The 115343-nt window shown below is 35.5% G+C and carries 131 protein-coding genes, 2 pseudogenes, 4 riboswitches and 3 other annotated features (2 of these 140 only partly in view); of the genes and pseudogenes, 37 read left to right on the top strand and 96 right to left on the bottom strand.

Going from position 1 to position 115343, the window contains the following annotated elements; translation table 11 throughout:
* The 3 genes from NHG49_RS07435 to NHG49_RS07425 all read left to right on the top strand — a co-directional run.
* Positions 1-255: the 3' end of an ATP-binding protein gene (locus NHG49_RS07435; RefSeq protein ID WP_064476640.1), read on the top strand. Its footprint begins 1017 nt before the window's first position; only the last 255 of its 1272 coding nucleotides appear in the window; its start codon lies beyond the left edge, outside the window; the stop codon is at positions 253-255.
* A gap of 243 nt (positions 256-498) precedes the next feature.
* The gene (locus tag NHG49_RS07430; protein WP_258125644.1) at positions 499-1878 is read left to right on the top strand and encodes a Gly-Xaa-Xaa repeat protein; all 1380 of its coding nucleotides are present in this window, start codon (positions 499-501) and stop codon (positions 1876-1878) included.
* Between the two features lie 195 nt (positions 1879-2073).
* The gene (locus NHG49_RS07425) at positions 2074-2502 is read left to right on the top strand and encodes a hypothetical protein (RefSeq protein ID WP_064476642.1); all 429 of its coding nucleotides are present in this window, start codon (positions 2074-2076) and stop codon (positions 2500-2502) included.
* A 126-nt stretch (positions 2503-2628) separates the two neighbouring features.
* Here the strand turns inward: NHG49_RS07425 and NHG49_RS07420 are convergent, their stop codons facing one another.
* Entirely contained in the window at positions 2629-4671 is a 2043-nt protein-coding gene (locus tag NHG49_RS07420) for a transglycosylase domain-containing protein (RefSeq protein WP_064476643.1), read from the bottom strand.
* A gap of 312 nt (positions 4672-4983) precedes the next feature.
* Here NHG49_RS07420 and NHG49_RS07415 point away from each other — a divergent pair, with 312 nt between their 5' ends.
* The 3 genes from NHG49_RS07415 (at position 4984) to NHG49_RS07405 (ending at position 7532) form a co-directional block, all read left to right on the top strand.
* Positions 4984-5604: a DUF47 domain-containing protein gene (locus NHG49_RS07415; RefSeq protein ID WP_000231446.1), complete on the top strand. Its 621-nt coding sequence runs from the start codon at positions 4984-4986 to the stop codon at positions 5602-5604.
* Between the two features lie 11 nt (positions 5605-5615).
* Positions 5616-6614 carry an inorganic phosphate transporter gene (locus NHG49_RS07410; RefSeq protein WP_000380274.1) on the top strand — a complete coding sequence of 333 codons (999 nt, stop codon included), beginning with the start codon at positions 5616-5618 and terminating at the stop codon, positions 6612-6614.
* Positions 6615-6731: 117 nt separating this feature from the next.
* The gene (locus tag NHG49_RS07405; RefSeq protein WP_000455764.1) at positions 6732-7532 is read left to right on the top strand and encodes a sulfite exporter TauE/SafE family protein; all 801 of its coding nucleotides are present in this window, start codon (positions 6732-6734) and stop codon (positions 7530-7532) included.
* Between the two features lie 294 nt (positions 7533-7826).
* Here the strand turns inward: NHG49_RS07405 and NHG49_RS07400 are convergent, their stop codons facing one another.
* Entirely contained in the window at positions 7827-8054 is a 228-nt protein-coding gene (locus NHG49_RS07400) for a hypothetical protein (protein ID WP_000882907.1), read from the bottom strand.
* A gap of 169 nt (positions 8055-8223) precedes the next feature.
* On the opposite strand from NHG49_RS07400, the gene NHG49_RS07395 reads away from it, so the two are divergent.
* Positions 8224-8736, top strand: a complete 513-nt coding sequence (locus tag NHG49_RS07395; protein WP_000600574.1) for a Crp/Fnr family transcriptional regulator — start codon at positions 8224-8226, stop codon at positions 8734-8736.
* Between the two features lie 32 nt (positions 8737-8768).
* Here the strand turns inward: NHG49_RS07395 and hmpA are convergent, their stop codons facing one another.
* The 3 genes from hmpA to NHG49_RS07380 form a co-directional block, all read right to left on the bottom strand.
* Positions 8769-9977: an NO-inducible flavohemoprotein gene (hmpA, locus tag NHG49_RS07390; RefSeq protein WP_046955239.1), complete on the bottom strand. Its 1209-nt coding sequence runs from the start codon at positions 9975-9977 to the stop codon at positions 8769-8771.
* A 159-nt stretch (positions 9978-10136) separates the two neighbouring features.
* On the bottom strand, positions 10137-10655 hold the full coding sequence (locus NHG49_RS07385; RefSeq protein WP_064476644.1) for a hypothetical protein: 519 nt from the start codon (positions 10653-10655) through the stop codon (positions 10137-10139).
* A gap of 114 nt (positions 10656-10769) precedes the next feature.
* Positions 10770-11867 (bottom strand): site-2 protease family protein, encoded by a 1098-nt coding sequence (locus NHG49_RS07380; protein ID WP_064476645.1) that lies wholly within the window; start codon positions 11865-11867, stop codon positions 10770-10772.
* A gap of 150 nt (positions 11868-12017) precedes the next feature.
* Between NHG49_RS07380 and NHG49_RS07375 the strand changes: the two genes are divergently transcribed.
* Positions 12018-12215 carry a hypothetical protein gene (locus NHG49_RS07375; RefSeq protein WP_001053356.1) on the top strand — a complete coding sequence of 66 codons (198 nt, stop codon included), beginning with the start codon at positions 12018-12020 and terminating at the stop codon, positions 12213-12215.
* A 99-nt stretch (positions 12216-12314) separates the two neighbouring features.
* Here the strand turns inward: NHG49_RS07375 and NHG49_RS07370 are convergent, their stop codons facing one another.
* On the bottom strand, positions 12315-13166 hold the full coding sequence (locus NHG49_RS07370; RefSeq protein ID WP_064476646.1) for a YhfM domain-containing protein: 852 nt from the start codon (positions 13164-13166) through the stop codon (positions 12315-12317).
* A 108-nt stretch (positions 13167-13274) separates the two neighbouring features.
* On the opposite strand from NHG49_RS07370, the gene NHG49_RS07365 reads away from it, so the two are divergent.
* Positions 13275-14051, top strand: a complete 777-nt coding sequence (locus NHG49_RS07365) for a class I SAM-dependent methyltransferase (protein WP_064476647.1) — start codon at positions 13275-13277, stop codon at positions 14049-14051.
* A 39-nt stretch (positions 14052-14090) separates the two neighbouring features.
* Here NHG49_RS07365 and NHG49_RS07360 read toward each other — a convergent pair whose 3' ends face one another.
* On the bottom strand, positions 14091-14300 hold the full coding sequence (locus NHG49_RS07360) for a hypothetical protein (RefSeq protein WP_000880630.1): 210 nt from the start codon (positions 14298-14300) through the stop codon (positions 14091-14093).
* Positions 14301-14571: 271 nt separating this feature from the next.
* Positions 14572-14830, top strand: a binding site (T-box leader).
* Between the two features lie 56 nt (positions 14831-14886).
* Here NHG49_RS07360 and brnQ3 point away from each other — a divergent pair.
* Complete coding sequence (brnQ3, locus tag NHG49_RS07355) at positions 14887-16242, top strand: branched-chain amino acid transport system II carrier protein BrnQ3 (protein ID WP_064476648.1); 1356 nt, start codon at positions 14887-14889, stop codon at positions 16240-16242.
* Positions 16243-16265: 23 nt separating this feature from the next.
* On the opposite strand, the gene NHG49_RS07350 is transcribed toward brnQ3, so the two are convergent.
* From NHG49_RS07350 to gltP, 9 genes are all read right to left on the bottom strand, one after another.
* On the bottom strand, positions 16266-16562 hold the full coding sequence (locus NHG49_RS07350) for a DUF3922 domain-containing protein (protein ID WP_116329309.1): 297 nt from the start codon (positions 16560-16562) through the stop codon (positions 16266-16268).
* 97 nt (positions 16563-16659) lie between these two features.
* Positions 16660-17292, bottom strand: coding sequence for a response regulator (locus NHG49_RS07345; protein WP_000598709.1), 633 nt, complete (start codon positions 17290-17292; stop codon positions 16660-16662).
* Positions 17289-18344, bottom strand: a complete 1056-nt coding sequence (locus NHG49_RS07340; RefSeq protein ID WP_064476649.1) for a sensor histidine kinase — start codon at positions 18342-18344, stop codon at positions 17289-17291. The genes NHG49_RS07345 and NHG49_RS07340 overlap by 4 nt, the downstream gene beginning before the upstream one ends.
* A complete protein-coding gene (liaF, locus tag NHG49_RS07335; RefSeq protein WP_064476650.1) occupies positions 18344-19084 on the bottom strand; it encodes a cell wall-active antibiotics response protein LiaF in 741 nt (246 codons plus the stop codon). Before liaF ends, NHG49_RS07340 begins: the two co-directional genes overlap by 1 nt.
* A 106-nt stretch (positions 19085-19190) precedes the next feature.
* On the bottom strand, positions 19191-19853 hold the full coding sequence (locus NHG49_RS07330; protein WP_064476651.1) for a PspA/IM30 family protein: 663 nt from the start codon (positions 19851-19853) through the stop codon (positions 19191-19193).
* A gap of 67 nt (positions 19854-19920) precedes the next feature.
* A complete protein-coding gene (locus tag NHG49_RS07325) occupies positions 19921-20277 on the bottom strand; it encodes a lmo0954 family membrane protein (RefSeq protein WP_064476652.1) in 357 nt (118 codons plus the stop codon).
* A 229-nt stretch (positions 20278-20506) separates the two neighbouring features.
* Positions 20507-21823 (bottom strand): Na+/H+ antiporter NhaC family protein, encoded by a 1317-nt coding sequence (locus tag NHG49_RS07320; RefSeq protein ID WP_258125643.1) that lies wholly within the window; start codon positions 21821-21823, stop codon positions 20507-20509.
* A gap of 94 nt (positions 21824-21917) precedes the next feature.
* Positions 21918-22023, bottom strand: a riboswitch (SAM riboswitch).
* 120 nt (positions 22024-22143) lie between these two features.
* A complete protein-coding gene (locus NHG49_RS07315; RefSeq protein WP_098102141.1) occupies positions 22144-22662 on the bottom strand; it encodes a ribonuclease FAU-1 family protein in 519 nt (172 codons plus the stop codon).
* A 66-nt stretch (positions 22663-22728) separates the two neighbouring features.
* Positions 22729-24000 carry a glutamate/aspartate:proton symporter GltP gene (gltP, locus tag NHG49_RS07310; RefSeq protein ID WP_064476654.1) on the bottom strand — a complete coding sequence of 424 codons (1272 nt, stop codon included), beginning with the start codon at positions 23998-24000 and terminating at the stop codon, positions 22729-22731.
* A gap of 493 nt (positions 24001-24493) precedes the next feature.
* On the opposite strand from gltP, the gene NHG49_RS07305 reads away from it, so the two are divergent.
* Positions 24494-25765 (top strand): murein hydrolase activator EnvC family protein, encoded by a 1272-nt coding sequence (locus tag NHG49_RS07305; protein ID WP_064476655.1) that lies wholly within the window; start codon positions 24494-24496, stop codon positions 25763-25765.
* A gap of 102 nt (positions 25766-25867) precedes the next feature.
* Positions 25868-26029, top strand: a complete 162-nt coding sequence (locus NHG49_RS07300) for a hypothetical protein (protein WP_001096003.1) — start codon at positions 25868-25870, stop codon at positions 26027-26029.
* 30 nt (positions 26030-26059) lie between these two features.
* On the opposite strand, the gene NHG49_RS07295 is transcribed toward NHG49_RS07300, so the two are convergent.
* The 12 genes from NHG49_RS07295 to NHG49_RS07240 all read right to left on the bottom strand — a co-directional run bounded on the left by NHG49_RS07295 (position 26060) and on the right by NHG49_RS07240 (position 37067).
* Positions 26060-27415: a sodium-dependent transporter gene (locus NHG49_RS07295; RefSeq protein ID WP_064476656.1), complete on the bottom strand. Its 1356-nt coding sequence runs from the start codon at positions 27413-27415 to the stop codon at positions 26060-26062.
* Between the two features lie 111 nt (positions 27416-27526).
* Positions 27527-27774 (bottom strand) — a binding site (T-box leader).
* Positions 27775-27835: 61 nt separating this feature from the next.
* Positions 27836-28453 carry an NAD(P)-binding protein gene (locus tag NHG49_RS07290; protein WP_064476657.1) on the bottom strand — a complete coding sequence of 206 codons (618 nt, stop codon included), beginning with the start codon at positions 28451-28453 and terminating at the stop codon, positions 27836-27838.
* Positions 28428-29183 (bottom strand): sirohydrochlorin chelatase, encoded by a 756-nt coding sequence (locus NHG49_RS07285; protein ID WP_000644371.1) that lies wholly within the window; start codon positions 29181-29183, stop codon positions 28428-28430. The genes NHG49_RS07290 and NHG49_RS07285 overlap by 26 nt, the downstream gene beginning before the upstream one ends.
* Before the next feature lies 1 nt (position 29184).
* A complete protein-coding gene (gene cobA, locus NHG49_RS07280; RefSeq protein WP_000521275.1) occupies positions 29185-29961 on the bottom strand; it encodes a uroporphyrinogen-III C-methyltransferase in 777 nt (258 codons plus the stop codon).
* Between the two features lie 85 nt (positions 29962-30046).
* Positions 30047-30247: a DUF3906 family protein gene (locus NHG49_RS07275; protein ID WP_064476658.1), complete on the bottom strand. Its 201-nt coding sequence runs from the start codon at positions 30245-30247 to the stop codon at positions 30047-30049.
* Between the two features lie 10 nt (positions 30248-30257).
* The gene (locus tag NHG49_RS07270) at positions 30258-31880 is read right to left on the bottom strand and encodes a nitrite/sulfite reductase (RefSeq protein WP_258125640.1); all 1623 of its coding nucleotides are present in this window, start codon (positions 31878-31880) and stop codon (positions 30258-30260) included.
* Positions 31881-31891: 11 nt separating this feature from the next.
* Entirely contained in the window at positions 31892-32485 is a 594-nt protein-coding gene (gene cysC / locus NHG49_RS07265) for an adenylyl-sulfate kinase (RefSeq protein WP_048561381.1), read from the bottom strand.
* A gap of 12 nt (positions 32486-32497) precedes the next feature.
* Positions 32498-33634, bottom strand: coding sequence for a sulfate adenylyltransferase (gene sat / locus NHG49_RS07260; protein ID WP_064476660.1), 1137 nt, complete (start codon positions 33632-33634; stop codon positions 32498-32500).
* Positions 33635-33672: 38 nt separating this feature from the next.
* Positions 33673-34377, bottom strand: a complete 705-nt coding sequence (locus NHG49_RS07255; RefSeq protein ID WP_064476661.1) for a phosphoadenylyl-sulfate reductase — start codon at positions 34375-34377, stop codon at positions 33673-33675.
* An 86-nt stretch (positions 34378-34463) separates the two neighbouring features.
* Positions 34464-34607: a YezD family protein gene (locus NHG49_RS07250; RefSeq protein WP_000116163.1), complete on the bottom strand. Its 144-nt coding sequence runs from the start codon at positions 34605-34607 to the stop codon at positions 34464-34466.
* Between the two features lie 72 nt (positions 34608-34679).
* A riboswitch (SAM riboswitch) is annotated at positions 34680-34788 on the bottom strand.
* Between the two features lie 117 nt (positions 34789-34905).
* On the bottom strand, positions 34906-36222 hold the full coding sequence (gene lysA / locus NHG49_RS07245) for a diaminopimelate decarboxylase (protein WP_064476662.1): 1317 nt from the start codon (positions 36220-36222) through the stop codon (positions 34906-34908).
* Positions 36223-36400: 178 nt separating this feature from the next.
* Positions 36401-36582, bottom strand: a riboswitch (Lysine riboswitch).
* An 89-nt stretch (positions 36583-36671) separates the two neighbouring features.
* On the bottom strand, positions 36672-37067 hold the full coding sequence (locus tag NHG49_RS07240) for a DUF3888 domain-containing protein (RefSeq protein WP_001228833.1): 396 nt from the start codon (positions 37065-37067) through the stop codon (positions 36672-36674).
* A 253-nt stretch (positions 37068-37320) separates the two neighbouring features.
* Between NHG49_RS07240 and NHG49_RS07235 the strand changes: the two genes are divergently transcribed.
* Both NHG49_RS07235 and pssA read left to right on the top strand, forming a co-directional pair.
* Positions 37321-39207, top strand: a complete 1887-nt coding sequence (locus NHG49_RS07235) for an LTA synthase family protein (RefSeq protein WP_064476663.1) — start codon at positions 37321-37323, stop codon at positions 39205-39207.
* 182 nt (positions 39208-39389) lie between these two features.
* Positions 39390-40091 carry a CDP-diacylglycerol--serine O-phosphatidyltransferase gene (gene pssA / locus NHG49_RS07230; RefSeq protein ID WP_000285422.1) on the top strand — a complete coding sequence of 234 codons (702 nt, stop codon included), beginning with the start codon at positions 39390-39392 and terminating at the stop codon, positions 40089-40091.
* 29 nt (positions 40092-40120) lie between these two features.
* Here pssA and NHG49_RS07225 read toward each other — a convergent pair whose 3' ends face one another.
* The 21 genes from NHG49_RS07225 to NHG49_RS31430 form a co-directional block, all read right to left on the bottom strand.
* Positions 40121-41092: an NAD(P)-dependent oxidoreductase gene (locus tag NHG49_RS07225; RefSeq protein WP_258125639.1), complete on the bottom strand. Its 972-nt coding sequence runs from the start codon at positions 41090-41092 to the stop codon at positions 40121-40123.
* 147 nt (positions 41093-41239) lie between these two features.
* Entirely contained in the window at positions 41240-41416 is a 177-nt protein-coding gene (locus NHG49_RS07220) for a DUF4025 domain-containing protein (protein WP_088048382.1), read from the bottom strand.
* 67 nt (positions 41417-41483) lie between these two features.
* A complete protein-coding gene (locus NHG49_RS07215) occupies positions 41484-42503 on the bottom strand; it encodes a histidinol phosphate phosphatase domain-containing protein (RefSeq protein WP_154131478.1) in 1020 nt (339 codons plus the stop codon).
* A 13-nt stretch (positions 42504-42516) separates the two neighbouring features.
* The gene (hisI, locus tag NHG49_RS07210; RefSeq protein ID WP_064476666.1) at positions 42517-42840 is read right to left on the bottom strand and encodes a phosphoribosyl-ATP pyrophosphatase; all 324 of its coding nucleotides are present in this window, start codon (positions 42838-42840) and stop codon (positions 42517-42519) included.
* A 10-nt stretch (positions 42841-42850) separates the two neighbouring features.
* A complete protein-coding gene (gene hisI / locus NHG49_RS07205; protein ID WP_016088718.1) occupies positions 42851-43156 on the bottom strand; it encodes a phosphoribosyl-AMP cyclohydrolase in 306 nt (101 codons plus the stop codon).
* Entirely contained in the window at positions 43153-43911 is a 759-nt protein-coding gene (gene hisF, locus NHG49_RS07200; RefSeq protein ID WP_154131477.1) for an imidazoleglycerol phosphate synthase cyclase subunit, read from the bottom strand. Before hisF ends, hisI (NHG49_RS07205) begins: the two co-directional genes overlap by 4 nt.
* The gene (hisA, locus tag NHG49_RS07195) at positions 43905-44624 is read right to left on the bottom strand and encodes a 1-(5-phosphoribosyl)-5-[(5-phosphoribosylamino)methylideneamino]imidazole-4-carboxamide isomerase (protein ID WP_088048381.1); all 720 of its coding nucleotides are present in this window, start codon (positions 44622-44624) and stop codon (positions 43905-43907) included. Before hisA ends, hisF begins: the two co-directional genes overlap by 7 nt.
* Positions 44597-45226: an imidazole glycerol phosphate synthase subunit HisH gene (gene hisH, locus NHG49_RS07190; protein ID WP_000560364.1), complete on the bottom strand. Its 630-nt coding sequence runs from the start codon at positions 45224-45226 to the stop codon at positions 44597-44599. Before hisH ends, hisA begins: the two co-directional genes overlap by 28 nt.
* Positions 45227-45811 (bottom strand): imidazoleglycerol-phosphate dehydratase HisB, encoded by a 585-nt coding sequence (gene hisB / locus NHG49_RS07185; protein ID WP_001206365.1) that lies wholly within the window; start codon positions 45809-45811, stop codon positions 45227-45229.
* A complete protein-coding gene (gene hisD, locus NHG49_RS07180) occupies positions 45811-47100 on the bottom strand; it encodes a histidinol dehydrogenase (RefSeq protein WP_088048380.1) in 1290 nt (429 codons plus the stop codon). Before hisD ends, hisB begins: the two co-directional genes overlap by 1 nt.
* An 11-nt stretch (positions 47101-47111) precedes the next feature.
* Positions 47112-47747: an ATP phosphoribosyltransferase gene (hisG, locus tag NHG49_RS07175; RefSeq protein ID WP_098103354.1), complete on the bottom strand. Its 636-nt coding sequence runs from the start codon at positions 47745-47747 to the stop codon at positions 47112-47114.
* Entirely contained in the window at positions 47723-48985 is a 1263-nt protein-coding gene (gene hisZ, locus NHG49_RS07170) for an ATP phosphoribosyltransferase regulatory subunit (protein ID WP_064476670.1), read from the bottom strand. The genes hisG and hisZ overlap by 25 nt, the downstream gene beginning before the upstream one ends.
* Before the next feature lie 308 nt (positions 48986-49293).
* Positions 49294-49875, bottom strand: coding sequence for a 3-isopropylmalate dehydratase small subunit (gene leuD, locus NHG49_RS07165; protein WP_064476671.1), 582 nt, complete (start codon positions 49873-49875; stop codon positions 49294-49296).
* A complete protein-coding gene (gene leuC, locus NHG49_RS07160) occupies positions 49853-51247 on the bottom strand; it encodes a 3-isopropylmalate dehydratase large subunit (protein WP_258125637.1) in 1395 nt (464 codons plus the stop codon). Before leuC ends, leuD begins: the two co-directional genes overlap by 23 nt.
* A complete protein-coding gene (gene leuB, locus NHG49_RS07155; RefSeq protein ID WP_258125636.1) occupies positions 51247-52311 on the bottom strand; it encodes a 3-isopropylmalate dehydrogenase in 1065 nt (354 codons plus the stop codon). Before leuB ends, leuC begins: the two co-directional genes overlap by 1 nt.
* 77 nt (positions 52312-52388) lie before the next feature.
* A complete protein-coding gene (gene leuA, locus NHG49_RS07150; protein ID WP_064476674.1) occupies positions 52389-53909 on the bottom strand; it encodes a 2-isopropylmalate synthase in 1521 nt (506 codons plus the stop codon).
* 1 nt (position 53910) lies between these two features.
* Positions 53911-54927: a ketol-acid reductoisomerase gene (gene ilvC, locus NHG49_RS07145; RefSeq protein ID WP_141669146.1), complete on the bottom strand. Its 1017-nt coding sequence runs from the start codon at positions 54925-54927 to the stop codon at positions 53911-53913.
* Positions 54928-54947: 20 nt separating this feature from the next.
* Positions 54948-55457, bottom strand: coding sequence for an acetolactate synthase small subunit (gene ilvN, locus NHG49_RS07140; RefSeq protein ID WP_000822948.1), 510 nt, complete (start codon positions 55455-55457; stop codon positions 54948-54950).
* Positions 55454-57154, bottom strand: a complete 1701-nt coding sequence (ilvB, locus tag NHG49_RS07135) for an acetolactate synthase large subunit (RefSeq protein ID WP_064476676.1) — start codon at positions 57152-57154, stop codon at positions 55454-55456. The genes ilvN and ilvB overlap by 4 nt, the downstream gene beginning before the upstream one ends.
* A 73-nt stretch (positions 57155-57227) precedes the next feature.
* Positions 57228-57455 (bottom strand) — a binding site (T-box leader).
* Positions 57456-57472: 17 nt separating this feature from the next.
* Complete coding sequence (ilvE, locus tag NHG49_RS07130; RefSeq protein ID WP_064476677.1) at positions 57473-58369, bottom strand: branched-chain-amino-acid transaminase; 897 nt, start codon at positions 58367-58369, stop codon at positions 57473-57475.
* Between the two features lie 141 nt (positions 58370-58510).
* Positions 58511-58717 (bottom strand): hypothetical protein, encoded by a 207-nt coding sequence (locus NHG49_RS31430; protein WP_048561401.1) that lies wholly within the window; start codon positions 58715-58717, stop codon positions 58511-58513.
* A gap of 68 nt (positions 58718-58785) precedes the next feature.
* Between NHG49_RS31430 and NHG49_RS07125 the strand changes: the two genes are divergently transcribed.
* Together NHG49_RS07125 and NHG49_RS07120 are read left to right on the top strand one after the other, a co-directional pair.
* Positions 58786-59025: a DUF3911 family protein gene (locus tag NHG49_RS07125; protein WP_000752504.1), complete on the top strand. Its 240-nt coding sequence runs from the start codon at positions 58786-58788 to the stop codon at positions 59023-59025.
* Between the two features lie 126 nt (positions 59026-59151).
* Positions 59152-59391 carry a YkuS family protein gene (locus tag NHG49_RS07120; protein WP_000101010.1) on the top strand — a complete coding sequence of 80 codons (240 nt, stop codon included), beginning with the start codon at positions 59152-59154 and terminating at the stop codon, positions 59389-59391.
* Between the two features lie 351 nt (positions 59392-59742).
* Here the strand turns inward: NHG49_RS07120 and NHG49_RS07115 are convergent, their stop codons facing one another.
* Positions 59743-59832, bottom strand: a complete 90-nt coding sequence (locus tag NHG49_RS07115) for a hypothetical protein (RefSeq protein ID WP_000608225.1) — start codon at positions 59830-59832, stop codon at positions 59743-59745.
* A gap of 108 nt (positions 59833-59940) precedes the next feature.
* Entirely contained in the window at positions 59941-60408 is a 468-nt protein-coding gene (ytfJ, locus tag NHG49_RS07110) for a GerW family sporulation protein (RefSeq protein WP_064476678.1), read from the bottom strand.
* Between the two features lie 203 nt (positions 60409-60611).
* Here ytfJ and NHG49_RS07105 point away from each other — a divergent pair, with 203 nt between their 5' ends.
* The gene (locus NHG49_RS07105; RefSeq protein ID WP_002007169.1) at positions 60612-61004 is read left to right on the top strand and encodes a hypothetical protein; all 393 of its coding nucleotides are present in this window, start codon (positions 60612-60614) and stop codon (positions 61002-61004) included.
* Between the two features lie 33 nt (positions 61005-61037).
* Here the strand turns inward: NHG49_RS07105 and NHG49_RS07100 are convergent, their stop codons facing one another.
* Positions 61038-62381, bottom strand: coding sequence for a TrkH family potassium uptake protein (locus tag NHG49_RS07100; RefSeq protein WP_000454120.1), 1344 nt, complete (start codon positions 62379-62381; stop codon positions 61038-61040).
* Between the two features lie 993 nt (positions 62382-63374).
* On the opposite strand from NHG49_RS07100, the gene NHG49_RS07095 reads away from it, so the two are divergent.
* Entirely contained in the window at positions 63375-64610 is a 1236-nt protein-coding gene (locus tag NHG49_RS07095; protein ID WP_098111732.1) for a dicarboxylate/amino acid:cation symporter, read from the top strand.
* Positions 64611-64632: 22 nt separating this feature from the next.
* Here NHG49_RS07095 and NHG49_RS07090 read toward each other — a convergent pair whose 3' ends face one another.
* Together NHG49_RS07090 and NHG49_RS07085 are read right to left on the bottom strand one after the other, a co-directional pair.
* Positions 64633-64788 carry a hypothetical protein gene (locus NHG49_RS07090; protein ID WP_000184929.1) on the bottom strand — a complete coding sequence of 52 codons (156 nt, stop codon included), beginning with the start codon at positions 64786-64788 and terminating at the stop codon, positions 64633-64635.
* A gap of 136 nt (positions 64789-64924) precedes the next feature.
* On the bottom strand, positions 64925-65344 hold the full coding sequence (locus NHG49_RS07085; protein WP_000081442.1) for a MarR family winged helix-turn-helix transcriptional regulator: 420 nt from the start codon (positions 65342-65344) through the stop codon (positions 64925-64927).
* 162 nt (positions 65345-65506) lie between these two features.
* On the opposite strand from NHG49_RS07085, the pseudogene NHG49_RS07080 reads away from it, so the two are divergent.
* Both NHG49_RS07080 and NHG49_RS07075 read left to right on the top strand, forming a co-directional pair.
* Positions 65507-65937, top strand: a pseudogene (locus NHG49_RS07080) (regulatory YrvL family protein).
* 33 nt (positions 65938-65970) lie between these two features.
* Complete coding sequence (locus NHG49_RS07075) at positions 65971-66558, top strand: thioredoxin family protein (RefSeq protein WP_002070995.1); 588 nt, start codon at positions 65971-65973, stop codon at positions 66556-66558.
* 29 nt (positions 66559-66587) lie between these two features.
* Here the strand turns inward: NHG49_RS07075 and uppP are convergent, their stop codons facing one another.
* Complete coding sequence (gene uppP, locus NHG49_RS07070) at positions 66588-67382, bottom strand: bacitracin resistance undecaprenyl-diphosphatase (protein ID WP_064476696.1); 795 nt, start codon at positions 67380-67382, stop codon at positions 66588-66590.
* Between the two features lie 181 nt (positions 67383-67563).
* Here uppP and NHG49_RS07065 point away from each other — a divergent pair, with 181 nt between their 5' ends.
* From NHG49_RS07065 to NHG49_RS07055, 3 genes are all read left to right on the top strand, one after another.
* The gene (locus tag NHG49_RS07065) at positions 67564-68928 is read left to right on the top strand and encodes an MATE family efflux transporter (protein ID WP_064476697.1); all 1365 of its coding nucleotides are present in this window, start codon (positions 67564-67566) and stop codon (positions 68926-68928) included.
* A gap of 70 nt (positions 68929-68998) precedes the next feature.
* A complete protein-coding gene (locus NHG49_RS07060; RefSeq protein ID WP_064476698.1) occupies positions 68999-69172 on the top strand; it encodes a hypothetical protein in 174 nt (57 codons plus the stop codon).
* Positions 69173-69190: 18 nt separating this feature from the next.
* A complete protein-coding gene (locus NHG49_RS07055; RefSeq protein ID WP_064476699.1) occupies positions 69191-69340 on the top strand; it encodes a hypothetical protein in 150 nt (49 codons plus the stop codon).
* Between the two features lie 63 nt (positions 69341-69403).
* Here NHG49_RS07055 and NHG49_RS07050 read toward each other — a convergent pair whose 3' ends face one another.
* Positions 69404-69922, bottom strand: coding sequence for a hypothetical protein (locus tag NHG49_RS07050; protein ID WP_064476700.1), 519 nt, complete (start codon positions 69920-69922; stop codon positions 69404-69406).
* Between the two features lie 83 nt (positions 69923-70005).
* Here NHG49_RS07050 and NHG49_RS07045 point away from each other — a divergent pair, with 83 nt between their 5' ends.
* Positions 70006-70908 carry an aminoglycoside phosphotransferase family protein gene (locus NHG49_RS07045; RefSeq protein ID WP_064476701.1) on the top strand — a complete coding sequence of 301 codons (903 nt, stop codon included), beginning with the start codon at positions 70006-70008 and terminating at the stop codon, positions 70906-70908.
* Positions 70909-70910: 2 nt separating this feature from the next.
* Here NHG49_RS07045 and NHG49_RS07040 read toward each other — a convergent pair whose 3' ends face one another.
* The 5 genes from NHG49_RS07040 to amaA all read right to left on the bottom strand — a co-directional run bounded on the left by NHG49_RS07040 (position 70911) and on the right by amaA (position 73980).
* A complete protein-coding gene (locus NHG49_RS07040; protein ID WP_064476702.1) occupies positions 70911-71072 on the bottom strand; it encodes a hypothetical protein in 162 nt (53 codons plus the stop codon).
* 98 nt (positions 71073-71170) lie between these two features.
* On the bottom strand, positions 71171-71944 hold the full coding sequence (locus tag NHG49_RS07035) for a hypothetical protein (protein ID WP_048561412.1): 774 nt from the start codon (positions 71942-71944) through the stop codon (positions 71171-71173).
* 24 nt (positions 71945-71968) lie between these two features.
* The gene (locus NHG49_RS07030) at positions 71969-72415 is read right to left on the bottom strand and encodes a flavodoxin (RefSeq protein WP_000041146.1); all 447 of its coding nucleotides are present in this window, start codon (positions 72413-72415) and stop codon (positions 71969-71971) included.
* Positions 72408-72584 (bottom strand): hypothetical protein, encoded by a 177-nt coding sequence (locus tag NHG49_RS07025; RefSeq protein WP_064476703.1) that lies wholly within the window; start codon positions 72582-72584, stop codon positions 72408-72410. The genes NHG49_RS07030 and NHG49_RS07025 overlap by 8 nt, the downstream gene beginning before the upstream one ends.
* A gap of 226 nt (positions 72585-72810) precedes the next feature.
* Positions 72811-73980 (bottom strand): N-acyl-aliphatic-L-amino acid amidohydrolase, encoded by a 1170-nt coding sequence (gene amaA, locus NHG49_RS07020; protein ID WP_064476704.1) that lies wholly within the window; start codon positions 73978-73980, stop codon positions 72811-72813.
* Between the two features lie 328 nt (positions 73981-74308).
* Here amaA and NHG49_RS07015 point away from each other — a divergent pair, with 328 nt between their 5' ends.
* From NHG49_RS07015 to dltD, 5 genes are all read left to right on the top strand, one after another.
* Positions 74309-74455, top strand: coding sequence for a teichoic acid D-Ala incorporation-associated protein DltX (locus tag NHG49_RS07015; protein ID WP_000440293.1), 147 nt, complete (start codon positions 74309-74311; stop codon positions 74453-74455).
* Positions 74456-74467: 12 nt separating this feature from the next.
* Positions 74468-75982, top strand: coding sequence for a D-alanine--poly(phosphoribitol) ligase subunit DltA (gene dltA / locus NHG49_RS07010; RefSeq protein ID WP_000770525.1), 1515 nt, complete (start codon positions 74468-74470; stop codon positions 75980-75982).
* Entirely contained in the window at positions 75979-77145 is a 1167-nt protein-coding gene (dltB, locus tag NHG49_RS07005) for a D-alanyl-lipoteichoic acid biosynthesis protein DltB (protein WP_064476706.1), read from the top strand. The genes dltA and dltB overlap by 4 nt, the downstream gene beginning before the upstream one ends.
* 68 nt (positions 77146-77213) lie before the next feature.
* Positions 77214-77453, top strand: a complete 240-nt coding sequence (dltC, locus tag NHG49_RS07000; RefSeq protein ID WP_000807310.1) for a D-alanine--poly(phosphoribitol) ligase subunit DltC — start codon at positions 77214-77216, stop codon at positions 77451-77453.
* Complete coding sequence (gene dltD / locus NHG49_RS06995; protein WP_064476707.1) at positions 77450-78625, top strand: D-alanyl-lipoteichoic acid biosynthesis protein DltD; 1176 nt, start codon at positions 77450-77452, stop codon at positions 78623-78625. The genes dltC and dltD overlap by 4 nt, the downstream gene beginning before the upstream one ends.
* 17 nt (positions 78626-78642) lie before the next feature.
* Here the strand turns inward: dltD and NHG49_RS06990 are convergent, their stop codons facing one another.
* Positions 78643-79737 carry an NAD(P)H-dependent flavin oxidoreductase gene (locus tag NHG49_RS06990; protein WP_064476708.1) on the bottom strand — a complete coding sequence of 365 codons (1095 nt, stop codon included), beginning with the start codon at positions 79735-79737 and terminating at the stop codon, positions 78643-78645.
* A 115-nt stretch (positions 79738-79852) separates the two neighbouring features.
* On the opposite strand from NHG49_RS06990, the gene NHG49_RS06985 reads away from it, so the two are divergent.
* Positions 79853-80773, top strand: coding sequence for a S66 peptidase family protein (locus NHG49_RS06985; protein ID WP_064476709.1), 921 nt, complete (start codon positions 79853-79855; stop codon positions 80771-80773).
* Between the two features lie 27 nt (positions 80774-80800).
* Here NHG49_RS06985 and NHG49_RS06980 read toward each other — a convergent pair whose 3' ends face one another.
* The 3 genes from NHG49_RS06980 to NHG49_RS06970 all read right to left on the bottom strand — a co-directional run bounded on the left by NHG49_RS06980 (position 80801) and on the right by NHG49_RS06970 (position 82263).
* The gene (locus NHG49_RS06980; protein WP_000435201.1) at positions 80801-81199 is read right to left on the bottom strand and encodes an SseB family protein; all 399 of its coding nucleotides are present in this window, start codon (positions 81197-81199) and stop codon (positions 80801-80803) included.
* Between the two features lie 85 nt (positions 81200-81284).
* The gene (locus NHG49_RS06975; protein WP_064476710.1) at positions 81285-81839 is read right to left on the bottom strand and encodes a cysteine hydrolase family protein; all 555 of its coding nucleotides are present in this window, start codon (positions 81837-81839) and stop codon (positions 81285-81287) included.
* A 10-nt stretch (positions 81840-81849) separates the two neighbouring features.
* On the bottom strand, positions 81850-82263 hold the full coding sequence (locus NHG49_RS06970) for a carboxymuconolactone decarboxylase family protein (protein ID WP_098653912.1): 414 nt from the start codon (positions 82261-82263) through the stop codon (positions 81850-81852).
* A 123-nt stretch (positions 82264-82386) separates the two neighbouring features.
* On the opposite strand from NHG49_RS06970, the gene NHG49_RS06965 reads away from it, so the two are divergent.
* Together NHG49_RS06965 and NHG49_RS06960 are read left to right on the top strand one after the other, a co-directional pair.
* A complete protein-coding gene (locus tag NHG49_RS06965) occupies positions 82387-82839 on the top strand; it encodes an Lrp/AsnC family transcriptional regulator (protein WP_001175491.1) in 453 nt (150 codons plus the stop codon).
* 100 nt (positions 82840-82939) lie between these two features.
* Positions 82940-83122, top strand: coding sequence for a DUF3913 family protein (locus NHG49_RS06960; RefSeq protein WP_000707104.1), 183 nt, complete (start codon positions 82940-82942; stop codon positions 83120-83122).
* A gap of 29 nt (positions 83123-83151) precedes the next feature.
* On the opposite strand, the gene NHG49_RS06955 is transcribed toward NHG49_RS06960, so the two are convergent.
* The 12 genes and pseudogenes from NHG49_RS06955 to NHG49_RS06900 all read right to left on the bottom strand — a co-directional run bounded on the left by NHG49_RS06955 (position 83152) and on the right by NHG49_RS06900 (position 93019).
* Entirely contained in the window at positions 83152-84165 is a 1014-nt protein-coding gene (locus NHG49_RS06955) for a CPBP family intramembrane glutamic endopeptidase (RefSeq protein WP_000558815.1), read from the bottom strand.
* A gap of 194 nt (positions 84166-84359) precedes the next feature.
* On the bottom strand, positions 84360-85136 hold the full coding sequence (locus NHG49_RS06950; protein WP_064476712.1) for an ABC transporter permease: 777 nt from the start codon (positions 85134-85136) through the stop codon (positions 84360-84362).
* Positions 85136-86038, bottom strand: coding sequence for an ABC transporter ATP-binding protein (locus NHG49_RS06945; protein ID WP_000528799.1), 903 nt, complete (start codon positions 86036-86038; stop codon positions 85136-85138). The genes NHG49_RS06950 and NHG49_RS06945 overlap by 1 nt, the downstream gene beginning before the upstream one ends.
* 14 nt (positions 86039-86052) lie before the next feature.
* Positions 86053-86847, bottom strand: coding sequence for an ABC transporter permease (locus NHG49_RS06940; RefSeq protein ID WP_149173332.1), 795 nt, complete (start codon positions 86845-86847; stop codon positions 86053-86055).
* Positions 86844-87542 carry an ABC transporter ATP-binding protein gene (locus NHG49_RS06935; protein ID WP_064476714.1) on the bottom strand — a complete coding sequence of 233 codons (699 nt, stop codon included), beginning with the start codon at positions 87540-87542 and terminating at the stop codon, positions 86844-86846. Before NHG49_RS06935 ends, NHG49_RS06940 begins: the two co-directional genes overlap by 4 nt.
* Entirely contained in the window at positions 87539-87919 is a 381-nt protein-coding gene (locus tag NHG49_RS06930; protein WP_000687513.1) for a GntR family transcriptional regulator, read from the bottom strand. Before NHG49_RS06930 ends, NHG49_RS06935 begins: the two co-directional genes overlap by 4 nt.
* Positions 87920-88135: 216 nt before the next feature.
* The gene (gene nrdF, locus NHG49_RS06925) at positions 88136-89104 is read right to left on the bottom strand and encodes a class 1b ribonucleoside-diphosphate reductase subunit beta (protein ID WP_048561423.1); all 969 of its coding nucleotides are present in this window, start codon (positions 89102-89104) and stop codon (positions 88136-88138) included.
* A 93-nt stretch (positions 89105-89197) separates the two neighbouring features.
* Complete coding sequence (locus tag NHG49_RS06920; RefSeq protein ID WP_308665587.1) at positions 89198-90148, bottom strand: ribonucleotide reductase large subunit; 951 nt, start codon at positions 90146-90148, stop codon at positions 89198-89200.
* Positions 90149-90530: 382 nt separating this feature from the next.
* Positions 90531-91658: pseudogene (locus tag NHG49_RS06915) on the bottom strand (ribonucleotide reductase N-terminal alpha domain-containing protein); the annotation flags it as partial.
* Positions 91645-92004, bottom strand: coding sequence for a class Ib ribonucleoside-diphosphate reductase assembly flavoprotein NrdI (gene nrdI / locus NHG49_RS06910; RefSeq protein ID WP_000634376.1), 360 nt, complete (start codon positions 92002-92004; stop codon positions 91645-91647). The gene nrdI and the pseudogene NHG49_RS06915, both read right to left, overlap by 14 nt.
* Positions 92005-92480: 476 nt before the next feature.
* Positions 92481-92798: a hypothetical protein gene (locus NHG49_RS06905; RefSeq protein WP_064476715.1), complete on the bottom strand. Its 318-nt coding sequence runs from the start codon at positions 92796-92798 to the stop codon at positions 92481-92483.
* 26 nt (positions 92799-92824) lie between these two features.
* The gene (locus tag NHG49_RS06900) at positions 92825-93019 is read right to left on the bottom strand and encodes a hypothetical protein (protein WP_000344283.1); all 195 of its coding nucleotides are present in this window, start codon (positions 93017-93019) and stop codon (positions 92825-92827) included.
* A gap of 244 nt (positions 93020-93263) precedes the next feature.
* Here NHG49_RS06900 and NHG49_RS06895 point away from each other — a divergent pair, with 244 nt between their 5' ends.
* Positions 93264-93842 carry a GNAT family N-acetyltransferase gene (locus NHG49_RS06895; RefSeq protein ID WP_064476716.1) on the top strand — a complete coding sequence of 193 codons (579 nt, stop codon included), beginning with the start codon at positions 93264-93266 and terminating at the stop codon, positions 93840-93842.
* Between the two features lie 35 nt (positions 93843-93877).
* Here NHG49_RS06895 and NHG49_RS06890 read toward each other — a convergent pair whose 3' ends face one another.
* Entirely contained in the window at positions 93878-94480 is a 603-nt protein-coding gene (locus tag NHG49_RS06890) for a hypothetical protein (RefSeq protein ID WP_064476717.1), read from the bottom strand.
* Between the two features lie 88 nt (positions 94481-94568).
* Positions 94569-94724: a hypothetical protein gene (locus NHG49_RS06885; RefSeq protein WP_064476896.1), complete on the bottom strand. Its 156-nt coding sequence runs from the start codon at positions 94722-94724 to the stop codon at positions 94569-94571.
* Positions 94725-94988: 264 nt separating this feature from the next.
* On the opposite strand from NHG49_RS06885, the gene NHG49_RS06880 reads away from it, so the two are divergent.
* Positions 94989-95174, top strand: a complete 186-nt coding sequence (locus tag NHG49_RS06880; protein ID WP_001165081.1) for a YkvS family protein — start codon at positions 94989-94991, stop codon at positions 95172-95174.
* A 55-nt stretch (positions 95175-95229) separates the two neighbouring features.
* Here the strand turns inward: NHG49_RS06880 and queF are convergent, their stop codons facing one another.
* From queF to queC, 4 genes are read right to left on the bottom strand one after another with little or no spacing between them, the layout of a single operon-like run.
* Complete coding sequence (gene queF / locus NHG49_RS06875; protein ID WP_064476718.1) at positions 95230-95727, bottom strand: preQ(1) synthase; 498 nt, start codon at positions 95725-95727, stop codon at positions 95230-95232.
* Positions 95728-95745: 18 nt separating this feature from the next.
* Complete coding sequence (gene queE / locus NHG49_RS06870) at positions 95746-96462, bottom strand: 7-carboxy-7-deazaguanine synthase QueE (RefSeq protein ID WP_000036302.1); 717 nt, start codon at positions 96460-96462, stop codon at positions 95746-95748.
* On the bottom strand, positions 96455-96946 hold the full coding sequence (gene queD, locus NHG49_RS06865; RefSeq protein ID WP_000368411.1) for a 6-carboxytetrahydropterin synthase QueD: 492 nt from the start codon (positions 96944-96946) through the stop codon (positions 96455-96457). The genes queE and queD overlap by 8 nt, the downstream gene beginning before the upstream one ends.
* A complete protein-coding gene (gene queC / locus NHG49_RS06860) occupies positions 96946-97608 on the bottom strand; it encodes a 7-cyano-7-deazaguanine synthase QueC (protein ID WP_000711595.1) in 663 nt (220 codons plus the stop codon). Before queC ends, queD begins: the two co-directional genes overlap by 1 nt.
* A gap of 93 nt (positions 97609-97701) precedes the next feature.
* Positions 97702-97745: riboswitch (PreQ1 riboswitch) on the bottom strand.
* A 207-nt stretch (positions 97746-97952) separates the two neighbouring features.
* On the opposite strand from queC, the gene kinB reads away from it, so the two are divergent.
* Positions 97953-99161, top strand: coding sequence for a sporulation sensor histidine kinase KinB (gene kinB / locus NHG49_RS06855; protein WP_064476719.1), 1209 nt, complete (start codon positions 97953-97955; stop codon positions 99159-99161).
* Between the two features lie 11 nt (positions 99162-99172).
* Here the strand turns inward: kinB and NHG49_RS06850 are convergent, their stop codons facing one another.
* The 4 genes from NHG49_RS06850 to NHG49_RS06835 all read right to left on the bottom strand — a co-directional run bounded on the left by NHG49_RS06850 (position 99173) and on the right by NHG49_RS06835 (position 102364).
* The gene (locus NHG49_RS06850) at positions 99173-99289 is read right to left on the bottom strand and encodes a DUF6254 family protein (RefSeq protein WP_000038254.1); all 117 of its coding nucleotides are present in this window, start codon (positions 99287-99289) and stop codon (positions 99173-99175) included.
* 100 nt (positions 99290-99389) lie between these two features.
* Positions 99390-99923: a DinB family protein gene (locus NHG49_RS06845; protein WP_064476720.1), complete on the bottom strand. Its 534-nt coding sequence runs from the start codon at positions 99921-99923 to the stop codon at positions 99390-99392.
* A gap of 139 nt (positions 99924-100062) precedes the next feature.
* A complete protein-coding gene (locus tag NHG49_RS06840; protein WP_064476721.1) occupies positions 100063-101757 on the bottom strand; it encodes a M3 family oligoendopeptidase in 1695 nt (564 codons plus the stop codon).
* A gap of 160 nt (positions 101758-101917) precedes the next feature.
* Positions 101918-102364, bottom strand: coding sequence for a MarR family winged helix-turn-helix transcriptional regulator (locus tag NHG49_RS06835; protein WP_000203340.1), 447 nt, complete (start codon positions 102362-102364; stop codon positions 101918-101920).
* A gap of 194 nt (positions 102365-102558) precedes the next feature.
* Between NHG49_RS06835 and NHG49_RS06830 the strand changes: the two genes are divergently transcribed.
* Positions 102559-104055, top strand: a complete 1497-nt coding sequence (locus tag NHG49_RS06830; protein ID WP_064476722.1) for a DUF3149 domain-containing protein — start codon at positions 102559-102561, stop codon at positions 104053-104055.
* A 29-nt stretch (positions 104056-104084) separates the two neighbouring features.
* Here NHG49_RS06830 and NHG49_RS06825 read toward each other — a convergent pair whose 3' ends face one another.
* On the bottom strand, positions 104085-104366 hold the full coding sequence (locus NHG49_RS06825) for an aspartyl-phosphate phosphatase Spo0E family protein (RefSeq protein ID WP_000495533.1): 282 nt from the start codon (positions 104364-104366) through the stop codon (positions 104085-104087).
* A gap of 398 nt (positions 104367-104764) precedes the next feature.
* On the opposite strand from NHG49_RS06825, the gene NHG49_RS06820 reads away from it, so the two are divergent.
* On the top strand, positions 104765-105535 hold the full coding sequence (locus tag NHG49_RS06820) for a divergent polysaccharide deacetylase family protein (RefSeq protein ID WP_046958227.1): 771 nt from the start codon (positions 104765-104767) through the stop codon (positions 105533-105535).
* Positions 105536-105602: 67 nt separating this feature from the next.
* Here NHG49_RS06820 and cbpA read toward each other — a convergent pair whose 3' ends face one another.
* The 8 genes from cbpA to NHG49_RS06780 all read right to left on the bottom strand — a co-directional run.
* Entirely contained in the window at positions 105603-106226 is a 624-nt protein-coding gene (gene cbpA / locus NHG49_RS06815) for a cyclic di-AMP binding protein CbpA (protein WP_064476724.1), read from the bottom strand.
* Between the two features lie 124 nt (positions 106227-106350).
* Positions 106351-106980 carry a class II aldolase/adducin family protein gene (locus tag NHG49_RS06810; RefSeq protein ID WP_064476725.1) on the bottom strand — a complete coding sequence of 210 codons (630 nt, stop codon included), beginning with the start codon at positions 106978-106980 and terminating at the stop codon, positions 106351-106353.
* Between the two features lie 249 nt (positions 106981-107229).
* Positions 107230-109530: an NEAT domain-containing leucine-rich repeat protein gene (locus NHG49_RS06805; RefSeq protein ID WP_098625569.1), complete on the bottom strand. Its 2301-nt coding sequence runs from the start codon at positions 109528-109530 to the stop codon at positions 107230-107232.
* 430 nt (positions 109531-109960) lie between these two features.
* Positions 109961-110743 (bottom strand): DeoR/GlpR family DNA-binding transcription regulator, encoded by a 783-nt coding sequence (locus NHG49_RS06800; RefSeq protein ID WP_000117658.1) that lies wholly within the window; start codon positions 110741-110743, stop codon positions 109961-109963.
* 40 nt (positions 110744-110783) lie between these two features.
* Complete coding sequence (locus NHG49_RS06795) at positions 110784-111968, bottom strand: saccharopine dehydrogenase family protein (RefSeq protein ID WP_064476727.1); 1185 nt, start codon at positions 111966-111968, stop codon at positions 110784-110786.
* Positions 111965-113062, bottom strand: a complete 1098-nt coding sequence (gene phnW / locus NHG49_RS06790; RefSeq protein ID WP_064476728.1) for a 2-aminoethylphosphonate--pyruvate transaminase — start codon at positions 113060-113062, stop codon at positions 111965-111967. The genes NHG49_RS06795 and phnW overlap by 4 nt, the downstream gene beginning before the upstream one ends.
* Before the next feature lie 15 nt (positions 113063-113077).
* A complete protein-coding gene (gene phnX / locus NHG49_RS06785; RefSeq protein WP_064476729.1) occupies positions 113078-113872 on the bottom strand; it encodes a phosphonoacetaldehyde hydrolase in 795 nt (264 codons plus the stop codon).
* A 21-nt stretch (positions 113873-113893) separates the two neighbouring features.
* Positions 113894-115343, bottom strand: partial view of a putative 2-aminoethylphosphonate ABC transporter permease subunit gene (locus tag NHG49_RS06780; protein ID WP_142315487.1) — the 3' portion only. It continues 308 nt past the right edge of the window; only the last 1450 of its 1758 coding nucleotides appear in the window; its start codon lies off the right edge, out of view; the stop codon is at positions 113894-113896.

Genomic DNA, 115343 nt, shown 5'->3' with positions numbered 1-115343 from the left:
CTAGATAATTTTGTTCGTATTACTTTCACTGATAATGGGATTGGTATTCCTCCAGCCATTCAAGAATACATCTTTGATCCATTCTTCTCAACAAAAGATTCAGGTACAGGGCTTGGCTTGTCCGTAACGAAGAAAATCATTCAAAATCATAACGGTACATTAAAAATGACTAGTACTGAAGATGGTACAACTTTCACTATTTCAATTCCAATCTTACCTAAAACAGCCCTTGAAAAATTAAATCAATGCAAATAAAGGACCAAGCCACAAACTGCATGCCAATTGTTAAACACTCCCAACAATTGGCATGCAGTTTTTTATGTTGCACGTTTCTTCTTTACATTATATAAACCCTTCTCTATATCTTACTTATTTTTGCTAGATGGGCCAATTTCTTATTTTTTTAGAAATGGTAGTTTGTCCATCACGAATTTAGTATGAACTTCATTTTAATATATAGTAATGACTATTGATTCTATGAAAGAAAGGAATGAAAAGATGAACAATAAAAATAAAGGAAAAGTATTTTATGGGAATGATTGTTGCGAAGTCAGAGCTTGTAGTCATATTAACATTTCTAAGTCCGAACTTACAGAATTCGTTAGACTTCTTCAAGCTCTTGGCCAAGCTATTCAAGCTGTCTTTCAAAACCCTTCTCAAAATAATATCGATAACTTAATCGCTGCCCTAAATAACTTACAAAAATTCCTCAATTGCTTAGATTTATCTCCAGCACAAAAACAAATTGGAAATTCTATTATTGCTAATCTATTAACTATTTTAAGAACAACACCTTTCTCATGCGGAGCATTGTACGTTGAACTACAAAGCCTGCTTAATTATTTATTGTATATCGCTAAGTTATTCAAAGTAGATTGTTGTACGATCGACAAATTAGTTAAACTCATAACAGAGATTCAAACTATCCTAGTTCAATACGGATCAGGTTGCCTTGGAGGAGGAGCAACAGGAGCTACTGGACCTCAAGGTGCTCAGGGACCAGCGGGTGCTCAAGGCGCTACTGGACCTCAGGGAGCTCAAGGTATTCAAGGTCCAGCCGGCGCTCAAGGTGCTACCGGTGCTCAAGGTCCAGCCGGCGCTCAAGGCGCTACTGGTGCTCAAGGTGCTACCGGTGCTCAAGGTCCAGCCGGTGCTCAAGGTGCTACTGGTGCTCAAGGCCCAGCCGGTGCTCAAGGTGCTACTGGTGCTCAAGGTCCAGCCGGCGCTCAAGGTGCTACTGGTGCTCAAGGTGCTACCGGTGCTCAAGGTCCAGCCGGTGCTCAAGGTGCTACTGGTGCTCAAGGCCCAGCCGGTGCTCAAGGTCCAGCCGGCGCTCAAGGTGCTACTGGTGCTCAAGGTCCAGCCGGTGCTCAAGGTCCAGCCGGTGCTCAAGGCGCTACTGGTGCTCAAGGTCCAGCCGGTGCTCAAGGTCCAGCCGGTGCTCAAGGTGCTACTGGCGCAACAGGACCAGCGGGTACTCCAATTCCTGTAACTATCGCTGCAATTGGAAACTCCAATGCTCAAACTATATCACCTGGAATGAATATCCAATTCAATCAAGTTTTTGAAATAAATAATATTAATTTTAATGACACTACAGATACTCTAACAGTTTTAGAAACAGGCGTATATGATATTAGTTTCTCAGCGTCTACAACTTTCCCAGGATCTTCACCATTTGGATTCGGTATTTCATTCAATGGTCAACCACCTACTCGTAATTTCTCAACTAACGTTATCGGTAGTGCTGTTTCTTTCTCTACAATCGTTACTTTACAAGCTGGTACAACGATTTCTATACAGCCTACAGCAAACACTATTTCTATTCCTAACACAGGTGATACAACTGCAACACTATCCGTATTCCGAATTTACTAATTTTCAATCAATAAATAGATTTATACTAATATGTATCGTTTAACCGTGCATTAAATCTCTCTTTATATAGAAAGGAGCACTTATTTGGGAGGATAAGTGCTCCTTCTTTACGTTTCTTTACCTCAAATTTACTCTGTCTTAATCCTCATTTTGTATGATAAATAGTGAAGTCAAAGATATGAAAGAGGGATGAAGATGAGAGTTATGTCACTAATACGCATTTGGTTTGCTCTTATGGTATGCATTATTTTATGTGTAGGATTTTTTTTAACTCTAAAATATTCCACTATATCAAAAGCAGAGAGAAAAACTGTTCCATACAAACTTTTGTATAAAAAACAAAGCAACATCCCTTATTCCAATACCACAAAGAATGAAAAAAAGGTTATAAAAGGAATGCTTATTACGAAAGCTTCTAGTTCCGAAGCGTTACTTCAAATTGCTGAAACGATTAAAGATCAGTATACAAATAAAAAAATCGATGAAATCACACTTTCTATCCACAATGAAAATAATGGTAATTACGAAGAAGAATTACTTTACGAGCCTATTAGTAAAGGAAAAATAATCATCACATACGATTCTCAATCCTTTGGCAGTACAAATGTTACACTTAACGAGTAATACTATTTATCCCAATTGATATGGGCTAACAACTCGTAGAGATAGATACAGCTCCTCCCACCGATTAAAAGTTCACTTAATTTCTCATACGAAAAAGAGGCGAATTTCGTTATTCGCCTCTTTCTTTTACCAAAATGAAGGAATCCATTCTTTCACTTTATCAATCCACTCTTGTTGCTCTTTTTTTCTTTGTTGTTCCTCTTCTTTTCTTCTCTTCTCTTCTTCTTTTCTTCGTTTTTCCTCTTCTATTGTATTCAATTGTTTTTTATAATCAGCCTCAGATATGAGCGATAACTGGAATGCTTTTTGAGCTGGATTGGCATTCGCTTTTTTCATAATATCCCGGAACATTGTCGTCGTAATTTGACTTCCCCCCGGAACATAATGATCACTATCTGTTTTATCATATCCTACCCAAATCGCACCTACTAAATCTGGTGTGTATCCAACAAACCATGAATCCTTTGCACCGGTGCTTGGTCCATTTACAATTTGAGTCGTTCCTGTCTTACCAGCCGTATCAACATTATTAACTTTCGCCTTTTCGCCCGTTCCCTTTTCGACAACACCTTTTAATAAATATGTCATCTTTTGAGCAATTTTCTCGCTCGTCACTCGTGTCTCTTTCTTATACCACTTTCCAATTATTTCACCTTCAGCATTTTGTATCTCTCTAATCGCATGAGCTTCCACTTGGACACCGTCATTTGCAAATGCACTATACGCTTGAGCCATTACAAATGGAGATGTCCCCACATGCATACCGCCTAAAGCGATCGGATACGTACGATCTTCTGGCACTAATGGAATACCAAATCGCTCTAAAGATTTCAATCCCTTATCCAATCCAATTTGTTCTAATAGCCAAACAGCCGAAACATTGTACGACTTTGCCACAGCTTCATACATTGTCACATCACCGTGAAAAGTGTGATCGCTATTTTGTGGTTTATATTCTTTAATATTAAATGGTTCATCTTTCAATATATCGTATACTTCATACCCTTGCTCTAACGCTGGTACATATACAGCCAAGGGCTTTAAGGTTGAGCCAGGTTGTCTTTTTAATTGAGTTGCATGGTTAAACTGTAAAAACTGATACGGCCCTCTTCCTCCAACTAAAGCTGGTACGCCACCTGTTTTTGGATTCATAAGAACTACACCCGTTTGCATAAGCTGGTCTGAGCCATTATCTTTGAAATAACTCTCATTATTCACAACGTCTTCCACAGCCTGTTGTTTTTTCGGATCAAGCTCTGTATAAATACGATAACCACCCGCTAAAATTTCATTTTGTGTTAATTCGTACTTGTCCATTGCTTCTCTAACAATATAATCTACATATTGAGAGTATTTCCCCTTGTATTTATCATCCACACCACGTTTTAACACAAGACCGCTCTCTTTTTCTTTATTATACTGTTCGTCAGAGATATATCCTTGCTCTTTCATTAAACTTAATACAACATTACGTCGTTCGATTGATTTATTAAAGTTTTTATAAGGCGAATATGCAGACGGTGCTTTAATCAAGCCAGCAATCGTTGCAGCTTCTGAAACTGTTAAATCTTTTACATCTTTATCAAAATAAGATTTAGCTGCCCTTTTTATGCCCCAAGCACCTTCACCAAAATAAATTTGGTTCATATACATTTCAATAATTTCATCTTTCGTATACGTACGCTCTATTTTTTTTGTTAAAAAATATTCCTTTATTTTTCGAGAGTATGTGCGGTCTTGTGTCAGAAATACATTTTTCGCAAGTTGTTGTGTAATTGTACTTCCCCCCGCCACGACTTCTCCTGCTGTAATATTTTTAAAAACTGCACTTATAATTCCACTATAGTAAATACCGTGATGGTTAAAAAATTCCTTATCTTCTACTGCAACAATTGCCTGAACCATAATGTCAGGAATATTTTTCCTTTTAACACCTTCTGTTTTAGAAGAAGCTAATTTCGTCGCAACTTCATTATTTGCATCATAAATTAAGGTCGGTTGCGGAACAGCTTGTTTTAATTCAGATATGTCTTGAATAGAAATTATTATATTTATAGCAATAAATAGAGTAGCAAGTAAACTTCCTAATACAATTAATGAATTACGAAGTTTCTTCCTCTTGTTGAACCACTCCCGCATTTTTTTTAAGTGAGTGTTCTTCAATTTCATTCGTTCACTTCCTTCGTTTGTTTACACTCTTCTTTTCAAAAGGAAGAATATACCTCCTTTTAAATTTATTATAATAACGTAGTCTTTCCTGTAGTGTAAAGCTTTTCTTTCACATTCATACTTTTTGCAAGAAAAGGACATTCTACAAGTAAGATATTCACTATTGATTATTAATATTATTAATACAACAATGAGAGTTATGTTAAGTTTTTGTAAACTTTTCGATAAAATGTTTTAAAAAACGACAGTTTTTTGTTAGAATTGACTAGCCAATATATTTTACATATATTACTTTTGTGGGGGTAACTAATAATGGTATTTAAATCAAAAAAAGATAAATTTTCTGAAATGTTAATGAATGTTTCCGAAAATTTAAAAGAAGGCGCGCAGTTTTTCGTGGAGTATAAAATTAAAAATGCTAGCGATTTAAAAGAGTTTTCTATGCGCATGAAAGAGTATGAGTCAAAAGGTGACTCATTTATTCACGAAATCATTATGGAGCTAAACAAAGCGTTTATTACTCCAATTGAACGTGAGGACATCCTACAACTTGCAATGAGTATGGATGATGTATTAGACGGATTAGATCATAGTGCTGGTCTATTCGAAATGTATTCTATTACAGAAGCTGATGAATACATGATTAAATTCGTTGAAGCAATTAATCAATGTGCGATTGAGATTGCAAATTCTGTTGAACTACTGTCTAAAAAGAAGTTAGTCGACATTCGTACGAACGCGATTAAGATTAAGGATTACGAATCACAATGTGATGATATTCGCCGTCATGCGATTAAGCACTTATTCTCTCGTGAGAAAGATCCGATTAAGATTATTCAATACAAAGAGATTTACGAAGAGCTTGAAGAAGTAGCGGATAGCTGCCAAAGCGTTGCAAACGTATTAGAAACAATTATTATGAAGAACGCGTAAGGAGTTTGATCATGGATACACTCTTGATACTGACCGTTTTAGTAGTCATTTGCGCTTTAGCTTTTGACTTTATCAATGGATTTCACGATACAGCAAACGCTATTGCAACGGCTGTTTCAACGAAAGCTCTAAAGCCTAGACATGCAATTATTATGGCAGCTATTATGAACTTTTTAGGTGCGATGACATTTACAGGTGTAGCAAAAACGATTACAAAAGATATCGTTGATCCATTTGCCTTGCAAAATGGTTCTCTTGTAATTTTAGCTGCTTTACTTGCGGCAATAGCTTGGAATTTAATTACTTGGTACTACGGTATTCCAAGTAGTTCTTCGCATGCAATTATCGGCTCAATCGCAGGTGCAGCTATCGCTGCTGCCGGTATTAGCTCATTAAATCTTAAAGGGTTCATAAAAATTCTTGAAGCTTTAATCATTTCACCGATTATCGCTTTTGTTATTGGTTATATCGTATACAGTATTTTTAAAGTAGTCTTTAAAAACTTTAATTTAACGAAAACGAACAAAAACTTCCGTATATTCCAGATCTTCACTGCAGCATTACAAGCTTATACACATGGTACGAATGATGCACAAAAAGCAATGGGAATCATTACGATGGCTCTTATGGCCAATAACTATCATACTTCTGACGACATCCCGTTCTGGGTACAATTATGTTGTGCAATCGCAATGGGTCTTGGTACTTCTGTCGGCGGATGGAAAATTATTAAAACTGTCGGTGGACAAATTATGAAAATTCGTCCTGTAAATGGTGTAGCTGCTGATTTATCATCATCACTTGTTATTTTCGGCGCAACATTCATTCACTTACCGGTTAGTACAACGCACGTTATCTCTTCTTCTATTTTAGGGGTTGGTGCTTCACATCGTGTGAAAGGTGTAAAATGGGGAACTGCAAAACGTATGTTAATTACATGGGTTATTACACTTCCTATTTCAGCTTCGTTAGCTGCATTATTTTACGCTTTATTACACTTAATCTTTTAATTAAAAGTCGTCTTCCTTATTTTTCTAGGAAGACGACTTTTTTGTGAACAAACCTTTTTCTTATTAAAAAGCGTGTATAATAATTGGTGGATAAGTTATATAGAGGAGTTGGAAATTTTGGAATACATCATGTTACTTTTCATCGGGTTAATCGCCGGGACAGTCGGGAGTCTAGTCGGGCTTGGTGGCGGAATTATTATTGTTCCGTTATTAATTGGATTACACAGTCTATCACCACAACTTGCAGTAGGAACTTCAATGGTAACAGTCGTTTTTACAGGACTATCTTCCACCCTTACTTATATGAAGCATAAACGAGTAGATTACAAAAGTGGACTTATTTTATTTATCGGGAGTGGCCCTGGTGGTATCATCGGCTCGTGGGCAAACAAATTTTTAAACCAAGATACATTTTCTTTATATTTTGGGATTTTCCTTATTTTTGTCTCCATTCTTCTTATGTTACGAGACAAATTAAACCCCCTTTCTTTATCCAATATGACGGTAATTAAGCGTTCTTTTACAGATAACGAAGGAAACACTGTACACTATCAATTCCCACCGCTTCTCGCTATCTTTATCGCCTTTATAGTTGGTTTTATATCTGGATTATTTGGAATTGGCGGCGGTGCCTTACTTGTTCCAGCAATGATGCTACTTTTTGCATTCCCAGCACATATTGCTGTAGCAACTTCGATGTTTATCGTATTTTTATCAGCAATTGTAAGTTCTGCAACTCACATCTCCCTTGGAAATGTCAGCTGGGTTTACGCATTAATTCTTATTCCTGGTGCATGGATTGGCGGAAAAATCGGGGCTTATATTAATACAAAATTAAGTGGTAATGCCGTAATTAATTTATTACGTATCACATTAATTATTCTCGGAACTAGATTAATCATCACTTCTTTTTTATAACGCGTTCTTTTTAGGATGCGTTTTTCTTATACACATGAATATAAAAATCCTCCTAAGAGAACAAATAAAATTAAACAAACACATAATAACATATAATTGGAAATATGTACTTTCTTCAAGTTGACCACTCCTATAACTGCGACTGTTTATCTTTATGATAGCGAAAAAATAATTCACTTGCAGTTACAAAGTGCTAACAATGCAAAATCATTTATTACAAATTTTATCCTTATATTTCATTTCTTTGTATATTCTATCGTTTTAATAAAAAAAGATGTCATATTGACATCTTTTTTAGTGAAGAAGTGACCATCCCATAAAATCCTCATGTACTTGGCACGCCCTCTTATCGTTTCGATCATATAATTCAGCATAACTATCTGTTTCTTCATCATAAGCCATCGTATAAATAATTTGGCCGTCTACTTCAACGGATAACACGACTCCACCTTTCATCTCTTCTACATGAATGATAGCATTCGCCGGAATTCTCATATCCGTCATTTTTATCGCATCTAACAATATACTAAACCCCCTACAGCGTATTCATTGCTAGTACTATTACACACTAAATAGTATACTACTGTAATAGCATATATTTCGTCAATGAAATTGCTATTTAAAAGCATATTGTCTTTATACATATACGCTAAAATAGAAGAAATAGAAATGTTTAAATGGGGGGCTAACATTGATTCTACACAAAGGAGATGTACTATTCCGTCAAGGCGAGGACGGTCCTTTATATTTTATAAAAACAGGTTTATTAAAAGTAGTACGGATAGAAGAAGATGGAACACCATTTCTATTCAACATTATCGTTCCAGGTGAAACGATACCTCACCATTCTTTAATTTCACCGAAGGAATATCACGGTACAGCAATCGCTTTAATGAAAACAGAAGTTGAACCTATAATTAGTAATGAATGGTACGATCAGCTTCAGGCAAATCCTGCATCATATGCAAATATTGCTATGCAACTACAATCAAAATTAAGAATGATGCAACAGCGTATCGATCAATTGACAACCGTCTCTCCGAAAGAACGTCTACATCGTTTACAAGAATGGTTCACACTATATTTAGGTGACATTCCTATATATGAAATATTAACACAAACTGAAATCGGTCAACTCATAGGTATACGCCGTGAAACGGTAAATCGGCTGTTACGAGAACAAATAAAAAACGAGGTAAAATAATACCTCGTTTTTTTACTTATTTCAAACTTCATCTATTGTAAGCTTGCTGCTGGACCGAAAAATTCATAATGAATATGCTCTTGTTCCACACCTAAATTAGTTAGTGCAGCATTTATATGCTTCATAAATGGTACGGGACCACAAAAATAAAATTCTGCTTCAGTTGTCGGAATAATAGTTTGTAACCATTCAGCTTCAATGAAACCTTCTTTATCAAAGTTCTTCATTTCCAAGTCTTTTTCAGTTGGTGCAGAATAGCAAGTGTACGCTTTAACTTGTTCGTATTCATTATCTACTGCCTCAACGTGTTCTTTCATTGCATGTGTATTACTATTTATCGCTGCATGAACAAAACATACATTACGTTTTGAGTTTTGTTCAATTAACGTATTTAGCATACTCATCATTGGTGTAATACCTACTCCACCACTAATTAGCACAACTGGTAATGTTGAATCCATATTTAATACGAAATCTCCTGCTGGTGCACTTACTGGTAACATATCCCCTTCTTCTACATGATCGTGTAAGTAGTTAGATACTTTACCGTCCGGTGTATCTACACCTTTTTCTTTCTTTACACTAATACGATAATATTCTTTTCCAGGAGCATCTGATAAACTATATTGACGATTATGTGTATACGTTTCACCTTCTATGTTTATTTGAATCGTTACATATTGTCCTGGGATGAATGAAGAAACTTGCCCTCCATCTTCAGGTTTTAAATAAAATGATGTAATAACGTCGCTTTCCTTCACTTTTTTAACAACCACAAAGTTACGGAAATCTTTCCATCCACCTTCTTTATGTGCCGCTTCTTCATACATCTCTGCTTCAATGCTAATGAATGCATCAGCAATGACACCATAAGCTTCTCCCCATGCATTTAAAACTTCATCAGGTGCACCTGCGACCTCTTTAATTGCACGTAGTAAACATGTACCTACAATCGGGTAATGCTCTGCTTTAATACCTAAACTTCTATGCTTATGACCAATTTGTTTTACAACTGGAATAATAGCTTCTAAATTATCAATATACGTTGCAGCTGCATAAACAGCATTCGCTAGCGCTTGTTGTTGTCTTCCCTTTTTCTGATTTGTATGGTTGAAAATATTCAATAACTCCGGATGTTCCGAAAATAAAATTTGATAAAATCTCGTTGTAATTTCAACGCCTTTTTCTTGTAATAATGGTACTGTTGACTTTACGATTTCAATTGTTTTTGCACTTAACATTGTATCCCACTCCTCTATTTCCTTAACTGTTTTTAGTTTAACTGAATTGTATAGTACATATTGTGATTTTAATCACTATTAACACGGTGTTTTTGTGAATAATATATGAACATTGCACTTACAAAAGAAAATAAGCCAACTAGAATTCTAGCTAGCTTATTATTTGGACTGTATAGCTTGTTCAATTACCCTTATATCTTTCCCCTCTCCAAACTCTGTATACCCCCAGATGTTCGTTTCACCTCTATATTTATTTACAATAATATCTAAGTCATGGTATACACGATGTGCATAAACTACATACTCAATATTTTGAAGTTCCACACCTTTTTTTACAATTTCATAGCTTCTATTTACATCACGTTTTATTTTTTCATTCTTTATTTCTGTATGTATATTTTTTAAAGACGATTCTTGTTGTTGAAACCATTGTTTAAATTGGTTCCAGTCCCCTTCTGTATAATTCTCTGCTTTACCGTAATTTAAGAAATTATTATAACTTTCATGCGTCATACGAATAAAATCTAGCACTTTTGTCTCTTCTTGCACATCTTCTATTTGAGCTATTGTACTTACCTCAGCAGGCTTATTCGCATAATGTAATAGCAATTTCATAAGACTATAGCTCGCAATGATCATTACGATAATACTCCCGAATACAATTAACAATTTCTTCATATACAGAACTCCTTCTCTACTAAAGATATTACAATGTATAACTATACTTGTAACATTCTCTCGTAGAAATATAATTCCTGTATAAATTCTTCCTATCATTTCGACAATATTTTTCTATACATTTCTCGTTGGTAAATGTTCTTGTAAAACAATGTACCCTTCATAAGCTGTGTAACCGAGTATAGCCATTAATCCGATATAACAAGCAAAGACTGTCCATTTTGTTTTCATATCAACTTTATAATAGTTTTCCTGTTGTCTCTTTTCTGTCTCCCATTCCTGTAATTTTCTTTCTGACATTTCAAATGCTTCTCTTATATGAATTGTATGCGTTTCTTTTTCATCTTCATATGGAACGTAATCAAGCGGCTCAAACTTTGGTAAAAGATGCTCTAACACTTCAATCTTTTGAAGTTCTCCTACTTTTAATTCTTTCTCTCTTTCTTTTTGCCTTAATATATTTATTTCATGTTGCATCATATATATATTTCGATGCACCGCACCTGTTTCTTTTAACTCTTCTTCAAGCCTTGCAACATATTCTTTCATTCCATCAATTCTATATCCTAATTCCTTAATTGGCTCATCTCTCTTTATTACTCTATATAATTCCATACAGCCGATAATAAAAATAAATCCTCCCAAAATACTTTTAAAGTAAATGGAATAACCGAGCAATACAATAAGACCCGCTCCCCAAATCTTTGTACTTACAACTGAGATAATTCGTCCACCATCTAATGGAGAAACCGGAATCAAGTTAAAGAAGTTAATCATACTTCCAAGTAAAATAATTAATGCCCAAAATGGCTCTTTCGTTATTATATAAAGTGGAATCGCAGGTAAATATGACAACAATCCGAAAAGAGGTCCCATATAGGCGATATAAGCTTCATCTTTTGCATTTTTTGGCATCTCTTTCATCCCAATAAGAGCACCCATAAACGGAATAAATATTGCTGGCGATGTTGGTATCCCCTTTCTTTTCGCAGCCCATAAATGGCCCATTTCATGAATAAACAATAAATAAATGAGCGCTACCCCAAATTTCCAACCATATATAACTGCGTATGCACCAAGTGATATAAACATACTAAATACCGTTGAAAACTTTGCTAATTTAAAAATTGCAAATACCCACTTTAACTTAGAGAGTAAAAATAGCCCTATTGCAACTATAATTCCCCATAATCCTTTTTTATTATTTTTCATATTTCTCTCCTTTATCTCTCATTAATGAATCATATTCATTCATCAAAACTATTCTTTTCTCTATTATGACATATTTTTTTCTATCGTTAGAAATAATGTTTATTTAATCCATTTTTAGCCAAAAATATAAATATAAGGAGGTGTTTGCAAATGAATTTACAATCTCTCATAATAGGCGCTCTATCGTTTTTAGCTTCAACTCTTATTTTTTATACTGTTAGTTACGTATTATTATTAGATTTGTTGCCCAATCACGTATTTATTGCCCTTGTCATCCTTTCCGCTCTTATGATTTCTTTTCTTATTACACGAAAATCAATGAATGAGCCATCTGCAAAAGCAAAATAATAGAGAGGGGTGTTTTCCCCTCTCTATTATCATTTCCTAGGAAAGGTCATATAGACTTTACATTCATCCCGATCCGTAAGGGCTAATTAAAGTTTCATTTTATCTTTGTAAATCCATTTTTTCACCATACTCTTTAACAATTTGAATGATATTTTGAAAAACACCTATTTTTTCTTTTTTACTATTTAATATTATCAAATCATAATTTTCATAATATGTTTCTAATGACTTTAATTGTGATTCTGAAGCATCTTTTACCTGCACAGTAGCATGCAATTCATATTGTTTATACCCTTCCTTTACCTTTTCACCTGAAATTTTTTCACTCTCTTTTGCTCCAATTAATTTTTGAACTTTTTCTGGGAAAACGACTTGTAAATAATATTCTTGTTCCTTCTCTAACTTGTTGTATAGTGATTGTGAAATCGTATAACGCACCGTATAATTCACTTTTTGATCGCCTGCTTTAATATGAAACGCAGTAATCTGCAAATCTTTTTTTGTTATTTCCGTTAAAGGACCTACCTGCATCTCATCTTCTTTTTGTTCTGAAACATTTGGAAATATAGCCAAAAGCTTTTCCGTATCTTTTTTATTCAGCATATACATAGCTTTCTTATATTGTACCCATCCTCGTCTGTCTTCTCCTCTTAGCCATGCATAATATGTTTCTTTTTTTCCATCCCTATTAATTTGTATTTCATATTCCGGTTCACCAAAACTACCTGTTACTTCTTGTTTTTCCGCTTTATCTATAATGTCTATTACTAACTTAGCTTCTGATTCCTGTAACTTTTTCTCTTTATGTTTTTTTTGTATAACGGTTGCCCCTATTGTTTCTTTCACTTCATTCACCGTCTCTTCCACTTTTTTTGTTTCTTTTTTTTGCTCTACTTGACCACAAGATGCTAGTAACATAGCAAATAACAACAATACATATTTCCTTTTCAACTTAATCCTCCTCTTACAATAAGAAATTCTTATACTCTTCATATAAAAAACAAAAACGTGACACACTATAAAATACGCTATACTAAGTATTGAAAGGAGGTCTTTTTCATGTCCATTAATTTTCACGATGCAAATAATAAATACACATACGCACAGCGAAACGCCCATATTTCTTGGGGAGAAATGATAAAAAGTATTACAAATATACAAAACAAACAAATAATTGATATTGGCTGTGGTGGCGGGATTTATACGAAAGAACTTGCTCTTATGGGGGCAAAAAATGTCATTGGACTTGATTTTTCAAAAGAAATATTACAAGCTGCAAAAGAAAATTGTAGCGGCTTTCCAAATATTTCATTCATTCACGGTGATGCACATAGCGTCCCATATTCTAATGATACATTCGACATTGTTATTTCGCGCGCAGTGATTCATCATTTACAAGACATTCCTACATTTCTACGTGAAGCTTCTCGTATATTAAAGAAAAACGGTGTACTTATTGTACAAGACCGAACCATTGAAGATTGTACAATTCCTGGAAGCCCCGAACACATTCGTGGATATTTTTTCTCTATCTTTCCAAAACTCATTGAAATAGAATCAAAAAGGCGGCCAAAAACCACCACGATACAGCAAGAATTACAAAAACATTTTCTTCACGTGTTCCCCTCTCAAACACAATGGGAAGTACGAAAAATACATGATTCTGTAGAAGCATTGCTACAAGATTTATCACCTCGAACAGGTCGATCCATTCTATATGAATTAACAGATCATGAACTTTCTCAACTTCTACAACAAGTCCAGACCGCACTACAAAGCATCTCTCCTATTATCGAAAGAGATCGGTGGACAATTTGGAGCGCCATGAAATTGTAAGGAAGGAAGCCTCACAACATAATGTGAGGCTTCCTTCTTTCATAATCTAATTTTGCAACACTCTTGATAGCCTCCACTTCTGGCCTGTGCACTTCCACACTTCGGACATACTAAATATCTAGACTGATTTGTCAACAAACTACCTTTTTGAAAGAGTAAAACTTCTGCTTGTTTAAACGAACGCGAATAATATAACCACATAAAACCAATTATAGCAATAATGCCAAATAATACTCCCATCGCAAGCATTTCAGTCACCTCTTTTGGTTTGTTCTTTCCAGCAAGTGGATTGTTGTATTATTCTCTGTAAATTCAAACAATACCTTCTTTACTCCTATAAATATCAACTTTCTCTACAAATTTTACAATTCTCTACAAATTTTCACTCCCGTTTTACAATCCACCATTCCCTTTACATCAACGAATATCACATTCAATATTTCCGTATATACATATATCTTTCAAAAAAATATTGACTTTCAAAAAAAAACATGTGACAATACTTTCAGAATACTTGAATAAAAATTCATTGACGAGAACGAGTACGTTATAGGACTGTCCCCCAGAGAGTTGGCGATTTGCTGAAAGCCAACGTTCAGTGCGTAGCCGAAAATCATCTCCGAGAAGTAGAACCGAATGTCACAGTAAGTTCTTACCGGCTGTCCCCCGTTACAAGGAACACGTATCATGTTGTACGTTGTAAAGCCGTATACATATAGACTCATTTCTACATGTATAAATTAGGGTGGTATCGCGGGTAAATATAACTCGTCCCTTTCTTTAGGGACGAGTTTTTTGTGTTCTTACAAATGAATTTAAAAAAGGAGGAAAAACAATGAACACTGTATCAAAAAAACATATTTTTTTCACGGGTCTTATGCTATTTTCTTTATTTTTTGGGGCAGGTAATTTAATTTTCCCTCCCATGCTTGGACAAAATGCAGGTGAAAACTTTTGGCCGGCAATGATTGGATTTTTACTAACAGGAGTCGGTTTACCATTATTAACTGTTATTGCAATTTCTTTATCAGGAAACGGTATGCAACAACTTGCAAGTCATGTTCACCCATTATTCGGAATTTTCTTTACTGTAGTTGTATACATCGCAATCGGTCCTTCTATGGGAATTCCACGCGTTGCAAATGTCGCTTATGAAATGGGTGTTAGTTCTTTCTTACCGGAAACAATTCGCTCTAGTAACCTAGCTCTATTTTTATACACGGTCATCTTCTTCGCTATCGTATTTTGGCTTAGTTTAAATCCATCTAAACTTGTCGATCGCATCGGAAATATTTTAACACCTATTTTATTACTCTCTATTTTCTTACTATTTGTTAAAAGTGTATTTACACCACTCGGGCAATCAGGACCAGCAATGCAAGAGTATCAAACTTCTCCAATCTTCAAAGGCTTTATGGAAGGATACTTAACGATGGATACCATTTCTGCGCTTGCATTTGGAATTATCGTTGTAAATGCCATTCGCTCTAAAGGTGTGAAAGATCGTAAATCCATTGCTATCGCAACAGCGAAAGCAGGACTTATTGCCGCTACTGGTCTCGTACTTGTATATGGTGCACTTGGCTGGCTCGGTGCAACTAGCGTCTCGCTCGGATATGCACAAAATGGCGGACAATTACTTACTGTTATCGTACAGCAATTATTCGGTCCATACGGTTTACTTCTATTATCTCTAATCGTTACACTCGCTTGTCTAACGACTTGTGTTGGACTTGTATCTGCGTGTAGTCAATATTTCTCAACATTATTGACTACATTTTCATACAAAATGTTCGCGATTATCATTTGTGCGTTAGGATTATTAGTTGCCAACTTAGGTTTAACGAAAATTATTGCCATCTCTGTTCCAATTCTACTTGTTGTATATCCAATTGCAATTGTACTCGTTCTCCTATCATTACTTCATAAATATTTCGGTGGATATCGCTCTGTTTATGTAGGTGCTTTAATTGGAGCAGCAATCGTAAGCGTATTTGATGGATTAAAGCAAGGTGGTATTTCAGTTTCATTTATCACACCATACTTTGAATTTATCCCTTTATATAAGGAAGGAATAGGCTGGTTAATACCAGCATTAGCCGGGGCTATTATCGGCCTTACAATCGCTAAGTTAAGCGGTGCGAAAAAAGTTCCCTTAATAACCGATTCCCGCGAAGTAAAAGCATCCTAAAAAACTCCCGAAAGGGAGTTTTTTTACTTTTGATAAGCAGTATGATTAAAACTGCTTATTTTATACGCTTTCGTATAATATTCGATATTTGTATCCACTGTTTCTACTTTGACAACATCGTAGCAATCTTCTTGCTTTACTAAAAATAAATAGTACTCTTCTGTCGCCTCAACAATTGCAATTTTATCTGTTTCAACATTATATTGTTCACAAAGCGCTTGTAATGCGTTCACATAATCCCCTAATTTTTTAGACTTATCCATGCCAAATATCGTTTGAACTAACATACACTCTCTCCCCTTTGTATGTACTGTTAACAACTTAATGATAACGCTTACATTTATTAACGTCAATAAAAAGATTTGGCGTTAACTAATAATCAGTGGGATAGCCCCCACTGATTAAAGTTTCATTTTATCATTTCGTCAATTGATGTCTAAACGCATAAATAACCGCCTGTGTCCGGTCACTTACATTTAGCTTATTTAAAATATTACTCACATGTGTCTTTACTGTTTTGAGGGCAATAAACAATTCATCTGCAATCTCTTGATTACTTTTCCCCTCTGCAATTAATAACAAAATTTCAGACTCTCTTTCTGTTAACTCCTCATGCAAAGGCTGTTCTTTCTTCTGACGCATACGAGACATCATTTTACCAGTAACTTTTGGCTCTAATACCGTTTCTCCATCATAAGTAGCTCGTACAGCGTCTGCTATATCACTTGCTCTTGATGTTTTTAATAAATAACTTGTCGCTCCAGCCTCAATAACAGGGTACAATTTCTCATCATCTAAAAAGCTCGTTACAACTACAATTTTCGCTTCTGGCCATTCCTGAATAATAGCACGTGTTGCTTCAACCCCATCCATCTCGTCCATGACAAGATCCATCAAAATAATATCTGGTCTTAATTGCAGTGCTAACTCTGAACCTTTTCTTCCATTTTCAGCTTCTCCAACTACTTCTATATCTGGCTGCGTTGATAAATATGCTGATACACCCATTCGAACCATTTCATGATCATCGACAAGTAACACTTTTATCATGATTCTCCCCCTCTCTCAATCATAATCGGTACTTTTACTTCTATTTGTGTCCCTTTAGCCGGGAAACTAAGTACTTTTAATGTCCCACCAATCTCATGAACACGCTCTTGCATTGATCTTAAACCATATGAACCAGCCTTATTCACTCCGACTTCAAATCCAACGCCATCATCAATAATTTTTAGAATTGCATATTGATCAATTTTCCGAAGACGTACTTCCGTTTTCTTCGCTTTCGCATGTCGTAAAGTATTGGATAAAGCTTCTTGCACAATACGAAATAAATGATCTTCTACACCTTTTTTCAATTCTATTGGCTCGATTAGCCATTCAATTTTCATATGTTGCTTTCGCGATAATTCCGTTAATAATTCCTCTATACCTTGTGTCAGTTTCTTACCTTCTAATTGTACAGGCCGTAAATGAAGAAGCAATGCTCTCATTTCTGATTGTGCATTTACAACCATATTTTCAACGAGCTGCAACTGCTTTTTTGTCGTTTCTGGAATTTCAGCTACTTGTTCATTAATAGCCGACATCATCATCGACATTGCAAAAAGCTGCTGACTTACAGAATCATGCAGCTCCCTCGCCAATCGATGCCTTTCTTGGGATATCGCTTCTTGTCTCATCTCTTCATTCCAATGAGCTCGTTCATTCGTTACTTTTTGAAAGAGTCCAGCTTGCTCCTCTAATCGACGAGCAAGACCGATTACTTTTCGTTCTACTTCATGAAATTCATCATCTGCAGTAAACGAAACATCGCTCGGAAAATTCCCTCGCTCCACTTCAAATAGAAAAGTATTTAACCCTTGTATACGCTGCTCTATATAGTAACCGATTGCATATCCTACAATTCCCCCGATAAGTAAACTTGTAGTCATAATAAACAAGCCAATTGGAACAGAAGCGATGGATTCCTTCCATAATAAATCATACACTTGTTGCTCGCTTTTCCATACGTATACAATTGTACAAATGAGTGCGATACTAACAGAAGACAACATAGAATAACGAATATACATCCACGAAATATTTTTTTGTTTCTTCATTATACTTTCCTCACTTCCGTATCGCCTACGACAAGCGAAGAAATAATTTTAATACGACGAGGAGCTTCTTTATACTGCTCTGTTCTAAATGTAACATTGCGGTTAAACCCTGTCTCTTCATGACCTGGCAGGATCACACGTCCAACAATAACAGAATGATTTAAAGACAGTTCAATATCATATGGCACATATAAACGAATATTACCAACGACACCTCGAATAACAATTACCGTCTCCCCTTCTGGGATCATAGCAGTTGTTAAATCTATTTCCACATCACAAGCACCATATTGAACATTAATATCCTCAAGTTCATAAATATGATCCATCATTCGTATATTCCCTACAAACATATTTTTTAAATATGGTTCTGTGCGATATATTTGCTTCTCTTCGTCTATAATCCCTTTTTCTTTAATTTCAACCTTCATTGCTTTTTGCTGATGTCCTTGTTGAATCAGTTGATAACCAACTAAAGCTAAACAAGCAAATACGACAAGAACAAATGCTGCTGATGAAAATAAGAAGAATAGAAATACGATACCACCAACAAATAAAAATACATTTCCCCGTACGTAACGATTCTTCTTACGATAATGCCTTCCAAACATAAGCATAATAAATGCAAAAATGAGACCACCTGGTTCAAAATGTCCAAGTATCATATCAAGAAAAAGACCGAATCCAAATATGATGAGGAGCATCCCCATTAATTGTGTTTTTGAAAAATGCTTCTTCATTTCAGCTCCCCCCTTCTTGTCACATATACATAGAAGAAAAGGCATTGCTTTCCAACACCTTTTCTCCTATCACTATATCATAAGCCTGTTTTATAATATACTACTATTATTTTGTTAACTCTTTCGTTAACGATACATCATTCTTCTCTTTCATTTCACGCTCAAGCTTTGCAATCTTCATATCAAATGTGTCACGTTCATGCTCCTCATTTATACGAGATTCTAAGTCGCGAATATGATCTTCAATTTCTTCAAAGCGTAAGAACGGATTATTTTCATCCATTTTATGCATCGCTGTATTCATACGACGATTTGCATGTGCCATATTTTCACGTGCCATTAATTCCATACGTTTTGCATGCATTTCTTTTAATTTATTTTTCATCTCAGCAAGACGACGCTCTAACTCATCAATTTGATCTACAACACCTGCATACATTTCTTCTAATCGAGTTACTTGCCCTTCATAATACGCTACTTCTTCTAACGCACGCTCATGTAGTTGTAATTCGCCTGCTTCTTGAGCGACGATCGCTTGCTTTGATCTTTTATTAACGAAATAACGTGCTTGCTCAAGCTCACGAGCGAAATTAGATTTTAATGTTTTGTGGCGCTCAATTAACTTCTCAATTTTTATTATTTCACGCTCACTATCGCGTAAATATTGGTTTAACATCGCGATTGGATTCTTTCTTTCTTTCTCATCTAACACATTATGAAAATCTGCTAAAATTGCATCGCGTACACGTCCGAATAAAGATTGTTTCATTATAATCTTCCTCTCTTCTACTTTATCAATTTGATTTGGTTTTTATTAATTTTTTATTAGTTTTTTATTAGTTTTTCATTAACTTGTTCCACTCATCTTCAAAGTTGCTATATGGTTTAGAACTTTCTGGTGCAGAATCAACAACTACATTTTTTTCTTTTTTCCACTCACGGTATCCGTAGTATAAAACTACTAATGCTGCGATACCGATTAATGCTGGGGAGTGCGAAAGTGCGATGGACAAGCCGATCAAACCTACAATACCCCAAGCTAACTTTCCAAAAAATGATTGTGCTCGCACAAATGATTTATAGCTCCAGTACACAACTCCTGCTCCGATTGCGAATCCTACAATACCAGCAAGACTACCAAGAGCAATTAAAGCCAAAATAGCGGCCGCGATAAACGCTAGAAATTGTTTCATCTTGTGCTTGCCTCCCTTCGATTTGATACTCTTATCTTAACTATTTTTTCACTTTTCCATAACGAGCTTAAGAACCGTTTTCGACTCAGACTTAAGACTGAGTTGCATTCAGCCTTTTGTAAAAATATGCGGTAGGATAGGATGATTCACTCTTTTATTGCACATAAAAAGCCGTACAGAGAACATTCTCTGTACGGCTTTCGTTACGATTCATAAACTTCATTTTAAATTATGCTGTTTTGTGATACTCTTTCTTTCCCGCTACTTTAGAAAACCTCGGGAAACCAATTAATATAGAAATGATTCCACATACTCCAACTAAGATTGGATAAAACGCATATGGTAACAATTCAATCGGAGATAACGCCGCAAATCCTGCTGCCGTTAACATTTGCGCACCATACGGAATTAATCCTTGCACACAGCATGAGAAAAGATCTAATACACTCGCTGATTTACGAGGGTCAATTTCATATTGATCTGCAATGTTTTTCGCAAGCGGACCTGTAAAGATAATAGAAATCGTATTATTCGCTGTACACATATTCGTCAGACTCACTAAGCCAGCAATACCGAACTCTGCTCCTTTTTTCGAACGAATGTTACGCGTTAAAAGATTCATTAAATATTGAATGCCACCGTTATATTGAATCAGTTCGACCATACCACCAATTAAAATAGCAAGTAATACTAACTCCATCATACCGCCCATTCCAGACGTTACACTTTTAAAGAAACTCTCTAACGTGTAACTTCCATCTAAAAGACCGATAACGCCAGATAGTACAGTTCCACCAGTTAACACAATAAGTACATTCCAACCAAGCAATGCTGTAATAAGTACTCCTGCATACGGTAAAATCTTTATCCAGTCAAAGCTATGCGCTTTAATCTGCGTATCGCTTCCTAAAGTAATGATTACTAATAGTACAATTGTAATAATAGCCGCTGGTAATACAATTAAAAAGTTCGTTTTAAACTTATCTTTCATTTCTGTTCCTTGCGAACGTACAGCTGCGATTGTTGTATCTGAAATAAATGATAAATTATCACCAAACATCGCTCCGCCAACAACGGTAGCCATCGTAAGTGCAATTGAGATATCAGTTTGCCCACTAATACCTACAGCAATCGGTGCTAATGCAGCAATCGTTCCCATTGAAGTTCCCATCGCTAATGAAATAAATGCCCCTATAACAAAAATTCCAGCTACGATAAACCCTTGCGGTAAAATTGATAACGCTAGGTTAACTGTAGAATCAACGCCGCCCATCCCTTTTGCCGTTTCAGAAAATGCTCCTGCAAGCACAAAAATTTGAACCATAATCATAATATCTGGGTTCCCTGCACCTTTAGCAAATCGTTCTACTTTTACATTAAAGCTTTCTTTACGATTCATTGCTAAAGCGACCCCTACAGCAATTGAAATTGCTACAAGTATCGGCAATTTATAGAAATCACCTGTAATAATTCCAGAACCAATAAATAGCGCCAAAAATATCCCAAGCGGTAATAAAGCCAAACCATTTCCTCTCGTTTCTTTCAAAGTACCATCTCTCCCTAGTTTCAACCTTTTTCTAATGAATAACAAAAGACCTCTTCCAATGAGAAGAGGTCTTATACATCTATAAGAAACACTCTTCTCATCTTTCAAGCACATGCTTGCTGGATTTGGCACAGCACTCTGAAATCGAGTCCGCTGCCGAGGCATCGTAGGGCCAGTCCCTCCGCCTCTCTTTATAAGAAGGTTTCATATTTATTTTTTAATAATAATTTCTTCCCTAACTTTACTCGCTTACAAAACAAAAGTCAATTATTTTTTGTATAGATTTTTTTGGTAATTATGCAAAAATTTGAATACAACAATCATTTTAACTTTTTGATTTCTTCTTCCAATATTGAAATCCAATAATATTCATTATTTTTTATTGCATCTATTATCCATTTCGTAGTGTACCAAGCTAACTCATACTCTTCTTTTGTAACATCGCCACTTTTATAAGCATCCTCTAGCTCATCTTCATCCAATATATACATTTTACCGTTCGGTAATAACACTACATCTAAATATAAATCATCAAAATACGGTAAACCACGGTCGTCAATTTTATATTCTTTCGCCACATCGATATAATATTGCACTAATTTTTTCTGATCATCTAACATAGCTGTAATCGCAAAGTTTTTCCCGTCTATGAAATATTGAATCCACGTATATTGATTCCCTGCGATACAAAGTTCTTTACCATCATATTCTTTACAACTAGGTTCTCTTACCTTTTTTATTTCTAATATTCCTAGCATTCCTTCTTCTACTTGCTTAACCGTATAATTCTTCTCTATTAGTCGCTTCCACGAAGAACCGTCACCATATTTACGTTTCATTACGTCCGCTCCCCTTCTATATAGAAAAGCCCCCACATATTATGTGAGAGCTTGTTCAAATTATAATTAAGCTGCTTGCTTATTAGAAATTTCTTTCAAGTAGGCTTGTCCTTTTTCAGCGTCATACTGACCTTCCCACTTAGACATAACTACAGCTGCTAAAGAGTTACCTACAACGTTAACTGCTGTACGAGCCATATCTAAAATACGGTCAATACCAGCGATGAATGCTAAACCTTCAGGTGGAATACCTACTGTACCAAGTGTCGCTAATAATACAACGAATGATACGCCCGGTACGCCTGCGATACCTTTTGATGTTACCATCAATACAAGTAATAATGTAATTTGTTGTGTAATAGATAAATCAATACCGTACATTTGCGCTAAGAAAATAGCCGCAATTGCTTGATATAAAGTTGATCCATCTAAGTTAAATGAATAACCTGTCGGAATAACGAAAGATGTAATTGCTTTCGGACAACCGAACTTCTCCATTTTCTCCATGATTTTCGGTAAAACTGTTTCTGAACTAGCTGTAGAATATGCTAAAATCAGCTCGTCTTTTAAAATCTTAAAGAATTGGAAAATGTTAATTCCAAATATTTTCGCTGTAAGTCCTAATACGACTACAACGAAGAAAATCATTGCTCCGTATACTACAATTAATAATTTCCCTAATGGAATTAATGAAGCGAGACCAAATGTAGAAACTGTAACTCCAATTAGCGCAAACACACCAAATGGTGCAAATTTCATAACCTGGTTCGTTACGTAAAACATTGCATCAGCTACACCTTGGAAAAATTGAAGAACCGGTCTTCCTCTTTCACCAATTGCTGCTACACCTAAACCAAATAGTACAGAGAAGAAGATAATAGCAAGCATATCTCCGTCAGCTAATGACTTCATAATGTTCGTTGGAACAATATTTACAAATGTATCTGCAAATGAATGACTTTGCACTTGCTCTGTCGTATGTGTATATTTCGAAATATCTGTCTTTGTTAACTGCTCCATATTTACGCCTTTTCCAGGTTGGAAAATATTCGCAATCAATAGACCGACAATAATTGCAATTGTTGTAATAATTTCAAAATAAAGAATTGTTTTTCCGCCTAGTCGACCTAATTTTTTAACATCGCCAACACCAGCAACCCCAACAACAATACTTGCTACAACAATCGGTACAACGATCATTTTAATTAATCGGATGAAAATATCACCAATTGGTTGTAAGTAACTCACCACTGCCGGATTGCCAAAGAAAATCGCCCCAACTGCAATACCAAGCGCAAGTCCTATTAATATTTGCCATGCAAGTCCTATTCTTTTCATATTTGTTGTAACCCCCTCTTCGATGTGTCACTCTATCTCTCATTCTATCTCTATAAAACTCGAAATTAAGAGTATTACATATTATTCGACAATTCACTACATTTTGTCCCTGTTAAAAATCATAAATCAAAATTTAAAATCTGACAACAAAATAACTTTGCCCGAATGCAAATAATTTTCTTGACAAAAACAAAACCCATGTCAGAAAACCTCACATGAGAACGATTCCTTATCAGTGTTTCATTGGATTCCTGTCTACTATTTTACTATATAAAACAAATATATTTTTCCTTTATTTTACAACAAAATTCAAAAAATACATCCTTGTTGAACGAATAAAAAAGCGCATCCAACATGACAATTATCATTAAAAAATGATAATTTCCGACAAAACTTAGCAATTTTATAAAATTTTCTTTACATTATGGTTACAACGATAGACACTCTTCTTCTTATGATATATAACATTCATAGGGAAAGGAGCCAGACAACTATGAAAAAGAAATTTGCGGCGTTTAGTGTTTTAGCAGTAGGAACGATTTTTGTTTCTCCACTACTTTCACCCGTATACGCTGAAACGAATCAAGATAAATTATCTAATATTCAATCTGAATTAGAAGGAAAACAAAATGACTTACAAAATAAATCAGCTGAGAAAGAACAAATAGAAAAAGAAATTCAAGAATTACAAAAGAAAATTGACGACTTAACTACTTCTATTAATAAAAACGAAGCTGAATTAAACGATACAAAAAAAGAAATTAACAAAACACAACAAGTAATTACTGAAAAAAAGAAACATATAGAGCAATTACAAACAAACATAGATACGCGTCAGGAAGTTATTAAGCAACGTTTACAATCTATGCAAGAAAAACCTCGTACAAATATCATTACAGAGGTAATAACAACTTCTACAAACATTGCTGATCTTGTTGATAATATGTACTCTGTAAGTTTAATTTTAAACAACGATACTGATATTGTGAAAAAACAAACAACTGATCAAAATGCTGTGACGAAAGAAAAAGAGGCTGTTGAGAAAAAAGAGCAACAACTAAAAGACGCTGAACAGAAATTAGTTCAAAAACAACAAGAGTTGCAAACGAATCAACAACAACAGCAAACATTTATTAGCGATCTACATACGAAAGTAGCAAAAGTAGATTCAGAGATTGAAGGGTTAGAAGAATCCAAAGGTATTCTAGAAAATCAGCGTCAAGCTGTTCAAAAAGCAATTGAAGAAGAAAAGCGTGCCGAAGAGGCTCGTAAAGCTGAGGAAGCTCGCAAGGCAGAAGAAGCTCGTAAACAAGCTACTACATCTGCTCAAACAGCTCAAGCAGCTCCAACACCACACGATACAAATATTGGCGGATTTATTAAGCCAGCAGCTGGATCAAAAACTTCTGGCTTTGGTGTGCGCTCTATAGATAACCATAAAGGAATCGATATCGCAGCTTCAGGAACCGTTCCAATTATTGCCGCCGCTGACGGCGTTGTTATCCGCTCGGAATTATCATCTAGTTACGGAAACGTTGTGTATTTATCTCACCGTATAAACGGAAAAACATATACGACAGTATATGCTCATATGAGTAGCCGTTCTGTATCAAATGGACAAACCGTAAAACAAGGCACTCAACTTGGATTTATGGGGAACACTGGCCAATCATACGGACAACATTTACACTTCGAACTTCACCTTGGAGAATGGAATGTCGGCAAGACAAATGCAGTTGATCCATCTCCTTATATCGGATTATAGAAAAAAACTCGGTGCACACCGAGTTTTTTCTATACCCTTCACACAATATAGGCATTCCACATAGACTACAACTAAACGCCTATATTTTACGGGGTGAATCATGTGAATACACAATTACAACAAAAAATAGAAGAGGCTAGAGAAACTTACATCGGCCGGCTATTTACATTTGGCGGCTCAGCATTATTTTTAATCGGATCATTTATCGCAGTCGTCACAGCCTATAAAGCATATAATCGTTTATTAAATACACCTACAACATAATAAAAAGACGGAGAAATCTCCGTCTTTTTATTATGCAAACATTTTAAATACGCCTATCGCATTTAAAAATACAATAATTACAGTTACTGGAATAACATAACGAAGCAAGAAGAACCAAATATTAAATAATGTTTTACCTTTCGTTTCCGTAACTTCTAATTCTTTCATTAACATCTCTTTACTCATTTTATTTGGTACGAATAGCGAAATGGCTAGTACTCCGAGTGGCAGCAATACATTACTTACCGAAAAATCGACGAAATCAAAGAATGTCTTACCAAATATTTTCACATCACTCATAATTCCAAACGATAATGCTGACGGGATTCCAACTGCAAAAATAAGAATACCAATTAATAATGATGCTGACGGACGCTTTTTCTCATTATCTTTCGCAACAGATGCTACTACAATCTCAAGCATGGAAATAGCAGATGTTAACGTTGCAAAGAAGAATAAAACTAAAAACATAATGAAGAAAAATTGTCCAAATGGTATTTTCGCAAATACTGCCGGAAGGACGATAAACAGTAGTCCTGGTCCTTCAGTCGGCTTAACGCCTAATGCGAAAATCGCCGGGAAAATTGCTAATCCTGCAAGTACTGTAACAAAAACCGTTAAACTTACAATAGATGTTGCTGATTTAGCTAAATGTTCTTCTTTCTTCAAGTACGAACTATACGTGACCATTACTGAGGCACCTACTGTTAGTGAGAAGAACGATTGTCCCATCGCGTATAAAATCGTATCTGCTGTCAGCTTTGAAAAATCTGGTTTCAAGAAGAACTCTACCCCAGCAAAAGCACCATCAAGTGTTAAAGCACGAACTATGATTGCAATAAACAAAATAAATAATAGCGGCATCATATACTTACTTGCCTTTTCTATTCCCTTCTCTACACCTTTACTTACTACAAAAATAGTACAAAGCATAAAGATAAATTGCGCTCCAATCGCACTTACTGGATTTGAAATCGTTTCACCAAATAATTTTCCATAATCAACAACACCATTCCAGAAGCTTCCTGTAACACTATAGTATAAATACAGTAAAATCCATCCACCTACAACACTATAGAAAGAGAGTACACTAAAACAAGTTACAACTCCCATACGACCAATCCAAGGATATACTTTACTATTTGGTACTAGTACTTTATAAGCTGTAACCGCCTCTTTTTGAGTGCTACGTCCAATAACAAACTCCGCTAATAGTAAAGGCATACCTATAAATAAAGTTAATAGTAAAAATACAAGGAAGAATGCGCCTCCCCCACCATTACCTGCAACATATGGAAATTTCCATATGGCACCAAGACCTACTGCGGCTCCGGCTGCTGCGAGTACAAAGCCTATTTTCGACGTCCATTGCTGTGTTTCTTTCATCATAAATTCTCCTTTTCTGAATATTTAAACTTTTATTAATTATACACTTTCATTTCATACTCGCACACCTCCTTTAGAAAATAAAAAAGTCCCCTACACGCAAATATGCATGTAGAGGACGATATATGTAATGTAAATACCGTGGTACCACCTCAATTGGATTGATAAATCCCACTTGTTCAAGTACAGGAAAACTCCGATACTCTATCCTTTTAACGGCGGAACCCGGGTTGCCTACTACAATGTTCAACATACCTCTCGCAAGCCCATTCTGTATATTTTATCGTACCGGGCTCCCACCTTACCCCAGCTCTCTGAACGTATCAAATATACATACTCTTCTTGCTCATCGATTTCATTTATTGAAGTTACTTGTGATTATAAATTATATTTTTATAGTTGTAAAGTACAATTTATTCATTATCCTATATGAACTCTTCTCTCTAATTCTTGTAAAAACAATTTTCTTTTTTGTTCATTTTGAACATATATCGACTTTAATACTTCTTGCAACAATGTATTTCTCTCTCTTTTCTCTATTTGTAATTCTTTCACTTTTATTCTAACTTCGTATAAAAAATCAAGATACGATTCATACGCCTCATCATATTTATTTGCGAGATCATCACGGATTTTTTTTGCCAATTTCGGACTTGCTCCTCCAGTAGAAACAGCCACATTCAGTAATCCACGATGAATCGCCGCCGGAAAATGAACATTGCCACTTTCCGGGTTCGTAATAACATTTACTAATTGATTTTCTGTGCTATCTTCAGCAATTTGTTCATTTAATACGGCATCACTACTCGCTGCAACAACTAAAAAAGCACCTTGAATATCACTTTTTTCATACTCCCTTTGATACCAACGAATTTGCTTTTCTTCCACTAGTTTCACTAAATTCGCATCCAATTCAGGACTTATCACAATTATATCCGCACCTTGTTTTAGTAAAGGAATAATTTTAAATCCCGCGACTTTTCCTCCACCAATGACAACAACACGTTTCTTCTCAACTCGCACTGTAAGTGGATACATATTGATCTCCCTTCAATAATTTCTTCGTTTTCTGAATTAACATATATTGAAACGCTTCATTTTTTCCTAAATACGGACTTATTTTTATCTCATCCGACTCATATTGGCGCACTTCTTTTTCAATATGTTTCATAAGTAAACCTGTAAATAATAAGTAAGGCAATACAACGATATTCTTTTCTTTTCGTTCAACAACTTCCTTTAACTTCTCCTCAAATTTTGGCTCGGCAGCCGCTAAATAACAAACCTCTACTTTTTTAATTTTCTCTTCATGTTGAAATAAAGAAGCGATCCAGTTTATATCTCTTAATACGTCAGGATCACTACTCCCTCTTGCAACGAGAAGTAGCGTTACTTCATCCTTATCTTCCTGTTCAATGCCACTTCCGCTATACACCGATTTAACAAGTGTTTCTGATACACCAAACGGGTTACCGTAGGTCACTTTAACATTCGAAAATTGATTATTTAACTTTTCCAATTCAAACGGTATATCTTTTTTCACATGACCTGCCGCTAATAAAAAAACTGGAATAACAATAATCTCTGTAGCACCACGCTTCACACATGTACGGAACCCTTCATCAATCGTTGGACTCGCTAACTCTAAAAAACAAACTTCTTGAATACTTGCCTCTACACGGTTCATGCATGACGTAATAAATGCAACCGCTTCTTCTTTAGCTGCTTTCAAACGACTTCCATGACATATATATAAGATGGCTTTCATTTTATAACACTCCGCTTACTTGATACGTACTTTCTGTCTGTTTCTCAAACCAATGGATTTTTTCTCTAAAACGGACCACTTCTCCAATTACAATCATGCTCGGATTTTGAATTTGTTCTTTTTTCGCAACATCTACAATTGTTCCTAACGTCCCAACAACTGTGCGCTGCATTGATGTCGTTCCCCGCTCAATAATAGCCGCAGATGTACTTTTGTCTTTTCCATGCTTCATCAGTTGTTCACATATGTAGGGTAAATTGCTAACCCCCATATATACAGCTAAAGTCTCTACACCTTTCGCTAAATGTTCCCACTTCACTTCTTCTTCAACACCTTCTTTCCTATGCCCTGTCACAATAGCAAAACTTGCACTTGCATCACGATGTGTCACTGGAATGCCAGCATAAGCAGGAGCAGCTATTCCAGCTGAAATACCAGGAACGATTTCAAATGGTACACCTTGCTTTGCTAACGCTTCAGCTTCTTCGCCTCCTCTACCAAATACAAATGGATCGCCGCCCTTAAGCCTCGTTACAACTTTTCCCTTTTTCGCATATTTAATAAGAAACGTGTTAATCGTCTCTTGCTTCATCGTGTGATAATTTGGTAGTTTTCCGCAATAAATTAAATCTGCTTCAGGCTTTGCGTATGAAAGTAACTCTTTATTCACGAGACGGTCGTATAAAATAACGTCTGCCTTCTCAATACATTTCAACCCTTTCACAGTAATTAAATCTGGATCACCAGGACCTGCACCAACGATATAAACCTTCCCCATCATCTCTCCTCATTTCTACTATTAAAGTGAAACTTCCATCCTTATATACGAATGGAAGTTTTCATTATTTCCTATTACCTGTTCCCTACTCATGAATAACAAATGCCGCACCTTTTCGAATCTTCTTTTTTTCAAATAGAGAAATCTCCTTTACTTCTGGCAGCGGTAAAAAATGCTTTTCAAGCTCCATCTCCGCGAGCTTAAACGCCTGTTCTTCACTTTGAGCAACAACAACAATCGGAACAATACTATTTACTAACATAGCTTCAAATCGATATAAATCCATATTGTCCCTCCTAAGACGCTATTACTTCTTCTAACACGGTATTTAACACTCTTTGTATTGTCTCTATACCAACACGACCGACAAAATCATAAAACGTTTCGGCTGGTAATTTATTCTCTTTGAAATAACTTATAAATGATGCAAGTACTTCAGGTAGGTCCTCACCATCTATTTTTCCTTTTAGCTTTTGATTGTAAGCCCCTCCATCTAACAACGTTCCACCTACATATATTTCAAATGCTTCAACAATTCCTTTTTCCTTCGTTTTCATTTTCACCCCTTGTAATCCAATGTCAGCAATTTGACGTTGACCACATGAATTCGGGCATCCTACCATATGAATACGAACTGGAACATCGAGTGCAATTTGTGTATCTAAGTATTCGGCAATTTTTCGCAATCTTTCTTTCGTTTCTACTAAAGCAAGATTGCAATATTCAATACCAGTGCAGGAAACCGCATGACCAATAAATGATTTCGGGCTTGCTGATATTGCTTCAAACAACGGCTCATTCAGTAAACCCGTTACATTTTCTGGCGGAACATTCGGAATAATGAAATTTTGAGAGTTGCATGTACGAATCTGTCCATTTCCATACCGCTTAGCAATTTTTGCAATCTCAAACATTTCTTTTGCATGTAAACGTCCTACCGGCACATTAAAACCTACATATTTAAGTCCATCTTGTTTTTGATCTTGAACACCATAAAAGTATCCAGCATTCCAACCTTTGAGAGCACTTTCTCCTTTACTTTGCAATGGTCCTGTATACTCTATTAGTTTCTCTTTAAATTTCTCTGCTCCCCAGTCTGCAACTAGAAATTTCAAACGGGCTAAATGACGTTTTTCACGGTATCCAAAATCACGGAATATCGTCGCAATCGCAATCGCTACCGTCTTCACTTCTTCTGGTAAAACGAATACATCTAATTCATCAGCTAAATATGGACGAGCTGATAATCCACCACCTACTTTTATATGAAAACCAACTTTTTTCTCACCATCTATTTCTTTCGTAGCAGGTGTAAATGCAACACAGTTAATCTCTGCGTTTGCTGAATTATAAATGTTAGAACTAATAGACATTTTAAATTTACGTGGTAAGTTAGAAAACTCCTCATTATGTTGGAAATAGTCATATACCTCTTTCACAATACCAGTTGTATCAAACAGTTCATTTGCATCAATGCCAGCAAGTGGATTCCCTGTAATATTACGCGTTATATCACCACACGCCCCTGCTGAAGATAACCCAACTCTTGCCAATCTTTTAAAAATATCTGGAATTTGATGAATTTCTAACCAGTGAAACTGAATCGCCTGTCTTGTCGTAATATCTATTACGTCACGTCCATAATCCTCAGCGATAGAAGCAAGCACCTCTGCCTGTGTATTCGTAATAATCCCTGAAGGAATATTTACACGCATCATAAAATAACCAGCTTCTTTCGGTCTTTGTAAATATAACCCTGCCCATTTGAATGCGTCCCACTCTTCTTTCGGAATAGATTCGAAGCCATTCTCTGCATAGTAAGGAATATCATTAAAGATTTCCAATCCATCTTTTTTTAATTTATTTTTCTCAGTCTGATTTAATTTTTCATTGCTAGCCCATACTTTTTCATAACTCATTTTTTATCCCCCTATATAAAACTACGCTCTTGTAAGTACTTCACGATTTGTTCTGCACATTCTTCAATAGAATACTTGTGCGTTTCTACAATTAATTCCGCTTTCTCCGGTTCCTCATACGGTGAATCAACACCAGTAAATTCTTTAATATCACCTTGTCTTGCTTTTTTATAAAGCCCTTTCGGATCACGCTTTTCACACTCTTCAATTGGACATTTTACAAACACTTCTATAAACTCATCTGCTGCTAATAAATCTCTTACTTGTTTTCGGTCTACTCGAAACGGTGAAATAAACGCTGTAAGAACAACAGTGCCTTGATCTACGAATAGCTTCGCCACTTCGCCAATCCTTCTTATATTTTCCATACGATCACTTTCAGAAAAACCTAAGTCTTTATTTAAACCGTGGCGTACATTATCCCCATCTAGTACATAGTTTCCAATATTCTTTTCAAATAGTTTACGAGCAACCGCGTTCGCCACCGTAGATTTACCTGAAGCTGATAGACCAGTAAACCAAACTACAAAACTATGATGCCCATTTCTTACTCTTCTCTCATCTTTTGAAACAGATGCTGTATGCCAAGTAATATTCGTGTCCATGTCATTCTCTCCCTATTCTGTTACTACTTCTTTTTTCAAACCTTTAATTAGCACTTCCACTACTTCTTTACGACTAAATGTACTTGGCGGAACCTCACCGTTTCGTAATAGTTCTCTTACTTTCGTACCCGATAAAATAACATGATCTTCTTTGCCGTGCGGGCATGTTTTCGTCGAAGCCATCGCTTCACATTTCGTGCAGTAAAAACTATGTTCAAAAAATAACGGTGTAATTCCTAACTCTTCCACTGTAAAGTTTGTAAAAATTTCTTGTGCTTCATACGTACCGTAATAATCTCCTACCCCTGCATGATCGCGTCCTACAATAAAGTGAGTACATCCAAAATTCTTTCTAACTAATGCATGGAATATTGCTTCCCTCGGTCCTGCGTAACGCATTGCTGCAGGAAATACCCCTAAAAAGACACGCTCTTTCGGATAATAGTTTTGAAGTAATACTTCATAGCTTTCCATCCTTACATCAGCAGGAATATCGTCCGACTTCGTTTCCCCAACTAAAGGGTTTAAAAAGAGACCATCTACAATTTCAAGAGCAGATTTTTGAATATACTCATGAGCACGATGTACCGGGTTTCTCGTTTGAAATCCGACTACTGTTTTCCAACCACGTTTTTTAAATTCTTCTCTCGTTTCAATTGGATCTAAATGATAAGAAGGAAACGGATTATTTTCAAAGCGTTTTGTAAGAATAATAGCTCCACCGACATAAACGTTCGGTCGCTCATATAACTTCTTCACTCCTGGATGAGCCTCATCCGTCGTTTTATATACAAGTAACGCTTCTTTTTCTTTATCTGGTACAAAAATATCTTCTATTTGAATGACACCATATATATTTCCATCACTGACAAGCTTTACTTCCTCTCCAATTTTTAGACTCTCTGCTACTTCTTCTGTTACCGGTAATGTAATGGGGATACTCCAAACGCTCCCATTAGCTAAACGAATCGTTTCTACGACCGAATCGTAATCTTTCTTTCCTAAAAAACCTGTAAGTGGGCTATATCCCCCTGTCGCTAATAGCTCTAAATCACTTAATGCAATGTTGTCTAGTTGAATTTCTTTTTTAATTTGTGATACGTCATATGTCTCGTCTATTCGATTTATTAATTCGTTTCTTGTACTCATTTTCAGTACCCTCTCTTAGCTTTATTTTCAAATTCATCTTATTGGTAATGAAGACCACATTCTGTTTTCACTTTCCCGGCCCATCTACCATCTCTCGAATTGCCACCCTCTCCTACAGGTAACGTACATTTCTCACACCCAATACTTGGATATCCAACATCATGCAGCGGGTTATACGGCAAGCTATGTTTGTATACATATCGCCACACTTCTTTCCACGTCCAATGAATGAGTGGACAAACTTTAATAGATTGAAAGCGATGATCTTGATTTATAAACTTTGTATGCTTACGTGTTTCTGATTGTTCCCTCCTTAAGCCCGAAATCCACGCTTTTTCCGCTGCTAATGATTTTTCTAACGGTAAAATTTTTCTAATTTTACAACAAAGGTTCGGATTACTTTCCCATAATTTCTCACCATGTAACTTCGCTTGTTCATCAAGCGTAAGTTCCGGCTGTTTTTCTATAATATTTAATGAAGGAAATCGTTCCCGCACTTTTTGAATTAATTCATACGTTTCTCGAAAATGAACATTTGTATCTAAAAATACAACTTTAGCAGATGGATTTACTTGGTTTATAAGATGCAGTAATACCATCCCTTCCACTCCGAAGCTACATGCGTATACAATTTCACTTTTATATTCTTTATAAGCCCAACTTAATACTGATAGCGCGCCTTTCGTTTCATCTTCTTCTGAAAATGAAACATTATTTTCTTCCCACGTTTCATACGTCAACATGTTCTTTCCCCCTGTAAAAGCAAAAAGACGGTTTTAACCTAATATAATAGGTTAAAACCGCCTCTAGTTTTTCTAGTCAGCGCTTTTTACTTTAAACGTACCTTTTCACTTTTCTCTAATTGAATGACTTTCCCATCTTGCACAACAATTGTAATTGAACCATATTTCATATCAGCAAGCATCGCTTGAATTTTCTCAGATACTTCCTCAAAATGTTCCCGTACACTCACGCGAACAGCCCCCCTTTTTATTCATAAAAAAAATCTTTCCCATTTCGAAAAGACTGTTCGGTAATATATTTTACCTTATCTTTCAAAATGGATTCCATTTTGCTGGATTTAGCACCTTGCTTTCTATAAGCAGGTTGCCGAGCTTCGTCGGGCCAGTTCCCTCCGCTTCTCTTGATAAGCTTTGTATTTGTATTTTATCACAATTCTGATTTTTTTCAATCCTAGTTTTCCGATATATTTTAATTATTTTATTTTATAAAAAAGGAATTGCCCATCCGAACAACTCCTTTTTCCTCATTTAAACAAGTTCTTTAATACGTATGCGATCGTTCCCAATAATATTTTCATATGTTTCGCGCTCTACAACAATTTGTGATGTGCCGCCTTTCGCGAAGACGACAGCTGGTCTACGAATCCGATTATAATTATTCGCCATCGAGTACCCATATGCCCCTGTACAAGAAATTGCTAGTAAATCGGCAGCAGCAACTTTCGGTAGAGTAATATCCCAAATTAACATATCTCCACTCTCACAGCACTTCCCAGCAATCGAAACAAGTTCCTCATTCTCATCATTCCCTCGATTCGCTAACATCGCTTCATAACGAGCGTTATATAAAGCAGGTCTTAAATTATCAGTCATCCCACCATCCACTGATACATATTTCCGAATACCAGGAATGTCTTTCACAGATCCGACTGTATAAATTGTCGTTCCAGCATCCCCTACAATACTACGGCCTGGTTCAACCCATATTTCTGGAAGCGGATAATTACATACCGTAAATTGTTCCCTCACCGCACTTGTTACAGCTCGCACATATGTCTCAAGAGTTAATGGTGTATCTGACTCTGTGTAGCGTATTCCGAATCCTCCGCCTACATTTAATACTTTTACTACATAGTTCGCGCGCTCTCTCACTTGTTCTAAAAATTGATGAAGAACTTCAATCGCTCGAACAAATCCAGCCGTTTCAAATATTTGTGATCCGATATGTGAATGAATTCCTAACACATTATAATTTGATTTTTGTAAAGCAAACTCAATTGCTTGCATCGCTTGACCATTTGACACGCCAAATCCAAATTTCGAATCATCTTGACCTGTTGTAATATATTCATGTGTGTGCGCCTCTACTCCAGGCGTTACACGGATTAATATGTTCACAAATTTCCCATGTTGCACTGCTAAATCATGCAAAATTTCTAATTCTAAGAAATTATCTACGACAAAACAACCAATATTCGCCTGCAGAGCCATCACGATTTCTTCTTCTGTTTTATTATTGCCGTGAAAATGAATGCGCGATGCTGGAAATCCTGCTTGAAGCGCAGTATATAATTCTCCTCCAGAAACAACATCTAATGACATATTCTCTTCACGAGCTACTCGGCACATCTCCATGCACAAGAACGCCTTGCTTGCATATGCTACTTGATAAGAGAAACCACTTTCTTTAAACGCACGATGAAACGCACGGCACTTTCCTCGAATTGACTCTTCATCGTATACATAAAGTGGTGTTCCGTATTGTTTTGCTAGCTGCGTCGTATCGCACCCTCCAATTTCTAAGTGTCCTTGCCCATTGATTCGGCTTGTGCCGTGTAAATACATTTGAATTCCTCCCTTATTTCCTCTAAAACTCATAACCCCAATCTTCTATTCATTGCAGCACGCTTTTAGATAGACAAAAAACGCGCGGAACAATGTTCACACGCGTTTCTTATTAGGAAAAATATATAGAAAAAATAAACGAGTTGTTATCTCCTCAAAATAAGAAACCGCATCAACATCTCCAAATAGCTCTCCATAAAATAAATATTATGACAGTACTACATTTATTCAATGCAGTCCCAATATATGAATAAGGTGGTTATTCATATATTTCGGCAATAGTCCCTTTCAACCTATGATCACAGATTCCATTAAATCTCCCATAGCTTACTCTTTCCTATCGCGGCCTCTACCTTTGAGAGTAGATGAGGTAAGTCTATTTAATTTTCAAACATCTAATTGTTGCTATTAACAATACCAAAGGACCATTTTATTTGTCAAACAATTTTTTATATTGTTTTTTTACAGTTTAATTTCGTATCATTTGGTAAGCGCTTTACTGAAATCTTTGACACTTCCCATTCGCCTTCTTCATTATTAAATGTAATCGTTACCTTCTCAAATGGTGGAGCAATTTTCCCAGCAACTCGTTCATACTTCGTTACTTCAATACTTGCTTGAAATAAATATGTACCGCTATACACTTTTTTTAAACTAATAATTTTAGGACATTGATAAGGCTTCAAGCTCCCATATTGTTTTTCAATTGCTTTATTTATTTTCGGAAATAAAACAGAATAAAGGGCATCTTCCATAAGAGGTGCATCATATTGGGCTACCGACACACTCGGTGAAGCAAAAAGTATAACACTACTGCATACTATAAAATATAATAATTTTCGCATTATAACCTCCGTATTATTACACGATTCTTCTGCGCACGATAATTATCATACATAGAAACTCCGTTTTATTGTCTCCCACTGCCCTTTTTCTACTCAATTATTATAAAAAAGTCCACAACTCTCTTTTATTTTCGTATAATGATACTCATAGTATAATAAACATAATAACAAAGGACTGTTCGTATATATAAAATGAGGCGCTAATCAAACCGGCTCACAAGAACTGTCATGCTTTTTAGGAGAGGAGTATATTATGCTACAACGTCTGTTTCCAAAACTGCGATTTGCACTCGTTGCAGTCGTTTTATTATGGATAAAAACATATATTGTGTACAAGCTAGCATTTGATATTAAAATTGATAACTTCTTTGAAGAATTTATGCTTTTTATTAATCCACTAGCTGCGTTACTTTTATTTTTCGGTTTTGCTTTACTTGCATCTAAGCACCGAAACCGCATTATAGTTGGAATCAGTTTTATACTGTCCTTTATTTTATTTGGAAATGCAATGTTTTATGGGTTTTATAACGATTTCGTTACGTTCCCAGTTTTATTTCAAACAAATAATATGGCTGATTTAGGGACAAGTATAAAAGAACTCTTTACGTACAAAACATTACTTTTATTTGCAGATGCAATTATTTTAATGTTTCTTTCACGTAAATTCCCAGCATTTTGCGACAAGACGCCACTTTCTCGCTCTGAGAAGCGAACTTTCTTTAGCGGTGTAACAGCTCTATTAGCACTACAAATTGCCGTTTCAGTTATTTATAAGCCGCAAATGTTCTCACGCTCATTTGATCGTCAAACTGTCGTGAAAAATTTAGGCTTATACACATATCATCTATTTGATATTACACTTCAATCTAAATCTTCGGCTGAACGTGTATTTGCAAGTGGTGACGGGTTCTCTGAAATTAAAAACTATACAGACTCAAAAGATAAGCAAGTTGATAAAAACTTATTTGGAGCTGCAAAAGGTAAAAATGTCATTTTGATTTCAATGGAATCTACACAAAGTTTTGTTATTAATAAAAAAATAAATGGAAAAGAAATTACTCCATTTTTAAATGAATTTATTAAAGATAGTTTTTATTTCGATAACTTCTATCATCAAACAGGACAAGGTAAAACTTCTGATGCTGAATTTATCGTTGAAAATTCACTTTATCCGCTAGACCGCGGTTCTGTATTCTTTACTCACGCAACAAATGAATATACAGCTACACCAGAACAATTAAAAAAATACGGATATTCTTCTGCTGTCTTCCATTCGAACGATAAAACGTTTTGGAATCGTGATGTAATGTATCCTGCACTTGGATATGATCGTTACTTTAATTTAAATGATTACGTAGGCACAGAACAAATGTCTGTCGGTTGGGGATTAAAAGATAAAGAGTTCTTTGAACAATCGATTCCAAAGCTAAAATCTTTACCACAACCGTTCTATACAAAGTTTATTACTTTAACAAACCATTTTCCATTTCTTCTAAATCCAGAAGATCAATATGTTGATGAGTTTAATTCGGAAAGTGGTGTTGTAAACCGCTACTTCCCAACCGTTCGTTACACGGATGAAGCTCTGAAATTATTTATTAAACAATTAAAAGAGGAAGGACTGTATGATAATTCCGTTATTGTCATTTATGGAGATCATTACGGTATTTCTGAAAACCATAATGCAGCTATGGCTCAGTTCCTTGGGAAAGACGCTATTACACCGTTTGATTCTATGCAATTACAACGCGTCCCTCTCATTATTCATGTACCTGGTCAAGAAGGAAAAGTCATTTCTAAAGTATCTGGTCAAATTGATATTAAACCAACGCTACTTCATTTACTTGGTGTTAAAACAAATCAATCAGTTGAATTTGGAACTGACCTATTTGTTAAAGAAGAAGATCCACTTATGGTAATGCGTGATGGTAGCTTCGTTTCGGAAAACTATGTTTATACAAAAAACATGTGCTATAAACGAAATACAGGTGAAGAAGCGGACATTTCATTATGTCAACCAAATATTGAAAAAGCAAAAACTGAATTGAAACTCTCCGACAAACTCATTTATGGAGACTTATTACGTTTCGACCCTAACAATCGTTATAAAACCGGAACAATGACCACGAAATTTGAATAGCACCAGAAGCAACTTTTATAAAAGTTGCTTCTTTTTTTACTTATTTTTCAAATCATTCCGCTATGAAATCTTTCACAAATTGGGAATTTTTTTCGTATGAGGAAGAAATTTATGGTATGATAAAATAAGTAAAATTTCATAAACTAATTAAGAATTTATTACAGAAAGCAAGGGATCAGATTTTGTATAGAGCAGCTATTCCAAACTTATTTACGCTCGGAAATTTATATAGTGGATTCTTATCAATCGGCTATGCATCTTTAGGATATTATAAATCAGCTGCTATTTTAGTACTTATCGGGATGATGTTAGATAGTCTTGATGGACGTGTTGCTCGTTTATTACGTGTTGATTCACAAATGGGAAAAGAGCTTGACTCGCTGGCGGATGTCGTAACATTTGGTGCAGCACCTGCTGTTCTCATGTATTACACATCTTTCTCCAATTACGGAATCATCGGACTATACATAGCGGGACTATTCCCTCTTTTCGGAGCATACCGTTTAGCACGATTTAATGTAACACCATCTTCTACTTCAATGAAATATTTCACTGGCGTACCGATTACAGCAGCGGGAGGGCTTGTTGCTTTCTTAACATTATTTTCACATACCATTCCAAAAATCGTTCTTATTACAGTATTTGTAACGTTCGCATTTTTAATGGTGAGCCGCATTCGTATCCCAAGTTTAAAAGATGTACCAATTCCACGATATAGCATCATTATTACACTATTTCTAGTTGGAATCATTATAACAATGTACCAAACAGGGTTCGGTAATTTTTCTGTTTTCTTATTCATTGCTATTCCACTATATATTTTGTATATGCTATCTCAATTTCTCAGACAAAGACCGTCTAAAAGAGCAAATAAAGAAAAATAAGAAACCTTCCGATTCCGGAAGGTTTCTTTTTATTTTGTAACTACTACTTTTTGATTTACAGGTGTTACAGGCTCTTCCCCTTTTAATACGGCTAAAATATTTCTTACTGCCATTTCAGCCATCGCATCACGCGTTTCGAACGTTGCATTTCCTACGTGAGGAGCAAGTACTACATTCTTTAATCCTTTTAGCTCTTCTGAAATTTTCGGTTCAAATTCAAACACATCAAGAGCTGCTCCTTCAATTTCATTCGTTTTTAATGCATGAGCAAGTGCCGCTTCATTCATAATTGGTCCACGTGAAGCATTTACAATATACGCTGTTTTCTTCATCATTTTAAACTGTTCATCATCAATCATATGATGCAATTTCGGATTATAAGCACAATTAATTGTAATAAAGTCTGCTGTTTGTACTAATTCTTCCAATGTTACATATGTTGCTTCCAGTTCACTTTCAGCTTCAGGCTTTCGATTTGGTCCTGTATATAAAACATTCATTCCAAACGCTTTCGCACGCTTTGCAACTGCCTTTCCGATTTCTCCAAGGCCAATAATTCCAATTGTTTTACCGTGTACTTCACGGCCTAAGAAAAATAATGGTGCCCATCCATTAAATCCAGTTGTACGACATAATGTATCGCCTTCAGGAATTCTACGTGCAGCTGCTAAAAGAAGTGCAAATGTTAATTCTGCTGTCGCTTCAGTTGATACTTTCGGTGTATTCGTTACCGCAATCCCTTTTTCTCCGGCATACGAGTAATCAATATTATCGTAACCAGCACCGTAGTTTGCAACAATCTTCAAATTAGGTGCCGCATCAATAACTTCTTTTGTCACCTTTGTAGAAAGTAGGCTTAACAATGCATCTTTATCTTTTACACGATCTGTTAATTCATCTAAAGAAATTAACGCATCTTTATCATACATTTCTACATCATGATCCTTTAATAGTTCTAATCCGATTGCTGGAATTTTCCCTGCTACTAATATTTTTGCCACTACTAACACCTCTTCTATAAAAAATAAGATATCTCTTATCTTTCATTGTAAGAAATCCACCTATAAAAACCAAGGAATTTGATCATAGTTTTGAAAATCGACATTTTTTCCCCATAAGAAAAGAGGAGATCCATCTCTCCCCTTTTCTTACGCTTTCTCTTGCGATTCTTGTCCAAGCTTTGCATCGATCGTTCCCTCTGCAACTGTATCGCTAATTTGTTCCTCAATAACTGATTGAGATGTAGCATTCGTTTCAGAAGTATAAGCTTGTTGCTGTGCACCTTGTACATCTTGTACATTTTGTTTATTTTGTTGTTTCGCCATTTCTTACCCTCCTTCTTATTCTTTCTTATTTTGAACAAAAAAGGTGGTTTTCATCAAAAAATCGTGATCATTTTGAAATTGTTACTTCTTTTTCCAGTAATCTCATCGTTCTTACTCGTTTCGTAAATGTAGCTATGTGAGAAATATCATGATTACGTAACGTCTTTATATTCTCTGCCACATATTTTCCTAAATCATTCGGATAATGAGCATCTGAGGAGAGAGTAACTGGAACGCCATACTTAGCTAATACTTGTAAATATAGCGGACTTGGACACATTTCGCGTACAGGATAGCGATAGTACAATCCTGCATTTATTTCCGTTGCCGTATTTGTTTCTACTAACGCACGCGCAATTTCCTTATAATATGAAAGTTGTTCATTTTCATCTAACCGATAATTAAATACTTTTATGTTATCAAGATGAGCTATAATATCAAATAAATTAGAGCGAACTGTACACTCAACCGTTTTGAAAAACGTATCATATAAAGCATATAAGTCATGTTCTTTAAAATATTCTTTCGTATCTGGATTATCAAATCCCCAGCCATTTAAAAAATGAACAGAACCAATTACATAATCAAAATCTCCTAATGCGAGTAAAGATTGTAATTCTTGTTCACCACCAATAAAATAATCCGCTTCAATTCCAAGTTTTAGCATCACGCCTCGTTTACTCCATCGTTCTTTCGCCTCTTCAATTGTCTTTGTAAAATCATGCAGTGACGCTACCCTTACTTGACCTAACCATTCCTTCTGTAAACGACCAAGCCCTGAATCACTTATATCGACATATCTTTCATAGTATTCTTTCGCTTCATAAAAACGGTATAAATGATCGACAATACCAACTTCTTTTATACCTTTTCGCAAAGCTTCTTCTAAATATAAATCAATCCATTTCGTTGTAAATGGCCCTTCTTTCACACGTCTTTGCAGGTGTTCTTGTGTTTTCACAAGCCATTCCATAGAATGTTTTTCTTCTTTAAGCGGTTCATAATGTTGCAATGCTTCATTTATTTTAGCTAGCCATCCTATTGAATATGGCCCTTCTTCTAAATGAATGTGATAATCCACCTTCATCTACATTTCCCCCTTATAATGTATCTATTTCACTTCTGTCCCCTACTCGCGAAAGCTTCCCATTTCTTTCTGTCACTTCCTCCATAACATCTTCTAATGATATATTTTTTTCAGCTAATAAAACAAAGCAGTGATACAATACATCAACCATTTCTTTCACTAATTCTTTTTTGTCATTATTTTTAGATGCGATAATTACTTCCGTGCATTCTTCACCAATTTTCTTTAAAATTTTATCTTCTCCTTTTGAAAATAAATAATTTGTATACGATTCAGGAAGTGGATTTCCCTTTCGTTCTTCAATTGTTTCAAATAGTAATTTAAAGGCATTTTCCATATGTATCCCCCTATATAATTTTGTAGTGAAAACATGTTTTCTCTCCTGTATGACAAGCAGGTCCCACTTGCTTTACGACAACAACAATTGAATCTTGATCACAATCTAAATAAAGAGATTGCACATATTGGACATTTCCTGATGTTTCTCCTTTATTCCATAACGATTGTCTTGAACGAGAATAAAACCATGTTCTTTTCGTTTCTAGCGTTTTTTCATATGCTTCTTCATTCATATAAGCTAGCATTAAAACTTCTTTTGTCCCTTCTTCAATTACAACTGCTGGTAATAATCCTTTTGAAAAGTTAGGTTTCATAACCGCACCTCAACATTTGCATTTCTTAATTTTCTCTTTACGTCCTGCACTGTCGCCTCACCATAATGAAAGATGGATGCCGCAAGTGCTGCATCAACTGTTGTCTTTTGAAAAACTTCTATAATGTGATCAACATGACCACATCCGCCTGACGCGATGACTGGTACGGAAACGCTTTTTGAAATTTCTTCTGTTAAACGAAGATCATACCCGTTTTTCGTTCCATCTGCATCCATACTCGTTAACAAAATTTCGCCTGCCCCTAGCTCGGCAACGCGTTTTGCCCATCCGATTGCATCCATACCCGTATCAACTCTTCCGCCGTTCACATAAACATTCCACTTTTCTTCTGCTACTTTTCTAGCATCAATTGCTACGACAATACATTGTGAGCCAAAGTGTTCTGCCCCTTCTTCGATTAGCTTTGGATTTCCCACTGCCGCTGAGTTGATTGAAACTTTATCCGCTCCAGCTCTTAGTAAATTGTACATATCTTTAACACTTGAAATCCCCCCGCCAACTGTAAGAGGAATAAATACTTTCGAAGCTGTTTTTTCTACAACATCTATAATTGTTTTTCGTCCTTCATGCGTTGCCGTAATATCTAATAATACAATTTCATCTGCTCCCGCCTCATTATATAAAGCGGCTATTTCAACAGGATCACCGACGTCTTGTAACCCTATAAAATTTACACCCTTTACGACTCGGCCCTCTTTCACATCTAGACATGGAATAATGCGTTTCGCTAACATAACTTTGTTACCTCTAGCACTTCTTCTAAATCAATCGTTTTCTCATAAAGAGCCTTACCAATTATGACGCCGTATATATTCATATCATTTAATTTTTTCACATCTTGAATAGATGCCACTCCTCCAGAAGCAATAAGACGAATGCTCACGCTTTTTTGTAGTAACTCCAATTGCTCTAAATTCGGCCCTGCAAGTGTCCCGTCTTTCGAAATGTCTGTAAACACAATCGTTTGAACACCTACATTCTCCATTTGCTTCGCTAAATAAATGTAAGAAATTTCAGACACATCAAGCCAGCCTCTCGTTGCTACGAAACCATTTTTCGCATCAATTCCAACAATGATTTTCTCTTTATATAGAAGAACTGCTTCTTCTAAAAATTCCTTATCATAAAGAGCAGCTGTTCCTAAAATCACTTTATCTACACCTACTGACAATAACTTCTCTACCGCTACAAGTGATCGAATTCCGCCTCCAACTTGCACAGGAATACGTATTGCCTTGCAAATTCTTTCAATAACGAGCAAATTTACTGACTCGCCAGCAATTGCACCATCTAAATCAACAATGTGCAACTTTTTCGCTCCCAATTTTTCGAATATAATCGCTTGCGCAACCGGATCTTCATTCATTACTGTTTCTTTACTAAACTCTCCTTGATAAAGTCTAACGCATCGCCCCTCTTTTAAATCGATAGCTGGGAAGATTTCCATGCCTCTACCACCCCTTTGAAATTTTTCAACATTTGCATTCCAATGTCACCGCTTTTTTCAGGATGAAACTGTGCGCCGTATATATTTCCTTTTGCTACAAAACCAGGTACTTTCACTCCATATTCACTTATCCCATACACAATTTCATTTGGACAATCTGCATAATAAGAGTGAACATAATATACGAAAGAACCGTCCTCTACTCCATTCCAAAGTGCTATTTCTCCCTCTTTCTTTAACTCATTCCATCCCATATGTGGAATTTTATAAGGAACCTTTAACTTTCGAATAACACCTGGCAATAAACTTAATCCGTTACAGTCTTGTAGTTCCTCACTTTTTTCAAATAAAAGCTGCATCCCTAGGCAAATGCCCAGAAGCGGTTTTCCTGAACTCCCGACTTCTTTTAATACACGCACTAAATTTTTTTCTTCCAATACATCCATCGCTTTCGGAAATGCACCTACTCCTGGTAAGATTACTCCATCACTTCTAAAAATCTTTTCTTTATCACCCGTTACGATGTACTCTGCTCCAATATATTGTAATGCTTGTTCCACACTGCGAATATTTCCCATTCCATAATCTATAATAGCAATCAATTACAACATCCCTTTCGTGGAATTTACACCAGTAATGCTGGCATTTCTTTCGACTGCTTCTCTAAGCGCTCTACCAAACGCTTTAAATAACGCTTCAACTTTGTGATGTGTATTGCTTCCGTATAAAATGCGAGCGTGTAATGTAATATTGGCAGCATGAGCAACTGCTCTAAAAAATTCTTCTGTTAGTTCTGTATCAAAATCCCCTAGCTTCGGATTCGTTAATTCTCCTTGAAACACAATATATGAGCGCCCGCTAATATCAATTGCGACAAAACCTAAAGATTCATCCATCGGTACATATGCGGAGCCATAACGGTTAATCCCCTCTTTATTTTGCAATGCTTCTTTCAAACAATTTCCGAGTACAATTCCAACATCTTCAACTGTATGATGCGCATCAACGAATACATCGCCTTCCGCCTCCACTTGTAAACCGAATCTTCCATGCCTTGCAAATAAAGTTAGCATATGATCAAAAAATCCAACTCCCGTTTGTACAGAAACGTTCTTGCCTTCATCAAGCTGTAAACTTAATTTTATTTTTGTTTCTGTCGTCTCACGTATTTGACTGCACTCACGCATTATTCTTCCTCCTCAAATCTTATTTGAATTGCTCTCGCATGCGCATGTAACCCTTCTTTATTGGCAAGTTCTACAATATGATGTTGTACATCTCTTAACGCTTCCTCCGTATAAGACAGAAAGCTTGATTTTTTCACGAAATCATCGACTGATAACGGTGAGAAAAACCTTGCCGTTCCACTTGTCGGTAACACGTGATTCGGTCCTGCTAAATAATCACCGAGCGGTTCCGGTGCATATGAACCAAGAAAGATAGATCCTGCATGTTTCACATAAGCTAGAGCATTCATCGGTTCTTTTATATGTAACTCTAAATGTTCTGGAGCGATTTCATTCGATAATTGTAGCGCCTCATCTAAAGAAGGAACGATAAAGATAGCTCCATTTCTATTTATCGATTCACGTGCAATTTCGCTTCTTGGTAATGTTTCTAACTGTCTTTCTATCTCTCTTTCTACTTCTTTTGCTAACTCTATATTCGTTGTAATACAAATTGCTGTTGCTCTCTCGTCATGTTCTGCTTGCGATAATAAATCAGCAGCGATATATTTTGCATTACCGGTTTCATCAGCAATAACTACAATTTCTGACGGTCCAGCAATCATATCGATATTTACTATTCCGTATACTTCTCGTTTCGCCAGAGCGACGTACAAATTTCCTGGTCCAACTATTTTATCCACTTTTGGAATCGATTCCGTCCCATATGCTAAAGCAGCAATTGCTTGCGCACCACCTATCGTATAAATTTCATCTACTCCTGCAAGGCTTGCAGCAACTAAAATATGTGGATCAATTCCCCCTTGCCTTGGTGGTGTTACCATTACAATTTTTTTCACACCTGCGAGTTTTGCTGGCAATACATTCATTAATACTGATGAAGGGTACGAAGCCGTTCCGCCCGGTACATATACCCCTACATTTTCTAAAGGCCGAATGATTTGTCCTCTAATGATACCTTTACTCGCGCAATCGAATATAGATTGCCTTTTTTGCTTTTCGTGATACGAAATAATGTTTTTCTTCGCCTCTTGTAACGCTTCTAAAAATGAATGTTCTACAAACATACCCGCTTGTTTTATTTCTTCTTCACTTACACGAAACGCTTTAGTCTCCACACCATCAAACTTTTTTGTATAAAAAGATAGAGCCTCATCCGTACTCTTCCTTACATTTCGAACGATTTCACTTACACTTCTTTGAACAGTTTCTTCTATTATATTAGCGTTTTCTCGTAGCAATTTTATTTTCGATAACGCCTTTTGAAAATCTTCACAAACTATCTCCATTACAAGTCCCCCTATTTTCCTGACAAAATTTCTTGCTCCATCATATTTACAATACTGAATATTTCGTCTTTTTTAGTTTTTAATGTAGCCTTATTTACAATCATTCGAGCAGATATAGAACACATTTCCTCAAATACAATGAGCCCATTTTCTTGTAATGTTTTTCCTGTTTCCACAATATCAACAATTGCATCTGCCAATCCAAGAATAGGAGCAATTTCTACAGAACCTTCTATTTTGATAATTTCTACATCCTCCCCTTTATCATGAAAATAGTTAGAAGTAATATGTGGATATTTCGTCGCAATGCGTTTCTTTCGGTAGCTCTTCGGATTATACGTAGGAATAGAAGCAACACAAAACTTACACACACCCACTCCTAAATCCAACATTTCGTAAATATCTTTCTCATTTTCCATTAAAATATCTTTTCCAACGACCCCAATATCAGCTACTCCATGTTCTACATAAGTAGCAACATCTACTGCTTTCACTAAAATAAATGAGATATCTGTATTTTTACTTTGAAAGACAAGCTTTCGTCCTTTATTTTTGAGCTCCGAACAATCAATCCCAATCTGCTCAAAGAGCGGAATCACATGTTTTTCTAATCTTCCTTTCGTTAACGCAATTTGAATGTTACGCATGAAGTTTCTCCTTCTTTCTGGACTACCCATTTCTCTTTCCATACATATTCCACTAATGATTCGTTCTTTGCCTCAACGACCGTTACTATTTGATTTTTTCTTGCAAATTGAAAGGTGTCGTTTACATTAGAGAATAAGGATAGCTCTACTTTTTTTCCGTTCTTTTGAAGCAAATTTCGTAATCTTTCCGCTTCTGCTAATCTATTTAACTCATAATGAATAATAATATCTATTCCTTTTCGTTCATATGGTTCTTGTTGCTCTTGCAGCGCCTTCACAATTTGATTGACTTGCACCGCGAGTCCAACAGCCGGCAGCATCTCTCCAAAATTTCCAATTAACTCATCATATCTTCCGCCACTAACAATTTCTTCTCCAATTTCATATATATACCCTTTGAAAATAACTCCCGTATAGTAATCTAAATGTTGGATCATACCTAAATCAATTGATATGTAAGATCCATAGCCTAGTTTTTCAATTGCTTCATATATTTCTTTCACTCTTGCAATCGCCATTTTCATTTCATTACTTGAGGCGAGTTTTTCTGCTTCCTCAATCACTTCTAAATTCCCAAATAGCCTTGGTAATTTCTCAAGTAATCTTACTGTTTCATCACATTGATCTAATTTCTTTTCTCTAATAAAATTTGATAGAGCCGCATAATTTTTACTTTCAATGTATGTCCTAAGTACTCTCTCTTCTTCCTCATGAATGGAGAGTTTTTTTACAATACATTTATATAACTGCACTTGCCCAATCTCTATTGTAAAAGATTGCACCTTCACCTTTTGAAGTGATTGAATGACGCTTATGACGCATTCAATTTCAGCTCTTACGTTATCAATCCCTATAATTTCAATACCACTTTGTACAATTTCATTATATTTTCCAGTAAGGGACTCATTCGCCCGAAATACATTCCCGCCATACGTCAGTTTAAGCGGCGTATCCCACCTCTGCGTTCCCATCACTCTCGCTAAAGGAATTGTCATATCTGGACGTAACACGATAATCCGTCCTTTTTCATCAAAAAATTTATACATCTTTTCTTCATCTATCGGTCTATTTTGAAAAGCAAAAACATCATAAAATTCAATTGTAGGTGTCCTTATTTCCTCATAACCTCGCCCTAAAAAAGTACGTCTTAATTTTTGCTCCACTTCTTCAATTAACGTACATTCTTCGAATAAATAGTCTCTCGTTCCATTTGGGTTTGCCCGTTTCCATTTTGTCATCTAAATTCTCACACCTTTCCCTTTCTAATGTATGCCCATTTCATTCACCTAAACCGAAAACAAAAAGAGCCTTGTAGACAAAATACCTACAAGGCTCTTTAGTAGAGTGTAGGTACAACGGGAATAACCCTTGTGCCTACACGTTTTCACGCTAGGTTCAAGGGCTTTATGTATGATGATGTAGTTGTGTAAGCATTTTAATAGATTGCATGATATTCATAATACTTACTCCCTTTCTCCTCTGATTTTTACATAGTATATAATACTTAATTCTGAATGTAAATACATTTTGAACATTCCGTTATTTCTTAATATAAAGTTACTTTCCTTTCATACTCTACAATTTCTTGTTCATATTGCATCGTAATACTAATTTCGTCTAGACCATTTAATAATTTCTCTTTCCACATTTTCTCGATCGTAAAATGAAATCTGTGCGTACTCGTTGTAATTACCTCATTCTCTAAATCTACTTCTATTTGTTCTCTCGCATCCGTTTTGGCAAGTTGTTCTCGCATTTCTTTATCCATTACAATTGGTAACATACCATTTTTCATACAATTCATATAAAAAATATCTGCAAACCCGCCGGCGATAATAACGCGAAAACCATAATCAGCAAGCGCCCACGGAGCATGTTCTCTTGAAGAACCGCAACCAAAATTATCACCTGTAATTAATATACTTGCTCCTTTTCTATTTTGTGCATTAAGCGGAAAATTAGGGTTTTCATGGCGGTTATTATCATAACGCCATTCATCGAATAAATATTTTCCAAATCCCGTCCTTTCAATTCTCTTTAAGTATTGCTTCGGAATAATTTGATCTGTATCAATGTTATCATTCATCAGTACTGCAGCAGTACCTTTATGAATACGAAATGGCTCCATCATAACTCTCCTTTCTAGTATCAACAAAATGACCGTATAACGCAGCTGCTGCCGCCATTGCTGGGCTAACTAAATGTGTTCGTGCCCCTTTTCCTTGTCTTCCTTCAAAATTACGATTTGAAGTCGAAGCACAATGTTCTCCTTCAGGTACTTGATCTGGATTCATTCCAAGACACATTGAGCATCCAGGTTCTCTCCATTCAAATCCAGCTTCTTCAAATATGTGATGTAGCCCTTTTTGCATCGCAGCTTCCCTTACTCTTTTCGATCCAGGTACAACGAGCGCTCGCACACCTTCTTTTACCTTTCTCCCTTTCACAACAGATGCAGCAATTTCTAAATCAGAAAGCCTGGAATTTGTACAAGATCCAATGAAAACATGCTGAACAGGAATGTCATACGTGCTTTGTCCAGGGCTTAATCCCATATAAGAAAATGCTCTTTCGTCATTTGCATCCTGCTTTTCTGGCAATTTTTCATCAATACGAACACCCATACTCGGGTTGGTTCCCCACGTAACGTACGGTGCTAAATCCGTCACATCTATCGTAATATGTAAATCATAAATTGCATCTGAATCTGTATAAAGTTCAGACCATTTCTTCTCGAATGTTTCAAAGTCATTCGGTGCATATTTACGTCCTTTTACATAAGCAAATGTTTTTTCATCTGGTGCTATAATACCAGCCTTTGCTCCTCCTTCAATTGCCATATTACAAAGCGTCATTCTCTCTTCCATCTCCATAGCCTCAATCGTCTCTCCGTAAAATTCCATTACATATCCAGTTCCAACTGCTACACAGTACTTTGAAAGGAAATGCAAAATAATATCTTTTGCGTAAACACCTTTCTGTAATTTTCCTTTTAACTCAATACCCATCGCTTTCGGCTTTCGTTGCCATAACGTTTGCGTTGCCAATACATGCTCCACTTCACTCGTACCAATGCCAAATGCTAGCGCGCCAAACGCACCATGCGTTGCTGTATGACTATCACCACAAACAATTGTTTTTCCTGGTTGTGTAAGTCCAAGTTCTGGTCCGATAACATGAACAATCCCTTGCTCTTCATCCCCGATATCCGCTAACGGCACCTGAAATTGTTTACAATTTTCCCGGAGTGTATCTAGTTGCTGTTTCGCAATGCGATCGGTAATATTCCAAACATCTTTCGTTGGAATATTATGATCCATCGTTGCGAATGTTAAATCAGATCTGCGAACCGTTCGATTTGTAAGCCGCAAGCCTTCAAAGGCTTGCGGTGACGTTACTTCATGAACAAGATGAAGATCGATATATAATAAATCTAATCCATTTTCGTTTGTCGTAACTACGTGTCTTTCCCAAAGTTTATCTAGCAGCCTTTTTCCCATTATCTCCCTCTCCCTACTAACGCTTGCTCTTCCATCTCTTGTATAACTGCCTTCGTAAATGAAGTTGTCGTCTCATCTCCTCCGATATCTACTGTACATTTTCCTAATTTAAGAACTGCAGATATCGCAGATTCAATTGCATTCCCTTCTCTCGTTAATTCAAATGATTGCCCAAGCATCATTGCAACAGAGCGCATCATTGCAATTGGATTCGCCTTATTTTTTCCGGCAATATCCGGCGCTGATCCGTGAATAGGCTCGTATAATGAAGGTCCCTTTTCTGCATGACTTGCTGATGGAAGCATTCCTAATGATCCCGCTAATACTGAAGCTTCGTCACTCAAAATATCCCCAAATAAGTTTTCCGTTACAATTACATCAAACCGTCCTGGATTCCGAATTAACTCCATCGCAGCTGCATCTACTAAAATATGTTCTAGTTCAACGTCTGGATAACGAAGTGCTACTTCGTCCGTAACAGTTCTCCATAGTTTACTAGATTCTAAAACATTCGCCTTATCAATAGATGTTACTTTTTTCTTCCGCTTACTCGCTAATTGAAAGGCATAAGAAACGATCCGTTCAATTTCATGTCGATGATACGTAAGTGTATCTGTTGCTACTTCGTCCGTTCGTTCTTTCGGATAAGAAAAATAAATCCCACCTGTTAATTCACGAACGACAACGAAATCAATTTCATCAGCGTTTTTTAATGGCGATAAATGTGCCGTTGCGCTTTCTACCGTTACAGGGCGAACATTTGCAAATACTCCAAGCCCTTTTCTTAGAGCTAATAATCCTTTCTCCGGTCTTTCCTTCGCGCTATCCCACCTTGGTCCACCAACCGCTCCAAGTAAAACCGCATCACTTGCTAAACAAGCGGCAAGCGTTCGTTGCGGTAATGGTTGCCCATTTACATCGATAGCACTCCCGCCAAAATACTCATCTTGCAAATGAAAATGATGCCCATATAACCTCTCTACCATATGCAATACTTCCTTCGCACTTTCCATAACTTCTGGGCCAACACCATCACCAGCTAAACAAACGATACGTTTTTCCAATTTCAACACTCCTTTTAACTGAATTTTCAGAACTTTAATTTGATAGGTGAGGAAGGCTTCTCTCACCTATCAAACACTTATTTCACAAGCTGGATAAAAGATTTCAATTTCCCTGCTGCATGGACATATGCTCTCGCCGAAGCTTCCAATACGTCTTGTGCAACACCAAAACCTGATACTTGATGCGTTCCTTCTTTTAATTCAACATGAACATGAGCCAGTGCATCTTGACCTTGTGTAATAGATTGTATGCGATAATCCGCCAATTCACATTCTAATCCTAAAATTCTTTGGATTGCATTATAAATCGCCTCAATACTACCAGAACCAGTGGCTGCATCTTCGTATACATTTCCTTCTTCGTCTTTTAGCACAACTGTCGCGCATTGTGTACTATTTGATACAAAATGTACTTGTAGTTGCGTAATGTTATATTGCTGAGCCGCAAATGCTGATTCCCCAAGCATAAGTGCACGTAAATCTTCCTCAGTAATTTCCTTCTTACGATCAGCTAATTTTTTAAAGGCTTCAAACACCGCATCTCGTTCTTCCTTTGTAAATTCATAACCAAGCTCTTTCATTTTTTCTGTAAACGCGTGACGTCCAGAATGTTTTCCAAGTACGAATAGATTTTGAGATTCGCCTACTAGCTCTGGTTCAATAATCTCATACGTTGTCACTTCTTTTAATACACCATCTTGATGAATTCCTGATTCATGAGCAAATGCATTCGCTCCAACAATCGCTTTATTTTTCGGTACAACCATACCGGTTAATCTGCTTACTAATGTACTCGTCGCTTTAATCTCTTTTAGCGTCATAGAAGACTCCGCTTTATAGAGATCTTTTCTAATATGAAGAGCAACTGCGACTTCTTCTAACGCCGCATTCCCTGCTCTTTCTCCAATTCCATTAATTGTTCCTTCTACTTGCAACGCTCCGCCTTCAACCGCAGCTAATGAATTCGCTACTGCCATCCCAAGATCATCGTGACAATGACAAGAGAAAATTGCTTTTTCATATGAAGGAACGGATTCTTGTAAGTATTTAAAAAGAGAATAATATTCTTCTGGATTCGTATATCCAACTGTATCTGGAATATTAATTACATTCGCTCCTGCACGAATTGCAACTTCAACTGCTTCAACTAAAAAAGCTTTTGCTGTTCTTGTCGCATCTTCTGCTGAAAATTGTACTGTCGGAAATAATGATTTCCCGAGTGTCACCGAGCGGTGAATACTATCTAATACATCTTCTTTTGACATACAAAGTTTATATTTCATATGAATATCACTTGTAGCTAAAAATACGTGTAGACGAGGAGATACAGCACCTTTCACGGCTTCATATGCTCTTCGAATATCACTTTCTTTCGCTCTAGCTAAACTCATAACTGTAGCATTTTGAATGGTATTTGCGATGCGTTTTACCGATTGAAAATCCCCTTCGGAAGCTGCTGCAAAACCAGCTTCCATGACATTAATACCTAGTCTCTCTAATTGCCTTGCAATTTGCAATTTCTCTTGTTCATTTAAATTCACTCCTGGTGATTGTTCGCCATCACGTAGCGTCGTATCCATGAACAAAATCTGCTTCATATTATTTAACCCCTGCCTTTACTCGCGGCTGTACAAACGGCATCATTTCACGTAATTTACGTCCAACTACTTCGATTTCGTGTTCATTCTCTTTCTCATTTGTCGCATGGAAATTTGGTTTTCCTGCTTTATGCTCTGCAATCCAGCCTCTTGCAAATGTACCATCTTGAATTTCTGCTAGCACTGCACCCATCGCTTTCTTCGTATCTTCCGTAACAACGCGTGGGCCTGATACGAAGTCGCCCCACTGCGCTGTATCTGAAACTGAATATCTCATATTTTCAAGTCCGCCTTCATACATAAGGTCAACGATTAGTTTTAGTTCATGTAAACATTCAAAATATGCAAGTTCCGGTTGATAACCGGCATCAACTAACGTTTCAAATCCAGCTTTTACTAGTGCAGTTACTCCGCCGCAAAGCACAGCTTGCTCTCCAAATAAATCTGTTTCTGTTTCTTCTTTAAACGTCGTTTCTAATACACCGGCTCTCGTCGCTCCAATTCCATCAGCATAAGAAAGTGCCTTTTCAGTCGCAACTCCTGTTGCATCTTGGTATATTGCAAATAATGCAGGAACAGCTCCGCCTTCAGCAAATGTACGGCGCACAAGATGCCCTGGACCTTTTGGTGCTACTAGAAATACATCTACATTAGTTGGTGGTTTCACTTGATCAAAGTGCACATTAAATCCGTGAGCAAAAACGAGAGAATTTCCTGCCTTTAAATTTGGCGCAATTTCCGCTTCATATACTTCTGGCTGCAGTTCATCCGGTAGTAGAATCATTACTACATCAGCTTTTTCCGCTGCTTCTGCTACTGTATATACAGAAAATCCATCTTCTTTCGCTTTATCCCAAGAGTTCCCTTTTCTTAAACCTACTACTACATCAAATCCGTTATCACGTAAGTTTTGTGCATGTGCATGACCTTGCGAGCCATATCCAATGATTGCTACTCTCTTTTCTTTTAATACATTTACCGTTACATCTTTCTCATAATAAACTTTTGTCATTTTCATTTCCCCCTATATTTAAATGGTTATTGAATTAACATAACTTGCTTATCTTGTTTTTTCATACTACGCGTAAACGCTGTTACACCTGTTCTAGCAATTTCTTTCAAACCATACGGACGAAGTAATTCAATTAATGCTTCTACTTTCTCCTGCGTACCAGTTACTTGCACAACTATGGAATCCTTCCCAACATCTATTACAGCGGCTCGAAACGGTTCAATTAAACTATATAATTCTGCTCTTGCTACTGATGTTGCTACTTTAATAAGTGCAAGTTCTCTTGCGATCATCGCTTCTTCTGTAATATCTGATACTTTCAGAACATCAATTTGCTTATGAAGTTGTTTAATTAACTGTTCCACTTGCTGTTCATTTTCAACGTGTACAACAATCGTCATCCGCGATATGTCCGATGATTCCGTATGACCTACTGAAATACTTTCAATATTAAAATGTCTTCGTGTCATAACACCCGTAATTCGGTTTAACACACCACTTTGATTTCGAACTGTCGCTGTAACAATTCTCTTCACCTTTTTTCCACTCCCTCCATTTGGTGAACACCTTTCCCTGGCGCAACCATCGGCATTACCTTTTCTGATTGAAGTACACGGCAATCAATTACGACTGGTTCTTGTAATTCAATCGCCTGCTGTATTTGCTTCTTTGCAAGAAGTGGATCATCTATACGAACTCCTTTTATGCCATACGCATTCGCAAGAGCGACGAAATCTGGTTGACACGACAGTAAAGAGTGCGAGTATCTTTGATTATAAAATTCATCTTGCCATTGTCTTACCATTCCTAAAGCTTCATTATTTAAGATAAATACTTTAACAGGCAATGAGTGTTCTTTTAACACACTTAATTCTTGCAAGGTCATTTGAAATCCAGCGTCACCTACAATTGCAATAACTAATTCCTCACGCTTTGCAATTTGCGCACCAATTGCTGCTGGAAATCCGAAGCCCATCGTTCCTAATCCTCCTGAAGTTACCCATTTATCAGGAGTTTTGAGCGGATAATATTGGGCTGCCCACATTTGATGTTGCCCAACATCTGTTGTTACAATCGCTTCTCCTTTCGTAATTTCATATAACATATCAATTGCGTATTGAGGCTTAATACTTTCCGAATTCCTTTTATAAGATAGTGGATACTTTTCTTTTCTACTCTTTAATAAAGAGAGCCACTTATGATGATTTTCTTTCCTTCCTTCTGGTTGAAGTAATACTTCCAGCGCTCGCTTAGCACTTGCAACAATTGGAATCTCAGTCGGCACATTTTTTCCGATTTCGGCTGGATCAATATCGATATGCGCAACAGTCGCCTTTTTAGCAAAATAAGCTAAATTCCCAGTAAGACGATCATCAAATCTTGCACCTATATTAATAAGTAAGTCGCATTCATATAACGCCATATTGGCTGTGTAAGAACCGTGCATTCCTCCCATTCCTAGAAAAAGTTCATCATCTGGCGGAAACCCACCAAGACCAAGTAATGTATGCACAACAGGAATTTCATATTTACGAGCAAAACTTGTTAACTCTTTCGAAGCCTTCGCATGCAATACACCTGCTCCAGCTAAAATTAACGGCTTGTTTGCAGCCCTAATTGCTTGTAATAATTTGTTTATTTGGAGTAAATTCGGTTCATAATTAGGATTGTATCCTGGTAAATCCATTTGTACGTCATTACATCGTTCTCCTTGCTCTACTACCATATCTTTCGGAAGGTCAATAACGACTGGGCCTGGTCTTCCTGTTCTAGCAATATGAAATGCTTCTTTAATAATTCGAGGTAAATCTGAAGCCTTTCGCACTTGATAGTTATGTTTTGTCACTGGCATCGTAAGCCCCATAATATCCGCTTCTTGGAAAGCATCACTTCCAATTAATGTCGTTGCTACTTGCCCTGTAAATACAACAAGTGGTAATGAATCAATCATCGCATCTGCTAGGCCCGTAATAACATTTGTAGCACCTGGCCCACTCGTTGCAATGACAACCCCTGGATTGCCAGTAATTCTGGCATACCCTTCCGCGGCGTGAATAGCTCCTTGCTCATGCCTTGTTAAAATATGCGGAATTTCACAGTCATAGAGTGCATCATAAAGAGGTAAAACAGCACCACCAGGATAACCGAAAATTACTTCTACTCCTTCCTTTTCTAACGCTTCTAACAATAGCTGTGCACCAGTTGCCAGTTTCTCTTCCGTTTTTGAAGACATTGTTCTTATAAGCCCCCTTTTTGAAAACTTTTATCAATAAAAAAAATCCTACGTCCACACTCCAGCTATGTGCTGAAGGGACGAAAGATTTCGCGGTACCACCCTTCTTCGCAAGAATACTCTTGCCTCAGTGACCCATAAATGAGTCTAGCTAATAACGGAGCTACCGTCTAAGCCTAGACAAATGCTTCAGCTTAGCACTCAAGGGCGATGTTCGTCGACGTGAACCATCGGTTTTCAGCAACCACCGACTCTCTGTGAGGCTTCACAATCAACTACTCCTCCCTCTCAACGCTTTCTTATTGTTATAAAGAGTTGCTATCCAACTTTATTTTCTTCGTAAATCTTCTCTCCATCTTCTACAACTAACTTTCGGAATTCTTCTAATAAACGATTCGTATGTAGACCTGTTTGCCCTAAACCAATCGTTCTACCATCTACTGTCGTAACAGCAATTACTTCAGCAGCCGTTCCTGTTAAAAATACTTCATCAGCTACATATACATCATGTCTTGTAAATAACTCTTCTCTAACGTCATATCCAAGTTTTTCACCGATTTCTAATATAGCGTTTCGTGTAATGCCTTCTAACGCTCCAGCAGAACTTGGTGGTGTAATTAATTTATTTCCTTTTACAATAAACACGTTATCTCCCGATCCTTCAGCTACGTATCCTTGATCATTTAACATAAGTGCTTCTTGTACTCCAGCTAATTTCGCTTCAATACGAACTAAAATATTGTTTAAGTAATTTAAAGATTTTACTTGAGGCGACAAAACATCTGGACGGTTTCGGCGCGTTGCAACTGTTACAACCGGAATCCCCTTTTCATAATATTCTTGCGGGAATAAAGATAGTTGTTCTGCAATTACTACTACATTCGGTTTCTTACAAGAATCAGGATCTAATCCAAGATTTCCTGCTCCTCTCGATACAACAAGGCGAATGTATCCATTAGATAATTTATTTTGTCGAATCGTCTCAACAACAATATGCGTTACTTCATCTAAAGAATATGGAATTTCTAACATGATGGATTTTGCTGATTCATATAACCGGACAAGATGCTCTCTCAAACGGAAAACATTACCGCTATATACTCTAATTCCTTCAAATACTCCATCGCCATATAAATAACCATGATCATATACTGAAACTTTTGCCTCGTCTTTTGGAACAAATTCTCCATTTAAGAAAATCCATTGCTCGTTCACTGGAAAGCGCCTCCTATGTTCTATGAATTTTTTATTGTTTCCTAGTTTACTCTCCTTTCTAAATAAATCAAGTAAATTTTTAGAAAATTTTTAATTTTTAATCGTACATACATCTTTGATTATATTGATTTAACAGCATTGTTAACGTTTACAAAAAGTCAAAAAATTTTTTTCGTCAATTTCCCCTAAAAAAAATATTTGTTTAAAAGAAGGATTTTCATCAATTGATACGAATCTATTGTATTCAATAAACGGACGTCCGTTTTTATAAATTCGGGAATATATAACGACTTTTGCTGAAAAAGGGGGAAAATAATAAAAATAACGCTGTCTAAAAATAACATTCATATTTTTCGTTTCGTAATCATAATCCTATTTTTAAAAAACAATTTGTCAAAATGAAGGAGGAAATCAATATGGCGTGTGTACAAATTAAAGGAACGAGACAAGAGGTAGTAGAAATGCTTCAACTATTTGATCTAATGGATACGAAAGGTTTTTGTAAATTCGATAATTATGTAGAGGTAGAACCAAATAATAAAGAACATAATAATTTTATTGCTTCAATTGACATTCATTCAAATACTTCTTCTGCCCAAGATACTTTAAACGATCAATTCGTAAGTCAAATGCTTACTGGTGTATATAACGACTAAATAAAGTGATACTTTAATCAAGCTATCCGTAAATAGCAGGATAAATATATGCTTCCTACCGTCTTTGCATAAATATATACGATGTACTAGAGCATACTAGCAACTAGATGGTAGGAGGTGAGAATTATGGCTAGAATTGGCGTTGAAAACTCATTAACAGATGTTCAACAAGCTCTTCAGCAACAGGGACATGAAGTTGTTACCCTGGGCTCAGAACATGATGCACAAGGGTGCGATTGTTGTGTTGTAACTGGGCAAGATTCTAATATGATGGGTATTGCAGATGCATCAATTAAGGGATCGGTAATTGCAGCTCATGGTTTAACAACAGATGAAATTTGTCAGCAAGTTGAGAGCCGCACTTAAAAAAGAAAGAGGACTCCTTTTGAAAAGGAGTCCTCTTTTTTATATTCACCTAACGGGAAAGTAACATATACTGGATGAAAGCCCTACCTCTCTCTCATCATTACGGTTCCACTGACCGCTCCTTGATTCACTAGTATACATATAAAGCCTACAATAATAATTTATAGGGTTTGTTCACAAAAGTTGTTGGTAAGACTACCCGATCTTTCGCAAACTTTTCGTATTACATTTATAAGATTTATTTACTTTATACTAGCTGTAACCGAGACACGAATTAAAATTTTAACACCAATACAATAACTTGTCAACATTTTTTACAAATTAAAAACAGACAGTAACGGTTTGTCTGTTTTAGAATGGAGCTTTTTCTTTTATTACATATACAACAAAACCGCTTACTAACATACATAAGCCAACTACTAAGTTTTTGATATTAATCATAAATTCCTCTCCCTTATTCCACACATCATATATATTTACAGTTCAATTATTCCGATCATCTTAAAGCGCACTTTTTCTAATATATCATAATTCCTAAAAAATGCAAGTTCACTTTTGGCGACCATTTACAAATTTATCTACAGTGCTTGGTACCGTATTTAAAGCCTTTTCAATTAAATGTGTACTACTATTGAGGTGTAATACTTGCACACCGTTAGAACCGACTACTAAAAAAGCAACTGGGCTAATAGAAACCCCAGCCCCGCTTCCGCCTCCAAATGGATGACTTTGCTTGTGCTCTTTATGCTGCCCTTGTCCGTTATTATGTTTTTCGGAAATAAAATCACCTTTAAAGTCACTTCCACCGGCACCAAAACCAAAAGCCACTTGAGATACTGTTAATACTACATTTCCATCAGCTGTTGAAACTGGACTTCCAACAATCGTATTTACATCTACCATTTCTTTTAAATTTGTCATTGCTGTTTTCATTAAATTTTCAATTGGATGTTCCATTATGTATTGCACCCTTTCCTCATTATTCTTTTTTATACTTTCCAAAATAGAGGAAGTCATACTAACTTTTCCTATTTCAAAAAAATAATTCCACTCTTCTAAGTGGAATTACGCCTTGTACAAGCTCGGATAAAGTAAAATTTTAATCAATGAGGTTTTGTTCATCACCCACTAAGTATTAACCCTTACCAATCGGGCGTTTGCGGGCCACAAATAGCGGGATAAAAAAGAAAAAGAGATGCATACTACTATTGAACCTTGTTATGAAAGGAGTCATGACTTTGACTGAGAAATTTGATGAGTATAAAAAAAGAGATAGAATAGATAGTGATTATAGTGACTATAAAGAAGAATATGCAGCTGAGGTTGCACCACAGCGCATTGATTATGATTACGATGAGAAAGATAATAAAGATGATGTAAGATCGTCCGCCGCTGGATCAACTGCTGGCTTTATCGCTCTTGCCTTATCTATCTTATCACTCTTTACCTTCCCAACATTATTTGGTCTTGTTTCTGTATTACTAGGAATTTACGCTTATAATCGCGGAGCTACTGTAACTGGTGGTATCGCTGCGATTGTCGGCGGAATTGCAGCACTCATTGCAATTTTATTCCGAGTAGCACTTGTCGGATTATTGTTCTCCCTTTTTTAAAAAGAAAAAGGTATCTCGCTTATGCGGGATACCTTATCCTGTAAATACATCTTCCGATGGATATTTGATTTTTTGTTTTGCTGGTCGCGCTAAAGAAAAAACAAGTGTTAACGGTCCAATTAATCCACAAAACATAACAAACATAATAATACATTTTCCAAACGCTGATAACTTTGCAGTAATCCCCATCGTTAACCCTACTGTTCCAAACGCTGAAATTGTTTCAAATAGTAACTGAATAAAACTAAAGTTTTCTGTAAGCATTAATACAAATACTGCTGCAAAAATGAGTATTTGACTGGCAACAGCAATGGCTAACGCTCTCGTTACTGTTGACATTTTTATAGTGCGCTGAAATAAAACGATTTCCTCTTTTTTTCTAAAGAAAGAAAGAACGGATGTAACTAAAATAACAAAAGTTGTTAATTTAATCCCTCCACCTGTTGATACACTTCCTGCACCAATAAACATTAAAACCATCGTAAATAATATAGATGATTCTTCCATTCCCCCGTAGTCAACTGTATTAAATCCAGCAGTACGAGGAGTAATACCTTGGAAGAAAGAAGCCCATAACTTTTCATTTAAAGGTAAATTCCCTAACGTCTTCACATTATTATATTCCAATACAAAAATCACAATCATTGCTATAACATTTAACGCTACTGTTCCAACAATCATGATTTTAGAATGAAGTGATAATTTTCGAAAGCTACGACTATACCATATATCAATTAATACGGTAAAACCGAGACCACCTATTACGATTAAAGAGCAAATCCCAATATTAATAATAGGATCTCCTACATACCTTGTTAAATTATCCGGCCATAGAGCAAATCCAGCATTATTATAAGATGCAATAACGTGAAAAATACTATAGTATACACCTTTTCCAAAGCCAAACTCTGGAATAAAGCGAAACGATAAAAAGATGACTCCAATAAGCTCAATACAAATTGAAAATATAAAGACACGCTTTACTAATTTTACAAGACCACCTATATTTGTCTGATTAAATGCCTCTCCGATTAATAATCGATGGCGTAACCCGATTTTTTTACCTAATACCCAAACAATTAAAATGGCAATTGTCATAAGACCTAAACCACCTGTTTGAATTAAAAACATAATAACAATCTCGCCAAACATCGTAAACGTACTTGCAGTATCTACTACCCCTAATCCCGTTACAGTTGCTGCTGACGTTGCCGTAAAGAAAGCATCTACCCAACTAATATGTACTTTCGTTGCGAATGGTAACTTTAATAACAAACCGCCAACCACAATTAAGCAGAAAAAACCTAATGCTAATATTTGTGGTGGATTTAATCGTATAAAACGATTATACAGCCCTTGTCTTTTTGTTACTTCCATATTCACTAACTCCCTTTTCCCCTCATAACTAAAGGCTTATAAGAAACCTTACATAGCGGGATAAACCTTATATTCTTATAATATAGTTGAGCATAATCCTTTTTTTTAAAGATTTCAACTTTTATTTATACTCGAACTCCACTTCATTTTATGACAAGAAACTTTCTATTATATTTATTCGTACTCTACAACTCTCGCAACAATCATTTTATATGTATCATTTCTCAAATTCTCATACCTTTCACTCTATGTTCACACCAAGGTCACTTCTATCTTTTATAGTATATATATCGAAGTTGTTCCTCCCTAATTTATAAGACATTCCCCAGTGTCTTGAACAACTTCCATCCCTAATTAAATTGACATAAATTGTCCCCTTCCTTGACCATCTCTTATGTGATGGTCTTATTTTTTATTTACTCTACCTCTTATCTAAAACTCCCTCTCTCTTTCACTCTATGTTCACACCAAGGTCACATCTATCTTTTATAGTATATATATCGAAGTTGTTCCTCCCTAATTTATAAGACATTCCCCAGTGTCTTGAACAACTTCCATCCCTAATTAAATTGACATAAATTGTCCCCTTCCTTGACCATCTCTTATGTGATGGTCTTATTTTTTGTTTACTCTATCTCTTATCTAAAACTCCCTCTCCCTTTCACTCTATGTTCACACCAAGGTCACTTCTATCTTTTATAGTATATGTATCGAAGTTGTTCCTCCCTAATTTATAAGACATTCCCCAGTGTCTTGAACAACTTCCATCCCTAATTAAATTGACATAAATTGTCCCCTTCCCTAGACCATCTTATGTGATGGTCTACTTTGTTTTCTAACTAGATTCCCCAACTTTTTTGCTTACTTTAGCAAAAGCAATCTATATTTAAACACAAATTTTTATACAAAATATTCAGAAAATAATGTCAAAACAAGTAGTTTTTCGGTACAATTAATGTAGAAAGCAATTTCACAAAAATAAGGGGGGTTTTATTGAAACAAACAAAAGCAATCTTAATTGCATTATTTCTCGGTTTAGTTGTTGGACTCACTTTAAATTTAGCTGCACCATCCATTTTTGAACCATTAAACCAATATGTGTTCAATCCACTTGGTCAATTGTTTATTCGCCTCATTAAAATGCTAGTTGTTCCTGTTGTATTCATTTCTATCGTGCTCGGAGCTGCTGGGCTTGGAGACCCGAAACAACTTGGAAGAATCGGCTTAAAATCAATTTCATTCTTTCTTGTAACTACAGCCGTTGCTATCTCTATTGCAGTTACATTTGCACTGATTATTCAACCAGGATCTGGCGGTAACTTTAAAACAGAAGGGCTTAAATATGAAGGGGCAAAAACCGAAACATCTTTCGTGGATACATTGCTAAATATCGTACCAGATAACCCAGCAAAAGCGATGGCTGATGGAAACATGTTACAAATTATTGCCTTTGCCGTATTAATCGGACTCGGTATAGCTATTTTAGGAAAACGGGTTCAAGGTATCCATTCATTACTTGAACAGGGCAACGAATTAATGATGTATCTTGTTAATCTCGTTATGAAATTAGCGCCAATCGGAACATTTGGATTGCTCGCTTCATCCGTTGGTAAAATGGGTCTTGCAGGCGTCGCTGCGATGTTCAAGTATATGATTGTCGTTATGCTAGTACTTATTATTCACGGCGTCTTCGTCTATGGCGGATTATTAAAGGTATTAGCAAAAGAAAGTATTGTCCGTTTCTTTAAACATTTCGGACCGGTAATGGCAATTGGATTTAGTACATCTAGCTCTAATGCATCTCTTCCGTTTGCGATGAAAACAGCACAAGAAAAACTTGGCGTTCCAAAAGCGATAAGTTCTTTTGTACAACCACTAGGTGCAACGATTAATATGGATGGTACTGCCATTATGCAAGGTGTAGCAACTGTGTTTATCGCTCAAGTATACGGAGTTGATCTTACTATGTCCCAATTAGCTGTCGTCGTATTAACTGCTGTACTAGCTAGTATCGGTACTGCCGGTGTACCAGGTGTTGGACTTGTAATGCTTACGATGGTTTTAAATCAAGTAAATCTACCAGTAGAAGGTATTGCCTTAATTATCGGTATTGACCGCATTCTAGATATGTCAAGAACAGCTGTAAATATTTCTGGTGATGCAATTTGTGCAATGATCGTCGCAAAATCAGAAGAAAAATATAATACAGATCAATCTGCAGCATCTTAAATCAAAAAAGGAGTGAAATGATTCACTCCTTTTTTGATTTACTTCCTTTTTTCGAACGATATTCTTTTCCTTTGTTATCATTACCAGTATCAAATTCCGCACTAAACTCTTGCTGAAATTGTCCTGATTTTGGTGAGCCTTGATTTCCGCTCCCTTTACTACCATTTCGATTTGTCATATTTTTGCCCCCTTCCTTTACTAGTAGTATGTTACATATTTTCTTTTTTATAATCTTTTACATACGAAAGAAGACCTTCCTCATATAAGGAAAGCCTTCTTCTTCAATACGTAAGCGTTTTCTTACTTGTAATGACTTAAATAAGTTTTTTAGAAATAGATATCATTATATTCATTTCTTCTTCTGAAAGCGCGGAGAATCTTTCTTGTAAATATTTCTTTTTCTCCCCTTCCATTTTTGCAACTAAATCTTTTCCTTGCTCTGTAATCTCTAAATATACAACTCTGCGATCTGATGTAGAACGTGAACGGGTTACAAAGCCTTTATTAATTAATTTTTCTGTAACAGCTGTAATATGACTATTCGACACATTTAACTCATTGGCTACACGTGATACCATTTCTTTATTCGTACGATTCAATATTCTAAGGACGATGAACTCATTCCACGGTATGTAACCACCAAATATCTTTCCAATATCATTACGCAACGTGCGGAACATAGCAAAAACATTTGTCGATAGTTCTTCCATTAATTGCTCTCGATTTTGAGACAACTTTGACAGCCCCTTTTATTTCATTTAGTTAAATAAAAACCTTATTAATAATTTTACATGAAATCTTACTTTTTGTCACCTTATTTTCCCATAATTCGTAGTTTTTTAATAGACATTTCATGATACAATAAAGTTGATTTTCCAGAAAAAGGGGATGGAATAATGAATGAAGAAGACAAATTTTCTAATCTCAATCTAAAAGATAAGACTTTGATTATTGGTTTTGTTATTCTGTTTCTCATTATAATTTTTGCATTTATATTCTTTGTATATGTAGGAATCTTTCATATTACAGGTATAGAATATTCATCAAGAACAGCTCTACTACTCTTTTTTTACTTATTCTTTTATTAGATGGTATTACATATTTTATATTTATTTTCTTTAAAGTGCTCTTTCATCCAATGATGATAAATATGCCCAATTGGCTCTCAATCGCTCTGCTCTCCATAATTGAAATTACGTTAGATTGGTTTGTCATACATACCGCCGACGACTGGATAGAGAGTGTACAAATGTCCAACATAGCTGAACTATGTGTCGCACTATTCCTTTACACACTCAATAAATTATTTAGTGATAAGAAAGAGTAAGAATACAAGCTTTTCTATATAAAAATTGGTACAATGAAAACAAATCATACTAAAGAGGTGTTACTTATGAACTTACAACAATGGGCTGATAAAGGTATGTCCTTTGATACATATGTGAATGAAATGAAAGTAAATCAATACGAGCTACTGCACATTTACAATAACTTTTTAATTCCAAATGAATTACTTCCTGTATTAGAAGAACGCCAAAATGATGGCTGGCGTGTTATCGTATTAACAGCTGATTGGTGTGGTGACGCTCTTTTATGCGTACCTGTTATGAAACGAATTTCTGAAGTTGCAAATATTGATATGAGATTATTAATTCGCGATGAAAACTTAGAATTAATGGATCAATATTTAACAAATGGAACAGCACGTGCCATTCCAATCTTTATTTTCATTGATAAAGATGGAAATGAACAAGCCGTTTGGGGACCACGCGCTCCAAAAGTACAAGAGTTAGTAACTTCAATGCGCGCTACATTGCCTGAAAAAGAAGATCCAACATTCGAAGAGAAACAAAAAGAAATGTACGCTAATTTCCGTGCCACATTAGCTGATGATACTTCTCTTTGGGAACATGTAATGGAAAGCATGATGGAAAAAGTAGTAAAATAAAAAAACTGCCGAACTCGGCAGTTTTTTTATTACATAATGAAGAAGAAATAGAATACCGCAGCTAAAATGAAACGGTAGTAAGCGAACGGTGTTAGTTTTACACGACCTAATAATTTTAAGAATGAAACAATTGCAAGCATCGCAACAACGAATGCTGTAATAAATCCTGTTGCAAATAATGGGATATCAGCCGTACTTAATATATCCCAGCTTTTAATTAAATCTAAACCACTTGCAGCTACCATCATTGGTACTGCTAAAATAAATGTATATTCAGCCGCCGCTGTATGTGACACGCGAGCTAATAAACCACCACTTATTGTAGAACCAGAACGAGAAAATCCTGGCCAAAGCGCTAAACATTGGAACATTCCAATTGTAAAAGCTTGCTTATATGTGATTTCATCTAATGTTCTTGCTGTACTTGGTTTCGAAAACTTCTCAGCAACAATCATTAAAATACCACCAGCCACTAAACTGATGACAACTGGGCCTGGCCCAAATAAAACTTCTTTAATCGCACTATGGAACAATACGCCAAGTACGCCGGCAGGAATCATCCCGATAATAATATGTAATAAATTTAACGATGGTCCCTCGGTTACTTTCCCTATACCTACTAAAGACCATAGACGCTTCCAAAATATAACAACAACTGCTAAAATCGATCCCAATTGAATAACAACTTCGAAAACTTTCGCTCTCTCGTCGTCAAATCCAAGTAAATGACCTGTTAAAATCATATGTCCTGTTGATGAAACTGGTAAAAACTCTGTTAAACCTTCAACAGCCCCCATGATTATTCCAATTAACCAATCAGCCACGAGTAGTGCCTCCTTAATAACGAATATGTAATTTTTCACACCTTATCATAATACCTTATCCCCTTTTAAAGTGCATCCTTTTTTTATTGATTGTACATGTTGTATGCGCATATTTCTTTTCTATTTTTTGATTAAATTGTATGATAGTAAGAGTTTGTTTTTTTAGCGGAAAGGGGATTTTATGAAAGAAACTAATTCATTCTCACAAAAATTAAAGCAATTTGTATTACTATTTTTCCCGATTTTCGTAACGCAAATGTCATTATTTGCAATGAGTTTTTTCGATACGACAATGTCAGGGCACGCAAGTCCTATTGATTTAGCGGGTGTTGCTATCGGAACAAGTATATGGCTTCCCGTTAGTACCGGATTAACAGGAATTTTAATGGCTACCACTCCAATTGTTGCACAGCTCATTGGATCCAAGAAAAAAGAGGATGTTCCCCAAGTTGTCATACAAGCAGTATATTTAGCAATTTGTGCTAGTTCCTTGGTCATCCTTATCGGTTTCTTCGCTGTTTCACCTATTTTAAACGGTATGCGCCTGGAAGAACCTGTGGAACGTATTGCGGCAAAATTTTTAAGTATTATTGCAATTGGAATTATCCCTTTATTTACTTACACTGTTTTACGTGGGTTTATTGATGCATTAGGAAAAACTCGCACAACGATGATCATTACATTACTATCATTACCAATTAACGTAGTATTAAATTATGTATTAATTTTTGGTCATTTCGGTTTTCCAAAACTCGGTGGTGTTGGGGCGGCAATTGCTTCTGCAGCAACCTATTGGTGCATTTTAATTATTACCGTTATTATTATTCGTACGAAAGAGCCTTTCGCATCTTTCAATATCTTTAAACAATTATATCGTCCTTCTCTTTCAAGTTGGAATGAATTCTTAAAACTTGGCGTCCCTATCGGATTTGCTATCTTTTTTGAAACGAGTATTTTCGCTGCAGTGACACTTATGATGAGTAATTTTAGTACGACAACAATCGCAGCTCATCAAGCAGCTATGAACTTCGCTTCCTTGTTATATATGACTCCTTTAAGTTTAGCAATGGCAATGACCATCGCTGTTGGATTCGAAGTTGGAGCAAAGCGATTCAATAACGCAAAACAATATGGATTTATCGGGATTGGCTTAGCACTTGCATTCGCCCTATTATATTCAATTCTTCTCTATTTCTTTGATGATGCAATTGCTTCTATTTATACGACAGATATACAAGTTCATCATTTAGCAAAAGAATTTCTTATATTTGCGATTTTATTTCAAATTTCAGATGCAATTGCAACTCCTGTACAAGGGGCACTACGTGGTTATAAAGACGTAAATGTTTCCTTAATTATGACATTAATCGCTTATTGGGTAATAGGTCTCCCTCTCGGTTACATATTAGCAACTTACACTGACTGGGCAGCAAAAGGATATTGGATCGGTCTTATTATCGGTCTAGCATTTGGCGCCACCTTCCTTCTTGTCCGTCTCTTTCAAGTTCAAAGAAAATATACAACAGAAAACCACCGCTCACGATAGAGGGGTGGGTTTCTTTATGCATATTTTTTCTTTGAACGTATAACATAATGAAAAAGAAAGGTGGATACATATGGACGAAAAAGAAAAAAAGCAATCATTCGATGAAGAATTCGCCCCTGAAATTTCACCTGCATATCGGCAAGATGTACATAAGACACCTAAATATAAAAACACTTCTTTTTTAATGGGCATTACCATTTTTGCCGCTGTGTTACTCGTACTCATCATTTTCGTTTATTTTTGATGGAAGGTGGTCTATTATATGAAGAAACAAAATTCCAATCGTTCAAAAAAAACTGTGAAAATAGAAAAAGGGTATGCAGGTGATTCTGTTCTTACTCAAAAACAAGTCGAGCAAGGAAATTTATATATTGCTCAAAAAGAACTTGGTCAACAAAATGAAAACCTTTAGAATCCCTCAAAGAACTGGGGGATTTTTTTATCCGCTATTTGTAGCACTGATTCATGTTTCACTTTATTGTACATACTGTTTTTGTTCTAACACCTTAAATATATTATTAACCTTTACAATTTTCATTTCATAATTCAATTTCATTTCGCTTCTCTTACCATTTTCAGTACCCGCAACGTACGCTGCAGTTTGATAACGAAAACTTTCATCCGTCACTTCACGTATGTCCTCGTTTATAAATTTATACTCTAAATCCCGAAACCGATTTGGATAATAATTTCCTATTAATTGTTCATATCCTCTATTTACAAATAGTTCTTCACCTTTTCGTTTCACATCTTCTTTATTATTAAGCCCAAACACTGATAATTGCTCTGTCACAAAATGTTCTCCTACCTTTTTCATTTCATTATGAGTTAAAGTTTCTATACTTTTGTTCTTTAATTCATTATTTAATCCGTACTGATCAATCAGTTTAAAGCTAGCAAAAACCTCTTCTTTATATGACCAAAACAATCCAAAAGCGATACATAAAGAAGTGATGAATAGTCTTTTCTTCATAATACTCCCGCCCCTCTTCATAATGATAGGTATATTTTAACATATAGAAAGAAAATTCTGATATCATAAAGTGGAATAAGTTAACATAGAAATGAGGAACAATTATGGACTCTTACAAACAATATATAAAAGAAGCTTTGCCTAATCTTTCTATACATTCATATAAACAAAATGAAGAAGGATGGGATAATGTAGCGGTTATTATCAATGATGAACTACTGTTTCGTTTCCCGCGAAAACAGGAATATGCAATGCGAATTCCGTTAGAAAAAGAACTGTGCACACTTCTCTCTTGTTCACTACATGAAATTGAGGTCCCACAGTATCACCTATTATATAGCAATAATGCTGATGCGGTTCCACTTTGTAGTTACTATACACTCATTCATGGTGAGCCGTTAAAACCAGAAATAGTTACTACACTAGAAAAACAAGAGCGGGAAGCACTTATTACACAATTAGCCACCTTCCTTGCGACTCTACATAGTATTCCTTTAAAACAAGGTACAACGTTAGGATTCCCTGTTGAAAAAACACTTACCTACTGGAAAAAGCTACAAACTAAGTTAAATCAGTATGTTACTAATAGTCTTACTTCGTTCCAGCAATCATCTTTAAATCGTTTGTTCGAAAATTTCTTTACTTGTATCGATACAACCACTTTTCAAAATACAATTATTCACGCTGATTTTACACATCATCACATTTTATTTGATAACCAAAATAAAGATATTTCAGGGATTATCGATTTGGGTGATGCTCAAATTGGAGATCCCGCCTTTGACTTTGCTGGGCTATATTATGATTTCGGGCATGAATTTACTACATCAGTATATGAACAATACTGTACACTTACTTCACACCATGATCCATTACTCATTCACCGCATCACGAGTTTTTATCGGTACAGCCCTTTACTACATAATATTATTTATAACTTTGAAACAAAGAATGAACTTGAATTCCTAGCAGGTACTAAAAAACTGAAACTAATACTACAGGGATGAGATTATATTCTCTCCCTATACTCTCTTTCCTCATACATCATTAACTTTTTATCCATTTCAACAATGACTTTATACAGTTGAAATGCTTGTAAAATTTGTAGTTGAATCCCAAAAGGAGCATTTTGTTCTTTTAACCATTGAAATACTTTCATTTCATCTTCCATTGATTATTCCTCCCTTTATTAAAATCTGCTACAAATATACGGTAAATGATGAAAAGCTTTTCATGTCAATAACAAAAAAGGATGCAAAATTGCATCCTTTAATGTACGATATTTTTCTTCTGCTTCGCTTCTTTCTTTACTTCTTCCCCTTGGCATTCCCTACGAAACGCACAACTCATACACTCAGAACGAAAATGACGCTCTGTATAATGCTCAGGTTGTTGCAACATTTCTTTCATTCTAGATAAATCAGCCATGCCAGTTATAATATCTTCCTGTTTCGGAATGTACTCATACTTAGTTCCTTCTATTAAATTAATAACTTCAATTTTTCCGGGAAGAATTCCGAAAGCTTTATAACTGAATACTGTCATTAACTTTTGACAAAGAGCAAGCATTTCCTCATCCGCATCGACAACATACTTTTTAATTACAAACGACTCAGTACTCCACTCACCAACTTCTAATGTCAATGACATGTGGACACCTAACTCTTCCATATATGTTTGAAATTTTTCATATAAAAATAACGGCGGTGTCTGACTATCATCTCTTTCAACAAACTGTAATAAGTGATCCGTTAACTTCGCTAACACAATATAATACTCCGTCTTTGAAGCAAACATATTAATCCTTACTTTTTTCCAATACTTTTCTATTAATATTAAAAGTACGATTTTCGTTTGTTGGCCCGCAGGTAGTGTGTAATATTCATTAATAATTCGATTCACAATCATTTGTGCGATTTGTTGCCATTCAAATGAAGAAGGTTCTCTTCTTTTTATATGACGGAAATAAAATTTATGCGGACAACGCATAAAATCATACAAATGATAATCTGTCATCGTTTTGATTGCGATTTTCTCATGCACTTGCTCTTCATCTCCCTTCTGCCATTAAGAAAGGTGTTTTACAAATTCAGCTCCAAACTGTAAACATTTTTCTACATCTTCATCTTCTGGCGTTAATTCTACTTTTAGTCCTTCTAACACAACTGCAGCTCCGCGCTCTTGTAGCTTTTCGATTAAAATGTCAACCGCCACGCCGTATTTCGGATAAGCCGAATCACATGATCCGAATACTGCCGCTTTTTTCCCGGTTAAATCAATAGAATCCATTGCATCATAAAAATCTAAGAAATCATCAGGAAGGTCACCATCTCCCCAAGTGTAAGCACCTAAAATAATTCCATCATACTGTTCTAGTATAGAAGCTTCTGGTGAATCCATAATATCGATAACTTCAATTTCATTTTCTGTTTCACGAATTGCACCCGCAATATGATCAGCCATTTCCTCTGTATTTCCACTCATACTTGCAAAAATCATTACTAACTTACTCAACTAAATCTCTCCTTTTACCTTGTATCTCTTTTTCTGTTGGAAGCGTACTCTTCTCATCTACATATTCAGAACGAATTACATTTCGTTGCCATTCCATATGCTGATCAACATCTTTATTTTTATCTTTTAATCCCCTCCGCAGAAGGTGAAATTTTTTTCTCATTAACATGTCTCATCCATCCTATTGATAATAATTATCAATTTCAACTACCCTTAGATTAATTGACAGTGATTATCAATGTCAATAACTATTTTTTAAAAAATGATTAAAATGTACAAGCTTGTCCGTTAGCTATTCATATACTATAAATGAGCATAGTTCTTTCTCAGCCCTCTCTGACGGAAAGAAATAAAAGCAACTGCGATAGAGCGCAGTTGCCTTTTTTTATACTTTTCTATGATTTTAGTAGTCTTATCGCTGTCTCTAAAAATAATTCCACTCCATAAATTAAAGCTGATTCATCTACATCAAATTTCGGATGATGATGCGGATAACAAGTATCTACCTTTTCATTCCCCGTCCCCAATTTAATGAAGCAACCCGGTGCCTTTCTTAAATATGCTGAAAAATCTTCTCCTCCCATAGAAGGTTCAAGCTTCACAACACGCTCATTCCCAAACAAATGTAGTGCACTTTCTTCTACTACTTTCGTAATATATTCATCATTAATAACCGGATCATATCCGTATCGATACGTATATGTATACTTTCCTCCATGTGCCTTTGTGATTCCTTTCACGATTTTCTCAATTTTCTCTTCTGCTTCTATTCTTAACGCTTGATTAAAAGAACGCACAGTTCCCATTAAAGTTGCTGCATTAGGAATAATATTATCAGCCATTCCCCCATGAAACTGCGTAACTGAAACAACTCTTTGCATGAAAGCACTTGTATTTCTTGATACGATATGTTGTAAATTTGTAATAATCTGCGCTCCGATAGCAATAGGATCTATCGTTTCTTCTGGCCTCGCCGCATGCCCTCCTTTCCCTTGAATTTCAACTGTAAATACGTCTGGTGCCGCCATCATCGGTCCATACGCAATTCCGATTTTCCCGCTCTCCAATCCAGACATAACATGTAAACCTATTACATAATCAACACCATCCATCACGCCTGCCTCAACCATTTCTTGTCCCCCGCCAGGATACACCTCTTCTGCGTGCTGAAAGAAGAGACGAATCTCACCTACGAAATCTTCCTTTATATTTGATAGCACCTCCGCTGTACTTAACAAAATAGCTGCGTGAGCATCATGCCCACATGCATGCATCATTCCTTTATTCGCAGACGTATAAGATTTCCTTGTCTCTTCTTGAATTGGTAAAGCATCTATATCAGCTCGAATCGCAACTACTTTCCCTTGTCCCGTCCCTCTTTTAATTGCTAGTACACTATACTTCGTCGGTCTCGTTACTTCAAAAGAAGAAAATGAACATAATGTATCATATATAAATTGTGAAGTTTCTTTTTCATGAAATGATAATTCCGGATATTTATGAAAATGCTGTCTCCACTTAATAATGTTTTCTTCTGAAATAAGATCCTTCCACATCCTCTTCATCAGAAATTCCTCCTCTTATGAAACTTTAACAATTCATACATTAACTATGAAAAACTCAAACAAATATTACATTTCTATACATTCTCCCAGACCACTTTTATACATTCACACAATCCACTTCCTATTTACATGTCAAACCCATTACAAATTCATACTGAATGTAATATAATTGCTAAGTTAGGGATTTTCTTTTTTAGTATTTAGTGCTAATATCAGAAAAGAGCCTTTTGACTTATTTTTACCTAAAATGTGGAATTTTGTTTTTTTCACAATAATGTAGGACATGATACCTACAAAGAGCTATCATTTCATTAAGAGAGGGAAAGACATGGAAAGATTAAAAGAGATATGGTCTCGACCACTCACACAATGGGTTGCAAAGACGGTTTATTACCTTGCAATTTTATTTGCATTGCTTTGGTTGTATGGATTCCATGATACAAACACAAGTACATTTATTTACAACGAATTTTAGGGTGGGAACGTTATGAAGTTATTAGAACAAATTGAAAAGTGGGCTATTGAAACGCCTGATCAAACTGCTTTTGTTTGGCGAGATGCGAAAATTACGTACAAACAATTAAAGGAAGATTCTGATGCGTTAGCACATTGGATTTCTTCTGAGTATCCAGATGATCGTTCACCAATTATGGTGTATGGCCATATGCAACCTGAAATGATTATTAACTTTTTAGGATGTGTAAAAGCTGGGCATGCTTATATTCCTGTAGATTTATCTATCCCAGCTGATCGTGTACAACGTATCGCTGAAAATTCTGGTGCGAAACTACTTTTATCAGGAACTGAAGTAACTGTAACTGATTTACCAGTTCGCATTGTAAGTGAAGACAACTTAAAAGATATTTTCTTTACTCATAAAGGGAACACTCCAAATCCTGAACATGCGGTAAAAGGTGATGAGAACTTCTACATTATTTACACATCAGGAAGCACAGGTAATCCGAAAGGGGTTCAGATTACTTATAACTGCCTTGTAAGCTTTACAAAATGGGCTGTAGAAGATTTCAACTTACAAACAGGACAAGTATTCTTAAACCAAGCACCTTTCTCATTCGATTTATCTGTCATGGATATTTACCCATCCTTAGTAACAGGTGGTACACTTTGGGCAATCGATAAAGATATGATTGCACGTCCAAAAGACTTGTTTGCTTCTTTAGAGCAATCGGATATACAAGTATGGACTTCAACACCATCTTTCGCAGAGATGTGTTTAATGGAAGCATCTTTCTCTGAGAGTATGCTACCGAACATGAAAACATTCTTATTCTGCGGTGAAGTGTTACCAAATGAAGTAGCTAGAAAATTAATTGAGCGTTTCCCGAAAGCGACAATTATGAATACGTACGGTCCAACAGAAGCTACTGTCGCTGTAACAGGTATTCACGTTACAGAAGAAGTGCTTGATCAATACAAATCACTTCCAGTTGGCTACTGTAAATCAGACTGCCGCCTTCTTATTATGAAAGAAGATGGCACCATTGCACCTGATGGTGAAAAAGGTGAAATCGTAATTGTCGGTCCAAGCGTAAGCGTTGGATATTTAGGAAGCCCTGAATTAACAGAAAAAGCATTTACTATGATTGACGGTGAGCGTGCCTATAAAACAGGCGATGCTGGCTATGTTGAAAATGGTCTTCTATTCTATAATGGTCGTCTTGATTTCCAAATTAAGCTGCATGGTTATCGAATGGAATTAGAAGAAATTGAGCATCACCTACGTGCGTGTTCTTACGTAGAAGGAGCAGTTATCGTTCCAATTAAAAAAGGTGAGAAATACGATTATTTATTAGCGGTTGTTGTTCCTGGCGAACATTCATTTGAAAAAGAATTCAAATTAACATCTGCAATTAAAAAAGAACTCAATGAGCGATTACCAAACTACATGATTCCACGTAAATTCATGTATCAATCTTCTATTCCAATGACACCAAATGGAAAGGTAGATCGCAAAAAATTATTGAGTGAGGTTACAGCATGACCGCATATGGATCATTTTATTTTTTCGCTATAGTGGGCATTTTATTAATACCTACTATCATAGCTGGATTAAAAGGTAAAATGTTGCGTAAATATAATGCCGTTTTAACATTAGTCATGATTGCTATTATCTTCTCGGATAAACCGAAGCAAGCGATTATGTTAGCCGCATTTATTATTTGGCAATATGCCCTAATTAAAGGCTATTTAATTTTAAGAAAACAAAAGAATAGTACATTCATGTTTTGTATAGCTGTTATTTTATCGATTTTGCCACTTATTTTGGCAAAAATCGCACCATTTGTACCTGAATTACATTTTATTGTTTTCGCAGGTATGTCTTACGTAACATTTAGAGCTGTACAAATGGTCTTTGAAGTTCGTGATAATTTAATTAAAGAACTTTCCTTCTTTAATTTCTGGGAGTTTGTTTTATTCTTCCCTGCGATTTCAAGCGGACCTATCGATCGTTACCGTAGATTCCAAAAAGATATCCAAAAGCCACCTAGCGCTGAAGAATATCAAAAGTTACTATATACAGGGCTTAACCGTATTTTTCAAGGTTTTCTGTATAAATTTATAATCGCGCACTTGATAACAACATATCTTGTAAAGGCAGTATTCGCCAATCAAGATACACTTTTATCTAATACGATTTTTATGTACGCTACTAGCATGCAATTATTCTTTGACTTTGCAGGTTATAGTGCGTTCGTAATTGGTATCAGTTACATGATGGGAATTAAAACTCCTGAAAACTTTAATAAGCCATTCCTTAGTCGTAACATTAAAGACTTCTGGAACCGCTGGCACATGAGTTTATCATTCTGGTTCCGTGATTTTATTTACATGCGTTTCGTCTTTTTTGCAACGAAGAAAAAGTTAATTAAAAACCGCTACACAATTTCGTATATCGGTGCATTTTTAAACTTCTTCATCATGGGAATTTGGCACATCCAAGGAAGCGCTGTTGCGCAGTATGTTATTTATGGTCTATATCATGCCGCACTGTTTATTTTATTCGATATTTTCGAACGAAAAAACAAGAAGCATAAGTTTTGGCCAAACAATAAATTTACACATGTCCTTGCGATTGTAATTACGTTCCACGTTGTATGTTTCGGTTTCCTAATTTTCTCTGGACACCTTAACAGATACTTTTAATGCACCCTTCTTATACTAGTAAGAAGTTGCACATATAATATATTTCGGATATAAAGGAGATTTTAAAAATGGCAGAATTCAAAGAGCAAGTATTAGATATTTTAGAAGAAGTATGTGAAAACGATATTGTGAAAGAAAACTTAGATGTTCAATTATTTGAAGAAGGTATTCTTGATTCTTTCGCTGTAGTATCTTTATTAGTTGAATTCCAAGAGCGTTTAGATATTGAAGTTTCTATTTCTGATTTTGACCGTGACGAGTGGGCTACACCAAACATGGTTATTAAGAAGTTGGAAGAAATCCGATGAACAAAGCAAAATTCGGTCCGATGCTTTTAGCATTGGCCCTTTTTGCTGTATTCTTACTTATTCCAACGCGCTTCCTACTTCCACTTTTAAGTGATGAAAAAGTAGAACAAGCTGCCACTTCTTTAAAAGAAGAAAAGATTCAAAGTATGATTTTACAGCAAAAGATGTTAGCAGACCCGAAATACCTTCCGATGTACGGTTCATCGGAATTCGCACGTATGGATGCTTTCCATCCATCAAATTATTTCAAAGTAAAGCCTGAAGGGTTCACACCATTCCTGCTTGGACGCGGGGGAACACAAGACCTTGTACATGTGTTAAACTTTGCATCTACTATGGATCAATTGAAAGATAAGAAAATGGTATTCGTTCTTTCTCCGCAATGGTTTGTACCACAAGGTATTGATGAAACACACTTTGCACCTAACTTCTCAAAACAACAAGGCTATCACTTGCTTTTCAATGATGACTTAAAGCCTGAAATGAAAAAGCAAATCGCAAAACGTTTATTAAACTTTGAGATTGTTAAGAAAGAAACTTTACTAAAAATTTCGCTTGAAGGTATCGTTTATGATGATACAAAGCATAAAGTAAAAGCACTTGCTGCTAAACCTTTCGCTTATATTTATCGTAACATTTTAGATCGTAAAGATTTATTTACAGCAATGTTTAATATTAAACCGCATAAAGAAAAACTTGACCCTTCATTAAAACAAATGAATTGGGACGAGGCTCGTAAACATGCAGATCAAACGGGTGCAGTAGAATCAGGATCTAACGAATATGGTATCGAAGATGATTACTTCAATAGCAAAATTAAGAAGAAATTAAAGCAACGTGAAGGCTACTTAAAAAATGATGCTTATGATCAATCGCCAGAATATGAAGATTTAAAAATTGTACTTGATTTATTAAAACAATCTGGTGCAAAACCACTCTTCATTTCTGTTCCTGTAAAAGGTCCTTGGTACGATTACGCTGGATTCCCGAAAGAACGTCGCGAATTGTACTATAAGAAAGTTCATGAGCAAATTGAGAAAGCTGGCTATCCAATTGCCGACTTCTCGAATCATGAGTATGATAAATACTTCTTAAAAGATCATATGCATTTAGGTTGGAAAGGCTGGGTTTATATCGATGAGGCCATCCAACAATTTTATAAAGCAAACTAATGAAAAGACCACTTGAATTATTCAAGTGGTCTTTTTCTATATATATTTTGTAATTGTTCGATTACGTTCTCTGCTTCTTTCATAACTCGCTCCACTACATGCTGAGCTGATTCTATTCGTGCTAATGATGACGCTTGCCCTGCCCAAAGCGACATGTATTCTCCTTTATTTTGTTTTGCTGCTTCTTGGCGTATTTTAGAGGTTAATACATTTTGCACTGGATACATCGGAAGCCCTTCTTCTTTCCCTTCATGTCTCTCTATAAATTCATTACGAATACCCCGCGCATATTTCCCGGAAAACGCACGGGTCACAGTTGTACTCGTATCTGTACTATGTAACACTGCTTCTTTATACACATCATGCGTAATACTTTCTTCACTCGTTAAAAAGGCTGATCCCATTTGAACAGCTTCTGCCCCCAGTGTAAATGCTGCAACAAGCCCTTGTCCGTTCATTACACCACCTGCTGCAACAATCGGGATATGCGGGACTGCTGCTACTAACTGTGGAATTAATGCAAACGTACCAATCATAGCGTCCTGTTCTTTCCCAATAAACGTTCCTCTATGCCCTCCTGCCTCACTACCTTGACCGACAATAATGTCTACTCCTAATTCAGCAAGCACCCTCGCCTCTGTCACATGAGTAGCTGTTCCGATAACTTTTATTCCTCTTCTTTTTAAGTCACCTATTTCTTCTTTTTCTAACGTTTGAAATGCAAAGCTAACGACTGGTACGTTTTCTTCTATTAACACTTGTAATTGTTCTTTATAGCTTTTGGGGAGCTTTATCGCCTCTTCTTCCCCTATACCGAATTCTCTATTCATCCCGCTAAGTAATACCTTTGCCAAGTTTACTTTCTCTTCTTCTATCTGTATCTCTTTCGTTAACAGTAAATTAACACCGAAAGGCTTATCAGTTCGTTCCCTTATTTTATAAATTGCTTCACGAATTTGCTCAGGGCTCATATAGCCTGCTCCAAGCGTTCCTAGTCCTCTGCTATTACTTACAGCTGCAACAAGCTCAGGCGTCGTAATCGCACCTGCCATACCTGCTTGAATGATGGGATACTTAATTTGTAATAGATCTATTACGCGACTTGTAAACATCATTTCTCCTCCTATTCCCCTTATATCTTCTTTATTTGACAAACTTTCCCCTTCTTTTACAAGGGTTGAACTTCATAGGAAGCGAATATATTGAAAGGGAAGGAGGCTGAAAACAATGATATATCCAAATGCGTTACAACAAGGTGATACAGTAATGATTATTGCACCGTCCGGCCCACCAACAATTGAAAATGTATTAAAAGGGGTAACCCTATTACAAGAAATGGATTTATCTGTAGTAATCGGGAAGAGTGTTTATGAGAAATATGGATATTTAGCTGGAAGTGATCAAGTTCGGCTCGATGATATACATGGAGCATTTACAAATAATGAAGTAAAGGCCATTTTCTGTGCACGAGGTGGTTATGGAAGTGCCCGTCTCCTCCCTCACATTCAATATGAAATCATTCAGCAGAATCCAAAAATCTTTTGGGGATATAGCGATATTACAGCTTTACATACTGCCTTTTCACGTTATGCAAAGCTTGTTACTTTTCATGGTCCAATGGTTGAAGAATTAGGTAAAGGTGTAGATTCTCTTTCTTTATCTTCTTTCAATCAACTATTCCATCCGTATTCAAACATCTTATCTGCTTCAGAATGTATCGTACCTACCTCTCCATGTACAGTTACAGGCACATTGGCGGGAGGGAATTTAACTGTATTAACGAGTATAATTGGCTCACCCTATGAGATAAATACGGCTAATAAACTTTTGTTGCTTGAAGACATTGGGGAAGAACCGTATCGCATTGACCGCATGTTAAATCAGCTACTTTTATCTGGCAAGTTTAATGAATGTAGCGGTGTTATTTTTACAAGTTGTCACGACTGCACTCCTTCTAAACCATCTCAATCATTGCAAACAATACTATATGAATATTTCGCACCATATCATATACCTGTCCTATTCGGTTTACCGATTGGACATATAAACCCAAACATCGGGATTCCTCTTGGAGCTACAGCGACAATAAATACAAATAATAAAACACTCTCTATTTCTTCTGGCGTAGCCAATCCGTATTCAAATTAAAAAGGAAAAGCGATTCCGCTTTTCCTTTTATTTATAATAATTAAAAATTCGTCCAGATGCGATATCTGCAACTTCTTCTGGAATAAATGTTTTACTTATATCAGTGCCAACATTTAATACTGCTGTAGCATCTTTCTCAATGCTACCAAATAATTCTTTTCCACGTATCGTAATAAGGGGCGTTCCTTCTGGCAACACGTCTTTTACAAATTCCATTTGTGTAAAGAACGGAACGATCCATCTACCCTCTCCTTGGAAATGACGCAAGCGAAGTATTCCTTCTGTTGCCCCGTCCTCTGCTTCTAGTGAACCAGCAACATAAAACTCAGTAGATAAGAGCAATTCATAAAATTCCTTTTGCTTCTGTTTATCGTCCCCTGCTACAACAAGTACTTCTTCTATTCTCTTTACCGGAATTTGCTCCATATGATGCCACCCCTATTTCAAAATGATTGTACTTAGATTATACGAAATATTCTTATTTTTTTCTACATAATTCGCAATTATTTTCTTAAAATAATTTTAATACTTCTTTTTTCGTTACAATCGTAGCAAATTCATCATGTAAGTTTACAAGTGTCATATTGTGAATGTCCTCTGCACTATACTCTGCCCCGTCCAGACCTTTACGATTGAATGTAGCCGTCGCATCGCTCACTAAATACGTTGTAAATCCTAAATTACCTGCCATTCGTGTTGTAGTCTCCACACAATGATTTGTCGTTAATCCTACAATCACTACCGTATTACATTTTTGCTCTCTTAATTGTTCTTCTAAATTTGTCCCAATGAACGCGCTATTAACGGATTTCCGAATAATTATTTCATCTGGCAGTGGTTTCACTTCTTCTTTAAAGTTTACTGTTTCTGCTTGTTGATAAAACATCGACTGAACATCTTCTTTATTTACATGTTGAATATGAAAAACTGGTCGCTTCCTTCTTCTCCATTCTTCTAATAAATTTTTCATATTTTCTTCAGCAAAAAGATTATTTCTCTCACCCCAGTATGGTAATTGAAACGCCTTTTGTACATCAATTATGATAAGTGCTATTTGATTAGTCATCATTTTCTCCTTAATTTGGTTGTAGTTGAAATACAAAACCAAGTTGCTGCGACGCAGTAATAAAACAAATATAAGCGCAAAGTTCTACAATTTCTTTTTCCGTCCAATATTGTTTTAATACATGAAACATATTATCATCTATCGCCTTTCGATCATGAACAAATGTATGCGCAAAAGTAACGGCTACACTAATCTCCTCTGCCTTTTGCACATCATCAGGTCTTCCCTTTGCCATGCAGTACGGACATTCATTCCCATACGCTAATGTTCTTCTCACTTGCTCCTTCAACTCTGCTGAAAGTGTTCCTTTATTGTACAGTGTATCCTCTAACGTACTCCACGAATGTAATATATCCAGATTATGGCCTAATAAATTTTGAAACTTTGTATCTCCTACATTTGATAATGAAATTCTCTCCATCATTTTCCCTCCTATTTCCTTCTGTTTTATTGTAAAATAAATGAAGTTCACTTTACATTTCATATGAATCTTAATTCATATTTTTTCTTTACAAAAATCATTATTTTACTGGAGGTATATTTACAAATGCAACTAGACCGTGTCGATCGAAAGATTTTAAATGAATTATATAATGATAGTCGCCTTTCCATGCGTGAATTGGCGAAACGAGTAAACTTATCTGCTCCGTCTACTGCAGAACGTGTTCGCAAACTTGAAAGTGAAGGCGTGATTCAAAAGTACACAATCGATATCGATTATAAAAAAGCAGGACTTGTTTTAGATTGTATTTTAGAAATCACTTTAAAAAACGGTGATACAACACGTATGCAACAGTTTATTCAGTCTTATCCATCTGCAAGTTTTTGTTACCGAGTAACAGGAAGCTTATGCTACATTGTAAAAATTTCTGTTCCTTCACTCGTTGAACTTGAAGATTTTATCAATGATGTTTCTTCATATGCAACGACAGTTTCTCATATCGTATTATCAGAAGTATCTCTTACTCCTGATATTGAACATATCTTCCCAGAAGCTTAATTTATTTTTATTCATAAAATACAAAAAAACCCCTTACAATAAGAATAAAAATAATATATTATGTATTAAAATACATAAAGTTCGAGAAAGGGGCTTTACATTGAAAATCTGGTTTTATGAAAAAACGGCACAATTAGACGACTTGCTTGGCATTTGGGATAATGTTCCCACTATCCCTCGAATTGGTGAAAAAGTGGAGATTTTAAAAACAGTCCGTATCGTTACAGATATTAAATATGTAAAGAACGGTAATAATTTTCGTGTAGAAATTATTACAAATTAAAAAGTAGCTCTTTAGGAGCTACTTTTTAATTATCTATCCTGTGCTTTCTTTATAACAATTTTATCTTCTTCTACAGATACTGTTACATAATCATTTTCTTCTAATCGAAGCTTATTTACAGCCTCATCTGGTAGCTCTACAGCCATCAGTCTATCTGTTACAATTACTTGACTATACACTTCATTTTCTTGTGATGCACTCACTACTTTTTCCTCATTTATAAAGCGTACTGGTGGCACACCTACTTCTTTTACTGTACGCCATTGCTTCCAAACGTAAGGAATTAACCAAAGTAACCCAACAACTGTAAGACCGATACCGATCCATAAATTACTTTGTGTTTGTAATTCAGTAATTGAGATTGCGCTACTCTCTTCTCCACCGACAAATTGCATACTTGTTGCAATTAAATTATTTAGAGCGTGCACAGCGATATTCGTCCATATATTTTTCGTCTTTATGTATAAAAGACACATTACAACACCAAACATGAACGCACCAATAACATCAAAATGTCCTAGACCAAAAATAAGTGAAGATACGATTACAGCTTTTTTAATGCCCCATTTATAAGCCATGCGCTGTAAAAAGAAGCCTCTAAAAATAACCTCTTCCATAATAGGTGCTAATACACATGCTGAAATGAAAGTAAATATCGTCATATATACGTTACTCGTGTTAATAATATTTCCGTCTTCTAACATAGTAACTAAGAAATTCGGTAACGTATGTGCTAATATGTAAAATTGAATATGAGATATACCAACTGAAAAAATCATTCCCATTATCGTTGCTAATACAATTAATCCCCACGGTAAACGTCCTGGCTTATCAAAAAAACTGTTAAATACAACATTATTTTTATTTGTTTTTACGTATAACCAAAATAACGGAAATACAAAAAATAATGTTATTTGTGAAATAACTTCCATCGTATTCTCAGAAACATTTGATAGACCTAATGGAATCATCGTAAGGAACACCCCTATAATCATCCATCCAAAAAAGCTACGTAGTCTTATACGTGAAAATGCATAGTGCATATAGAACACCCCCAAAGATAGTAAAATAAATGGTGTGATAACTAAATTATAATATGAATATAGTTGAAATTCTTCCTGTTTGTCTCAAACACTTTTGAACAACATATATAGTAATCATTCTTTTCTTTCAATTGAAATCTACGAGAAAGTTATGTAATAAAAATCCCCGTTTTTACAAGCGGGGATTTCTTCTATTATAATACGTCACGTTTTTGGAATAATGCACTTGATGCTACAAGTAATACAACAAAGTATGCAGCTACAAGTAATAATGAAGTTGTAAATGTAAACTCTGTAAATGTTGGTTCCGTTCCACCACTTACTAGTTTATTACTATCGTACACACTTAAATTTAAATGGAAAAACACTACAAATTTAGCTACACCTTTTGCAAACATCATCAGTACCATATTAATTGGTCCTTGTAAGAAGAAGAGGAACATCGTAATAATTAATGGTAATACAGACTTTCTAAACACGTTTGCTAAGAAAAATGCAAGTGTCGCAAAGAAGAACGGTGAAAGTACTTGATATAAAGTAGATTTCATTACGATTCCTACCGTTAATTCTGTTTTACTACCATCCATTACAATTCCGCCAACAATCATTGCAATTAACGTGCTAGCAAATATGATAAATACTATAGTAAGTAACACTGTAATATATTTAGAGAATAAAACTGTAATTCGTTTTCTTGGACGGATTAATAACTGCTTAATTGTACCTTTTTGGAACTCATCAGTAATCATACGAGAAGCAATCGTAATCCCAAAAATTGTTGCAAACAAAGTAATTAAACCAATCTCTGAACTTGCAAAATCTAAATATGATCCTTTAAATTCACTTCCGTCTCCCCATTTCAGCATCGCTAAAACTCCCAAAATCTCCAATACTGCAATGACACCAATTAAAATATACATACCTTTTTTCGCATGTAACTTTAAAAATTCATTTTGAATTAATTTAAACATTACGCTTTCACTCCCCCTGTAATCGCTAAGAACTCATCCTCTAACGTTTTATTTTGAACAGTAACTCCGTATACAAGAACATCGTCATTCACAAGTTTTTTTACAAGTTGTGGGATTTCTTCTTTCATTACAGATACTGCAATTACATTTCCTTGCGTCTTACCTTTAATGATTTCATTTGCTTTCTGTACTTGATCTACTTCAAACGCTACAACTACTGTCTCATCATGTTTCGCTTGTTCGTGTAAGTTGTACTCTTGCACAAACTCACCTTGCTTAATAATAACGACGCGATCACACATGAGTTCAATTTCACTTAATAAGTGACTTGATACGATTACAGCAATATTCTCTTCTTTCGCTAAACGTTGTAAATAATCACGAATTTGGCGAATACCAGCTGGATCTAATCCATTTGTCGGCTCATCTAAAATTAAGATTTTCGGCTGATGAAGTAATGCCTGTGCAATTCCTAAACGTTGTTTCATACCAAGTGAATATGTTTTCACCTTTTTATGAATCGCGTGCTCTAATTCAACAAGCTTTACAATCTCAGCAATGCGCTCTTTACTAATTGGTGTAATTGCCATGTTCGCAAAATGCTTTAAGTTTTGCATTCCAGTCATATAATCATATAGTTCAGGATTTTCTACGATCGCCCCAATTTGCTCTAGCGCCTTTTCACGCTCCGTGCGAATACTATGACCGCAAATTGTAATATCGCCCTCTGTCATTGATATAAGACCTGTCATCATACGAATTGTCGTCGTTTTACCACTACCGTTCGGTCCAAGAAACCCGTACACTTCCCCTTCACGAACTTCAAATGATAAACCACGGATAATTTCCGTTCCACCAATCTTTTTTCGAACATTCTCTAACTTTACTACTACATTTCCCAATGCTGATTCCTCCTTTAGACTTCTAGTTTTTTATCAATTATGCGACCTGTTATATAAACAAGTAAAACAAATATACCGATTGAAAAAGCAATACTATATAAATTCATAAGACTTTCTGGATATAGTATAAGATTTATATCCACTGATTCATCTATATAAACTAACTTCCTAATAAAAGTAGATGTAGGTGCAAGTCGGCCTAGCATTTCATATATCATATTGATTGCTTTCGTTACTAATAAAAATAAGAAGAAAATAATTACATACTCCATTTTTTTCTTTTTCAAAGAAAATACTTTAACACCAGCTACTGTGAAAAGTAAAACCAACAATATACTTGATAAATTAAATACATATAACACACTACTAAATACTTGTTTTACTATATCTAGCTCAATTGTACTTTCCGTAAATAACATTCCATAGAGTTCTGTACCTTTTATTACTTTCATCGAAATACTATAGACAAATATAGTACCTATCACTTCAAAACACATTAAACTAATTGCCGCATATGACAATATTGCCAAAACAATTTTTTTACCAGATATCGGTGTTAATCGAAATAATGTACTTTCGGTCATTTTGCCAAATGCAGACATCGCCTGCAGCAATACAAGTACCGCAAAAATTATATAAACTAAGAATACTAAGGCAATCGTAATCATTTGCCTTACTTCTCCTGATTCTTGTTTAATATAATTTCCCATACTTACAAAAGCGACAGCTACAATAAATATGAATGACAATAACAAAATGAAAATTTGTTTTTTATTCGCATTGTACATATATATTAAACTGGCCTTCATCTACTAAACACCTCCTTAAACACATCTGTGACAGCTTTTCCTCGCTGAAAGCGTAACTCCTCTACATTTTCATGTAGTACACTCTCACCATCTTTTAAAAAGATTACTTCGTCAAAAATATTTTCCACTTCTCCAATTAAATGTGTTGCAATTAAAATGGTACAATCTTCACGATAAAACTGTAAAATAAGTTCTAATACGTGTTCTCTAGAAACAAGATCAATTCCGCCCAGCGGTTCATCTAGTACGTATAACTTTGCTTTCCTCGAAAATGTTAAAATAATTTGTAGCTTTTCAACCATACCTTTTGATAAAGCTGTAATTCTTTCTTCTAACGGTATTTTAAATTCCGCAATTGTATCTACTGCTTTTTGAATGTCGAAGTCTTTATAAAAATCTCGATAGAAGAATAAAGAATCTTTTACCGTCATCCAATCATCAAATACTGGTTTATCCGACATAAAAGAAACAATTTCTTTCGTTTCTAATCCTACCTTTTTACCAGCGATTGTAATACTGCCTTCGGAAGGATGCTGCAGACCGGCAATCATTTTCAATAACGTCGTTTTCCCACTCCCGTTATCTCCAACGAGTCCTATAATTTTCCCTTCCGTAATCTCTATGTTTAATTCACGGATCACTGCTTTTAATCCGTATCTCTTCCATAAGTTTTCTATTTTTAATAACTCTGTCATTCGCTCTCCTCCCTCTTCTCATGTAATGAAGAACGAAGGATTGTAAGAATTTCTTCTTCTGAAAAACCTAAATTGTCCATTCCATCTATAAAAGAATGAAGTAATTCTTTCGCCATCTCTTTTCGCAGCTCCATAATTTTCTCCCCTTCATTCGTTACATATCGTCCCATTCCTCTACGCGTTACAACAACCCCATCCCGTTCTAGCTCTTGAAATGTACGCTGAATCGTATTTGGATTTACTTGTAATTCACTCGCTAATTCACGTACAGAGGGAATTTTATCACCAGGCAATAAATGTCCTGTTACGATTTCTTTTTTTATGTATTCCATTACCTGAATGTAAATTGGTGTATTTGGAGAAAACTCTATTTTCATTTCTTCCCTCCTTTTGTATCGGTGTACTAGTTAAATAATACACTAATACAAATAATTTGTAAATACCCATTTAATTACAAAAAAGTTCTATCCCTTTGCTGGATAGAACTTTTTAAACAGAACTCGTTATACGAAAATAATAGTGTTATGTAAACAAATTCATAAAGAAAAGCTGTCTTATCAATGAATAGGACAGCTTTTCTTTATAATCGTATATTAAAAATTAAACACGAAGTCATCGTCAGATAACTTTTCAACGTTCGTTGCTTTTACGTAACCATTCCCTTTTACAGAGAAGAAATCATGGTTTTTCGTATCTGTACGTAAACCATTTAAAACGATTGGGTTAATTTCTTCTTCTTCAAACTTCGGCTCAAGTCCTAAGTTCATAAGTCCTTTATTCGCATTGTAACGAACGAAACGATTTACATCCTCTACAAGACCGATAGAAGTGTAAATTTCTTCTGTGTATGCCATTTCAATTTCATATAATTCCATTAATAACTCTTGTGTTTCTTTTTGCACTTCTTGTTGATCTTCTGCAGAAAGTTCTACGAAGAGTTGTTGTGCTAAAATACCGACGAATACGCCGTGAATTGACTCATCACGAATTATTAGGTTAATAATCTCACCACTTGCCGTCAATTTACCTTGACCTGCTAAGTAAAGTGGGTAGAAGAATCCACTATAGAATAAGTAACTTTCTAAGAATACACTTGCTACCATTGCCATGTATAACTCTTTTTTCGTTACTTCAGGCTTTAATAAACGACGATAGTAACTAGTAACAATACCAGCTTTTTTCTCAAGTAATGGATGATTGTCTACCCATTCAAAAATATCATCAATTTCTTCTTCAGTAGCTAACGTTGTGAAAATATGACTGTAACTCTTCGCATGTACTTCTTCCATAGCTCCCATGAAAGCTAATACACTTTTTGCTTGTAAATTTTCAAGATGAACAAGTACAAGAGGCATCCCTTCGCCACCTTGTTTCGTATCTAAAAGTGTTAAACCACCTAATACACGCTTATAAGCAACCTGCTCTTCTTTTGATAATTGTGCCCAAGTATTTTTGTCAGAAGATACCGCGATTTCTTCTTCTGTCCAAAACTGAGCGATGTTTTGCTTCCAAAACATTAAACTAAAATCATCTTCTTTTTTGTTCCAGTTTACCGCACGCATTCAATCGCCCCTTCTCTAAATAAACATGAAAAATTGATAACTAAGCATGAGCAGGGTTCAGAAAACCCTGCTCATGCTGTCTCAATTTTTATATTAAACGGTACAAGCTACGCACTCTTCCACGCTTAACTTACGTGTTCTCGTATAATAAAGACTCTTTAAACCTTTTTTATGTGCATAGATGTAGTAACGTGCTAATTCACGTGTTGAAATATCACTATTAACGTAAAGAATTGTACTAATTCCTTGGTCAATATGTTCTTGGATTTCTGCGATTAAATCAATTAATTTAAACTGATTCATATCGTAAGAAGATTTATAGTACCAGAACGTATCTTTTGATAAATACGGCATTGGATAATATGTTGTCGCATTCGCATATGTTCTTGATTCGATTTGACTTACGATCGGCATTACGCTTGAAGTTGCATTTTGAACGTAACTGATAGATTGTGTTGGAGCGATAGCAAGACGGTATGAATTATATAATCCATTCTTCTTCACTTGCTCTTTTAAACTTGTCCAATCTTCTTTTGTTGGAATATGAATTCCTTCAAATAGTTGCTGAACTTTTTCAGTTACTGGGCTGTAATCTGTCGTTTCGTATTTTTCAAAGTATGTGCCATTCGCATAATCAGACTTATCGAAGTCTTTAAATGTTTCGCCTTTTTCTTTAGCGATTTCCATACTTTTCTCAATAGAGTAGTAATTTAACATCATAAAGAATGTACGAGCAAACTCTTTCGCTTCTGCACTTTCATATGCGATTTTGTTTTTTGATAAATATCCGTGTAAGTTCATTGCGCCAAGTCCAACTGAATGAAGCTCATCATTTGCTTTTTTCACAGTTGGTGCATTCGGAATAATCGTCATATCAGAAACAGCTGTTAAAGCTTCCATTCCCGCATGAACGGCTTCACGAATTTCTTTATTTTTCATTACATTTACGATATTTAACGATCCTAAGTTACAGTTAATATCACGACGGATAATATCCTCTGTACCGTAATCATTTATTTCAGAAGTTTCTTGAAGCTGGAAGATTTCTGTCTCGAATGTTCAACCGAGTCCGCTACTCCTCAGTCCGTTGCTCATGCAACTGCTGTATGTCACCATACAGGACAGACTATATCATCACCTACAGCATTACCTGATTAGGTGCTCCGCTTTTCGAACGCCAATCGCTTGCGCTCTACTCCCATAAGGGATAGTCGTTAGGCTTTTACTTATCTTAATCTTTCAGAAAGTCTCTTATTACTTTATGTTGTCCCATAACTCTGCTATACAAAATAATAAGATACATTCTGAACTTTTATATTTTCATTCTAAGATAAGATTTAGCACGGTAGGTTACCTCAAATTTGAGGCTTTCCCCGTTTAACGGAGTTTTCGACTAGCATTTCTACTAGAAGGTGCTACATATTTAACACAAGTTCGACATCTTCACAGTTCCAATATCCTTCAGTGGATGTTGGTTATTTGCATTTGATTTAAACATTAAGTATGGGTAACCAGACTCAAGCTGAATCATAGCAATTTTAATAAGCATATCACGTGCACTAATATCTAGCGGCTTCTTCTTCACTTTCGGATTGCTCATTAATTCATCGTACATTTCATCAATGTCTATATCATCTAAATGCTTTCCGTATTCTTTATACACCGTATAAGGCGCGAAAACATGGAAAGGTTCGTTTTTCTCAGCAAGCTCAAAGAACTTACTTGGAACGATAATTCCGATTGATAGAGACTGAATACGGCTCTTCTCATCGGCATTTATTTTTTTTGTATCAAGGAATTCAATAATATCCCAATGGAAAATGTTTAAGTATACTGCGCCTGCACCTTTTCGTTGCCCAAGTTGATTCGCATATGAAAACGAATCTTCAAGTAATTTCATAACAGGTACTACACCACTTGCAGCGTTATCAATACCTTTAATTTGCTCACCGCGTGCACGTAGCTTAGACAAGTTTAAAGCTACTCCACCGCCGATTTTTGATAATTGCATTGCAGTATTAATGTTAAAGCCGATTGAATTTAAGCTATCGTCCATCTCTAACAAGAAACAAGACACCATTTCTCCTCTTCTGCTTCGGCCCGCATTTAAAAAGGTTGGTGTCGCTGGTTGGTAGTTTTGTTTTACAATCATGCTTGCGAAGTGTTTTGCCTTCGCAACATCACCGCGTCCTAAGTATAATGAAACAATTGCTACACGATCTTCATAGCTTTCTAAGTATTGTTTTTGATCATTTGTTTTTAACGCATAATCTTTGTAGAACTTAGATGCTGCCATATAAGATTGGAACTCGAAGTTTTCACCATAAGCGATGTTATATACCTCTTCTACTTCCTCCAAGCTATACTCGTCCAGAACGTTGTAATAGTAATCATGTTCTTTCATATACTCCATTCGCTCTGCCACGCTATTAAAATGAACGGTATTCTCTCTAGCTTCTTCCATAAAGACTTCTAATGCCTCTTTATCTTTATGAAGCTGATAAAAACCGTCCTGCATTTGCGTGATTTCATTATTCAGTTCAATGTGTCGCAATCTCCCGCACCCTTTCCTTAAAATATTCTACATCGTTATTTGTTCCTGATAACTCAAATTTTGATACAATAGGCACTTCATATTTAGCAGAAATTTTGTCAGCACTTGCACCGAACATGTCTCCCCAGTTACGATTGCCGCTTGCAGATACGCCTTTTAATTTTTCATTATTGCGCTCTAAAAATTCTAAAACACGTTCTGGTACATTGCCAAAACCTGTTGTATACGTAATTAAAACAAAGTCTTCATCTATTACTAGATCTTCACCAATTTGAACGGCCGGCATATTTAATTTGTGAATGAAACGCTTCACGTTTCCTGTCATAGAATCATATGCAACTATCATTTCCGACCCTCCCTCTCCAATCTATACTCTCTGTATGTTGTTTCTTGATTTCTCTATATATTGTATTACGTTTCAAAATAAGACACAAGATATATGTATAAATTCTTTCTTTTTTTAAATTTTACTTTTCGACAAGACAGTCGATTTTTTTCAATACAATGACTATGAAACAACATTCTAAAACTCATGTCAATAAAGTGCTTTTCAAAAAAGTTGTCAACGAATTTAACCTTATTTTAAAAAAAGTTACCAATATATTTTGTCATAAAACGGCAAATGCTGGAGGAATATATTTCTCCAGCATCACGAAAAAAAGAACAGACATGAAACGATAATCTGTTCTAAAAAACGATTACATTTATCAATTTTACTTTATTAAATATTATACATATACTTTCGGTTCGCGTTACATACTAAAAGATAACTATTATAGAAAAAGATTATTATTATGGAAATTCAATTTATTTATGAAAAGATTATTCAGAGTGCTCAATACGCAAAATATCTTTTACAAATATATGATGTGGATTTTCATCTTTATCAATGATTGTACATACAGGAGCTTCTTCATCAAAGTACACAATCATTCCTTCTACGTACTGAAATGTATGTTGAACTTGTACAGTTACTTTAATTTCTACAGCCTCTTCATATGCTCTTTTTATTTTCTGAAGCATTTTTGCCGAACACTTTCGTTTCTCTGGGTACATGACCATCCCCATAAACCTATTGCCGGCTCTATCTTTCCACATATAATCCCAATGCGGTAATATGCCTTGTTTAAAATCGCCCATAATTCTCCTCCCCTATATTCTTCTAGTTACGAACGTGGCGTTTCTGAATATGTATAAATTACTTGTCCGCCGCGCTGCGCGTTTCCAATAATATGTTTAAAATCTTCACGCCCTACTACAACTTTCCTAAACGTATAAAATACATCTTTCGTTGCAACATACTCCTTTATTTCACCATTTTTCAGCTGATCCAAAATTGTATTTGCTAATTGTTCATCCATGTATTTCACCTCTATGCAATATTTTATTTTATCGTATATTCTATAGGTCAACAACTGTAAAATTATCCAGATGCTATACCTTCATTTTATTTTCATTATTCACAAACGATATCACTTTACTATATGTCCACTAAATATCATATACTAACATAGCTACTTCTCTATATCAAACATTTCGACATTCAATTATGCAAAGTTCCATACCACTATGCTACAATATATAAATAGAACTAGGAGGGATACTATGATTCGGAAAGCAAAAAAGACAGATGCGAAGGCAATTGCGCCTTTATTGTATAACGCTCTGCACGAAATTGCTGAAAAAATCACAGGTAGCACTGTTGAAACAGAAGTATTACTAGGACTTGAAACATGGTTCTCAAAAGAGAGAAATCGACTGAGCTACGAAAACTGTTTTGTATATGAGCAAGACGGGGATGCAGTTGGAGTTATTGTCGCTTATCATGGTAGTGAAGCAACAATGCTTGATGCACCAATTGTACATCACTTAAGAGAATTACATAAAGATGAATCGATTACGTTAGAAAAAGAAGCTGAGCTTGATGAATATTACATTGATACATTATCAGTTTCAAGTGCATATGGCGGAAAAGGAATTGGTTCTCAATTAATTGAAGCTGCTGAAATCCATGCAACTGAAAAGATGTATGAAAAAATCGCATTACTTGTTAATTTAGAAAACAAACGTGCCTATTCACTATACGAAAAACTAGGTTATAAAAAAGATCAAATCATTATGCTCGTAGGCGAACCTTATGCACATCTCGTAAAAACATTAAACATCAAAGTTTCTGTATCTTAAAAAGAAAGCACACGATTTATATAAATCGTGTGCTTTTATGTTAAATTCGTATTCAATACATTTCCATTCATCGCCTCGTGAAATGTATATGTTGTACATCCCCATGGCTCTCTGTGCAAAATAGGCGTACCAGACCATCCCATCGCTCTCAGCTCCGCACCAACCATTGCGTTAATGTAATTATGACCTACAAGAGCAATACTTCCATGTACGAGAGCATAACGGTGTAATACGTAAGCCGCTTGCCTTGCCCTCTCTCTTACTTCCTTATAAGACTCAACATCTTTATGGTAACCAAGTATCCATAATGTTCGCCCGATAAACATCCATACGTTAGGTTTACATTTCAACCATGTTGGAGCATAAAAACTCGTCGGAATTTCAGCTTCCCTAAAAAGAGAATTTTGCATAAAAGATAAAGAATTCATTAATTCAGCTGCTGACTGTATAGCACACCTTTGATCACTCGTTACAATCAACTTTGCTGCTTCAACCGCTTCCATTGTTTCCATTGGTATAGGTGCTTTTTCTGTTATAGTATGTAAGTCATATCCTTTCATCCATTCATGAAAGGATGTAACCGTCATTGGTTCTATAGTACGATCTAAGCGACCATGACGAATAAAAGAAATCTTCATTCTTTCCACTCTCCATTCATCACTTACGAACTCTATTATGTACTATTTTTAAATATCATACCACGCAAAAAAAGAAAGTTATACACCTTTACATATCCTCGCCACTCTCATGTGTGACCCCAGCATGTATACCATCCATCCCATCAAAATATGTAGTCGTTTCATGATGACGAATCTTTTTTAAATTTATATAAGAAAATACAAATAAAGTTAATGCTATAACACTCCCCACAAATTCAAACATCATTTTACCGCCTCTAATTTATCCCACTTTAGTAGGTTATTGTATATTTTTCATTATACCCCTATATAAAGATGCACGCATTTAAACCGTTCTTTTTTTCTAATAACTTGGAGTTCTTGCATATTTTCTTACAAAATGTGAATATTTTTCGAATTTTTACTTTGGAAACATTTACAAACTAGACAATATGGTTCAAAATAAGAGGAAATAAAAAAAAACCAAAATTATTCTTTTTTTGGAAAACTGTAACAAGGAGAGTTGCTTATGCAGATCGCAGAAACTGGAGATATCATTGAATTTAAAGGTGGAATGCAAGGCCGTGTTCAAAAAGTAAATCAAAACTCCGTTATTGTAGATATAACAATTATGGAAAATTTTAGAGAACTAGATATGGAACCTCTTACAGTTGTAAGTCATAAAAACTATACTGTCATTAATCAAAATGCATAATATAATAGAAAGAAAGGATCTGTATGTTATACAGATCCTTTCTTTCTATTATATATTAACGATTATCAATTGTTTCTGGATATAGATCATGGTTCATCATGCGGTAGTCTGCCATTTTTTCATACTTCGTGCCTGGGCGACCGTAGTTGCAGTAAGGATCAATTGAAATCCCTCCACGTGGTGTGAATTTCCCCCATACCTCAATGTAACGCGGATCCATTAATTTAATTAAATCATTCATAATAACGTTCATGCAATCTTCGTGGAAATCACCATGATTGCGGAAACTAAATAAATATAGCTTTAAAGATTTACTCTCTACCATTCTTTGTTCTGGAATGTAGCTAATATAAATTGTTGCAAAATCTGGTTGACCTGTTTTCGGACATAAGCTTGTAAATTCAGGGCAATTAAATTTCACAAAATAATCACGGTTTGGATGATTGTTATCAAATACCTCTAAAATTTCTGGGCTATATTCAAATAAATATTTTGTATTTTGATTTCCTAATAATGTTACATCTTTTAAATCTTCATCTAATCTTCCTGCCATTTTAAACATCCCTTCTCATTATACTCCGCGTTTATTTCCCCATACTAACGCATGAAGCTGCGGCAATACTTTTGCATTATTCATTTCTTTACAGTTAACCGCTTTTTCAATAAGCCACTCATATTTATCTAATAATTTTTTAATCAACATCGCATCATCCACAGTTTTTGTATCATCATTCCCTACTTGTAAGAAGAATGGAACATCTGGATAACGTTCGTGCATCTTAACTGCATACTCAAAGTCATAATCGTCAAATACTACTACCTTTAAACTAATATCTTTTCCTGCTAGTTTCTGAATAACAGCATCTAACTTCTGAAAATCAGTATTCATCGTCGAACTTGGTGGTTTTGGAGAAATCGTTATCTCATCAATTTGAAGTAACCAATCTTGCCATTTACTCCCTTGCGTTTCGATTGCCGTCCGCATTCCATTCTCTTTTAATATAGAAAGAAGAAACTCAATATTTTTCAACAATGCTGGATTTCCACCTGAAATCGTAACATGAGAAAAATTTTCGCCACCAATTTCCACAAGCTCGTTCCAAACGTCCTCTGCTGTCATCTGTCTAATTTGTTCCTTAGCCGATCCATCCCACGTAAAAGCAGAATCACACCATGCGCAGCTATAATCACAGCCAGCTGTACGGATAAACATCGTCTTTTGTCCCACAACCATTCCTTCACCTTGAATAGTCGGACCAAATATTTCTAAGACAGGGATCTTACTCATCGAGCATCCACTCCCGTCTTACTTCCGCATAACTAGTCGGCGTCTCGAAAAGACGAACAAATTCAACACGAGCTCCTTTATATTCGTTCGCACGATTATCTTTTAGTAATGCTTCTGCCATCTTTTCATAAATCCAAACGACCATGTTTTCAGCAGTCGTATTCATTGCTGGTAACGTTTCGTTTAAATAACGATGGTCTAAATAAATTTCTATTTCATTCTTCCAAATTTCTTTTATATCTCCAAAGTCAATCGCAAGACCTATTTCATTTACATATCCACTAATCCCAAATACAACTTTATATGTGTGACCATGTAAATTTTTACATTTCCCCTCATAACAGTGTAAATGGTGTGCTGCATCAAATGTAAATTCCTTGCTGACCATTACTCTTTTATTATGATATTTAAGCTGTTTACGCTGAATATCCTTGTCCATTTTTTGCAAATTTTCTACGATGCGAAATCCAAAGAAATTATCCATTAGTTATTTGCTCCTTCGCGTTCTTGTAGGTACGTATCTAATCCTGCTTTACGAAGCTGACATGCTGGACATTCACCGCAACCATCACCAATGATTCCGTTATAACATGTTAATGTTTTTTCTCGAACAAACTCGAATGCTCCAAGTTCATCTGATAATTTCCATGTTTCCGCTTTATCAATCCACATAAGTGGTGTATGAATTACGAACGGATAATCCATGGATAAATTTAAAGTAACGTTTAACGATTTCACAAACACGTCACGGCAATCTGGATAACCACTAAAATCAGTTTCACATACACCCGTTACAATATGACGTGCCCCAACTTGTTTTGCTAATACAGCAGCAAATGATAAGAATAGTAAATTTCGTCCATCTACAAACGTCGATGGCAATTCACCTTCTTCATGTGTAATCTCCATATCCGTTCTCGTTAACGCATTTGGAGCAAGTTGATTTAATAGACTCATATCTAGTACCGTATGTTTAATTCCTAGTTCTTTCGCAATTTCCGCTGCACAATCAATTTCTAGTTTATGACGTTGATTGTAATTAAACGTTACAGCTTCTACTTCTGCAAACTGCTCTATTGCCCAAAATAAACATGTCGTACTATCTTGTCCTCCACTAAAAACAACAACTGCCTTTTCTTTTTTCATTTCACTCATTCTCCTTCTCTACTACGAATAAGAAGAAAGAACGTTCTTGAACTGTCACAATAAAAAAACAAAACAATACCTAAAGATATTGTTGTTTCCATAGTTTTTTATAGAGGGAGTTCGCGAACCTCTCCCGCGCATCGCACGGAATTCCTTCTTTCATTGACAAAGCTTATTGTAACATATTGTATACTACCAGAAAAAATTTCTGATTTTTCCGCTATTTCTCATTTTATTTCTTTCATTTTATAGTATGATTAATTTAATGTGAGAAGAGAGGAGGCATCCCACTGAAACCCTTTATTATTTATCTCTTTTTAAATATATTATTCATTCTTGTTACAATGCTCGTATACCATTTATTTTGGAATCAAAAAGGGAAACGTTCTCCTAAATTAAACTCAGCTATATTTATTGCATTATGTTGCCTCGCAACCATACTATGTATTACTTTCGGAGCAAAAACAAATTATGGATTTCAATTTGATATGCGCCATATCGTATTAATTGTCGGTACATTAACAGGAGGTCCTATTGCTGGTGGATCTATATTAGTTGTATTAAATATATACCGCTTCTTATTAGGAGGAATCGGTGTTTTCCCATCGCTTATCGGTTCTATCCTTCTATTTATTGTCCTACTATTTACATATAAAGTTTTCAATCGAACTTCTAATCGTATAAAAGTAGCACTTGCCATTATCTACAGTCTCACATACGGATTTAGTTGGATACCTTTCTTCCTTTCAAAGGTTACAAATAAGACTGATTATATACCACATATTATTGTGTATGAGTTATGTACGATACTTGGTACGATACTTATTTTATATTTACTACACATATTACAAACTCAAGTTCGTCTTCAAAACGAACTTATGAATGCTGAAAAGTTTCATTTAATTGGAGAAATGGCAGCGTCCATTTCTCATGAGATTCGTAATCCATTAACTTCAACAAAAGGCTTTTTACAACTTTTGCAGTCAGATACATGCACTGAGCAAGAGCGAAAATTATATATCGACATAGCCATTAACGGAATCGAACAAGCAAATCACGTTCTTACAGATTATTTAACCTTTGCAAAACCAAGTATTGAAAAAGAACAAACATTACAGTTAGAAGAAGAACTACTACACGCATTAGCGTTAATTACACCTCTTGCTAATTTAGCAAATGTGCGTACTCATTATATAAAGCAAAGCACTTCTTTTTTTATCGCGGGAGAAAAACAAAAACTAAATCAATGCTTGTTAAATGTTTTAAAAAACTGCATTGAGGCCATGCCAAAAGGCGGTGATCTTTATTTCTCATTAGTTCCTGATCATAAGCATATTCAGTTATATATAAAAGATACAGGAGTTGGTATGGATCAAGAACAAGTAAAACGCCTTGGATCCCCTTTCTACTCAACAAAAGAAAAAGGTACTGGTCTTGGAATGATGGTCGTATTCAGTGTTGTGCAAGCTATGAACGGAAAAGTTGATATTATAAGCGAAAAAGGTACAGGTACAACCTTCTTATTAACTTTTCCACTCATACAAAAAACGTGATGAAATACTCATCACGTTTTTTCTGTTCCTTCAACTAATTCAGCAAAGGCTTTCACTTTACCATGTGGTTTTTGATTTTCTTTACGTGCTTTCCACGCGCGCTCTTCTTCTTTCTTTTTCTTGGACATACATTTCAACTCCTTCTGTTCTTTCTCCATGTAGTATTCCAAAATAAGAAAGAAAACTATGCACGCATCAAAAAAGAAGTGGTCTCCCACTTCCTTCTAATTATCGTTGCAAAATTGCGTGTTTCGCCTCTTTTAACTGCGTAAGATGTCTTTGTTCATGCAAATCAAGAAATTGAACCCACTGATACAAATTCAAATCATTAAAAATAGGATGCTTTAATCCATTTTCAAATAAATCTTTTTCATCTATCACACTATGAAGCGCGTGTAATAGCTCTTGTCGTGAATGTTCTAGTAATTGAATTCCTTGCTGTTTTTTCATTAACGTTTCTGTTGGTTGCATTTGCTGAGGAGCTTCTCGTTTATATGTGCGATCAAGCGTAAGTTGGAGGTCTTTAAATGGAGTCGTGTTTCTTTCATTTTTTTGTAAAGCATATACAAGGGCAGACGTAACTGATTGTTCAACTAAATGCAAGTGATGCAAAATTTGAATAATACTCCATTTATCACGGCGTGGCTTTACATTCACTTCTGTATCATTTAACATTTCAATTTCTGATAATAGCGTGCTTCGAGTAGACTGTAATGAGTTCACCAAATTTTCTAAACTCACATCCATATTTGATTGAAGCATACTTCTTTCCCCCCTTTTTGTTGGTGAAAAGAGGTGCTCCTTATTAGAAACACCTCTTTAGTATTCTGAATTTTCTTTTATTATCTCATCATTTTCTCATTATGTCGATGTTAAACATGTGAAAAAAAGCGCATGTTTTTTACAATTTTGTGTCGTCAATCGCATGTAGCCACGCTTCAATTTCTGTAATGACACTTTTCACACAGCCTTCAGCAAATGGTGATGTTAAATTTGCAACTTCTACTAATTCCAAGAATGATTTACTTCCACCTTGTTGGCACAAATTTACATAATCTTCCCACGCCTCTTGTCTATTATCTCTTGCACGTTTCCAAAATTGCAGTGCGCAAATTTGTGCTAATGTGTAGTCGATATAGTAGAACGGCGAGCTATAAATATGTCCTTGACGTTGCCAGAATCCACCGCGCTCTAAATAATCATTATCTTCATAATCACGATGCGGCAAATACTTTTTCTCTATATTACGCCATGCTGTCTTACGCTCTTCTGGTGATGCTTCTGGATTTTCATATACATAATGTTGATATTCGTCAACAGATACACCATACGGTAAAAACAGAAGTGCTGAACTTAAGTGAGAGAAATAATATTTATCTGCATCCTCTTCAAAGAATGACTTCATCCATGGCCATGTAAAGAATTCCATACTCATAGAATGAATTTCACATGCTTCATACGTTGGCCAATTGTATTCTGGAATTTCAAACTTACGGCTTTCATATACTTGGAAAGCATGACCAGCTTCATGTGTTAATACATCAATGTCGCCAGATGTTCCATTGAAGTTTGAGAAAATAAATGGCGCTTTATAATTCTCAATATATGTACAATATCCGCCACCAGCTTTTCCTTTTTTCGCAACTAAATCTAATAAATCATTATCTAGCATGAAATTGAAAAATTCATCCGTTTCAGCCGATAACTCTTTATACATCGTTTTCCCATGATTAACAATCCAATCCGCATCTCCTTTTGGAGTTGGATTACCAGTAGCAAACTCAAAGTTTTCGTCGTAATACGCTAACTTCTCTACACCGATACGTGCTTGTTGTCGTTTTCTTAATTCCGTTGTAACTGGAACGATATAATCAAGTACTTGCTGACGATAATTCGCCACCATTTCCGCATTATAATCTGTACGGTACATTCTTGCATATCCAAGTTCAACAAAGTTTTTGAAACCTAAAGATTTGGCGATTTTCGTTCTCACTTTAACAAGCTCATCATAAATACGATCTAACTCTTCCTCATTCTCAGCTAAAAATCCGTAATATGCTTCACTTGCTACTTTACGTTCACTTCTTTCTTTCCCTTGCATAAATGGAATAAGCTGCGATAACGTTCTTTCTTCTCCTGCAAAGTCAATTTTTGCAGATGCTAATAACTGCGTATATTGTGAAGATAATTTATTCTCTAATTGTAAATCTTTCACAACTTCATCAGAGTATGTTTTCAAATCACACTCCGCTAAAGCAAATAATTGCTTTCCATAATACGCTTCTAATTCTTCACGGAATGGAGAATGAATTAACGCATTATAATACTTTGTACCATAACCTTGTACAACTGGAGAGAATTCATCAAAGAAATCTTGCTCGTCCTTATAAAAAGCATCTGTCGTATCAACAGAATGACGAATGTAACAAAGATTCCCCATTGTACCGAAGTCGTTGCGAATTTCGTTAATTGAATTGATGACTTGTTTTTGTTCTTCTACAGTTTTAGCGTTATCAAACTTCTCTAAAGCAACAGTAAACTTCTCTTTTAATTCTTCAATATTTGGCCGTTTATATTCATAGTCTTTAAATGACATGAACGAGCCTCCTCTCCATTATATGCATCCTTACTATAATTCAATGCTTACTTACAAATCTCCTCTTATTCTTCAGCAAAATACGGCATATTTTGTCATAATTACATGTAAACAAAAAAGCCTTGGATTTCTTTATCCAAAGCTCCTTTGGAACATACTATTATTTTTCATACTTTCCAATCTTTTTTAATAGATCAAGTAATTCATCCTTTTCCTCTTTCGTTAACATTTCAAAAGACTGATGTATAACTTGCTCATGCCCTGGAAAAATAGAAGCAATAAAGTTCTCTCCAGACTCAGTTAATTGTGCATAAATAACACGTCTGTCATTCGGGCACGGAATTCTCTTTACTAGTCCCTTTTTCTCTAGCTTATCTACAACATATGTAATGCTGCCACTAGCAATCAAAATACGCTCACCAATTTGCTGAAGTGGTTGACCGCCTTTATGATATAGCAGTTCTAATACAGCAAATTCAGTTGGATTTAACCCGTTACTTTGTATAGATTTATTTGTAGTATCCATAACAGAACGATGTACACGAGATAATGCAATAAATACTTTTAGAGATTGAGAAATATCTTCTCGTTCATTATTTGATGTCATACAACTTTCAACCCTTCACTTAAATTCTCAGTAATAAAAAGAAAAAACAGCTTAGTACTTCATGTAAATTCCGAATGAGTATTCACTCATTCATTTCCTCTCCCCAAATATATTACGAATGATTCTTGAATAAAAACATGACAATTTTAACATAGTTTATATATAATGATAATAAAAAAGAAGGAGTACCAAATTTGAAAGTCAAATTCCACAGCATAGTTTTATATATATTACTTGTTATCCTACCAACGATAGGGATTGGTGCTACATTTTATTCATATCATTCGTATAAAATGAAGCAGGAAAACAAACTATCTGCTCACACGGTTCTCTTTTTATATAGAGACTATTTAGATCATCACCTTGGTGAAGCAATTTCCGCATTAGAAATGCTCTCAAAGGTCATAGGAACCGAGACTGGAAATATAAATGGAGTTAAACAAATTGTACATGATACAGATGGAAACGATGCACGTTTTTCTGGTTTATACTACGCTACACCAGAAGGAATCATTACAATCGCATCCGAAGGCGACCGACCACCTGTTGATGTCTCAGATCGCAAATATATTCAAGACGTATTGCAAACGAAGAAAACAACTGTATCATCAGTCATTACAGATCGTGTTCTTGGACATCAAGCTATTATGATTGCTTCTCCCATTTTCAATAAACAGAAGGAAATCTCAGGCTTATTGTTAGCAAGTTTACGCTTTGACTACATTTCATCATCTTTAAATGCCATTAAGCCACAATACCATTTTGAAGTAACTGATAAACATGATGTAGTTTTTCTCACCGATGATAATAACGAAACAAGTGCTGCGCATTCTAATATGCTTACTACCCCACTCAAAAGATTAAATTGGAAGGTCTCTGTTTCTCCTTTGCCTATCCATCAAAAAACTTTATATCAGTGGGTTGCAATAGAGTGTATAGCTACTTTATTTTTAATGTCTATTTTATTTTTACTTGCTCAATATATGTTGTTAAAACGTCAAACAAAACTGGAAAGACAACAAAATGAACTACAAAAAATTGAATTGGTTGGAACTTTTGCAGCTAGTACAGCCCACGAAATCCGTAATCCTCTTACCGGAATTAAAGGGCTCGTCGCTCTATTAAAAGAGAAATATAAAGATGAACAAGATCAGTTTTATTTTTCCGTCATCGAACAAGAAATAGAACGGATTAATGAAATTGTAAGCGAATTTCTTATTCTTGGAAAGCCAACTGCTATCATTGAACAAACATATGATGTGAGAACTATTCTAAATGAGGTATCATTAATTATTCAATCTGAGGCGAATCTACATAACATTGTATTCCATTTACATTTGCCAGACCATCCTATTCATATCCGTTGCTCAAAAGACCATATGAAACAAGTGGTTTTAAACATTACAAAAAATGCAATTGAAGCCATGAATTCTGGTGACACACTGACCATTTCCGTAACAAACAATGAAACACACGCACAATTGAGAATTACAGATACTGGAAAAGGGATTCCAAAACATATTCAAAAACACCTCTTTCATCCGTTCTTTACTAATAAAGATACTGGAACCGGTCTTGGACTTGTCATATGTAAACGAATTGTAGAGATGTACAATGGGCATATTTTTATTGATAGTATAGAAAACGAAGGAACGACAGTTCATATCGAAATTCCGTTACACCTAGTATAATTATCCTTATCCCAAAAGGGTAATTATACTTATTTCATAAAACCAGCCACAAGCATTCGCCAAAAATTACTTGATTTCCCTTCATACCCAATTTGAAAAATAGGTACCTTAATAATTGATAGCCATTTTGGTGTTTGTTTTTCTTTATAACGCTGGTACTGTAAAATAAGCTTGTCCAATTCTTGACTCACTTGAATTGTCTCCATACTATTTAACCCACTTGTTAAACCTAATTGAATCATTTCTTCACGTTTCATATGAATATCACGTGAAAGCTTTTCTAATGTGTACTTCCTTTTTACGGTAAACATTCATATCCCCCTTATTATACTTCCATGCTTTCAACTTTACTTCTCCATCGGCCTTTTAACTACTTAATCATATTTGAATTTGAAGAATCAGAAAATTTAACATTTTCTCCCTGTAATTTACAAATCTTTACCCTCACTTTGAGAATTATTACAAATTATTCTATCTTTGTAAATACATTCGCAATAATAGACATTTTTTTCATCTTCTTTTTTTACAAATACCAATTAAATAGCGGATTCTCTATTTTCTATATACTTTTCTTCGACATTTTTTGTTTAATTTATATAAAAACGCAAAACATAATGATGATTGATAAAGTGAAATTTAATCATTGGGGGATTTTGTTCATTCCTCACTGCTCGCAAATAGCGGGAAAAAATAGAAAGGAAATATTTATATGCGCAAATATACGATTGCATTGCTTATATTTACTATGTTCTTACCATCCTTCTTGTTTCCTGTTCAAGCAAAGGCCCATACAAACAAAGTCGCTATTGTCATTGATGACTTCGGCAATAATATGAAGGGGACTGATAAAATGTTATCACTTCCTATTCCACTGACTGTTGCCGTTATGCCTTTTCTCCCTTCCACAAAGGAAGATGCGATAGCGGCTCATAAGAAAGGGCACGAAGTTATTATACATATGCCAATGGAACCGATTAAAGGTAAAAAAGAATGGCTTGGACCAAAAGCAATTACAACTGATTTAAGCGACGAAGAAATAAATAACCGACTCGAACAAGCGATTCAAGAAGTACCGCATGCAATTGGGATGAACAATCATATGGGCTCAAAAGTGACCGCGGACGAAAGAATTGTACGACTTATACTTGCAGCTTGTAAAAAACACGGTTTATTTTATTTGGATAGCAAAACAAATCCTAAGAGTGTTGTCCCAAAAATCGGGAAAGAATTAGGAGTGCCTATTATTGAAAATCAATTATTTTTTGATGATGTGTATACAGCGGCACATATTTCAAAACAAGCCCAATTACTCATTAAAAAGCTTCAAGAAAAACCGATTATGGTAGCTATCGGACACGTTGGACCTCCAGGTGAAATTACATCACGTGTTATAGAAACTTCTATTCCTAACATTCGCGCACATGCAGATTTTATTTTTTTATCTGATTTAGCATTATCTCCACCTCCTGTTTCAAAATAAGATTCATTACTCGCACTAAAAAAGGTACCAATCTGCATATAGCAAATTGGTACCTTTCCTTTTCACCTTAAATATAATCTACATGACTCACCCTGAATCCTTTTTTCTCTATTTTTTCGATTAATTGCTTTAATCTTTTTTCATTTAACTCATCTGCTATATTTACGATAACGCGGCGAATATACTGATCACCGTTATCTAGCGTAAATAATCCACCGATATTAAATGCTTTCAACAATGTCCCAAGTTCTTTAATCGTTCCCTTACAATCTTGTGTTGCAATTGTTAATATATAACCACCCGTCCGCATACCGAATGAATCTTCAATAACATCAAATATATTGGAATGCGTTAAGATACCGACAAATTCATTATAGTCATTTAACACAGCTAAAAATGGAAGTCGACGAATAACATAAAATGCTCTAAAAAAAGAATCCTTTTCAAAAATAAATGCAGAGGAATCTTCCAGCATATGTTCCGTGCTTAATTTCTCTAATCCGCTATTACACTTCTTTTCTAAAAGGTCTACTTTATAAATAATCCCTATGAATTTCTTTTCATCTTCTGCTAATACAGGGATTGCTCGAAATCCCGTTTCATTCATAATGTGCAAAGCCTCTTCACCTGAATCGTTCATTTTGCAAAATGTTACTTGTTGTTTCGGCAGAAAATGGTATTTAACTCGCAAAATATGTTCCTCCTTACATGTCAACATGTAATCTATATATAATAAGGAGACCTATATTTTATGAGTAAAATTACATTTAAAACGCTTTCATTTTTTATTGACTTGTAACGACATCACAAACATTTTATATAACAGAGCTCTTTGCACCTTTTATCATTAACAACTTTACATGGTAATTCATTAAATATTCTATACCCTCTAGCCATTTTTTCGCTTCTTCTGGAGTTTTCCCCCACACAATCATGCCATAATTATGAACAAGAACTACTCCTCCACCTTCAATAAAATTCGGTACATTATTTTCTAATAAATCAGCGAATTTTTTCTCATCTTCTACAATAGGAATTGTCATTTCTGTTATACCTTCTTTTCCAAAAACACGTTCCACGCTACGTTTATCGAATGTTACTTCCCCTGTTTCTCCATATAACTCTGATATTAAATGGCTATCTACAGTCTGCACTTGTAAAATACATTCTGCACTACTTTTTTTATAAATATCCGCATGCATAAATGATTCTGCAGCTGGTTTTTCTTCATTTTCAAATACTGGCTCACACATACAATTAACAACAATAAAGTCTTCTTCTGAAAATAACCCTTTATCTCTTCCCTCAACGTTTACTAAAAAAGTTAACGGCTCTTTTGACGTACAGAGTGATAAACTAATTTTTGTACCATAAAACCAATCACGAAGTGCCAATTCAGATTTCACATCTTTTAATTCATTCCATTTTTTTAGAAAAAATAACATTTCGTCACCCCCGGCATAATATTTATATAATGTTCGAATCCTTTCTATGTAAAAGGAGTATTTTTTGATTATTCTAAAAATTTAATTGAATTATCACATGAGAACGCCTTTTTGTCAATATAGTTTCACAGCTCTTCTTTAAAATGGGCCATTCATATATCTATACTTCTGTCTATTCCCTACTTCATTTTGTACATAAAAAAATACGTTATTCTTTTTAAATCAAAGAATAACGTATTTTCTCATCTTTTATTTCTTTATTGCATTATATAAAAACTGTGCATATTGTTCACGTGTTACGAAATCATCACCTAAAAAGTTTCCTTTTCCATTACCTTTTGATATATTATTATCCGCTAACGCTTTCACATATCCTTCTGCCCAATGACCAGTCGGTACATCAGTAAAGTTCACTTTATTATTTCTATCTTCTTTTAACTGAAATACTTTATATAATACTACAGACATTTCGTATCGAGTTAATACTCCATCTGGACGAAACTCCCCAGTACCATCTCCTTGCATAATTCCAGCTTGCGCAACTGTGGCAATATCTTGCTCAAACATATGCCCTTTCGTATCTGTAAATCTCTCTTTCTGCTCTACTTTATTTTCTAATTTCATGTACCTTTGTACTAAAGACGCAACTTGCCCACGAGTAATACTATCCCCAAATCCAAATTGTCCATTTCCATATCCCTTGAAAATATTTTCTTTCGCTAAATAATGAATTGCTTCTTCTGACCAATGTCCTTTTGGTACATCTTTAAATTCTACTACTTCTACTTTTTCATCTTCTTTAGAAGTATTGTCTTCTTTAGAATTGTTGTCCCCTTTACTTTCTACTACATTTTGAATTACAGATCCTGTAAAAAAGATTCCTGTATCCGCAAATGGATCTTTCACTCCAAATTCATATACTTTCTCACCTGGTGTACTCCATTTCACTACACCATTACTATACGTACCACCATCACTCTTCAGACGGATTTTTGTAGATACCTCGCCGTCTTTTTCGTATATAGGTACTTTTACTTCTTTATTTACTTCTGTATCCTCTAAAAAGACTTTTTGGTTTTGAACATTAATATAAGCTTTCTTACTTAGTTCTATTACTGGTCTAACATCGCGAATTTCATTTGCAACAAAACTTAAATATACTAACTTATTCAACTTACTAACTGGCGATAAGTCTGAAATATAATTTGCTTCTAAATCAAGTTTTTGTAAGTTTACTAGATTTGATAATGGAGTAATATCCTTTAACTCATTATTAGGTAAATCTAATTCTGTAAGCTGAGTCATTTTAGCAAGTGGTGTCACATCTTCAATTTGATTTTTACCGATAAATAATTTATTTAATTGATTCATTTGATCAATACCCGATAAATCTTTAACTTTATTACGCGTTAATACTAAATCTTTTAAAGGTAATGAATATAACGGTTTAATATCTTCAATTTGATTACCTGCTAAAGTTAAGTATGTTACATTTTTCAATGCGCTTAATGGAGCAACATTCGTAATTTTATTATTTGCTAAATTCAAGTAATCTAGTTGTTCCATTTTCGCTAATGCTGTTACGTCTTCTATTTGGTTGCCTGATAGATATAAACTTTTTACATTTTTCATTTCAATGAGTGGTGCAACGTTTGTAATTTTATTATTACTCAAATCAAGAGATGCTAAATTATCCATCTTAACAAGTGGTGTTACATCTGAAAATTCATTACCACGCAAAGCTAAATGATTTAATTGCTTTAAATTCGCAAAGAACGATGGATCTGTTATCTTCGCATTCGCAACTGTTAAAGATTTTAAATTTGGCATATATTTTAATGCACTATAATCAAGAATCTCATTCGTGTTTAAAAACAAGTCCTTTACTTGTAATAACTCCTCTTTCGTAATTGGTGTATTTAAATCTTTTCTATTAAATACTTTTTTATTAACAAGTTCTCTTAATTTGTTATCTGTTATCATATTTTGACTATCAATTGGATGATCCGTTTCCGTATTGCCTGAATTAGCGTTATCATCTGGTTTCTCTGTTTCTTTGTCACCTACAGTTGGATCTTTAATTTCAAATTGAACTTGATATTTGTGATCATATCCGATGGCCGGAATAAGTATATGCATTTGCATATTATGCTTCTTCTCAAATTCGCCAATTTCAAATTGGACTACTTTCGTTCCATTTTTCCTCTTATCTTCTGATAAAACTTTCACATCTTGAAATACACCAGGTTGGTTTTTATCCTCTATTCTAAGATATTGAAAATAATCGCTATCTTGTATTGTTACAGTAACGATTTTTTTCCCATCTTCAATTGCTACTTTAGGATTTTTTATGTACTGAGAAACCATAGATGGCTCATCTTTTTGATCCTTATATATTTTAATCTCAGTATCGTATGTACGTTCACTAGCTGCTGCCACCGACTGGTTTGCTTCAGCTTTTAGTGCTGCTAATGCTGGAGTAGAGTATGTAGCAAATGGAATTGCTAATGTTGTGGCTACTACTAGCGCCTTAATATAACTTTTTTTCAAAATAATATCCCCTATCATATATAATTTTTATAATTGATAAATGTTATCAATTACTTACAAAATAAATGATAATGAATCTCATTATCATTGTCAATGATAATATTACATTAAGTTTATATTTCCAAAGATAAAAAATAAAAAACCCTTTAATCAAAGGGCCTTTTTACCTAGCGTATGAAGAATTTCACTTTTTTCTTTTTCATTAATAAAACCAATTTTTTGCAAAATATTTGCATACAATACAAGTTTATTATATATCCGTTCTGACATGCTTCTCCCTTCTTTCCTTCGACCAACTTTTTTTGTATTGGTAAATTATATGAAAGAGATGAGAAAATGTGTCCACTTTTTGCATACATACAAATCTTTTATCCTGCTATTTGCGGACAGTAAAACTCCCACCTCAAAAACAGGTGGGAGTTCAATTTATTTAGCAAATTGTCCATTGAATATTATGCTTTTTGACTTCCTCTTCAAAACTATAGGGCATTTTCTTATCACAAATTACATGTTGAATACGTGAAAATGCTGCTATTCGGTAATTTCCTTTTACCCCTACTTTTGTATGATCACATAAAATATATGTTTTCTCCGCTAATTTCAGCATCGCTTCTGACAGTTTCGCCTTTTCTAATTCAAAACTAGAAACCCCAAAACCAGGTAACAATCCATCAATCGAAACGAATGCTTTATGAAAATGAAATTGCTGGATTACTTGCTGCGAAATAGACCCTGACACACGTGAATGCTTTGGAGACACTTTTCCACCAATAAATAAAACTTCACCGTGAAACATCTTTTTATTAATAGAAGAAATTAATTGTGTAGCTACTGGAAATGAACTTGTTACAATCGTTAAATTTTTACGATGAACAAGATATGGCACCATTTGAAGCGGTGTACTTCCATCATCAATCGCAATCACATCTCCATCTTCCACAAACGTTGCTGCTTTATACCCAATTCTCTTCTTCTCTTCTATATGCAGCATCTCTCGTTCTAGCATTGGTGCCTCTATTCCAGCTCCCGGAAGTTGGACGGCTCCACCATACACTTTCTTCAACTTCTTTTCACGATCCAATTCTTCTAAATAACGACGAATCGTCTCTGTTGATACAGCAAACTCTCTCGCTAACTCTGAAACTTTTACTTTCCCTTTAAACTCTACCTTCTCAAGAATGGTTCGCTTTCTTTCTTCACCTACTACAGACATAGCTTCACCCCATTGATTTCTACCTCATAAACTGCCTTACTTATACAAAGTTATAACTTTCTTTTTCAGTGAAAACTTCTTCATGAATATGAATACCACGCTTTTTTAGTTCATCAAAAATGATTTGTGGATTTACAAAAGCTTCCTCAGGTGTCACAACACCAGCTTTATTTACATTCCCTTTTGCGATTAACTCTGTAGCAATCCCAAATGGAATACCGACGTTTCTCGTATAAGCTCTTAATTTTTCCCATCCTACAACAGAACCATCAGATAACGGGTGTGTATGATATAATACGTGCCTTTGTTTTTCATTATTTTTCACACCTATTACTTCTACATGAAGTGCATAACCGTAAATTTCTGTTTCTTGCCCTTCTTTCGATTGCAATAAATACTTCGAAATACAATCCATAATGCCAATTTCTTTCCCATTTATGTCAACCCGATCATTACGCAATATACCATAATCATATAAAGCACGTACGAGCTGCATATTTTGCTTTGGCCAAGTTCCTCTCGTCTCTATCAGCTTGACGCCTTTATTTTCTAGTGCTTTTGCTAACGTAATCGTTTCAGAATGCGGTATTATATACTGCGTTGCCTTACCATAAGGCGCCGGTAATTCAATTTCTCTTGGACGCGCAAACGGCGGTACTTGCTTAAACTCACCATCTTCATATACTGTACGCAATCGTAAATGTGGATCATATTCATATGTCGTTGTTTCTGTAATTGATGCAGAAAAAGCAATTGGACGGTACGAGCCATGACTTACACGTACTGACTCTACAGTATCTAGCTGATTTGCTGCATGCATTGCCATCATTTGCGTTACACCTGGCGTCATACCAAAACCAGGTAAACACGTTTTTTCATTTTGAGCAAATATAGAATGAAATTCATTTTCTTCACCAAATCCATTCAAATTCACACCGTGACAACCTGCTTCTGCAATACATCGAGTAGACAATCCATTTAACTTAATTGTCGTACCGTCCATTACAATGTCATAACCTTTCATTTTTGCAACCGTATCCTCGTGATTTGTTACATCTACTTTCACAAAATCAACACGAGGATCGTTGAGCCATTCTACTACTTTCAGGCCCTCTTCTTCATTAAAATCAGCTACTGTAATCGCCTCAAAAGATGAAAATTGTACTAAATCTAAAATTGCTTCACGACAAATTTTACCTGCTCCACCTAAACAAAATACTTTCATCCTATAGCAACTCCTTCAGCTATACTATTTACTAAACGATTTATGTCTTCCTCATGTACGTCACCGATATTTCCAATGCGGAACGTATCTACTTTCGAAATTTTACCAGGATAAATAACAAATCCATATTGCTTTAATTCATTATATAGCTGTTGAAATTCAAATCCTTTTTCTGGATAAATGAAGGATGTAATAATAGGCGATTGATATTTTTCATCTACTAGTGGCTTAAATCCGATTTCTCTCATTCTACTCACTAATAGTTTTTGATTGTTATAATATCGATTGTAACGAGCTTCTACTCCGCCCTCTTTTTCTAATTCAAGTAGTGCTTGATAAAAAGCGTGCACAACATGTGTAGGTGACGTAAAACGCCATTTCCCATTTTGATTTTCCATTGTTTCCCACTGATCGTATAAATCTAATGATAATGAACGTGCCTGTCCCTTACATTTCAACAATTCAGCACGCTTTGCAATAACAAAGCCGAACCCAGGAACACCTTGAATACATTTATTCGCACTACTAATTAAAAAATCAATTTGCAACTCAGCGATATCTATTTCAATACCACCAAAACTACTCATTGCATCAACTAGTGTTACTTTTCCATATTGCTTCCCTAATTTACATACATCTACAATTGGATTGATAATACCTGTTGTTGTTTCACAATGAACAACTGCAATATGTGTAACCTCTTTATCTTGTTGCAATATCCTTTCTACTTCTGCAATATTAGTAGGCTCCCACTCTTCTGTTTGACTGACCACCACATCTATATGTAACATCTCTGCCATTTGTACAATTCGCTTACCGTACGCACCATTTGTACATACGAGCAGCTTTCCGTTTTTAGGAATGACAGATCCAATCACTGCTTCAACTGAAAACGTACCGCTTCCTTGCATTAAAACAGTTGTATATTTCTCCTCTTCTTTCGTTGCTAACGATACAAGTTTAGCTCTTACCTCTTGTACCATTGTGTTATATTCAGCATCCCACGTACACCAATCGTATAACATAACTTCTTTTACTGTTTTGGTTGTTGTTAATGGTCCAGGCGTTAATAATAAATAGTGATTTTCAGTCATGATCCTATTCCCCTTTTATGAAATAATAAGTTCTTGTTTCTCGATATGTTCCATTACGTTTTCGAGTTCCTGCATCGTTTCTATCGTAAAGTGCGCCCCATTTTCAACGAAACGATTGCGAACTACTTCTATTTTTTCACGAAGTTCTACCGGATCCATATTCTCCACTTCCTCTTCAGTTAAGCCGAGTTCGCTACTGCCGAGAATTACACCTACTGTCCACATACCAGCATTTCTTCCCTCTTTCATATCTGATACTGTGTCTCCAACTTTTATCATATGATTCATTGGATATACACCAAGCTCCATCGCATTTTTATAGCACATCCACGGATACGGACGACCTGCTGGAACATCATCTGGTGTTACAAGAAAATCCGGTTTATACCCTTGTAGTGCTGCTTCTTTTGCTACAATGTCCATCATTTCTCTCGTATAACCAGTCGTTGAACCAATTTTAATTCCTCTTTCACGTAAAGAAGCAATCACTTCTTTTACTCCATTAATCGGCGACGCATAGCGCGGTAAAATAGCGAAGAGAATCTTTTCGAATTCTTCATACATCTCCTGAATGTCTGCTTCTGTTGGTAATTGTCCGAAAATACGATTCCACTCACTTGCAATACGAGTCATCTCAGTTAATGCTCTAACATGATCAATTTTCAATAATCCCATTGGCTTACGGGCTTCTTCTGCAGTAATTGCAACACCGCGTTTATGGAAAATCTCCATAAATACTTCCAGTGGTGCAAAACATCCGTAATCAACTGTTGTACCTGCCCAATCAAAAATAACTGCTTCTACTTTCATTCAATCCATCACCCTTCTTATTTATCTTTTTTGCCATTGTGACGTTCGGTTACGAAGTGCTTTCGTTCCCCATTCATATACAACTCTCACTACAATATTTGTAACAACAATAAGTACACTCATTGCAGCTGCTGGTGCTACATTTCCTGCATCATCCATATTTACAATTGATACGGCAGCTAGTTTAAAATCAGCTGCATACAGGAATACAACTGCTGAGACAGTTACCATTGAATTTACGAAGTAGTACATTACCATTTCTAAAATGGCTGGTAAACACATCGGTACCGTAACTCGAAAGAATGTTTTATAAAACGGTATCCCCATCGACTGTGAAACAAGTTCAAACTCTCGATCTAATTTCTTTAAAGCTGTCGTTGCCGTAACAAATGTTACAGAATAAAAATGAATGATATTGACTAGTACTAGCACAGCAATTGTTCCGTATAGAGAATGGAACGGGTTCGTTACGGAAAGTCCAAAGATTTGTATTGTTGGTTGACTAAAGAAGAAGACGTAGCCTACCCCAAGTACTAAACCTGGTATCGCTAAAGGAACGATAGAGAAAAAGTAACCTGCTTTTCGGAAAAATTGTAGCTGATCTATTTTCTCAATCGCATAAGCGAACATAAATGTTAAAACCGCTCCAATTACTGCAGTAATCGCTGAAACAATTACGCTATTTTTAAATGCTCCAAGTCCATCTCCTGTTAAACTGGAAAAATTGAAATGCTCAAATGTAAAGCTCATATTATATGGCCATACTTTCACACTTGCAGCAATACCAACTGCCACAAATAATAGAATGATCATAAGCGTTACTACGCTACAATATACGAATGAAATAACATCTCTTTTCTTATTATTTATTATTCTGTAAGGTACTGATTTGGAAGATAAAAGATTCGCCTGCTTTCTTTGCGTAATGCGATCAACTGCAAAGGCAAATATAGCTGGGATTAATAAAATCATTCCGACAGTTGCACCCATCGGCATATTTTGCTGCCCAATTACTTGCTTATATACGTCAGTAGCAAGTACATTATATTGCCCACCAACAATTTTTGGTGCCCCAAAATCAGTGAAACTAAGTGTAAACACAACGAACATCGCACTAATTAATCCGTACTTTACACTAGGTAAAGTAACAGTGAAAAATTGCTTTGCTTTACTCGCTCCTAACATATTAGAAGCTTCATATAAACGATAATCAGAGCCTTGAAAAGCAATTAATAATATAAGAAATGCTTGCGGAAATGTATACATGACTTCAGCCATTACAATTCCTACTGGTCCATATAAAGGGATTTGTATCCCTTCAAACAAACCAAACATTCCTTTCGTTACTAACCCTTGATTACCAAATAAATATGTCAGTGCGATACCATGCATCATCGTAGGTGCGAATAATGGTAACAACGCAATATATTGAAATACACGCTTTCCAAACACATTCGTACGAGCGATCGCA

The organism is Bacillus sp. IBL03825, assembly GCF_024712505.1.
GTDB classification, from domain to species: domain Bacteria; phylum Bacillota; class Bacilli; order Bacillales; family Bacillaceae_G; genus Bacillus_A; species Bacillus_A wiedmannii.
The sequence above is the reverse complement of the archived record's forward strand: the minus strand, read 5'-3'. Positions and strand labels throughout refer to the sequence as shown.

What these genes read in the sequence shown, in the direction of transcription:
- NHG49_RS06930 (WP_000687513.1), bottom strand. Translation starts at nt 87,919, where the DNA reads ATGAAAATAGAGTTTTCTCCAAATACACCAATTTACATTCAGGTAATG.
- NHG49_RS07330 (WP_064476651.1), bottom strand. Translation starts at nt 19,853, where the DNA reads ATGAAACAATCTTTATTCGGACGTGTACGCGATGCAATTTTAGCAGAT.
- ilvC (WP_141669146.1), bottom strand. Translation starts at nt 54,927, where the DNA reads ATGAAAATGACAAAAGTTTATTATGAGAAAGATGTAACGGTAAATGTA.
- NHG49_RS06970 (WP_098653912.1), bottom strand. Translation starts at nt 82,263, where the DNA reads ATGATGGAGAGAATTTCATTATCAAATGTAGGAGATACAAAGTTTCAA.
- NHG49_RS07055 (WP_064476699.1), top strand. Translation starts at nt 69,191, where the DNA reads ATGAAGAAACAAAATTCCAATCGTTCAAAAAAAACTGTGAAAATAGAA.
- NHG49_RS07240 (WP_001228833.1), bottom strand. Translation starts at nt 37,067, where the DNA reads ATGCGAAAATTATTATATTTTATAGTATGCAGTAGTGTTATACTTTTT.
- cobA (WP_000521275.1), bottom strand. Translation starts at nt 29,961, where the DNA reads ATGGGGAAGGTTTATATCGTTGGTGCAGGTCCTGGTGATCCAGATTTA.
- NHG49_RS07025 (WP_064476703.1), bottom strand. Translation starts at nt 72,584, where the DNA reads ATGTTAATGAGAAAAAAATTTCACCTTCTGCGGAGGGGATTAAAAGAT.
- NHG49_RS07295 (WP_064476656.1), bottom strand. Translation starts at nt 27,415, where the DNA reads ATGAAAGAAACACAGCAATGGACGTCGAAAATAGGCTTTGTACTCGCA.
- NHG49_RS06940 (WP_149173332.1), bottom strand. Translation starts at nt 86,847, where the DNA reads ATGAAGGCCAGTTTAATATATATGTACAATGCGAATAAAAAACAAATT.
- NHG49_RS06965 (WP_001175491.1), top strand. Translation starts at nt 82,387, where the DNA reads ATGCAACTAGACCGTGTCGATCGAAAGATTTTAAATGAATTATATAAT.
- NHG49_RS06825 (WP_000495533.1), bottom strand. Translation starts at nt 104,366, where the DNA reads ATGTTTACCGTAAAAAGGAAGTACACATTAGAAAAGCTTTCACGTGAT.
- NHG49_RS06955 (WP_000558815.1), bottom strand. Translation starts at nt 84,165, where the DNA reads ATGCACTATGCATTTTCACGTATAAGACTACGTAGCTTTTTTGGATGG.
- NHG49_RS07380 (WP_064476645.1), bottom strand. Translation starts at nt 11,867, where the DNA reads ATGAAAAATAATAAAAAAGGATTATGGGGAATTATAGTTGCAATAGGG.
- dltB (WP_064476706.1), top strand. Translation starts at nt 75,979, where the DNA reads ATGACCGCATATGGATCATTTTATTTTTTCGCTATAGTGGGCATTTTA.
- NHG49_RS07365 (WP_064476647.1), top strand. Translation starts at nt 13,275, where the DNA reads ATGTCCATTAATTTTCACGATGCAAATAATAAATACACATACGCACAG.
- NHG49_RS07275 (WP_064476658.1), bottom strand. Translation starts at nt 30,247, where the DNA reads ATGGATTTATATCGATTTGAAGCTATGTTAGTAAATAGTATTGTTCCG.
- NHG49_RS06900 (WP_000344283.1), bottom strand. Translation starts at nt 93,019, where the DNA reads ATGGATGAACAATTAGCAAATACAATTTTGGATCAGCTGAAAAATGGT.
- hmpA (WP_046955239.1), bottom strand. Translation starts at nt 9,977, where the DNA reads ATGTTAAGTGCAAAAACAATTGAAATCGTAAAGTCAACAGTACCATTA.
- NHG49_RS07420 (WP_064476643.1), bottom strand. Translation starts at nt 4,671, where the DNA reads ATGAAATTGAAGAACACTCACTTAAAAAAAATGCGGGAGTGGTTCAAC.
- NHG49_RS07255 (WP_064476661.1), bottom strand. Translation starts at nt 34,377, where the DNA reads ATGTTGACGTATGAAACGTGGGAAGAAAATAATGTTTCATTTTCAGAA.
- kinB (WP_064476719.1), top strand. Translation starts at nt 97,953, where the DNA reads ATGCTCGTATACCATTTATTTTGGAATCAAAAAGGGAAACGTTCTCCT.
- NHG49_RS06795 (WP_064476727.1), bottom strand. Translation starts at nt 111,968, where the DNA reads ATGAAAGTATTTTGTTTAGGTGGAGCAGGTAAAATTTGTCGTGAAGCA.
- hisF (WP_154131477.1), bottom strand. Translation starts at nt 43,911, where the DNA reads ATGTTAGCGAAACGCATTATTCCATGTCTAGATGTGAAAGAGGGCCGA.
- hisA (WP_088048381.1), bottom strand. Translation starts at nt 44,624, where the DNA reads ATGGAAATCTTCCCAGCTATCGATTTAAAAGAGGGGCGATGCGTTAGA.
- NHG49_RS07105 (WP_002007169.1), top strand. Translation starts at nt 60,612, where the DNA reads ATGAAAGGAGTCATGACTTTGACTGAGAAATTTGATGAGTATAAAAAA.
- hisG (WP_098103354.1), bottom strand. Translation starts at nt 47,747, where the DNA reads ATGCGTAACATTCAAATTGCGTTAACGAAAGGAAGATTAGAAAAACAT.
- NHG49_RS07015 (WP_000440293.1), top strand. Translation starts at nt 74,309, where the DNA reads ATGGAAAGATTAAAAGAGATATGGTCTCGACCACTCACACAATGGGTT.
- NHG49_RS06845 (WP_064476720.1), bottom strand. Translation starts at nt 99,923, where the DNA reads ATGCTTCAATCAAATATGGATGTGAGTTTAGAAAATTTGGTGAACTCA.
- NHG49_RS07050 (WP_064476700.1), bottom strand. Translation starts at nt 69,922, where the DNA reads ATGAAGAGGGGCGGGAGTATTATGAAGAAAAGACTATTCATCACTTCT.
- NHG49_RS07325 (WP_064476652.1), bottom strand. Translation starts at nt 20,277, where the DNA reads ATGAAACAATTTCTAGCGTTTATCGCGGCCGCTATTTTGGCTTTAATT.
- lysA (WP_064476662.1), bottom strand. Translation starts at nt 36,222, where the DNA reads ATGTATTTACACGGCACAAGCCGAATCAATGGGCAAGGACACTTAGAA.
- cysC (WP_048561381.1), bottom strand. Translation starts at nt 32,485, where the DNA reads ATGGACACGAATATTACTTGGCATACAGCATCTGTTTCAAAAGATGAG.
- phnW (WP_064476728.1), bottom strand. Translation starts at nt 113,062, where the DNA reads ATGACTGAAAATCACTATTTATTATTAACGCCTGGACCATTAACAACA.
- NHG49_RS07060 (WP_064476698.1), top strand. Translation starts at nt 68,999, where the DNA reads ATGGACGAAAAAGAAAAAAAGCAATCATTCGATGAAGAATTCGCCCCT.
- NHG49_RS07430 (WP_258125644.1), top strand. Translation starts at nt 499, where the DNA reads ATGAACAATAAAAATAAAGGAAAAGTATTTTATGGGAATGATTGTTGC.
- liaF (WP_064476650.1), bottom strand. Translation starts at nt 19,084, where the DNA reads ATGAAGAAGCATTTTTCAAAAACACAATTAATGGGGATGCTCCTCATC.
- dltA (WP_000770525.1), top strand. Translation starts at nt 74,468, where the DNA reads ATGAAGTTATTAGAACAAATTGAAAAGTGGGCTATTGAAACGCCTGAT.
- NHG49_RS07075 (WP_002070995.1), top strand. Translation starts at nt 65,971, where the DNA reads ATGAAAACAAATCATACTAAAGAGGTGTTACTTATGAACTTACAACAA.
- NHG49_RS06975 (WP_064476710.1), bottom strand. Translation starts at nt 81,839, where the DNA reads ATGACTAATCAAATAGCACTTATCATAATTGATGTACAAAAGGCGTTT.
- hisI (WP_016088718.1), bottom strand. Translation starts at nt 43,156, where the DNA reads ATGAAACCTAACTTTTCAAAAGGATTATTACCAGCAGTTGTAATTGAA.
- queD (WP_000368411.1), bottom strand. Translation starts at nt 96,946, where the DNA reads ATGGATAATTTCTTTGGATTTCGCATCGTAGAAAATTTGCAAAAAATG.
- nrdI (WP_000634376.1), bottom strand. Translation starts at nt 92,004, where the DNA reads ATGATAGTTGCATATGATTCTATGACAGGAAACGTGAAGCGTTTCATT.
- NHG49_RS07100 (WP_000454120.1), bottom strand. Translation starts at nt 62,381, where the DNA reads ATGGAAGTAACAAAAAGACAAGGGCTGTATAATCGTTTTATACGATTA.
- NHG49_RS07040 (WP_064476702.1), bottom strand. Translation starts at nt 71,072, where the DNA reads ATGGAAGATGAAATGAAAGTATTTCAATGGTTAAAAGAACAAAATGCT.
- NHG49_RS06980 (WP_000435201.1), bottom strand. Translation starts at nt 81,199, where the DNA reads ATGGAGCAAATTCCGGTAAAGAGAATAGAAGAAGTACTTGTTGTAGCA.
- NHG49_RS06935 (WP_064476714.1), bottom strand. Translation starts at nt 87,542, where the DNA reads ATGACAGAGTTATTAAAAATAGAAAACTTATGGAAGAGATACGGATTA.
- sat (WP_064476660.1), bottom strand. Translation starts at nt 33,634, where the DNA reads ATGAGTACAAGAAACGAATTAATAAATCGAATAGACGAGACATATGAC.
- NHG49_RS07305 (WP_064476655.1), top strand. Translation starts at nt 24,494, where the DNA reads ATGAAAAAGAAATTTGCGGCGTTTAGTGTTTTAGCAGTAGGAACGATT.
- queE (WP_000036302.1), bottom strand. Translation starts at nt 96,462, where the DNA reads ATGAGTAAGATCCCTGTCTTAGAAATATTTGGTCCGACTATTCAAGGT.
- NHG49_RS07120 (WP_000101010.1), top strand. Translation starts at nt 59,152, where the DNA reads ATGGCTAGAATTGGCGTTGAAAACTCATTAACAGATGTTCAACAAGCT.
- gltP (WP_064476654.1), bottom strand. Translation starts at nt 24,000, where the DNA reads ATGAAAAGAATAGGACTTGCATGGCAAATATTAATAGGACTTGCGCTT.
- leuA (WP_064476674.1), bottom strand. Translation starts at nt 53,909, where the DNA reads ATGAAGCAGATTTTGTTCATGGATACGACGCTACGTGATGGCGAACAA.
- hisI (WP_064476666.1), bottom strand. Translation starts at nt 42,840, where the DNA reads ATGGAAAATGCCTTTAAATTACTATTTGAAACAATTGAAGAACGAAAG.
- ilvB (WP_064476676.1), bottom strand. Translation starts at nt 57,154, where the DNA reads ATGTCTTCAAAAACGGAAGAGAAACTGGCAACTGGTGCACAGCTATTG.
- dltC (WP_000807310.1), top strand. Translation starts at nt 77,214, where the DNA reads ATGGCAGAATTCAAAGAGCAAGTATTAGATATTTTAGAAGAAGTATGT.
- NHG49_RS07375 (WP_001053356.1), top strand. Translation starts at nt 12,018, where the DNA reads ATGAATTTACAATCTCTCATAATAGGCGCTCTATCGTTTTTAGCTTCA.
- NHG49_RS06890 (WP_064476717.1), bottom strand. Translation starts at nt 94,480, where the DNA reads ATGAAGATTTCTTTTATTCGTCATGGTCGCTTAGATCGTACTATAGAA.
- NHG49_RS07425 (WP_064476642.1), top strand. Translation starts at nt 2,074, where the DNA reads ATGAGAGTTATGTCACTAATACGCATTTGGTTTGCTCTTATGGTATGC.
- hisZ (WP_064476670.1), bottom strand. Translation starts at nt 48,985, where the DNA reads ATGACAAAATGGAAACGGGCAAACCCAAATGGAACGAGAGACTATTTA.
- NHG49_RS07045 (WP_064476701.1), top strand. Translation starts at nt 70,006, where the DNA reads ATGGACTCTTACAAACAATATATAAAAGAAGCTTTGCCTAATCTTTCT.
- queF (WP_064476718.1), bottom strand. Translation starts at nt 95,727, where the DNA reads ATGGCAGGAAGATTAGATGAAGATTTAAAAGATGTAACATTATTAGGA.
- phnX (WP_064476729.1), bottom strand. Translation starts at nt 113,872, where the DNA reads ATGAAAGTAGAAGCAGTTATTTTTGATTGGGCAGGTACAACAGTTGAT.
- NHG49_RS07125 (WP_000752504.1), top strand. Translation starts at nt 58,786, where the DNA reads ATGGCGTGTGTACAAATTAAAGGAACGAGACAAGAGGTAGTAGAAATG.
- NHG49_RS07410 (WP_000380274.1), top strand. Translation starts at nt 5,616, where the DNA reads ATGGATACACTCTTGATACTGACCGTTTTAGTAGTCATTTGCGCTTTA.
- NHG49_RS07090 (WP_000184929.1), bottom strand. Translation starts at nt 64,788, where the DNA reads ATGACAAATCGAAATGGTAGTAAAGGGAGCGGAAATCAAGGCTCACCA.
- NHG49_RS06950 (WP_064476712.1), bottom strand. Translation starts at nt 85,136, where the DNA reads ATGTTTAAATTAATTCAAAATGAATTTTTAAAGTTACATGCGAAAAAA.
- nrdF (WP_048561423.1), bottom strand. Translation starts at nt 89,104, where the DNA reads ATGCGTGCGGTAAACTGGAACAAAAAAGAAGATGATTTTAGTTTAATG.
- NHG49_RS06850 (WP_000038254.1), bottom strand. Translation starts at nt 99,289, where the DNA reads ATGTCCAAGAAAAAGAAAGAAGAAGAGCGCGCGTGGAAAGCACGTAAA.
- NHG49_RS07235 (WP_064476663.1), top strand. Translation starts at nt 37,321, where the DNA reads ATGCTACAACGTCTGTTTCCAAAACTGCGATTTGCACTCGTTGCAGTC.
- leuC (WP_258125637.1), bottom strand. Translation starts at nt 51,247, where the DNA reads ATGGGAAAAAGGCTGCTAGATAAACTTTGGGAAAGACACGTAGTTACG.
- brnQ3 (WP_064476648.1), top strand. Translation starts at nt 14,887, where the DNA reads ATGAACACTGTATCAAAAAAACATATTTTTTTCACGGGTCTTATGCTA.
- NHG49_RS31430 (WP_048561401.1), bottom strand. Translation starts at nt 58,717, where the DNA reads ATGAATGTTATTTTTAGACAGCGTTATTTTTATTATTTTCCCCCTTTT.
- NHG49_RS07285 (WP_000644371.1), bottom strand. Translation starts at nt 29,183, where the DNA reads ATGAAAGCCATCTTATATATATGTCATGGAAGTCGTTTGAAAGCAGCT.
- NHG49_RS07115 (WP_000608225.1), bottom strand. Translation starts at nt 59,832, where the DNA reads ATGATTAATATCAAAAACTTAGTAGTTGGCTTATGTATGTTAGTAAGC.
- NHG49_RS07215 (WP_154131478.1), bottom strand. Translation starts at nt 42,503, where the DNA reads ATGAAGGTGGATTATCACATTCATTTAGAAGAAGGGCCATATTCAATA.
- NHG49_RS06820 (WP_046958227.1), top strand. Translation starts at nt 104,765, where the DNA reads ATGCGCAAATATACGATTGCATTGCTTATATTTACTATGTTCTTACCA.
- NHG49_RS07065 (WP_064476697.1), top strand. Translation starts at nt 67,564, where the DNA reads ATGAAAGAAACTAATTCATTCTCACAAAAATTAAAGCAATTTGTATTA.
- NHG49_RS06985 (WP_064476709.1), top strand. Translation starts at nt 79,853, where the DNA reads ATGATATATCCAAATGCGTTACAACAAGGTGATACAGTAATGATTATT.
- NHG49_RS07415 (WP_000231446.1), top strand. Translation starts at nt 4,984, where the DNA reads ATGGTATTTAAATCAAAAAAAGATAAATTTTCTGAAATGTTAATGAAT.
- NHG49_RS07315 (WP_098102141.1), bottom strand. Translation starts at nt 22,662, where the DNA reads ATGAAACGTAAATATGGTGACGGTTCTTCGTGGAAGCGACTAATAGAG.
- NHG49_RS06895 (WP_064476716.1), top strand. Translation starts at nt 93,264, where the DNA reads ATGATTCGGAAAGCAAAAAAGACAGATGCGAAGGCAATTGCGCCTTTA.
- NHG49_RS06905 (WP_064476715.1), bottom strand. Translation starts at nt 92,798, where the DNA reads ATGGGCGATTTTAAACAAGGCATATTACCGCATTGGGATTATATGTGG.
- NHG49_RS07340 (WP_064476649.1), bottom strand. Translation starts at nt 18,344, where the DNA reads ATGAAGAAACAAAAAAATATTTCGTGGATGTATATTCGTTATTCTATG.
- NHG49_RS06800 (WP_000117658.1), bottom strand. Translation starts at nt 110,743, where the DNA reads ATGTCTGTAGTAGGTGAAGAAAGAAAGCGAACCATTCTTGAGAAGGTA.
- NHG49_RS07270 (WP_258125640.1), bottom strand. Translation starts at nt 31,880, where the DNA reads ATGAGTTATGAAAAAGTATGGGCTAGCAATGAAAAATTAAATCAGACT.
- leuD (WP_064476671.1), bottom strand. Translation starts at nt 49,875, where the DNA reads ATGGAGCCATTTCGTATTCATAAAGGTACTGCTGCAGTACTGATGAAT.
- ytfJ (WP_064476678.1), bottom strand. Translation starts at nt 60,408, where the DNA reads ATGACTTCCTCTATTTTGGAAAGTATAAAAAAGAATAATGAGGAAAGG.
- NHG49_RS07345 (WP_000598709.1), bottom strand. Translation starts at nt 17,292, where the DNA reads ATGATAAAAGTGTTACTTGTCGATGATCATGAAATGGTTCGAATGGGT.
- amaA (WP_064476704.1), bottom strand. Translation starts at nt 73,980, where the DNA reads ATGAAGAGGATGTGGAAGGATCTTATTTCAGAAGAAAACATTATTAAG.
- NHG49_RS06840 (WP_064476721.1), bottom strand. Translation starts at nt 101,757, where the DNA reads ATGTCATTTAAAGACTATGAATATAAACGGCCAAATATTGAAGAATTA.
- hisD (WP_088048380.1), bottom strand. Translation starts at nt 47,100, where the DNA reads ATGGAGATAGTTTGTGAAGATTTTCAAAAGGCGTTATCGAAAATAAAA.
- NHG49_RS06990 (WP_064476708.1), bottom strand. Translation starts at nt 79,737, where the DNA reads ATGTTTACAAGTCGCGTAATAGATCTATTACAAATTAAGTATCCCATC.
- NHG49_RS07220 (WP_088048382.1), bottom strand. Translation starts at nt 41,416, where the DNA reads ATGGCGAAACAACAAAATAAACAAAATGTACAAGATGTACAAGGTGCA.
- dltD (WP_064476707.1), top strand. Translation starts at nt 77,450, where the DNA reads ATGAACAAAGCAAAATTCGGTCCGATGCTTTTAGCATTGGCCCTTTTT.
- queC (WP_000711595.1), bottom strand. Translation starts at nt 97,608, where the DNA reads ATGAAAAAAGAAAAGGCAGTTGTTGTTTTTAGTGGAGGACAAGATAGT.
- NHG49_RS07385 (WP_064476644.1), bottom strand. Translation starts at nt 10,655, where the DNA reads ATGAAGAAATTGTTAATTGTATTCGGGAGTATTATCGTAATGATCATT.
- NHG49_RS07360 (WP_000880630.1), bottom strand. Translation starts at nt 14,300, where the DNA reads ATGCTTGCGATGGGAGTATTATTTGGCATTATTGCTATAATTGGTTTT.
- NHG49_RS06835 (WP_000203340.1), bottom strand. Translation starts at nt 102,364, where the DNA reads ATGACATCAAATAATGAACGAGAAGATATTTCTCAATCTCTAAAAGTA.
- NHG49_RS06810 (WP_064476725.1), bottom strand. Translation starts at nt 106,980, where the DNA reads ATGTTATTTTTTCTAAAAAAATGGAATGAATTAAAAGATGTGAAATCT.
- NHG49_RS06880 (WP_001165081.1), top strand. Translation starts at nt 94,989, where the DNA reads ATGCAGATCGCAGAAACTGGAGATATCATTGAATTTAAAGGTGGAATG.
- NHG49_RS06885 (WP_064476896.1), bottom strand. Translation starts at nt 94,724, where the DNA reads ATGTTTGAATTTGTGGGGAGTGTTATAGCATTAACTTTATTTGTATTT.
- NHG49_RS07290 (WP_064476657.1), bottom strand. Translation starts at nt 28,453, where the DNA reads ATGTATCCACTTACAGTGCGAGTTGAGAAGAAACGTGTTGTTGTCATT.
- hisB (WP_001206365.1), bottom strand. Translation starts at nt 45,811, where the DNA reads ATGCGTGAGTGCAGTCAAATACGTGAGACGACAGAAACAAAAATAAAA.